Annotated in this window: 77 protein-coding genes and 3 tRNA genes; 45 read left to right on the forward strand and 35 right to left on the reverse strand. The window is 64.3% G+C overall.

What is annotated here, in order from left to right:
• The 3 genes from ACE3P0_RS13665 to dnaE form a co-directional block, all read right to left on the reverse strand.
• Positions 1-1,472: efflux RND transporter permease subunit (locus ACE3P0_RS13665; protein WP_374403226.1), on the reverse strand; the 1,472-nt coding region annotated here is incomplete at its 3' end.
• Between the two features lie 12 nt (positions 1,473-1,484).
• Positions 1,485-2,648: an efflux RND transporter periplasmic adaptor subunit gene (locus ACE3P0_RS13670; protein ID WP_374403227.1), complete on the reverse strand. Its 1,164-nt coding sequence runs from the start codon at positions 2,646-2,648 to the stop codon at positions 1,485-1,487.
• A gap of 344 nt (positions 2,649-2,992) precedes the next feature.
• Entirely contained in the window at positions 2,993-6,499 is a 3,507-nt protein-coding gene (gene dnaE / locus ACE3P0_RS13675) for a DNA polymerase III subunit alpha (RefSeq protein ID WP_374403229.1), read from the reverse strand.
• Between the two features lie 139 nt (positions 6,500-6,638).
• On the opposite strand from dnaE, the gene ACE3P0_RS13680 reads away from it, so the two are divergent.
• From ACE3P0_RS13680 to ACE3P0_RS13690, 3 genes are read left to right on the forward strand one after another with little or no spacing between them, the layout of a single operon-like run.
• A complete protein-coding gene (locus tag ACE3P0_RS13680) occupies positions 6,639-7,097 on the forward strand; it encodes a hypothetical protein (RefSeq protein ID WP_374403230.1) in 459 nt (152 codons plus the stop codon).
• Positions 7,094-7,837: a hypothetical protein gene (locus ACE3P0_RS13685; protein WP_374403231.1), complete on the forward strand. Its 744-nt coding sequence runs from the start codon at positions 7,094-7,096 to the stop codon at positions 7,835-7,837. Before ACE3P0_RS13680 ends, ACE3P0_RS13685 begins: the two co-directional genes overlap by 4 nt.
• 42 nt (positions 7,838-7,879) lie before the next feature.
• Complete coding sequence (locus ACE3P0_RS13690) at positions 7,880-9,022, forward strand: alpha/beta hydrolase (protein WP_374403232.1); 1,143 nt, start codon at positions 7,880-7,882, stop codon at positions 9,020-9,022.
• Positions 9,023-9,025: 3 nt separating this feature from the next.
• On the opposite strand, the gene ACE3P0_RS13695 is transcribed toward ACE3P0_RS13690, so the two are convergent.
• Entirely contained in the window at positions 9,026-9,541 is a 516-nt protein-coding gene (locus tag ACE3P0_RS13695) for a YbjN domain-containing protein (protein ID WP_374403233.1), read from the reverse strand.
• A 222-nt stretch (positions 9,542-9,763) separates the two neighbouring features.
• Between ACE3P0_RS13695 and ACE3P0_RS13700 the strand changes: the two genes are divergently transcribed.
• The 3 genes from ACE3P0_RS13700 to ACE3P0_RS13710 all read left to right on the forward strand — a co-directional run bounded on the left by ACE3P0_RS13700 (position 9,764) and on the right by ACE3P0_RS13710 (position 13,800).
• Positions 9,764-10,174 (forward strand): hypothetical protein, encoded by a 411-nt coding sequence (locus ACE3P0_RS13700; RefSeq protein ID WP_374403234.1) that lies wholly within the window; start codon positions 9,764-9,766, stop codon positions 10,172-10,174.
• A 72-nt stretch (positions 10,175-10,246) separates the two neighbouring features.
• Positions 10,247-10,675, forward strand: coding sequence for a hypothetical protein (locus tag ACE3P0_RS13705; protein WP_374403235.1), 429 nt, complete (start codon positions 10,247-10,249; stop codon positions 10,673-10,675).
• A gap of 62 nt (positions 10,676-10,737) precedes the next feature.
• Positions 10,738-13,800 (forward strand): CHAT domain-containing protein, encoded by a 3,063-nt coding sequence (locus ACE3P0_RS13710; RefSeq protein WP_374403236.1) that lies wholly within the window; start codon positions 10,738-10,740, stop codon positions 13,798-13,800.
• A 16-nt stretch (positions 13,801-13,816) separates the two neighbouring features.
• Here ACE3P0_RS13710 and ACE3P0_RS13715 read toward each other — a convergent pair whose 3' ends face one another.
• Positions 13,817-14,140 (reverse strand): hypothetical protein, encoded by a 324-nt coding sequence (locus ACE3P0_RS13715; protein WP_374403237.1) that lies wholly within the window; start codon positions 14,138-14,140, stop codon positions 13,817-13,819.
• A 218-nt stretch (positions 14,141-14,358) separates the two neighbouring features.
• Between ACE3P0_RS13715 and ACE3P0_RS13720 the strand changes: the two genes are divergently transcribed.
• Together ACE3P0_RS13720 and ACE3P0_RS13725 are read left to right on the forward strand one after the other, a co-directional pair.
• A complete protein-coding gene (locus ACE3P0_RS13720) occupies positions 14,359-14,964 on the forward strand; it encodes a hypothetical protein (protein WP_374403238.1) in 606 nt (201 codons plus the stop codon).
• Positions 14,965-15,082: 118 nt separating this feature from the next.
• Complete coding sequence (locus tag ACE3P0_RS13725; protein WP_374403239.1) at positions 15,083-15,529, forward strand: hypothetical protein; 447 nt, start codon at positions 15,083-15,085, stop codon at positions 15,527-15,529.
• A gap of 294 nt (positions 15,530-15,823) precedes the next feature.
• On the opposite strand, the gene ACE3P0_RS13730 is transcribed toward ACE3P0_RS13725, so the two are convergent.
• From ACE3P0_RS13730 to ACE3P0_RS13745, 4 genes are all read right to left on the reverse strand, one after another.
• Complete coding sequence (locus tag ACE3P0_RS13730; RefSeq protein ID WP_374403240.1) at positions 15,824-16,615, reverse strand: hypothetical protein; 792 nt, start codon at positions 16,613-16,615, stop codon at positions 15,824-15,826.
• Complete coding sequence (locus ACE3P0_RS13735; protein WP_374403241.1) at positions 16,612-17,850, reverse strand: tetratricopeptide repeat protein; 1,239 nt, start codon at positions 17,848-17,850, stop codon at positions 16,612-16,614. The genes ACE3P0_RS13730 and ACE3P0_RS13735 overlap by 4 nt, the downstream gene beginning before the upstream one ends.
• A 5-nt stretch (positions 17,851-17,855) precedes the next feature.
• Complete coding sequence (locus ACE3P0_RS13740) at positions 17,856-18,473, reverse strand: hypothetical protein (protein WP_374403242.1); 618 nt, start codon at positions 18,471-18,473, stop codon at positions 17,856-17,858.
• Positions 18,474-20,418: 1,945 nt separating this feature from the next.
• Entirely contained in the window at positions 20,419-21,177 is a 759-nt protein-coding gene (locus ACE3P0_RS13745; RefSeq protein WP_374403244.1) for an SDR family NAD(P)-dependent oxidoreductase, read from the reverse strand.
• A 132-nt stretch (positions 21,178-21,309) separates the two neighbouring features.
• On the opposite strand from ACE3P0_RS13745, the gene ACE3P0_RS13750 reads away from it, so the two are divergent.
• Positions 21,310-22,221 (forward strand): LysR family transcriptional regulator, encoded by a 912-nt coding sequence (locus tag ACE3P0_RS13750; RefSeq protein ID WP_374403245.1) that lies wholly within the window; start codon positions 21,310-21,312, stop codon positions 22,219-22,221.
• Positions 22,222-22,246: 25 nt separating this feature from the next.
• Here the strand turns inward: ACE3P0_RS13750 and ACE3P0_RS13755 are convergent, their stop codons facing one another.
• From ACE3P0_RS13755 to ACE3P0_RS13795, 9 genes are all read right to left on the reverse strand, one after another.
• The gene (locus ACE3P0_RS13755) at positions 22,247-22,888 is read right to left on the reverse strand and encodes a hypothetical protein (RefSeq protein ID WP_374403246.1); all 642 of its coding nucleotides are present in this window, start codon (positions 22,886-22,888) and stop codon (positions 22,247-22,249) included.
• Between the two features lie 56 nt (positions 22,889-22,944).
• The gene (locus tag ACE3P0_RS13760; RefSeq protein WP_374403247.1) at positions 22,945-25,854 is read right to left on the reverse strand and encodes a tetratricopeptide repeat protein; all 2,910 of its coding nucleotides are present in this window, start codon (positions 25,852-25,854) and stop codon (positions 22,945-22,947) included.
• Positions 25,851-26,510 (reverse strand): OmpA family protein, encoded by a 660-nt coding sequence (locus ACE3P0_RS13765; protein WP_374403248.1) that lies wholly within the window; start codon positions 26,508-26,510, stop codon positions 25,851-25,853. Before ACE3P0_RS13765 ends, ACE3P0_RS13760 begins: the two co-directional genes overlap by 4 nt.
• Positions 26,511-26,524: 14 nt before the next feature.
• Complete coding sequence (locus ACE3P0_RS13770; RefSeq protein ID WP_374403249.1) at positions 26,525-26,821, reverse strand: hypothetical protein; 297 nt, start codon at positions 26,819-26,821, stop codon at positions 26,525-26,527.
• Positions 26,822-26,896: 75 nt separating this feature from the next.
• A complete protein-coding gene (locus ACE3P0_RS13775) occupies positions 26,897-27,826 on the reverse strand; it encodes a hypothetical protein (RefSeq protein WP_374403250.1) in 930 nt (309 codons plus the stop codon).
• On the reverse strand, positions 27,823-28,152 hold the full coding sequence (locus ACE3P0_RS13780) for a hypothetical protein (RefSeq protein WP_374403251.1): 330 nt from the start codon (positions 28,150-28,152) through the stop codon (positions 27,823-27,825). The genes ACE3P0_RS13775 and ACE3P0_RS13780 overlap by 4 nt, the downstream gene beginning before the upstream one ends.
• Positions 28,153-28,163: 11 nt before the next feature.
• Positions 28,164-28,805 carry a hypothetical protein gene (locus tag ACE3P0_RS13785; protein WP_374403252.1) on the reverse strand — a complete coding sequence of 214 codons (642 nt, stop codon included), beginning with the start codon at positions 28,803-28,805 and terminating at the stop codon, positions 28,164-28,166.
• Positions 28,806-28,854: 49 nt separating this feature from the next.
• Positions 28,855-29,421: a hypothetical protein gene (locus tag ACE3P0_RS13790; RefSeq protein ID WP_374403253.1), complete on the reverse strand. Its 567-nt coding sequence runs from the start codon at positions 29,419-29,421 to the stop codon at positions 28,855-28,857.
• On the reverse strand, positions 29,421-29,903 hold the full coding sequence (locus ACE3P0_RS13795; RefSeq protein WP_374403311.1) for an RNA polymerase sigma factor: 483 nt from the start codon (positions 29,901-29,903) through the stop codon (positions 29,421-29,423). Before ACE3P0_RS13795 ends, ACE3P0_RS13790 begins: the two co-directional genes overlap by 1 nt.
• On the opposite strand from ACE3P0_RS13795, the gene ACE3P0_RS13800 reads away from it, so the two are divergent.
• The gene (locus tag ACE3P0_RS13800) at positions 29,817-30,035 is read left to right on the forward strand and encodes a hypothetical protein (RefSeq protein WP_374403254.1); all 219 of its coding nucleotides are present in this window, start codon (positions 29,817-29,819) and stop codon (positions 30,033-30,035) included. The genes ACE3P0_RS13795 and ACE3P0_RS13800 overlap by 87 nt on opposite strands.
• A gap of 12 nt (positions 30,036-30,047) precedes the next feature.
• Here the strand turns inward: ACE3P0_RS13800 and ACE3P0_RS13805 are convergent, their stop codons facing one another.
• Together ACE3P0_RS13805 and ACE3P0_RS13810 are read right to left on the reverse strand one after the other, a co-directional pair.
• Entirely contained in the window at positions 30,048-32,168 is a 2,121-nt protein-coding gene (locus ACE3P0_RS13805) for a caspase family protein (protein WP_374403255.1), read from the reverse strand.
• 154 nt (positions 32,169-32,322) lie between these two features.
• Positions 32,323-33,006 carry a PPC domain-containing protein gene (locus ACE3P0_RS13810; protein WP_374403256.1) on the reverse strand — a complete coding sequence of 228 codons (684 nt, stop codon included), beginning with the start codon at positions 33,004-33,006 and terminating at the stop codon, positions 32,323-32,325.
• 417 nt (positions 33,007-33,423) lie between these two features.
• Here ACE3P0_RS13810 and ACE3P0_RS13815 point away from each other — a divergent pair, with 417 nt between their 5' ends.
• From ACE3P0_RS13815 to ACE3P0_RS13865, 11 genes are all read left to right on the forward strand, one after another.
• On the forward strand, positions 33,424-33,774 hold the full coding sequence (locus tag ACE3P0_RS13815) for a DUF2845 domain-containing protein (RefSeq protein WP_374403257.1): 351 nt from the start codon (positions 33,424-33,426) through the stop codon (positions 33,772-33,774).
• A gap of 331 nt (positions 33,775-34,105) precedes the next feature.
• Positions 34,106-34,741, forward strand: coding sequence for a cytochrome c biogenesis heme-transporting ATPase CcmA (ccmA, locus tag ACE3P0_RS13820; RefSeq protein ID WP_374403258.1), 636 nt, complete (start codon positions 34,106-34,108; stop codon positions 34,739-34,741).
• Positions 34,738-35,403, forward strand: a complete 666-nt coding sequence (gene ccmB, locus ACE3P0_RS13825) for a heme exporter protein CcmB (protein WP_206255568.1) — start codon at positions 34,738-34,740, stop codon at positions 35,401-35,403. The genes ccmA and ccmB overlap by 4 nt, the downstream gene beginning before the upstream one ends.
• The gene (gene ccmC / locus ACE3P0_RS13830; protein ID WP_374403259.1) at positions 35,400-36,149 is read left to right on the forward strand and encodes a heme ABC transporter permease CcmC; all 750 of its coding nucleotides are present in this window, start codon (positions 35,400-35,402) and stop codon (positions 36,147-36,149) included. Before ccmB ends, ccmC begins: the two co-directional genes overlap by 4 nt.
• On the forward strand, positions 36,146-36,340 hold the full coding sequence (gene ccmD / locus ACE3P0_RS13835) for a heme exporter protein CcmD (RefSeq protein ID WP_374403260.1): 195 nt from the start codon (positions 36,146-36,148) through the stop codon (positions 36,338-36,340). Before ccmC ends, ccmD begins: the two co-directional genes overlap by 4 nt.
• Positions 36,337-36,777, forward strand: coding sequence for a cytochrome c maturation protein CcmE (gene ccmE / locus ACE3P0_RS13840; protein ID WP_374403261.1), 441 nt, complete (start codon positions 36,337-36,339; stop codon positions 36,775-36,777). The genes ccmD and ccmE overlap by 4 nt, the downstream gene beginning before the upstream one ends.
• On the forward strand, positions 36,774-38,711 hold the full coding sequence (locus tag ACE3P0_RS13845) for a heme lyase CcmF/NrfE family subunit (protein ID WP_374403262.1): 1,938 nt from the start codon (positions 36,774-36,776) through the stop codon (positions 38,709-38,711). The genes ccmE and ACE3P0_RS13845 overlap by 4 nt, the downstream gene beginning before the upstream one ends.
• Positions 38,708-39,235: a DsbE family thiol:disulfide interchange protein gene (locus ACE3P0_RS13850; protein WP_374403263.1), complete on the forward strand. Its 528-nt coding sequence runs from the start codon at positions 38,708-38,710 to the stop codon at positions 39,233-39,235. The genes ACE3P0_RS13845 and ACE3P0_RS13850 overlap by 4 nt, the downstream gene beginning before the upstream one ends.
• Positions 39,232-39,705, forward strand: coding sequence for a cytochrome c-type biogenesis protein (locus tag ACE3P0_RS13855; RefSeq protein WP_374403264.1), 474 nt, complete (start codon positions 39,232-39,234; stop codon positions 39,703-39,705). Before ACE3P0_RS13850 ends, ACE3P0_RS13855 begins: the two co-directional genes overlap by 4 nt.
• Positions 39,702-40,940, forward strand: coding sequence for a c-type cytochrome biogenesis protein CcmI (gene ccmI / locus ACE3P0_RS13860; protein ID WP_374403265.1), 1,239 nt, complete (start codon positions 39,702-39,704; stop codon positions 40,938-40,940). The genes ACE3P0_RS13855 and ccmI overlap by 4 nt, the downstream gene beginning before the upstream one ends.
• 261 nt (positions 40,941-41,201) lie before the next feature.
• Positions 41,202-42,152, forward strand: coding sequence for a cation diffusion facilitator family transporter (locus ACE3P0_RS13865; RefSeq protein WP_374403267.1), 951 nt, complete (start codon positions 41,202-41,204; stop codon positions 42,150-42,152).
• A 60-nt stretch (positions 42,153-42,212) separates the two neighbouring features.
• Here the strand turns inward: ACE3P0_RS13865 and ACE3P0_RS13870 are convergent.
• The 3 genes from ACE3P0_RS13870 to ACE3P0_RS13880 all read right to left on the reverse strand — a co-directional run bounded on the left by ACE3P0_RS13870 (position 42,213) and on the right by ACE3P0_RS13880 (position 42,496).
• Positions 42,213-42,288: transfer RNA gene (locus ACE3P0_RS13870), tRNA-His, on the reverse strand.
• A gap of 24 nt (positions 42,289-42,312) precedes the next feature.
• Positions 42,313-42,389, reverse strand: a tRNA-Arg gene (locus tag ACE3P0_RS13875).
• 30 nt (positions 42,390-42,419) lie between these two features.
• A tRNA-Pro gene (locus tag ACE3P0_RS13880) sits at positions 42,420-42,496 on the reverse strand.
• 189 nt (positions 42,497-42,685) lie between these two features.
• Here ACE3P0_RS13880 and dksA point away from each other — a divergent pair.
• Complete coding sequence (dksA, locus tag ACE3P0_RS13885; RefSeq protein ID WP_374403269.1) at positions 42,686-43,108, forward strand: RNA polymerase-binding protein DksA; 423 nt, start codon at positions 42,686-42,688, stop codon at positions 43,106-43,108.
• 107 nt (positions 43,109-43,215) lie between these two features.
• Here the strand turns inward: dksA and ACE3P0_RS13890 are convergent, their stop codons facing one another.
• From ACE3P0_RS13890 to ACE3P0_RS13900, 3 genes are all read right to left on the reverse strand, one after another.
• Positions 43,216-44,271: a porin gene (locus tag ACE3P0_RS13890; protein ID WP_374403270.1), complete on the reverse strand. Its 1,056-nt coding sequence runs from the start codon at positions 44,269-44,271 to the stop codon at positions 43,216-43,218.
• Positions 44,272-44,518: 247 nt separating this feature from the next.
• Positions 44,519-46,267: an autotransporter assembly complex family protein gene (locus tag ACE3P0_RS13895; RefSeq protein WP_374403271.1), complete on the reverse strand. Its 1,749-nt coding sequence runs from the start codon at positions 46,265-46,267 to the stop codon at positions 44,519-44,521.
• Positions 46,268-46,364: 97 nt separating this feature from the next.
• Positions 46,365-47,366: a class 1 fructose-bisphosphatase gene (locus tag ACE3P0_RS13900; RefSeq protein WP_374403272.1), complete on the reverse strand. Its 1,002-nt coding sequence runs from the start codon at positions 47,364-47,366 to the stop codon at positions 46,365-46,367.
• Between the two features lie 253 nt (positions 47,367-47,619).
• Here ACE3P0_RS13900 and ACE3P0_RS13905 point away from each other — a divergent pair, with 253 nt between their 5' ends.
• A complete protein-coding gene (locus ACE3P0_RS13905; RefSeq protein ID WP_374403273.1) occupies positions 47,620-48,882 on the forward strand; it encodes a D-amino acid dehydrogenase in 1,263 nt (420 codons plus the stop codon).
• An 86-nt stretch (positions 48,883-48,968) separates the two neighbouring features.
• On the opposite strand, the gene ffh is transcribed toward ACE3P0_RS13905, so the two are convergent.
• On the reverse strand, positions 48,969-50,327 hold the full coding sequence (ffh, locus tag ACE3P0_RS13910; protein WP_374403274.1) for a signal recognition particle protein: 1,359 nt from the start codon (positions 50,325-50,327) through the stop codon (positions 48,969-48,971).
• 174 nt (positions 50,328-50,501) lie between these two features.
• Here ffh and ACE3P0_RS13915 point away from each other — a divergent pair, with 174 nt between their 5' ends.
• From ACE3P0_RS13915 to argB, 13 genes are all read left to right on the forward strand, one after another.
• Complete coding sequence (locus tag ACE3P0_RS13915; RefSeq protein ID WP_374403275.1) at positions 50,502-51,194, forward strand: inner membrane protein YpjD; 693 nt, start codon at positions 50,502-50,504, stop codon at positions 51,192-51,194.
• Between the two features lie 185 nt (positions 51,195-51,379).
• A complete protein-coding gene (gene pilB, locus ACE3P0_RS13920; RefSeq protein ID WP_374403276.1) occupies positions 51,380-53,101 on the forward strand; it encodes a type IV-A pilus assembly ATPase PilB in 1,722 nt (573 codons plus the stop codon).
• A gap of 15 nt (positions 53,102-53,116) precedes the next feature.
• Positions 53,117-54,349, forward strand: coding sequence for a type II secretion system F family protein (locus tag ACE3P0_RS13925; RefSeq protein WP_374403277.1), 1,233 nt, complete (start codon positions 53,117-53,119; stop codon positions 54,347-54,349).
• A 44-nt stretch (positions 54,350-54,393) separates the two neighbouring features.
• The gene (locus ACE3P0_RS13930; RefSeq protein WP_374403278.1) at positions 54,394-55,245 is read left to right on the forward strand and encodes an A24 family peptidase; all 852 of its coding nucleotides are present in this window, start codon (positions 54,394-54,396) and stop codon (positions 55,243-55,245) included.
• Positions 55,246-55,401: 156 nt separating this feature from the next.
• On the forward strand, positions 55,402-55,668 hold the full coding sequence (locus tag ACE3P0_RS13935) for an FmdB family zinc ribbon protein (RefSeq protein ID WP_374403279.1): 267 nt from the start codon (positions 55,402-55,404) through the stop codon (positions 55,666-55,668).
• The gene (locus ACE3P0_RS13940) at positions 55,668-56,285 is read left to right on the forward strand and encodes a DUF502 domain-containing protein (RefSeq protein WP_374403281.1); all 618 of its coding nucleotides are present in this window, start codon (positions 55,668-55,670) and stop codon (positions 56,283-56,285) included. The genes ACE3P0_RS13935 and ACE3P0_RS13940 overlap by 1 nt, the downstream gene beginning before the upstream one ends.
• Before the next feature lie 211 nt (positions 56,286-56,496).
• Complete coding sequence (gene aspS / locus ACE3P0_RS13945; protein ID WP_374403283.1) at positions 56,497-58,281, forward strand: aspartate--tRNA ligase; 1,785 nt, start codon at positions 56,497-56,499, stop codon at positions 58,279-58,281.
• Positions 58,282-58,447: 166 nt separating this feature from the next.
• Positions 58,448-60,079: a response regulator gene (locus ACE3P0_RS13950; protein WP_374403285.1), complete on the forward strand. Its 1,632-nt coding sequence runs from the start codon at positions 58,448-58,450 to the stop codon at positions 60,077-60,079.
• 69 nt (positions 60,080-60,148) lie between these two features.
• Positions 60,149-60,508: a ribonuclease domain-containing protein gene (locus ACE3P0_RS13955; RefSeq protein ID WP_374403286.1), complete on the forward strand. Its 360-nt coding sequence runs from the start codon at positions 60,149-60,151 to the stop codon at positions 60,506-60,508.
• The gene (locus tag ACE3P0_RS13960) at positions 60,505-60,930 is read left to right on the forward strand and encodes a barstar family protein (protein ID WP_374403287.1); all 426 of its coding nucleotides are present in this window, start codon (positions 60,505-60,507) and stop codon (positions 60,928-60,930) included. The genes ACE3P0_RS13955 and ACE3P0_RS13960 overlap by 4 nt, the downstream gene beginning before the upstream one ends.
• Positions 60,927-61,439, forward strand: coding sequence for a dihydroneopterin triphosphate diphosphatase (gene nudB, locus ACE3P0_RS13965; protein WP_374403288.1), 513 nt, complete (start codon positions 60,927-60,929; stop codon positions 61,437-61,439). Before ACE3P0_RS13960 ends, nudB begins: the two co-directional genes overlap by 4 nt.
• A gap of 137 nt (positions 61,440-61,576) precedes the next feature.
• On the forward strand, positions 61,577-61,990 hold the full coding sequence (locus tag ACE3P0_RS13970; protein ID WP_172204050.1) for an Hsp20/alpha crystallin family protein: 414 nt from the start codon (positions 61,577-61,579) through the stop codon (positions 61,988-61,990).
• 97 nt (positions 61,991-62,087) lie between these two features.
• A complete protein-coding gene (gene argB, locus ACE3P0_RS13975) occupies positions 62,088-62,978 on the forward strand; it encodes an acetylglutamate kinase (protein WP_374403290.1) in 891 nt (296 codons plus the stop codon).
• A gap of 79 nt (positions 62,979-63,057) precedes the next feature.
• Here argB and ACE3P0_RS13980 read toward each other — a convergent pair whose 3' ends face one another.
• The 4 genes from ACE3P0_RS13980 to ACE3P0_RS13995 form a co-directional block, all read right to left on the reverse strand.
• Positions 63,058-63,831, reverse strand: a complete 774-nt coding sequence (locus tag ACE3P0_RS13980; protein WP_374403291.1) for a tetratricopeptide repeat protein — start codon at positions 63,829-63,831, stop codon at positions 63,058-63,060.
• A 68-nt stretch (positions 63,832-63,899) separates the two neighbouring features.
• Positions 63,900-64,742: a hydrolase 1, exosortase A system-associated gene (locus ACE3P0_RS13985; RefSeq protein WP_374403292.1), complete on the reverse strand. Its 843-nt coding sequence runs from the start codon at positions 64,740-64,742 to the stop codon at positions 63,900-63,902.
• Complete coding sequence (locus ACE3P0_RS13990) at positions 64,739-65,581, reverse strand: hydrolase 2, exosortase A system-associated (RefSeq protein WP_374403293.1); 843 nt, start codon at positions 65,579-65,581, stop codon at positions 64,739-64,741. Before ACE3P0_RS13990 ends, ACE3P0_RS13985 begins: the two co-directional genes overlap by 4 nt.
• Complete coding sequence (locus ACE3P0_RS13995) at positions 65,578-65,826, reverse strand: acyl carrier protein (protein ID WP_374403294.1); 249 nt, start codon at positions 65,824-65,826, stop codon at positions 65,578-65,580. Before ACE3P0_RS13995 ends, ACE3P0_RS13990 begins: the two co-directional genes overlap by 4 nt.
• 125 nt (positions 65,827-65,951) lie before the next feature.
• Here ACE3P0_RS13995 and ACE3P0_RS14000 point away from each other — a divergent pair, with 125 nt between their 5' ends.
• The 9 genes from ACE3P0_RS14000 (at position 65,952) to ACE3P0_RS14040 (ending at position 78,316) form a co-directional block, all read left to right on the forward strand.
• Entirely contained in the window at positions 65,952-67,163 is a 1,212-nt protein-coding gene (locus ACE3P0_RS14000) for a DegT/DnrJ/EryC1/StrS family aminotransferase (RefSeq protein WP_374403295.1), read from the forward strand.
• Positions 67,148-68,380 carry a glycosyltransferase gene (locus tag ACE3P0_RS14005; RefSeq protein ID WP_374403296.1) on the forward strand — a complete coding sequence of 411 codons (1,233 nt, stop codon included), beginning with the start codon at positions 67,148-67,150 and terminating at the stop codon, positions 68,378-68,380. Before ACE3P0_RS14000 ends, ACE3P0_RS14005 begins: the two co-directional genes overlap by 16 nt.
• An 85-nt stretch (positions 68,381-68,465) precedes the next feature.
• Positions 68,466-69,533 (forward strand): GNAT family N-acetyltransferase, encoded by a 1,068-nt coding sequence (locus ACE3P0_RS14010; protein WP_374403297.1) that lies wholly within the window; start codon positions 68,466-68,468, stop codon positions 69,531-69,533.
• Complete coding sequence (locus ACE3P0_RS14015) at positions 69,526-70,848, forward strand: 3-deoxy-D-manno-octulosonic acid transferase (RefSeq protein WP_374403298.1); 1,323 nt, start codon at positions 69,526-69,528, stop codon at positions 70,846-70,848. Before ACE3P0_RS14010 ends, ACE3P0_RS14015 begins: the two co-directional genes overlap by 8 nt.
• Complete coding sequence (locus ACE3P0_RS14020; protein WP_374403299.1) at positions 70,845-72,290, forward strand: lipopolysaccharide biosynthesis protein; 1,446 nt, start codon at positions 70,845-70,847, stop codon at positions 72,288-72,290. Before ACE3P0_RS14015 ends, ACE3P0_RS14020 begins: the two co-directional genes overlap by 4 nt.
• Positions 72,291-72,312: 22 nt before the next feature.
• A complete protein-coding gene (locus ACE3P0_RS14025) occupies positions 72,313-73,566 on the forward strand; it encodes a polysaccharide pyruvyl transferase family protein (protein ID WP_374403301.1) in 1,254 nt (417 codons plus the stop codon).
• A gap of 99 nt (positions 73,567-73,665) precedes the next feature.
• Positions 73,666-75,261 (forward strand): acyl-CoA ligase (AMP-forming), exosortase A system-associated, encoded by a 1,596-nt coding sequence (locus ACE3P0_RS14030; protein WP_374403302.1) that lies wholly within the window; start codon positions 73,666-73,668, stop codon positions 75,259-75,261.
• Complete coding sequence (locus tag ACE3P0_RS14035) at positions 75,258-76,499, forward strand: pyridoxal-dependent decarboxylase, exosortase A system-associated (protein WP_374403303.1); 1,242 nt, start codon at positions 75,258-75,260, stop codon at positions 76,497-76,499. Before ACE3P0_RS14030 ends, ACE3P0_RS14035 begins: the two co-directional genes overlap by 4 nt.
• Positions 76,496-78,316: an asparagine synthetase B gene (locus ACE3P0_RS14040; RefSeq protein WP_374403305.1), complete on the forward strand. Its 1,821-nt coding sequence runs from the start codon at positions 76,496-76,498 to the stop codon at positions 78,314-78,316. The genes ACE3P0_RS14035 and ACE3P0_RS14040 overlap by 4 nt, the downstream gene beginning before the upstream one ends.
• Positions 78,317-78,320: 4 nt before the next feature.
• Here the strand turns inward: ACE3P0_RS14040 and ACE3P0_RS14045 are convergent, their stop codons facing one another.
• From ACE3P0_RS14045 to ACE3P0_RS14060, 4 genes are all read right to left on the reverse strand, one after another.
• Entirely contained in the window at positions 78,321-79,277 is a 957-nt protein-coding gene (locus ACE3P0_RS14045) for a polysaccharide deacetylase family protein (protein ID WP_374403307.1), read from the reverse strand.
• Complete coding sequence (locus ACE3P0_RS14050; protein WP_374403308.1) at positions 79,274-80,578, reverse strand: putative O-glycosylation ligase, exosortase A system-associated; 1,305 nt, start codon at positions 80,576-80,578, stop codon at positions 79,274-79,276. The genes ACE3P0_RS14045 and ACE3P0_RS14050 overlap by 4 nt, the downstream gene beginning before the upstream one ends.
• A 9-nt stretch (positions 80,579-80,587) precedes the next feature.
• On the reverse strand, positions 80,588-81,781 hold the full coding sequence (locus tag ACE3P0_RS14055; protein ID WP_374403309.1) for a glycosyltransferase family 4 protein: 1,194 nt from the start codon (positions 81,779-81,781) through the stop codon (positions 80,588-80,590).
• On the reverse strand, positions 81,778-82,741 hold a 964-nt coding region (locus ACE3P0_RS14060), incomplete at its 5' end, for a TIGR04063 family PEP-CTERM/XrtA system glycosyltransferase (RefSeq protein ID WP_374403310.1). The genes ACE3P0_RS14060 and ACE3P0_RS14055, both read right to left, overlap by 4 nt.

Raw genomic sequence — 82,741 nt, forward strand, 5'->3', positions numbered from 1 at the left:
AGCGTCAGCGCCACGAAGCCTGACAGCGCCACAGAGATCACGATGGTGATCGCGAACTGCTTGTAGAGCTGGCCGGTGGGGCCGCTGATGAAGGCCACCGGAATGAACACCGCCGAGAGCACCAGCACGATCGCGATGACGGGGCCGGTGACCTCGTCCATCGCCTTGAACGCGGCGTCGCGCGGCGAGAGCTTGAACTCGTGCATGTTTCGCTCGACGTTCTCGATCACCACGATCGCGTCGTCCACCACGATGCCGATCGCCAGCACCAGCCCGAACAACGTCAGCATGTTGATCGAGAAGCCGAGCAGCGTCATGCCGATGAAGGTGCCGACCAGCGACACCACCACCGCCAGCGTCGGGATGATCGTGGCGCGCAGGTTCTGCAGGAACAGGTAGACCACCAGCACCACGAGCACCACCGCCTCGAAGAGCGTGTGCACCACTTCGTTGATCGAATCCTGCACGAAGGTGGTGGTATCGAGCGAGACGAGGTAGTCCATCCCTTCCGGGAAGGTCTTATTCATCTGCGCCATCATCGCGCGCACATCCTTGGCAACCTGCAGCGCGTTGGAACCGGCCTGCTGATAAACGGCGATCAGCGTGGTCGGTTTGCCGTTCATCGTGGCGCGAACGAGGTAGTCCTTCTGGCCCACCTCGGCACGGCCAACGTCGCCTAGGCGCACGATCGCCGCGCCCTTGGCATCGGTGCGCAGGATGATGCGCTCGAACTCGCTGGGGTCGGAGAAGCGCCCACCCGCGACCACCGGGAAGGTCAGCTCCACCGGCCTGTCGGTCGGCGACGCGCCGACGCGACCGATGCCGAACTGCTGGTTCTGCGCCGACACCGCGCGCTGGATGTCGGTCGGCGTGATGCCGAGCGCCGCCATGCGATCGGGCTTGAGCCAGATGCGCATCGCCAGATCCGGCACGCCCATGATCGAAGCCTGGTTCGCACCCGGCACCCGCTTGATCGCATCAAGCACATACACGTTGGCGTAGTTGGCGATGTACTTGTCGTCGAAACGCCCATCCGGCGAGTAAAGGCCCAGCAGCATCAGGAAGCTGTTGGAGCGCTTCGCGACGCTGACACCGGCCTTCTGCACGATATCTGGCAGCTGCGTCATCGCGAGGCTGATGCGGTTCTGCACCTGCACCTGCGCGATGTCGGGGTCGGTGCCGACCTTAAAGAACACGGTCAGCGAGTACTGCCCCGCCGCCGAGCTGGTCGACTGCATGTACATCATGTTGTCGACACCGTTGATCTGGGCTTCCAGCGGCGCGGCCACCGAGTCTTCGATCGTCTTCGCGTCGGCGCCCGGGTAGGCGGTGGAAATGGTGACCTGAACCGGCGAGATATCGGGGTACTGCGCGATCGGCAATGCAAACATCGCCGCGAGGCCCGCGATCGTCAGCACGATCGAAAGCACCGTGGCGAGAATCGGCCGCCGGATGCAAAGGTGGGAGATCATCGTTGTGCTCCCTTACTTCGCCGCCGCAGACTGTTCGGCTTGCGGCATCAACACCGCGTCGGCCTCTGCCTTGTAGGGTTCGAGCGTCTTCACGACCTTCACCGGCGCATCCGGGCGCAGCTTCATGCCGCCATCGACGACGAGCTTGTCGCCGGCCTTCAGGCCAGCCGACACCACCCAGTTTTCGCCCTGCATGGACGCGAGCTGCAGCGGCCGCACCTGCGCCTTGCCCGCTGCATCGACGACGAAGGCAAGATTCCCCTGCGCCGTTTGCAGCACCGCGCGTTGCGGCACGATGATGCCGTTGAGCCGATACGCGCCATGTAGGCGCACCCGCACGAACTGCCCCGGCCGCAGCGTGCCCTTCGCGTTCGGCAACTCGGCGCGCGCCAGGAAAGTGCCCGTCTCCTGACTGAAGGACGCATCGGTGAAGGTGAGCCGCCCGGTTTCCTCGAAGCGCGAACCATCGGCCAGCACCACCTCGACGCGGAAGTCGCCCTCTTTCGGCGCGCGCACCACGCCCTTCTTCACCATGTCGCTGAAATTCAGCTGCTGGTTCTCGGAGATGCTGAAGTTCACCCGCATCGGCGACAGCGCCGCCACATAGGTCAGCAAGCTGTTCTGCGGATCGAGGTAGGTGCCCTCGGCCACCTTGGCAAAACTCGCCAGCCCGCTGACCGGCGAGCGGATCGAGGTGTAGGAGAGATTCAGTTCGGCGGTGATCACGCTCGCCTTGGCCGCCTCCACGCCAGCCGCTGCAGCGCGGTAGTTGCCGATCGCGTCGTCGCGATCCTTCTGGCTCACCGCGTTCTTCTCGGCCAGCGGCTCGATGCGCTTCCGGTTGGCCTCGGCCGTCACCAGCCGTGCCTCCTCCTGCGCCAACTGGGCCTTCGCCACCTGCAGCTGGGCCTCGAAGGGCTTGCGATCGAGCTGGAAGAGCGGTTGCCCTTCCTTGACCATCGACCCCTCTCGGTATTCGCGTTTTTCGAGGAAGCCACTGACCCGCGCACGAATCTCGACCTGGCGCGAGCTTTCAGTCTGGCCGACGAATTCCGGCACGATCGGTACGTCCTGCAGCACCACCGGCTGCACGGTCACTTCCGGCGCAGCTGCGTCCTGCTGCGCCGGATTGCCTTTGCCGCAGGCCCCCAGCGCGAGCAGCAGCGTGCACAGCATCGCTCTGGTGAGTACAGAGCACGAAAGCGAACGAGATGCGCCGAGCGGCGCAGCGATGAAGGCAGCAGACTGCTGTGGCATGGAGAGTCCTCATTCACGCAAGCGGAATGGGCCCCATGCTGCGAAGCCCTACTCCGGGTCAGACGGATGGGTCATGCAGGGCTGTCGCGGCGCGAAGCCAGATCGATGTGCCCGCGCAGGGGGAGCTCGCGCGGGCATCACGGCGGCACACGCTAATGCAGTTCAAACAGGTTGCGCAAGCGCGGCAAGCGGCGCGGCGCCAAATGCGCAACGTAATCCTGCTCTCGGCGGCTACGCAGCGAGGGGAAACGGGAGCGCCGCGCTCAGTTGTAGATGATCTCGACCGACTCCGGGCTCAGCCAGTCGCGCAGGTTTTCCAGCAAAGGCTCTTCGAGCCGCACCCTCCAGCCCTGCCCGAAAGGCAGGTCCGCTTCGGCGGCGGCATTGCGATAGCGCAGCCGGATCGGGCAACCGCTGACGCCCTCGCCTTGCGCACGATACTGCGCGAGCAGCGTTTCCAGGCGTTCGGCGGCAGCGCGTGGGCCGCCGCTGCTCGCCACCTCGCCGTTGATCGACAGCTTCAGCGTGCGGGCGAAGCGCGCGCGCGCCTCCCCCAGCGTCATCAGCTTGTCAGCGATGATGCGCAGGCCGCCGGTGAAGTCGTCGTGGCTGACCTTGGCTTCGACGATCAGCACTTCGTCCTGCACGATGCGGCCCTTGTTGGCCTCCAGCACCTCAGCAAACACCGACACTTCAAGCTGCGCGGTGCCGTCATCCAGCTGCACGAAGCACATCTTGCCGCGGTTGCCGATCTTGATGCGCTGGCCGGACACCACACCGGCAAATACCTGCGGCTCCTTCTGCGGCTCCAGCCGTGCGAGCGGTTTGCGGATGAAGCGGGCCACCTCGGCCTTAAAGGCGTTGTAGGGGTGACCGGAGAGGAAGAAGCCGATCGCGGTCTTCTCCTCCATCAACTGCTCACGCTCCTTCCACGGGCGCGCTTCGACGTACTGGATCGCCTGTGATTCCGCATGTTCGGGCGCGTCGAACAGGCCCACCTGCGCTGCGTTCGCCGCCGCCTGCTCAGCCGCTTCCATCGCGATGCCGACCGATGCGATCAGGCGCGCGCGATGTGTGTCGGAGGTATCGAAAGCACCGGCGCGGATCAGCGCTTCGACAACGCGGCGGTTCACCGCGCGGCGGTCCACCCGCTTGCAGAAGTCGAACAGATCCTTGAACGGACCGCCTTCCTTGCGCGCCGCGAGGATCGCGTTCACCGCAGGCTCGCCGACGCCCTTCACACCGCCCAGGCCGTAGCGGATGGTCTTCGCGTCGGTCGGCTCGAAACGGTAGTTCGAGGCATTCACGTCCGGCGGCAGCACCTTGATGCCGTTAGCCACGGTGTCTTCGAAGAAGATCTTCACCGTGTCGGTGTTGTCCATATCCGCCGACATGGTGGCGGCCATGAAGGCCGCGCAGTGGTGCGCCTTGAGCCATGCGGTGTGATAGGTGACGACGGCATACGCGGCGGTGTGCGACTTGTTGAAGCCGTACTCCGCGAACTTGGTCATCAGGTCGAACAGGCGCTCGGCCAGTTCCGGGTCGTAGCCCTGTTTCTTCGCACCTTCTGCGATCGTCTCGCGGTGCTTGGCCATTTCCTCGGGCTTCTTCTTGCCCATTGCCCGGCGCAGCATGTCCGCACCACCAAGGGTGTATCCCCCGATGATCTGCGAGATCTGCATCACCTGTTCCTGATACACGATCACGCCATAGGTCGGCGACAGACAGCCTTCAAGGGCCGGGTGGTAATAATCGATCGCCTGCTGGCCTTTTTTCCGCAGGATGAAGTCGTCCACCATGCCGGAGCCGAGCGGGCCCGGGCGGTAGAGCGCGAGCACAGCGATGATGTCTTCGAAACGGTCGGGCCCGAGCTTCTTCAGAAGCTTCTTCATGCCGTCCGATTCCACCTGGAAGATCGCGGTGGTGTTCGCGTCTTTCAGGATCTGGTAGGCCGCCGGGTCGGTGAAACCCAGCGACATCAGGTCGACCTTCTCGCCGGTCAGGCGCTCGACGTATTCGAGCGCGAGCTTGATGATGGTGAGGTTGCGCAGGCCAAGGAAGTCAAACTTCACCAGGCCGACCTGCTCCACGTCGTCCTTGTCGTACTGAGACACCGGCGTGGCGTCTTCACCGTCGGCAATGTAGAGCGGGCAGAAGTCGGTGAGCTTGCCCGGCGCGATCAGCACACCGCCGGCGTGCATGCCGACGCCGCGCGTCATGCCTTCAAGCGGCAGCGCCAGTTCCCACAGCTCGCGGATGGATTCCCCGTCGCCCGGGTCGTCCATCATCTCGCGGATCGAGGGTTCCTGCTCCAGCGCCTCTTCCAGCGACACCGGCTTGTTCTGCACCACCGGAATTGCCTTCGACAGCCGGTCGCACAAGCCGTACGGCAGATCGAGCACGCGGCCGACGTCGCGTACCACCGCCTTCGAGGCCATGGTGCCGAAGGTGGCGATCTGGCTCACGGCCTCCTTGCCATAGCGCTCGCGTACATACTCGATCACGCGGTAGCGGTTGTCCTGGCAGAAGTCGATGTCAAAGTCAGGCATCGACACCCGCTCGGGGTTCAGGAAGCGCTCGAACAGCAGCGCGTAGGCCGTCGGGTCGATGTCGGTGATCTTCAGCGAGTAGGCGACCAGCGAACCGGCACCGGAACCCCGCCCCGGCCCCACCGGGACACCGTTGTTCTTGCCCCACTGGATGAAGTCCGCAACGATCAGGAAGTAGCCTGGGAAACCCATCTGGATGATGGTGTCGGTCTCGAACTTGAGCCGCGCCTCGTAGCGCGGGCGTTCGCGTTCGCGATCTTCTTCCTTCGGGTAAAGCTCGCGCAGGCGGTCTTCCAGGCCCTTCTTGGCTTCCGCGACGAGGAAGTCGTCGAGCGTCATGCCCTCGGGCGTGGGGAATTGCGGCAGGAAGTTCTTGCCCAGCGTAATCGTCAGCGAACAGCGGCGCGCAATCTCTACCGAGTTTTCAAGCGCCTCGGGCATGTCCGCGAAGAGCTCGGCCATCTCGGCCTGGGTCTTGAAATACTGTTCCTCAGTGAAGTTCTTCGGCCGGCGGGTATCGGCCAGCACATAGCCCTGTGCAATGCACACCCGCGCCTCGTGGGCCTTGAAGTCTTCGCGCTTGAGGAACTGGATCGGGTGCGTTGCGACCACCGGCAAGTCCAGCTCGGCGGCAAACGCCAGCACCTGACGGATGTAGCTTTCGGTGCCGGGGTGGCCGGCGCGCTGCACCTCGACATAGAAACTGTCGGGAAACAGCCGCGACCAGTCGCCCAGCAGGCGTCGGGCCGACTCGATGTTGCCGGCGGCAATCGCGGCCCCCACATCACCCAGCATTGCGCCGGAAAGGCAGATCAGGCCCGACGCGGCGCCGTTCTCGAACCATTCCTTGCGCATCTCGGCGCGGCCGCGGTGCTGGTTGTCGAGAAAGGACTTGGTCACCAACTCGCACAACTGGCCGTAGCCGGCGCGGTGCTTGCAGATCAGCATCACGCGGAAGGGTTTTTCGCGGTCCGCGTCGTTGGTGATCCAGGCATCCACAGCCGCCACCGGCTTGAGGCCTGCTCCGCGGCAGCCCTTGTAGTGCTTGACCATGCCGAACAGGTTGGCGAGGTCCGAAATGCCGAGCGCCGGCATGCCATCGGCCGCGGCGGCCTTGATGGCGTCGTCGATCCGCACGATACCGTCCTCGATCGAGAACTCGGTATGCATGCGCAGGTGAACAAAGGCGGGTTGATGCGGGGCGGGTGCGGCGGAAGTCATCCCGCGATTTTACCCGCACCGGCGAATCAATCCTTCACATTCCCGCCATGCGAGTGCCGCTGCCGCGCACGCCACCCTTACGTTACATTCTCGGCTTCGTCCAAGCGCCAGCCCCGGCCGAAAAGAACAGGAACCCGACATGACGACCGCCCCGACCCGACGCCACGCCCTGCGCTACCTGCTCATCACCGCCGCAGTCCTCGCCACCGCCGAGGCCCGCGCGCTGGATCTCATCACTGCCGAAGAGGCTGCGCGCCCGGCCGCCGAGATCCCGACCATGCGCGGCATCACGCGCGGCCCGAGCGTCACGCAAGTCTCGCCGGCACCCGATGCCAAGGCGCTGGAGACACCGCTGAAGCTGAAGATCGCGTTCAAGGCCCGCGGCGGTGCGAAGATCGACCCGAAAACCGTGGAAATGACCTACCTCAGCACGCCGCCGGTGGACCTGCTGCCGCGCGCGCGCGCCGGACTCAGCGCCGACGGCATCGAACTGGCCGACGTGCGCATGCCGCCCGGCCTGCACCCGATCCGCCTGCGCGTGTCGGACAACGAGGGCCGTGAAACCGAAACCCTGCTGAAGCTGGACATCGCGAAATGAAGTGCCCGTACTGCGTCAGCGAGATCGACGACGCCGCGCTAGCCTGCCCGCACTGCACCCGCGACCTTTACCTGTTCAAGCCGCTGCTGGAACGCATCGGCGCGCTGGAAGCGGAAGTCGCCGAGCAGAAGCTGCGCCTCGATGCGCTGACGCCCGTTACCGAAGCGCCCGGGGACGCCGCCGCCGAGGCCGCGAGCGGCTGGTGGCCGTGGATCGCCCCCCTGGTGCTGCTGCTGGCCGCGCACTTCACAATCACCATCTGGTTCGACCTGCCGACGCTGTGGCTGCGCGTGGCCTCGCTGTTCATTCCGCTGCCATTCGGTTACTTCGCGCTGCGCGGCAGCAACCGCCGCTTCGGGCCAGTGCTGGCTGGCGGCGCGGCGATGGCCCTGCTGGCGGTACTGCTGATGAGCGCGGTGGTCGCGATGATCGACCATACCCCGGTGCTGCCCGCCAACTGGCGCGAATGGCAGGAGTTCCTGCAATACGCCACCAGCATCACGATGAGCTTTGCCACCGGCATGATCATCGGCCGGCAGCGCGGTACGCTCCAGCGCAGCGAGCTGCGCCAGCACGCAATGCTGATCAAGGCGGCCGGCATGATCAACAGCCGCACCCTGAACCCGGAGCGCCTGCACGGCCAGGTCGAGGCGCTGCAGAAACTGATGGCCGCCGCGATGGCGGCCGGCACCACGCTAGCCTCGATCGCAACCGGTTTGAAAGACGTAGCGGGCGGCTGAGCGCCCCCCGCTTCCCCTGATCTCGACACTCACTGAAGCCCGATGCCGCAGACCTACGCTCGCACCCTGCTCCAGACACTCGCCCTTGCCGGCCTCACCTTGCTGGCGGCATGCGAAACCACCCAGGTCCAGCCGCCGACACCTGACGACACGCAGGTGATGCGTGGCAAGGAACCCAACTACAAGCGTGTGCTGGTGCACTTCGGCACCAACCGTGCGCCGGGCGACGGCAGCACGCCGGCACAGGCCTTCAGCACCACGTACTCCGACACAGTCAGCTACGGCAGCGCCGAGGTCAGCATCCCGCGCGACCACCGCATGGGCGAGCTGGAAGGCCCCAACCCGTGGCTGCTCGAATTCCGCCAGGACCCCGAGAAGCATGTGATGCTGCTGTCGGTGAAGCCGATGGATCGCAAGCGCTTCCTCGACGCCATCGCAGGCGAAATCGACGAAGCCGGCTCGCGCCACGCGCTGGTGTTCGTACATGGCTACAACACCGGTTTTGAAGACGCCGCGCGCCGCACCGCGCAGATCAGCTACGACATCGGCTTCCAGGGCGTGCCGCTGTTCTACAGCTGGCCGTCGCAGAACTCGCTGCTCGGCTATGGCGAGGATGAGCGTTCGGTCGCGAAGAGCCAGCCGCTGATGCGCGACTTCTTCAGCGACCTCGCCGAGCGCCTGGATGCAGAGACGATCTATGTGCTGGCGCACAGCATGGGCACCCGCGCCACTGCTGGCGCCCTGGCCGATCTGTTCACCGAACGGCCGGATCTTCGCTCGCGCTTCCGCCAGATCATGCTGATGGCACCGGACATCGATGCCGAGGTATTCCGCACGCAGATCGCGCCCGCCCTGGTACAGCCCGACAATCGCCTGACGCTGTACGCCTCGTCCAACGACATCGCCTTGAAGGCATCGAAGGCGGTGCACCAGGCCGCCCGGCTGGGCGCGGCCGATCCGCTGGTGCTGATGCCTGGGATGGACTCGATTGACGCGAGCGACGTCGCGACCGACTTGTTGGGGCACTCCTACTACGCCGACGGCGATTCGGTCGTCGCGGACCTGGTGGAAGTGATCGCCGATAAGGGCCCGGCCGAACAGCGCACCTGGCTGGAACCACGGCGCAGCGAGGTGGGCCGCTTCTTCCGCTTCAAGCCGGTGGTGCGCCCGGCGCCGGCGCAGTAAGCCTCAGGCGATCAGGTCTTCGCTGTCGCACTCGCGCAGGCCGTTGCGAGCAACCAGTGCGAAGCGGCGCAGGCTGTTGACGATGTGGAAGGCCGGCAAGCCGCGCTGATAAAGCAGGCAGTAGTCGGCGTACAGCATGTCGTCATCCACCACCGAGAAACGCACCAGGATCAGCGAGGCGTTGAGGCGGTTGGCCAGCCGCAGGCGCGCCTCGTGCTCGCTGGCTTCGCGGAAGCGATACAGCGTGCGCATCACCAGGATCTTGCGATCGGTATCGATCATCACCCGCACATGCGCGGATTCGGTCTCGACCACCAGCGAATCGCCGTCGATTTCGAAGCTGAGCATCACGCGGCGGAACAGCGCGATCAGCGTGCCAAGCTCGAACTGATCCTCATGGATGAAGTCGCTCTCGGTATTCCACGGTGCGGCAGGCATCACCGCGGCCGGGGCCTGCGGGGGGTGCGCCTGCGGCGCGCCGCCGATGCTGCGCTTGAGTACATCGAAGAGTTTGAACATGGTGTCGCCTTCCTGTCCGGGTCACGGCCGTCGCGGCGGCCTCTATCCGGTTGGACGCATTTTCGCGCCAAAAGATCAGGCCCGTTCGCCTTTGCGTAAGCGGCAAGCGCGGCCGGATTTCACACTCGGCAAGAAGAAGTGCGGAACACGCCCTCCCGCGCGGTCGAAGGCGAAACCGCACATCGGGCACAATGCGGTCGTCATCCCCCCGCACGCGCTGCCATGCCCCGCCCCTTCACCGTATTCGCCGTTACGAGCGGCCTGATCCTTGCCGCAGCGGTTGCCTTCATCGTGCTGAAGTTCGGCGCTGCGGTCGAAAAAGATCCGCTCAGCGCGCTGCAGATTGCGCTTGTCGGCGCCTTCGCACTGGCAACGCAGATCGGCCTCTTTCTCGCCCCCGTCACGCTCGCCGATCCGCGCGCCCGCGGGTGGCTCGTGATGCTGCTGTGCGCTGCCTGGATGCTGGCATTCGGCCACCTCACGCTTAGCGGGCTGGGCCTCGGTGGCGGCCACCTGCGCAGCGCCACGCAATTGGCCATCACCAGTTTCGGCGCGCTCGCCAATGCCTTCGTACTGATACGCCTGATCCTCGCCGCGGGAGAGAAGGCCCGCGCCACGGTTTCGGACACCTGAACACCGGGCTCGGCCTGACACCGCGCCGCGCACTTCGTCCCATCGCTTAACTCACTCTGCGATGGACCTGCAATGCCGATACCCCGCTTCAAGTCAGAAGACTGGCGCGCCGCGCTCGCCAGTGGCCGCATCGTGTTCCGTGTCACGCAACAATCTGCCTGCATCGCCACGGGGGTGTTGCGCGAACCAACCCAACTCGATACCCGAGTTGTCATCGACGCGCTCGACGCCCGCGCCGACGCGCATTTCGGCGCCGAGTTCCTGCACTTCATCGCGCAGGGGCGCCGCCGCGCGAGCTACCCCTGCCGCGCCTTCCGCACGATCGAGAAATTCGGCGAGGCGATCCAGTATTCCGCCCCGTACACGCTAGAGCTGGCCTGGCTCGACAAAGCCGAGGCCAGGCAACTGCTCGCCATTGGCGAGGTGCCGGACTGGCGACACCTTACTGGGGCGCGCGCGGTAATCCGGCGCTGGCGCCGCGCGCTCTGCGGGCGCGACTGAACCCGCGCCACACCGCGCGCGCAGCGGGCATACTCGCCCCCGTCACGCTCTGGCCCACCGCAATGAAACGACGTCATCTGCTCCAAGCCCTCGGAGCCTGCGCACTTGCGCTGGCCCAGGCCGCAATCGCCGCCGACGCCTTGCCGCACATTCCGCTCGCGCCGGCCACGCAAGCCCAGGGTGAATTGCCGCGGCTGCTGCGCGATGCGCTGGTCGATTACGAAACCGTGCTACCAGACGCGCATTCGATGCGCTGGCTGGAAGCCAATGGCAAGAACGAGCTGACACCGCGCTACTGGAGCGAAAAGGCGCACGCCTTTGAGGAAGCCTGCGCCGCCCAGCGTGACACCTGCGGCCCGCTGCTCGCCGCGCAGATCAGGGCGATGGACCGTGCGCTGCGCGAAGCCGGCGATGCGGCCTATTCGCCGGTCGGCGCCTCAACGCAGAGCGCGATTTCGGATCTGTGCATGCAGAGTCCGCCCGATGCGGCCTTCGCGGTTTGCGGGCTGTCGCAACGCGCGCACCATGCCGCGGCGCTGTGGGCCCAGCTCGGGCGCGACGCGCCCTTTGTGCACTACTACAACCGCTATCAGGGCCAGCGCACGCAATACCTCGCCTGGCTGAAGAGCCGGGGCGAGCGGCCTTCGGCGTCCACGCTGGCGGAGCTGCCGGAACTGCCGGCGTGGATGTCGGCACGCCACTTCGAAGCCACCTCGCAACTGGACGGCGCCCGCGACGGCTGGCTCTCGGCGATCTTCACGGCGCTGACGACGCCAGACGCGCCCTTCCCGCTGGTCGCCGCGAGCTACATGGCGCGCTTGTCATGGCGACTGAATGATGGCGAGGCCGCCCGCGCATGGGACGCGATGATCGCCGCGCAGCCCGCACAAACGAGCTGCCCTGCCCGCAGCGAACAACTGCGCGTCGATATCGCCCATCAGCATGTCGAGAGCGGCAACGCGACTGACACCAACAAGCGCCTGCGCGCACTGGTCGCCGACGGCTGCCCCTATACGCAAGCACTGTTCGATTACGCCAGCGACACGCTGCAAGCGCCCGCGCCGGACGACGCCACGCTTGCCGCGCTGCGCCAGACACTGACGCTCGGCATCGCAAGCTGTGAAGCGACCGGCCAGTGCCTGCGCTACCGCCTCGATCAGTTGCGCCAACTGCTCACACTCACCGGCAAGGATGTCGCGAAGATCGCCGCCGTGGGCAAGGCACAGCAGCAGCGCTTCGATCAGCCGGAACACACGATGCTGGAAGCGGATCTGCAGATGGCCTGGGCGGCCGCGATGACGCTGATCCGCACGCCCCCGCTCAAGTTGCAGGGCTTCACGCTGCTCAGCGCCTTGCAGCAACGCCTGCTGGTCGCTGCCGGCGTCGATCGCCAGGCCTCCGTCACCACGCAGGCCAACTACAACCGCTTCGATGCCCTGCACCGTACCGTCGCCCGCGTATCCACCGAACTGGGCATCGCGCTGCCGATCTCTCAGGTGGAAGGCCTGCGCGCCCAGACCTTGCTGCGCCGCCTGCGGCTGGAAAGCCTCGCACGCCAGCTCGCCGATGTGCATGACGCGCAGGCCGATGCCGACCACGCTGCGCAGCTTGCGCAGGCGCAACAGTGCCGCAACACCCTCGCGTCGCTCGGCCAACCGGCGCAGGCCGACTGGCGTTACACCGTGCTGCGGCAAGCCGCGCCGTGGTGTGAGCAGCTGGTGTCGCTGGCCAATCTGCGCCGCCTCGAAACACTCGCGACGCGCAAGCTCTACGGCGACGACAAGGAAAAGGCCTGGCTCGGCTCGCTCGGTATCGGCGCGCTCAACACGCTCGACACCGCCTCGCAAAACGCATTCCTGAAAACCGAAACTGAATCACTCGGCGCCGACGAGGCCTACCTGAGCTGGCTGCAAGTCCCCGGCGGCTACGTCGCGAGCCTCGCATCGATCAAGGCGGACGCCGCGAACAGCCCGGCCACGCACAACGTGCAAAGCCGCTACATCCCGCTCAGCGCCGCCCAGGAAGCGAGCCTTGCGCTGTATCGCGAGCTGCTGATGGCGGGCAGTGCCACGAGCCGCGGCGCACGTCGCACCGACGCCTTGCCCGATACCGGCGACAGCCTGCGCCTGAAGGGGGTGCCGGTGTGGCGCATGGCAGACGGCAGCTACACGGCGCAAGCGGTCGCGCCGCAAGGCGGCGTGCGCGTACAGTCGATCAAGGAAATCGGCGAGGCGCTGTATGCGCTGCTGCTCGCGCCGCTGCAGGCCAATTGGGCTGGCGCGAAACGCCTGACGATCAGCCCCGACGGCCCACTCGCCTTCCTGCCCTTCGAAACCCTGTGGGCAGGCGATCGGCAGGTGCTGGACATGATCGACGTGGCCTATGTGCAATCGCTCGCCGTGCATGCGGAGCTGAGCCGCCGTGCCGCGCAATCGCGCGCCGCCCAGCCGGCGCTGCTGTCGGTGGCCGACCCCGACTACGCGCGCCCGGTCACTGATGAAGCCGCCCTGCCGAGCTGGATGGCCGCGCTGCACTGGAACCCGCTGCCCGGCACCCGGCGCGAGGCCGATGCGCTGGCACCGCTGTTCGCCACATCCCAAGCGCTGCGCGGCGGCGACGCGTCGCGCGCGCGCTTCCTCCGCATGGACACGAAGGGCGAGATCCGCGATTTCCGCGTACTGCACTTCGCCACCCACGGCTTTGCCGACAACCAGCGCAGCGCGCTGGTGCTCTCCACCCGGCAAGGCATGCAGCAGGCCTACCTGCTCGACAGTGACATCACCACGCTGCGCCTGAAGTCCGATTTGGTGCTGCTCTCCGCCTGCGATACCGGGCTCGGCCGCAGCCAGTCCGGCGAAGGCGTGATGGGCCTGCCCTACGCCTTCATGCTGGCTGGCAACACGAACACCGTGATGTCGCTATGGCCGGTGGACGACGCAGGCGCCGCGCTGTTCATGCCGACTTTCATGAAACACGCGCGCGCGGGGCTGGACTTGGTCGCTGCACTCAACGCCACCAAGCGTGAGTTCGCCGCCGGCATCCACGGCGAACGCAACCGCGACCCACGCATCTGGGCCGCCTTCGTGCAGTACGGCGTGCCCCTGGCGCTCGCCGGCACGCGCTGAGCCAAGCACACACCGCTCAGGGCATACCCGGCAACACATACACCGGCCGCGGTGGAATCGGTACCGGCACCCAGGCACAGCGGTTCTGCCACGTCACCGGATCCCAGTACCAGGTGTTGCAGGCCGGCGGCGTGTAGTCGTACGCACGACGCCGGGCTTCGCGCCGTTCCAGCCGGTCGGCCTCGGCGCGGTAGCGGCGGGTCTCGTATTCCTTGCGCGCATAGCAGGCCTCGTCCAGCCCACGCTTCGCGTCGTAGCAGTAGTCGAAGTTGTCGGCATACGCCGGCATCGCAGCGAGCAGTAGCGGTATTGAAATGCGGCGAACATCGTTGCGGAACATGGCCTGGCATCCCCTGGCAGTGACGGAATGCTGATAAGACGCAGCGCAGCGGACGATGTCAGTGCGCAGATCAGTAGCGGCCGCGTCTTTCATTCGACTGCCCCGCGGCATCGCGAGCCGCCCCACCCAGCTCCACTCAAGATCACGCAAACCAACGCGCACCGGGCTTCGCAGACATCGAGCGCTATAGTGGCGCCTTTCCGCCGCCTCCCGCCCCGATGAACGACCTCGGCTTTCCGCTGGCCTTGCTGACCCTTGCCATCGCCCTGGTCGCTTGCGCCGTCTATGCATTCCGCCAGACGATGCGGGCGCAAGCGCTGGCCGCGGCATGGCGTTACCTGCAGTGGGACGACAAGACGCTGGCAAAACTGCGTGCCGATCTGGCTGCGCGCGCAGTTGGCCGCAGCCTGCGCGTGGGTAGCTCGTCGCTGCGCGCGGTCGACGACGCGATTGCCATGAAACACGAGTTTGCCCGCCGCATCGCCGGCACGCGCAGCGATTTCCACACCGCGGGCGAGATGGAAGTGCGGCTGCTGGCGCTGGACATGAACGGCATGCACTACACGCTCGTGCCGATCTGCATCGGCCGCCTTGATCTGGAGGCCCTGCATCGCTCCGGGCGACTGAGCTGCGTCTCCGATCCAGTCCGGGGCCAGACTGCCTTCGCCGCCGTGATGACCCGCGAAACCCTGCGCCATTTCATGCTGCCGGAAAACGACCCCTGGTTCGCGCCGACCTTCCGCTGGTACTCGGCACTGCCGACATCGGTGGCCTTCGTGCTGGCGCATCTGGTGCCGGCGGAGCGCCTGAGCGCCGAGCACTGAGGCCCAAACAGCCTCGCACGATCGACCGAGCGTTACGAAGATCAGTGCGTCTGGATACCGATGGCGCGTCACGAACCTGATTCCAGCACGCATTGACACGAGCCGCCACGGAAGCAGAATGGGCCGGAATCAACAATCCAACGAAAGGCAAATCGACCGTATGAAGGGCTTTCGAATACATGGCTCCATCGCCATGCATCACCAAGGCCAGATTCTCTATTCCGAGATCGAAGGCCCCTGGAATCTCGAACTGATCGAACACTACCGCGAACGCGCAACGTCGAAGGCCTGTGAACTTGCGGCACACGGCGCATGGGCGGCGATTATCGAGATCCACGGCGAAGCCATGTGCCCGCGGGATGCGCTGGAGGCGATTCGTCAGGGGGTTCATGCATTTGCCGCACAAGGCCGCATCTGCACCGCCTATGTCATCGCACCCGATGTGAAGGGTGCCGCGATCTCGGCGCCGATATGGCGAGGCATCTACGCTGGTGTGATGCCCTTTGAGATCTTCGAAACACGCGAAGCGGCGATGGCTTGGTCCCTCAAGCACCTCGCTGGCTGAAGGCCCGTTTGGCTGAAAGCACCGCAGCCCGTCGCTTGGCTTGAATGCAATGAAGCCTAATTGCTCGCCTGCTCGGCCAGCGTAGTGCGGGTTAGCCAGAGGCGTAACCCGAAATTTGCCGGGTCACATTTTGGCAGGTTTTTGCGCGGTGCGGGTACGCCGGCGGCGGACCCGCCCTACCGGGCTGCTCCCCCGCCCCGGCGACTGCTCCTAGTAACGGTGTGCAAAGGCGTAACTCCCAACTCAACCGGTCGGCAGTCTGCGAAAGTTCGTTATGACCGGCGCAGTCCGCGATCACGACGCCCGGCACATCATCAGAAACCACTGCGGATCGATTTGTCGGTAGAGGCATTCGCCCTTTTTCCATCCGGACGGGTAGCCGTTCAGGCTATCCAGCACTTGCTCTGGAATTGCCGAAAAATTCGGGGTCCTTTTGCCTGGCTCAGGCGGGTACTCGAGGTAGCCGTCGGTGACGCGGACCGGGACCGGCGTGTGAAATAGCGCTTTCCAGATCATCGCGTCGCCGGGGAATCGAAGGGCCAACGCCTCCGTTCGATCCACGAAGAAGACGACCTTCAGACTCTCTTGTTGGCGCCTGGCAAATCGTCCTTCTGGCGTTGCGACATCAATGGCACGAATTCGCTCAACGGCATCAGGGGCATAAGGATCACGAGGCCAAAATGCTCCATGGGGGCCAATCCAATCAACGCTCAGAGCCTTTTTCACGTTCTGAACTTTTGCGGTTTCGTCCCACAACACACGGTGCTGCCCCGGCCGTGGCTCCGGTGCGGAGTAGTAGGTCCGTACGAGGAATTCGAACTCCGCGCGGTGGGCCTTGAAATGCGCGATCAGTTCTTCATCGCGAGGGAGCGGGTTGAAGAAATAGGTTCGCGTGGCAGCCCCAACGGTGAAGAACAAACCGGCACTGGTCGCCACTTCCATCGCCAGCCAAGCGCGAAACGCTTTGCTGCGCCACCCCTGACCTATGGCATCTCGGCCATTGCTTCGCCACGGCGAACGCGTGATTTGCCACCACAGCGCCAGCGTGGCAGCGATGATCAGATAGCCGATCAGCTCACGAATCATCCCGTCACGCCCCCCCTCACCACCCGCAACAGCACGGCCACGCAGACAATGAAGCCGACGCCGGGGATCAGCGCGAGCACGGCGAGGAAGGCGCGTTTGGCTTCGCCCCAGTCAAGGTCTGCGGTGCTGCGCCAGACGCCCCAGGCGCCGATAAAGCTGACCAAGAGCATGAGCACCTTGAGGCCGCCGCGCCCTACTGATGGTGCTGCCGTCAACAGCACGGCAAGGCTCAGCGCGCCGATCACAAGCGCGACATGGCCACCGTGAAAGGCGCGGCGGGGTGCATCGTCAGACTCATCCGCAAGATCCGATTCGGACTGTGCCGCCGACGCGGGCATCGACGTCGCCCGCGACGCAACGGCCGGCGCTGGTGGCGGGGTGCGCGCGGCGTGGCGGGCCTTGAGCAGCGCGGGGAGGTGCTTGATGTCGGCGCCCAGTTCGCGCGCCAGCGCCAGCACTTCGGCGGACTCGGCCGGCGTGGGCGTGAGCAGCGCCAGCGCCTCCGGTTCTTCGACGCAGAGCTTGGCTGCGCGGGTGCGGGCGAGTTGCATCACCGCCTTGGCGGCGATGTCGTCGCGCGGCGTACCGATCTCGTCGTACAGGCGCACGGCAAGCCAGAACAGTGCACGCGGGCTGCCCAGCGCGGCTGCACGCATCAGCAGTTCCGGCACGCGGGCCTGGTAGCGCAGGCTGGTCGGGTCGCTGCGCTTTTCGATCCTGTCGGCGCCGGGCGGACGGCGCACGCTCTTTTCGTAGAGGAACTGGGCGAGGTAGTTGAGACCATCGACATCGTCCGCGGCCGCTGCGGCTTCCAGCAAGGCGATGCCTCGCTCCATGTCGATCGGAAAGCCACGCCAGCCGCGCAGCAGGCCTTCACCCAGCAGCGCCTGCGCCAGGCTTTGCCCCTGAGCGGCGGATCGTTCGAGCCACAGCAGCGCGAGCTTGCCCGAGCCCGGCACCGCCGCTTCCTTCGCGTGCAGGAAATCGATCGCCAGCTTGCATTGCGCCTGCGCGCTGCCCGCCTCGGCCCGTGCCACCAGCGCGGGGTCGATGCCCATCGCGGTCGCCGCGGCAGCGGTGGCGGCATCGGGCGGCGTCGCTGGCACAGCGCCACCGCCCCCCGCCGCAGGTGCCGGCGCACGCTGCAATTCGGCGTCAACATAGGCGACCACATCCGCCGCCACGCGCAGGCCCGCCCGCAGGCGCGCCTGTTCTGCCGCGAGGGGCGGCGGCACCTTCTTCAGGCACCAGTCGACGCGCCGATCCTTGGCGGGTCGATACCGCTGAACTGCGCCAGCGCAGCCCCCAGCGCGGGGTGTGCCGGCGTCATGCGGCCCTGCGTGACCATCAGGCCCCACACCAGCGAGGCCTCGGCCTCACCGCGCGGCACAAGGCGCCGGCACTCGGCCCACGCGGCCGCCCAATCCTTGCGCGAGAGCGCATCGTCCAGCCGCGCAGTGCGCGTGTGGGCGCCAATGGCCAGCACCTCGCCGTTGGCCAGATACACCGCGCCGTTCTGGCCATCCATCACATGCAGGCCAAGGTCGTTGGCCTGCACCACAAGGTGGTTGAAGGCCACCTCAAAGCTATCGTCGCGCGCCCACAGGCCGATGTTGTAGTAGCGATCGTTATCCGGGTGCTTTTCGAGGATCTCCAGCCCGTGGTCGTACATGTCGCAGTCACCGTCTTCGGTGTTCGGAAAGCGGGCATCCAGCGCGCGCGCAAGCGCCAGGAAGCGAGGTTCGGGCTGGGCGCCGGGCGCCGCCTGCACCGCGTCGAACTGGGCTTGCGCCTGCATCACATCGGTGGGCAGGGGCAGATCTTCGGGCTGGGCCCAGACAGTCAGCGTAAAGCTCATGGCATGGGGGTCGAATGTTGAGCAGCGCGCATGGTAGCGGAGCCGCCCGGCGCTGGGCTACGCCGCGTTTGGGCGGCGCTGGATTGCCTTGTGGAATGACGTGGCCCCGGGCTTCGACACCGGGCGCGCCTCGCCGTTGAACGTGGGGCTACAGGGGTACAGCCAAACCCCAATCCAGTGGATAGTTGCCCAGCGCCACATGGCGGTGAAACGACGACCAGGGCCAGTCGGCAACCTGCTTTACCAGTCTGTGTTTGACCGGGTTCCAGTGCAGGTATTCCAGGTGGTGACGACGATCCGCCTCGTCGCGCAACAGATGTTCCCAGTAGCGGTGTTGCCAGAGTGTCCCGCAGGCCTTTTGGGCACGGCGATCGGTGAGCCACTCGGAGCGGAAGTACGCGCCGCCGCGGGCACGGATGACGTACGATTTGATCAGGCGTCAACGGGTTGAAAAGTCAGCATCGCCCTCCGGCAGCGTCCAGATCGCATGCAGGTGGTCCGGCAACAACACCCAACCATCGATCCGGAAGGGGCGCTTTGCCCCGCACCGTTTCAATTGCCGCTCGCAGCGCCTCGCGTATCGCGGCGTCGGTCAGAATCGCCTGCCGCCGCTCCGTCACCACCGTGAAGAAGTACGACCCACCCGCCACGTTTGCACGCCGGTACCGCGCCATCGCGCTGGCTCCGAAAAAATGACCGTTAAAGCGTAGTGCGGGTTAGCCAAAGGCGTAACCCGCATTTTCACGGCTCGCGAATTTGCAGCCGTTTTCTCCGCGCGGGTACGCCTGCGGCGGACCCGCCCTACCTGGCTGCGGAGGCCTGGAGCCAGAAGCAAATCGCGGGCTGAAGGCCCCGTCAACCGATTCGCCCGAAGTCCGACCAACGGCCAGTTCATAGCCCGGACGGAGCGCCGAAAAATCCGTGGTGGGGTTTATCTAGAAGCACAACCGCATCTCCCGGATTCCGGCGTTAGGCCAGCATCCAGCTACGAAACTCCGACATTCTTCCCTCCCCCACTGAAACGCATGGCAGTGCAGAGGTATAGGGTTCAGACGCGCGCAGCGCGACGGTTGCGAGCACTGTCTGAGCTCCGAGCGACAACGAGGGCGAGTTACGCAAACACCCGATGCTTCGCGCAGTAAAGGGGCGCAGGCGAGGTTGCGCAAAGCATTCTTAGCGCCGCCGGAGCCGGCCGGCCGAGCAAAGCCTGCCGTGGAGGGTTGAAGCAGGGGCCGCTTCTTTGGTTCCTTTCCTGTCAGCACAAGAAAGGAACCCGCCCGCCGGGGCGGGCCTGATGTCAGCGGGAAGACCAGCACCACGCCACACTGCAATCGAAAGTCAGCTACGGACGCTTGGGCTTCTCAAGCCCCGCCCAACCTACCGGCCTGTCACAGCCCGACCGCCTTGCGAACGAGGTCGCCGACAATTGAGAAGAGCATAAACAGTACCGTTGCCGCGGCTAAGGTCACGTGTGCGAGAACGAACCTCACGCTAAGCGGCGCCGTAGAGAACTCGCGTTTCGAAATTTCTGTTTGGTTAGTCTTCTCAAGCTCGTCTGGATATCGTCGGCAAACCAATTTATGCGCCAGGAACGCACTCCACGAGACCGCAAAGCCGCTCGCGAGACAAACTGACAACGACAAGGAAAAGCCTGACGCACCAATGATCAGCCCCGCCAAAATCGAAATTGCAACGATTCGAGGGCCCCTCAAGAATATCCAATGCACATTAGCCGCCACCGATGTAAGTGCCGATAGTCTAATCCGTTGGACTAAACATCATGTACGTCAGCGACTGAAGCGATCCCTCATCCCTCGCGGCATGGATTGAAAGGCTCTCCATCCAGTTTGGGCATTCGCGTCGCTGAGGAGCCGTCGAGCGGTTCTGAGCGACGATGAAGCCGCCCGGCGCAAGAGCACGCAAGCCCAGGCGGAGACCAATCGATCTACAGGAACATGCCGCCCGAGGCTTCGATGCGCTGTGCGTTGACCCAGCGGGCGTCGTCCGAAAACAGCGCAGCGACGAGGTCGCCGATGTCGTCGGCCTGGCCGACGCGGCCGAGCGCGGTTTGCGAGGCGACGAAGGCGTTGAGCTGGGCGTTGTCGCGTACCGCGCCGCCGCCGAAGTCCGTTTCGATCGCGCCGGGGGCAAGTACGTTCACCGCGATGCCGCGCGGGCCGAGTTCCTTTGCCAGGTAGCGCGTAAGCACCTCGACGGCGCCCTTCATCGCCGCGTAGGCGGCATAGCCCGGCAGCGCGAAACGCGCGAGGCCGCTGGAAACGTTAAGGATGCGGCCGCCGTCGGCGATCAGCGGTAGCAGCGCCTGAGTCAGGAAGAACACGCCCTTGAGGTGGATGGCCATCATCTGGTCGAACTGCGCTTCGCTGGTGTCGGCAAAGACCGCATGGGCGCCAGCGCCGGCGTTGTTGAAGAGGTAGTCGAAGCGCTCGCGCTGCCACCGCGTTTGCAGTTGGCGGCGCACTTCGGCCGCGAAAGCGGCGAAGGATGCGCTGTCAGCCACATCCAGCGGCAGCGCGACTGCGCGGCCGCCCAAGGCTTCAATCTCCGCGACCACTGCGTCGGCTTCCGCCTGCTGCGTGCGAAAAGTGAGGATCACGTCGACGCCACGCGCAGCGAGTTTGACTGCGGCGTTGCGGCCAAGGCCGCGGCTGCCGCCGGTGATGAGTGCGATTTTGCGGGTCATGGTGGATCTCCTTCAGGTCAGGGCGCGCCGGCATGTGGCGCGATGGAGAGATCTTATTGATTGCGACCTTCCGGATAAATCAGCCATCCACGATTAAACTGTTCAATATTGAAGAACAATCAGCGCAGCCCGATGGATCAACTGGACGCATTGCGGATCTTTCTGCGAGTGGCCGAGATGGCCAGCTTCACGCAGGCCGCGCAGAGCCTCGGCTTGCCCAAGGCGAGCATTTCAACGGCGGTGCAGCGGCTCGAAGCGGAGCTGGGCACCCGCCTGCTCCACCGCACGACCCGACGCGTGCAGATGACGCCCGACGGGCAGACCTTCTACGAGCGCAGTCGCGATCTGCTGAGCGACATCGAAGAGCTGCAAGGCATGTTCCGGCAGGGGGCGACGCAATTGCAGGGCCGCTTGCGTGTGGATATGCCAATGGGCATCGCACGCGCAATCGTGATGCCGCAGTTGCCGGCCTTCATGCAGGCGCATCCGGGCCTGCAGATCGAGTTGAGCAGCACCGACCGCCGCGTCGATCTGGTACGCGAGGGCTTTGATTGCGTGCTGCGCGTGGGGCCGCTTGGTGATTCAAGCCTGGTGGCGCGGCCGCTCGGCCGCTACCGCATGATCAACTGCGCCAGCCCCGCCTACCTCGCGGCCGCCGGCGTGCCACAGTCGCTCGACGACCTCGCCCGCCATCGGCTGGTGCACTACGCATCGTCACTTGGCGGCAAGCCGGCGGGTTTCGAATACACCACCGCGCAGGATGACGACACCCCAAGCTTCGTCGCGATGCAGGGCGCGCTGACGGTGAACAATTCCGATGCCTACCAGGCCGCCTGTCTTGCTGGTTTCGGCCTGATCCAGGTGCCGGAACCGGGCGTGAAACCGCTGCTCGACACCGGCGCGCTGGTGGAAGTGCTGCCGCAGTTCCGCGCCGCGCCGATGCAGGTCTCCATCCTCTATGGCAACCGCCGCCATGTCTCGCAGCGTTTGCAGGTGTTCATGAACTGGCTCGCCGGGATTGTGCAGCCGCATCTGCGCGGCTGATCAGCGCAGCTCGCTTGCGCTGGCGCTATGGCTGCGCTGGCCGCAGCACACATTCCATCAGCGCGTTGTTCTGGCCGGACCAGGCGGCAAAGCCACCCATGCGGCCCTCGCCACCGCGGATGAATTCAAGGTCGGACCAATTCACGAACAAAGCCCCACGATCCGCGTCGCCGGGGTCGCTCCAGGCAAGGCGCAGGTAGTGCGCACGGCAACGTTCGCAGGCGTTCACTCGCCGTAAGCTGAGCCGGCGTTCGCGCCGGTCCGGACCGGTGTAGTGGGCGAGCCCGCCGCCGGCGATGCTGAGGTGATGAGATCCGTCGATCGCCGTCCAGTCACAGTCGACCGCGCTGTAACGGGCATCGAGCCAGGGCGTACCCGGTGTCGGCGGCTCGCCACCAATTGGCTCATCGGCGCGGAAGGGGCCGAAGTGGCTGAGCTGTTCGGTGTGCCAGGCCTCGGCGCGCACCGCCAATCGGCCGCCCTCGTCGCGCTGCATGTCGGGGGGCATGCGTTTGCGGATCGCGGCGAGCACGCCCTCGCATTCGCCACCATGGCAATCGAGCACTTGCCAGCCCGAAGCGTCGGCGGCCGATTCCGTCACCACAACGTTGGCCGCCCGCCAGCTGGCTGCGTTGTATTCAGCAGCCAGAACCAGCGCGGGCGTCATCAGCAACGCGCAAGCGGTTAACCCGCGTAGCAGCGAAGCACTTTCTCTTCGTGCGCTCACAGCCAGTCTCCGCTCAAAACGAAAGGCGCCCAGAAGTACGGATGCGCCCACGGGCGCGCGGGGTCGGCCGCTGCGGCCTTGGGCGCCGCAGCCCCTGCGACGGAGGCGCCGCGCGCTGAATCGTCGGCTGCGGCATTCGCTGCACCGCGCAGCAGGCCGAGCTGTGCCGTGCGCAGCGCGTTCGCGCGCCCTGCTGCGTGTCCGGCGTAGAACTGCTGCATCAGCGCGGCGGTGCTTGCGTCGGCCACAGGCCAGAGGCTCGCGAGCACGCTGCGCGCGCCCTGCCGGCGCACGGCGGCGGCAAGCCCTTCGACCTCGGCACCGTTCTCGTTGGTGCCACCGCCATTCGCGGTGTTGCAGGCGGATAGGGTGAGCAGTTGCAGGCTCAGGTAATCCATCGCCGCGAGTTCGCGCAGGCTGATCGTGTGTCCATCGCCCAGCAACAGCACCGAGTTGTTCGAATCCCCCGGGCGGAAGTCGAAGTGGCTGGCGATGTGCACCACGTTGTAGCGGCCGGACAGCGCATCTTCCAGGCCATCGCGGTCGAAGTCGGCATCGAGCTTCACCTCGCCCGGAAGGGTGCCGTCCGGGTTTTTGGCATCGCGAACGATGCGCGCCAACTCGCTTGGTACCGCCGGCAGGGGCTTGAAGCCGGCGGCGCCGCGGGCTGCGCCCAGCCCTGCGACCTGCCAATCGGTGAGCGGCCCGCTTGCCGGCACGCCGCCAGCCTGCAGCCAGTGGGCAAGTCCGAAGCGTTCGATGAGGAACTGCTTGCCGTCATGCAGCGCGGCGAATGGCAGGTAGCGCAGCGATTCGGTGAGCGCCAGCACCAGCGTGGTCGCCCTGGCCTGCGCCAGCTCGGCCGCCACAGGGGCAATCAGCACCTGATGCAGCGCCTGCGCGGCCGGCAGCACATCGGCGCGCGCCTCGATCGCCTGCCGCAGCGCGGCGATGCGCCGGTTGAGCTCGACGCGGCTGATCGCCACCTCGCGCCCGAAGCTGCCGCGCCCGGTGGCCAGCACGATCGCCAGACGCTGCTCACCGACGATGTAGGACAGCCCCACAGCCCCCGGGTCGCGCCGCACCAGTGTTTGCAGATCGCTGCCGCGATGCAGGATCTCCTCGCGTTCAGCCGCCGCGGGTGCGAGCTTGAGGCCGTTGACCCACTGCTCGAATTCGACCTGCCACTGCACTTGCCGCAGCTTCAGCGCCTGCAGCCGCACAAGCTCGGTGTCACCCAGCTTCTCGCCGGTGCGCTGGCGCCGTTGCAACGCCGCCAGTTCCGTGGCCTCTGCCACGCCGCTCGCGACGAGTGCATCGCCCTGCTGCGCCGCCGCCTTCTCTGCGCCAACGAAGTCCGCCTGGGTGCGCTGCACATCCGAGCGCTGCACCAGATCGGCGAGTTCGACTTCCTTGAGCATCGTGAGCACCTGTTCGGCTTCGGCGAGCCGGCCGAGGTCGACCAGCCACGCCGCCAGTTCGCGATAGGTGGCACCGTTCTCCTGCATCAGGCTGCGCTGCAAGGTCGGGTCCAGCGTGCGTGATTGGCCGCGGATGCGCTGCATCGCGTTGACCGCCTGCTTGCCGATGAACACCGCCTGCTCGGTACGCCCCGCGGCGCGGTAGCGTGCAGCGAGCAAGGCGCCGGTCTGGAATTCGATCTGCGGCACACCAGCCGCACGCGCGATGGCGAACGCGCGTTGCGCAAGCGACAGCGCCTCGGCCGCTTCGCCCCGCGCTGCGAGCACGCTCGCGAGGCGTGCCATCGTGTCGGCGGTACGGGCATGACCAGCGCCCAGCGCCTGTTCGCGAATCGCAAGCGCTTCGCGGTAGTGCTGCTCAGCGGCTCTGCCGTCGCCCTGCAACTGCAGCAGCCAGCCGAGGTTGTGCAAGGTGTCGGCGATGTCGGCATGGCCAGCCGGCAAGGCGGCACGGCGGATCGCCAGCGCCTGCTCGTACCAGGGCCGGGCGGCGTCGAGCTGACCGGTGCGACGCAGGATGTCGCCGATACTGCTCTGCGCACTGGCGATGAAGGGGTGGCCCGGTGGCAGCACCCGCTCGCGCATCGCCAGCGCGTCGCGATAGCGCTTCAGCGCGAGATCGTTCTGGCCCAGGTTCTCGTACGCATAGGCCAGCTTGCTGAGGCTGTTGGCGGTATCAGCGTGATCGGGTGGCAATACCTTGCTGCGGATGTCGTAGGCACGCTGGTAGGTGGGCAAGGCCCGATCGAAGTCGCCCAGCACCCGGTAGAGGTCACCGAGGTTCGACAGGTCCGTCGCCACATCGGCGTGCACCGCACCGTGCAGTTTCTCGTCGATCGCCAAGGCGCGCTTCAGATGCAGCGCGGCATCCTCGTGGCGGCCCAGCGTCTGCTCGACGAGGCCAAGCCCGCTGAGCGCTGCGCTCAGCGCGGACGGGTCGGCACCCGGCGCGGTTTCGAGGATGCGGATCGCGTCGCCGTAGGCCTTCAGCGCCGCCTCATATTCGCCGATGCGATATTGCAGCACGGCACGGTTGCCGGCGATCGTACCGGCCAGTGCGGCATCCGGCCCGCCTTGCAACAGCCCGACCGCGCGCTGGTAGAAGGCATCGGCCTCGGCGTAGCGCCCCAGCTTCTCGCTCGCCACCGCGGCGTCGTTCAGCAGCAGCGCCTGCGTTCTGGCGTCGCGATCCGCGGCAGCTTCGAGCAGTGTGGTCGCGCGCTGCAGCGCTTCGTCGTAGCAGCCCTTGTCGTACAGCGCGAGCACGCCGGTACGGCCCGCCGCCGCGGTGGCCGCCTCTTTCGCGCATTCGGGCTTGGCCGCCGATGCCGGGCCACAGGCCAGCACGCTCAACGCGCCGAGCACCAGCACGCCCCGCCGCAAGGGCGCAGGACGCGCCGAACGCTTGCCGGTGTCGCGCGTCATGGGGTGCTGAACTCCAACATGTGGATCACCGTGACGACGGAAGAACCGGGGTTGTCGCACTGCGCGTCCGCTGGCACGGCCGGCGTTTCGGCGTCGCACGCCTCGGCGGGCGCCCAGCTGCGCACCGGTGACGCGATCGTTTCGATCTGCGCCGCTGCCACTCCTTGCGCAACGAGGAAGTCGCGCACCAGATCGGCACGGTGCCCGGCTATGCCGAGCCGGTACTCGTCGGTGCCGGATTCGTTGGCGTGCCCTTCGATCCTGATCGGCCCCACCAGCCGACGGCTTTGCGCGAGTTTCGCCAGCTGCATCAGCGCCTGTCGCGCGTTGTCGCTCAGCTGGTTGGCATCCGCCGCGAATGGCGTATCGAGCGTGAGCGTGATTTCGCGCGGTGTTTCATCCGGGTGGGCGGACTTGGCCCGCGCCGCCGCTTCCGCCTTTTGCCTCGCGGCAACTTCGGCAGCGCGGCGTGCGCTGTCCTGCTTCTCGCTGCCCTTCGCCGCTTCGGCACGCGAAATCGCGGCGCGCGCTTCGCGTTCTGCCTGCGCCTTGCGCGCGTCCGCATCCGCGGGATCGGCCGCATGCGCAGCCACCGCGCCAAGGCTGGCGGCGAGGCTCAACAGCCGCAGGCCCTTCCCCACTCGAACGATGTTCATCCACGCCACCCGATTCAATTGCCCTCGTTACCAACGCCGGGCGACGCAGCCGGCCGCTGCGTCGGCGCACCGCTCAGCCCGCAATGCCCCAGTTCCAGCCCCTTAAGCGGCACCAGCGCAGCGCCAAGTCCCGACAGAGACTGTAGCGAATCCAGCCGCGGCACGCGCAGGTTGAAGGCCATGTCTGGCAAGTGCAGCGCTACGGCTTGTTTGCCGTGCGCCGCCCGCGCGGACGCTTTGTTCTTCGTAGGTACCGGCGCTGCCGCCGAAGCGTTGCCCACGCCCAGCGCCATCATTGCCATCAAGCTCACAACGCCCACACTCCGCTGAACCGTTACGCGCACCTCGCACCCCCTGCCCGCCGCCCAAAGTGGCAGCCACGCGCACTAGGACGCCACCATCGCGCGATCGTCAGGCACGCGTGATGCGAACCCTGCGAGGGCCAGCAGGATCAACGGCCACTCCAGCCACGCATGCATGCCGGCCGCCACCGCGTACAGCCCCCGCGCAGCAGGGTAATCGGCGATGAAGTAGGCCAGCAAAGCCGCACTGACACCCAGCACCAGCGGCCGCAGCGGCATGCCGCGCCAGGTGCTGCCGATCGCGCGCGGCATCAGATGGATCACCGACAGGTAGTGCAGGCACTGCGCCCACACCAGCGCCGGCAGCATCGCGTCGGCCCAAGCGGGCGCATGCTGCTGCAGCCAGCAGAGCTCGGCCGGCCGCATCGGCCCGCTCGCCGATGGCGCACCGAACAGCATCAGCGCAGCAAACAGCAGCAGCGGCGCGCCGAACAGGGCCATCAGCACAGGCCGCGCCGGCCACGCGCCGATGCGCGCGTGAGCAGGCGCGAGCGCAACCGGGGTGAAGTTGTGGGCAATCGCGAGCAACGCGAGTAAGCCCAGCACCTGCGGCGTATCCGCAAGCCAAAGCAGCGCAATCGGCACGCTCAGCGCAACGGCCACGAACAGCAGCCTGCTGCGCGCCGACAGGCGCGGCGCGAGGCCCAGCGTTGCCAGCAGCGCGAGCGCCAGTGTCGCCGCATCGCAGGCCGCGGCGGTGGGTGCATCGATGCGGCCGAACCACAGCGCCAGCCGCGCCGACGCCTGCAGCAGCAGCGCCGCCAACAGCCCCACCCACACAAAGCGCGGCACGCGATCGCGCCAGAGCGGCCAGACCCAGGCCATCTCCCACATCACATGCGGCAAGCCGAACACCGCCAGCGCCACCAGATACAGCGCCGCTGGCTGCCAAAGCGCCAGTACACCCAAGGCGGCCGCGCAGGGCAGCCACAGATGCTGTTGCCACCCCTTCATGCCAGCGCCGCGCCCAGCCCGACCGACATGACGTTCGCCAGCAGCGACAGCGCGAAGGCCGCACGCCACGGAATGCCGGCAAGCCAGTGGAGCATCGGTGCCTCGGCGGCGATAACCAGCGCTTCGATCAGCACCACGCCGGCGAGGTAATCGTGCGCACCGAAGTTGCCGATGGCGTGCCAAGCCAGCGGATGGGTCACGCAACTGGGCAGCACGGCCGCGGCGATGCGCCACGCAGGCCCCCGCCGTGCGCGCGCTGTTGCCGCGAGGACGATCGGCGCCTCGATCAGCAAGCTCACGCCAAGCGCGGCGGCCTGGGTCGGCATGTACGGGACGCCTACTGGAACAGCTTTCGCCAGGCACTCACCGGCTTCAGGGTGCTCGCTGGCACCGGGTGTTCCGGCTCACAGCTCACGACCGGACGCGTCAGCGTGCGCCGGCCCTGGAAGTAAGTGCCCTTGGTGTCGAGCTGGTGGTTGCAGACGCCGTCGAACCGTTGCACGCGGCCGTCGATCGACACCTCGGCAACGCAGCGCTGCCCGACCGCCACACCTTTGCAGAAGCGGTCCGCCAGCACCGGCGGCTCGGCGCACAACCAGCCCTGCGCGCGAACCGTTTGCGCGGCGGAGTCCGAGCGTGCAGCCAGGGCACACACATCGGCATCGGCTTGCCAGGGGCCATCCGGAATCGCACGCTCGATGCGCGGCGCGGGTTTGCGCACGCAGTGCAGGTCGATCTGGTAGTCACGGCGATTGAGGTCGCGTTCGCAGACGCCCGGCCCGCCGCCCTCGAAGGCATTGCCCACGATCTGGCAGGCCGCGTCGACGCGCCGCCCCTCGCACCATTCGTCGGTGCGGTCGTAGGCGCCGGGGTTGTTGCGGAAGCGTTCGGCGGCATCGGCCGCCTGCGGCGGCAGCACGTCTGCGTTTGCGACGAGGTGCCATGCAAGCAGCGCGAGCGCGCAGAGGATTCGTTTCATCGGACCTTCTCCTTGATCTGCCTCGCGGTTCGCCACGCGCCCGCGCCGCTTAGGGCTTGAATTCGACGCGCACGCGGCCCGGTTTGGCAACGATGCCGAGCGCCTGGAACTGCGCAACCAGCGCGTCGCTGAGCGGCGCAGCAAGCTCCGTGTCCACCGTGTAGACGGCGCCCGATGCGTAAATGTCAGCCTGCACGCCCTCCGCCCGCAACGCACCGACCAGCGTCTCGGCACGCATGCGCGGCGCCGGGCCGCGCACCTCGAACTGCGCAAACGCACCACGCCAGATCGGCGGCTCGCCGTAGGTCACCACGTCCGGCGCGGGTGTCGGGTTCTCGCGCAGCACGACGAGCCCGATCGCGGCAGCAGCCAGCGTGGCCGCAAGCGCGTAGCCCCAGGCAGGCAGGCGACGACGTTTCAGCAGGCCTTCGCGGCGCAGTCGGAACAGCAGTTGTTCGGTGGCATGGTCGTCGTCAACCGCGGGCGGCGCTTCTGCGCTGGCCTCGTTGAGAATCACGCGCCGCAGCGTCTGGGCTTCGCTGCGCGCATCGCGTGTCGTCGCCTGCCCTGCCAGCTCGGCAAGCCAGCGGTCGAGATCGTCCGGGGGCTGCGTCATCAGTCCTCCTCCACGATCAGCGCACGGCAGGGTTCAAGAAATTCGCGCAGGCGCTTGCGGCACTGCGAGAGGTATTCGCGCGTGGCGGCCTCGGTGCGTTCGAGAAACTGCACCACGTCGCGCACGCTCCAGCCATCCAGCGCGGCGCGACGCAGGGCTTCGGCCCGCTCGGGGTGCGCACGGCCGAAGGCGGCAAAGCCGGTATTCACGCATTCATCCAGCGCCGCCTTGGCGTCGCCGCCGGTACTGCATGCGGTTTCGTCGGCGACACGCCGCCAGCCTTCGTCGTCCAGGTGTTCTTCGCGGCGCGGCGCACGGGCCGCATCGGTCGCGAGGTTGCGCGCGATCTGGTAGATCCAGCTCGACACCGCCGCCTCGCCACGGAAACCTTCGGCATGGCGCACCACGCGAACGAAAACCTCCTGCAGCAGATCTTCAGCCAGATCCTGCTGCGCGCCGTGCCGGATCAGGAAGGCCAGCAGCGGGCGCCGCTACTCGCGGAACAGCGCTGCGACCGCACGCTCGCCATCGCGGCCGCCCGCCGCAATGGCGCCCCGCCAGGCGCGGTCGCGCGCGTTGCGTTCAGCGGTGTCCATAGCCGCCTTGTGATGTGATAGCCCAAGCACTCACTTCTGAATCGTCCAGTTGAAAACCTGCATCGAAGTGCGATCGCCCGGCGATTTCGGTGCGCCGACACCCCGCGTGGTGTAGTCAGCAAAGCCCGCGTCGCGGAAGGCTGTAACGTCATCGTCCTCGACGCCGCGCGTTCGGTCCAGCTGCTCGATCGGCGACTGTGCCAGGAAGGAAAAGTCCGCCCGCTCGCCCAGGTTGCGCGCCTGTACGGCGATCGTCACCAGGCGCTCCAGCCCCGTCGTATCGTCATTGATGTCGATCTCGAAACTGTAGCTGGCCTTCGCTTCGAGCCGGTTGCTCGCGCCGCCATACGGGAACAGCGCGCTGACGCCGTAGCTCGCGTCGAGATACAGCACCGTCAGATCGAGTGGCATCTGCCCTTCGTTGAGCAACGACACCTCAACCTTGTCACCAGCGCGCAGCACCGGGCTGCGCTCGGCGCTCAGGGGCAGCACCTTGCCGGCCCGCGTAATCTGCTTCATCGACACCGTGAGCTTGCCGCCGCCGTTGCGTTCGTTGAGTTGGCTTGCGATGCGCATCAGGTTGGTGGCGCGCGCCACGCCGTGCAGCGCGCTGACCAGCGTTTCGCGCAGCGCGTCGGCGCCCTGCGCCGGCTTCCACGCCAGCGTCAGCGAACCGCTGCGCAGTTCAGCCTCGCACCGCTGGCGCTCGGTAGCGGCCTTGCGCGCCTTGCAGTTGAGCCCCTGCAAGGCGGGCGGCACCAGCATCACGCGGTCGCGGAAGGCCATCACCGCGACGTCGCCGGTGTCCGGTGCCTTGAGCCATTCGATCTGCGCGCCGGCAATGCCGGCCTTCTGCACGGCGGTAATCGGCGCAAGTGCGGGGCAGTCGCCCTCGCAAGCCGTGGTGTCGACCACCACGCGCAGCTGGTACTGGCCGGCCACTTTCAGCAGCCGCGCATGCGCGCTAGCCGGAATGTCCTTCGCTTCGAGCAGCGGCTTGCCGTTCTGCGCCACCAGGGCGAGCGTGCTTGAAGACAGCGCAACGTTGCGCGCTTCGGCATAGCCGATCGCCGCGTCGCTCTTGTCGAGCGGGTTGGCGACGATCGCGAACAGCGAGCCTTCGGTGATGCGCGACAGGGCCCCGGCAGGAATCGTCGGCGTCGCGCCACGGTCGAGCTTCCACTGCTGGATCGGCACGGCGTCCTGGCCGAGCACCGGTGCATCGAGCTGGGTGCCGGAGAAGAGCGGCGTCACGCGCGTCTGGTTCATGCCGCCGTACTGGCTCAGCACATACTGCGCGAGCTGGCGGTAAGTCATCGCGTTGCCGGCTTCGAGCGCCTGCATCAGCGTGAAGCCGAACAGCCCGAAGGGTTTGCGCTCGGGGTGGCCGAGCGGCAATCGCATTTCGGGTGCGAGTTCGGTCGTTTGTGCCGCATAGAAGAACACACCCCCACCCTGCCCTTTGGCACTGGCGAAGGGGTCTGGCGCCGCGGCATCGCCCTTGCCGCGCGAGCGCACCGCATCGGCTTCGGCGCGGTCGAGCGCCTTGGCCGGCACGCCCAGCGCTTCGGGTGCGATGTGCCGATAGCGGATTTCCGCGGAGTCATCCGCACCGCGCACGAGCGTGGCGCTGTGGCAGGAATCGAAAACGCCCCACACGAAGGCGCCCTTGTCGATGATGCGGTCGACGGCGCGGCGGATCTCGAAATCCACCAGCGCGTTCTGCACCTTGCCGCCATCGTCGGCCTCGTCCCACTTGCCGATGTCACGCGGCAGGAAGATCTCGAACAGGCCGTCCGGCTCTTCGCGCCCTTCGGGCGTGTTGCGATCCGCCGGTTCCTGGCTGCCGTGGCCAGAGAAGTAGAGCAACACGTAATCGCCCTTGGCGGACTGCGCCGCAAGCTCGTCGAGCCCGGCAAGGATCGCGGCGCGCGTCGGCAAGCCGCTCGCGCCCGCCACGCCGTCCGCCAGCAAACGGATGTTGCGCGGCGCAAAACCGCGCTGCTGCAGGATGTCACGCAGGCGCTGCACATCGTTGCGCGGGCCTTCCAGCTGGTAGTTCTTCGCCAGCGACGGATACTCGGAGACACCCACGATCAGAGCGCGCATCTCGCGCGCCTCGGCGGGCATCAAGGGAATCAGCAGTGCCAATACGACACCGAATGCAAACCTGGCGATTCGCCCCACGAGCGACCTCCGGCGAGTTCATGGAACACGGGCGCCGGCCACCCCCGGCCAGCGCCCGCGCTGACAACCGCCGCCTGCGGTGCCGCCGGAAGGCAACACCACGGCGCGGAGCAGGCGATCAGTTGGTGATCATCACATACTCGTTGGCGATACCGCGGTTGCGCACGCGGATCGTGAAGGTGCCGGTCCAGCGCGGTGTCCAGCCGCAGACCATGTCGTCGGAGTTGTCGTCGTCCTTGCAGACCAGATTGCCGTTCTCGTCGTAGACATAGAGGTCGAGGTCCGAGTCGCCGTCGCCGCTGACCAGCACGCGGGCCGGTTCCTCACCGTTGAAGGTTACGTCGAAGGAGTCGACCTCACCGCCACCGACAACGGTGTGAATGCGGCCCGGGCCACGGTCGCGCCCGCGCGCCCCGGCCTTCGCCACATCGTCGGCCAGCGCGAGCACGTCCGGGCGACCTTCAGCCAGCGCCTTCGCGCGAGCCAGGATCGCATCCGGCGCATAGAGATCCGGCTTACCCTTGTCTGCCGCCGGCGTACCACCGCTGCGCTTGAGCGTCGCGTCGCGCAGGCCCGCTTCCTTGAGCATCTTTGCCGCAGTGATCAGCGCCAAGGGATCGCCACTGGCGTCGCCATAGCGCGTCAGCGCATGCGCCGTTGCGACGCGATCGACCGCCGCCGCCGCCGGGGTCGCCGCCGCATGCTTGGTATCAACGTTCGGCTTCTTCGTCGCCGCCGCAGTGGCGGACACAGCAAATGCAGCCGCCATCACGGCGATCAACAGCTTGCGGGTCATGGACATGGGTGGAGGCTCCTGTTCGCACGGCATAGCGCGCCTGGGTTCAGGCGCAAAGCGCCAAATTTATATTTATCGCTTAATTTAACAACAGGGCATCCGACCCTGTCATCAGATTCGCCAGCAAGGCAAGCTCATATCGGCCACAGCGGCTGGCCTCTTGAGCAGATTGAAACCCGTCTGGCGAACCTTGGTTACGACGGATCGGAGCCCGGAGCGTCAGGTCGCCAGCCGCCCCGCAGAGCGCACGCGGGCGAAGCACCGTCATTCAAGCTGTCCACGTCATCGCGGACGGGGTGATCCGCGTTGCCTGCTCAAGCGCCACCGTTGTCATCCGCCCGTCAACGCATTCCGAAGCCAGCCAAAGCCGGGCGCGGTGCTTGCCAACCACCAACGCAGTCATCCAACAAGAAAGATCAAACCGTGCCCGCTCTGCGCCTGCTTCAAATCTGCGCCACCAGCGCCTTGGTCGTCGCCAGTCTTCCGACCAGCGCGGAAGCCCTGCGCTGCGGCAACAATCTGGTGAGCCCGGGCGACACGAAGATGACAGTCATCCAGAAGTGTGGGGAGCCGGCCCGCAAGGACTATCTGTGCAAGCGACAGCGCAGCTACACGCGCCTTGCTGACGGCGTCGAAACGGAGCCGGTACTCGTCACCGTGTGCGATCAGGTCGAGGAATGGACCTACGACCCCGGTCCCGGCTCCTTCCTGACGGTGCTCCGCTTCGAGCAGAACGAGCTGAAATCGGTGCTCTACGGCGATCGCAGCAACTAAGGCCCGATCACCGGCCGGCCCAGCACGCGAGATCCGCAGAACACGCCGTTTGCGGATCGCACAAGGAAAAAACCGCCACTTTGTGGTGAAATCAGGACACGGGTCGGCCTGAGTGCCGCCCCTGTCCGCAAAATCGCCTTCGTTGGAATCAGCCACCCGAGCAGTGCCGGGGCGCAGCCCGGGCCGCGGACCAACCCGGCCATCGGCCGCCAAACCATCTGGAATCTGCTTTGTTGGCACTCAAGACTCTTCGCAACTGCAACGACGCCCGCTTAAAGCCGCCCAGAACGCTTCGCGTAATCCCCGCCCGCCATCCTGCGGAGCTGGGTAAGTGACGCAACCCGCAACCAGTTTGTCGGCGCACGACCTGGCGTGCGTGCGCGGTCACCGGACGCTGTTCGAGCACATCCATTTCACGCTCACCGCGGGCGAGTGGATGTACCTGCGCGGCAGCAACGGTGCCGGCAAAACGAGCATGCTGCGGCAGCTCGCTGGCCTGGCCCACCCTGCCGCCGGCAGTGTGCGCTGGAACGACGAGGACATCCGCGAAGCGGGCGACGCGTACCGCGAGGCCCTGCTGTTCCTCGGCCACCACTCGGCGCTGAAGGAAGACCTGACCCCGCTCGAAAACCTATGCCTCGCCGCCGCGCTGGATGGCCATGCACTGGATGAAGCGACTGCCTTGGTCGCCCTGCGCCGTTTCGGTTTGAAAGGTCGCGAGGAACTACCGGTGAAGTTCCTGTCGCAGGGCCAGCGCCGACGCGTGCTGCTGAGCCGTTTGCTGACGCGCAAAGCACGCCTGTGGATTCTCGACGAGCCGCTGGCCGCGCTCGACACCCGCGCGGTCGACCTGCTCGGCGAGGTGCTCGCCGACCACGTAAGCCGCGGCGGCATCGCGATCCTGACCAGCCACCAGGCGATTCCGCTACCTGGCGGCCGCGAGCTGATGCTGGAGGGCGTGGCATGAACGCGCTGCTGGCCGTAATCCGCCGCGACCTGCTGCTGGCGCTGCGCCGCAAGAGCGAGGCGCTGACCGCGCTGTTCTTCTTCGTCATCGTCGTAAGTCTGTTCCCGCTCGGCATCGGGCCAGACCCGAACCTGCTGCGCAAGATCGGCCCCGGCGTGCTGTGGGTCGCCGCGCTGCTGTCGACGCTGCTCGGGCTCAACCGTCTGTTCGCCGATGATTTCGCCGACGGCACGCTGGAGCAGATGGCGGTTTCGCCCACACCACTGGGCTGGCTGGTCGCAGGCAAGATCCTTGCTCACTGGCTGGTGTCGGGCCTGCCGCTGGTGCTGCTCGCGCCGATGCTGGGGCTGCAGTTCGATCTGCCGGTCGATGCGCTGGGCTTGCTGACGCTGGGCCTGCTGATCGGCACGCCGCTGCTGTCCATGATCGGCGCGATCGGCGCAGCGCTGACGCTGGGCCTGCGCGGCGGTGGCGCCTTGCTGTCGCTGATCGTGCTGCCGCTCTACGTGCCGGCGCTGATCTTCGGCGCCGGCGCCGTCGAAGCGCAGATTGCCGGCCTGCAGGCGGGCGGACATCTTTCTTTGCTGGCAGCAATGCTGGCTCTCTCGGTATTCTTCGCGCCGCTTGCCGTAACCGCGGCCATCAGGATTGCACTCGAATGAGCTTTCGCCTTATCAACTGGTTCCGATACTCCAGCCCCGCCACCTTCTACCCGCTGGCGGGCAAGCTGATCCCCTGGTTTACCGCGCTGGCGGTGCTGTTCGGCGTCGCAGGCCTTTGGGTCGGCTTTTTCGTCGCGCCGACCGATGCGCAGCAGGGCGAGGGCTACCGGATCATCTTCCTTCACGTGCCGGCCTCGTGGATGTCGATGTTCATCTACATGGTGATGGCGTTCTGGTCCGCAGTCGGGCTGTCCTTGAACACCCGCCTGTCCGGCATCATGGCGACCGCACTGGCCCCCACCGGCGCGATCTTCGCGGCGCTGTCGCTGATCACCGGCTCGCTGTGGGGCAAGCCGATGTGGGGCACCTGGTGGATCTGGGATGCGCGGCTGACTTCGGAACTGCTGCTGTTCTTCCTGTACCTCGGCTACATCGCGCTACGCGCCGCGATCGACGATCCGCGCCGCGCGGACCGTGCCTGTGCGGTGCTGGCGCTGGTCGGCGTGGTCAACATTCCGGTCATCTACTTCTCGGTGCAGTGGTGGAACACCCTGCACCAGGGCTCGTCGATTTCGCTGACCCGATCCCCGTCAATGGCGCACACCATGCTTTTGGGCATGCTGCTGGTCGCGCTGGCGGCGTGGATGTATTCGATCGCCGTCGCGCTGATCCGCGCACGCGCCATCATTCTTGAAAGGGAACGGCACACCGACTGGGTTGTCCGACTGCCGGAGCTGAACGCATGAACTGGAATTCACCTGCCGAGTTTTTCGCCATGGGCGGCTATGCACTGTACGTCTGGGGCAGCGTCATCGCCTGCGTCGTAGGCCTGGTCGGGGAACTCTGGCTGCTGCGCCAGCGTCGCAACGCCATCCTGCAAAGCCTGCGCCGCGAAAGCCGGGCCAATGCCATTGAAGCTGAAGGAAACACCGCATGAAAGCCCGCCACAAACGCCTTGCGATCATTCTGGGCGCGCTCGCCTCGCTGGGCGTCGCGACTGCACTGATCCTCAACGCGCTCAACAGCAACATCGCGCTGTTTGTCACCCCAACCGAAGTGGCGGAAGGCAAGGCCCCGCAAGGTGCGGCATTCCGTGTCGGCGGGCTGGTGAAGCCCGGCAGCCTCAAGCGTGACGGGCTGACGGCGCGCTTCGTCGTCACCGACACTGCGAAGGACATCCCGGTGGCCTACACCGGCATCCTGCCCGACCTGTTCCGCGAAGGAAAAGGCGTGGTCGCGCAGGGCAAATTGACACCAAGCGGTGAGTTCACCGCCACCGAAGTGCTCGCCAAGCACGACGAAAACTACATGCCGCCGGAAGCCAAGCACGCGGTGGAGCAAGCCCACAAAGCCGGAGTCACGCTAAAACAATGACCCCCGAACTCGGACATTTCGCGCTGATCCTGGCCTTCCTGATTGCTGCACTGCAGGGAACGTTGCCGCTGATCGGCGCCCACCGCGGCGACCGCACCTGGGTTGCGCTGGCGCGACCGCTCTCGCAAGCGCTGTTCCTGATGCTGGCGACGAGCTTCGTCTGCCTCGCGATCGCCTTCATCAATGACGACTTCTCGGTGCGCTACGTCGCCGAACACTCGAATTCGCTGCTGCCGCCGATCTACAAGTTCGCCGCGGTATGGGGCGGGCACGAAGGCTCCTTCCTGCTGTGGCTGCTGATGCTATCGGGCTGGACGCTCGCGGTATCGCTGTTCTCGCGCAGCCTGCCGGATGACATGGTGGCGCGCGTAATTGGCGTGCTCGGCCTGGTCGCTGCCGGCTTCCTGGTGTTCGTGCTGGTCACCTCAAACCCCTTCGATCGCCTGATTCCCGCCGCGCCGGATGGCCGCGACCTCAACCCGCTGCTGCAAGATCCGGGCTTGGTGGTGCACCCGCCGATGCTCTACATGGGCTACGTCGGTTTCTCAGTGGTCTTTGCCTTTGCGCTGGCCGCGCTGCTGGCCGGTCGGCTGGACGCCGCTTGGGCCCGCTGGTCGCGCCCCTGGACGCTCGCCGCCTGGGTATCGCTGACCTTGGGCATCGCGCTTGGCTCGTACTGGGCTTACTACGAACTGGGCTGGGGTGGCTGGTGGTTCTGGGATCCGGTCGAAAACGCGTCCTTCATGCCCTGGCTGGTCGGCACCGCGCTGATCCACTCGCTTGCCGTGACGGAAAAACGCGGCAGCTTCCGCAACTGGACAGTGCTACTGGCGATCGGCGCCTTCTCGCTGTCGCTGCTGGGCACCTTCCTCGTTCGCTCGGGCGTGCTGACCTCGGTCCACGCCTTCGCGACCGACCCGCGCCGCGGCATCATGATCCTGATCCTGCTGGCGCTCGTGATCGGCGCCTCGCTCACACTGTTCGCCGTTCGCGCGCCGAAGAGCGGCCTCGGCGGCCGCTTTGCGCTGTTGTCGCGCGAGACCCTGCTCCTCTGCAACAACGTGCTGCTGGTTGTCGCCGCCGCCTGTGTGCTGCTCGGCACGCTCTACCCGCTGGCGATCGACGCGCTGGGCCTGGGTAAGCTCTCGGTCGGCCCACCCTACTTCAACTCGGTCTTCGTGCCGGTGGTGCTGCCGATCTTCCTGCTCGCCGCGGTCGGCCCGCTGCTGCGCTGGAAGGAATCGCCGCTGAAGGACCTGCTGCCGCATCTGCGTAACCCGGCGCTGTTCGGTGTCGCGGGCGCGATTGCGCTGCCGATGCTGGCTGGCAAGTGGACGATCGGCGCTGCGATTGGCAGCTTCTGCGCACTGTGGCTTGCCGCATCGATGGTGCTGCAACTGGTCAGTCGCCTGCGCACCGGTCGCCCGCCTGCTGCGTACTGGGGCATGCAGATCGCGCACTTCGGTCTGGCGATCAGCATCCTTGGCGTGGCATTCGTGAAGCATTACGAAGCCGAGCGCGACGTGCGCATGGCGCCCGGGGACTCCACGACGGTCGGCGGGCACAGCTTCAAGCTGATCGGTGTCAGCGAGCGCCAAGGCCCCAACTTCGTCGCCATGGTCGGCGAGGTCGAACTGTCGCGCGACGGCAAGTTCATCCGCACGCTGCGGCCCGAGAAGCGCCAGTACAGCACCTCGGGCATGCCGATGACCGAGACCGCGATCGATACCGGTTTCTTCCGCGATCTTTATGTCTCGCTCGGCGAACCGCTCGATGGCGGTGCCTGGGCGGTGCGGGTCTACTACAAACCCTTGGTCGACTGGATCTGGGGCGGTGCATTACTGATGGCGTTGGGCGGCGTCCTCGCCGCAAGCGACCGGCGTTACCGCCTGCGCAAGCGTGAAGCGCTGGCCGCCGAAGGAGCCCGCGCATGAAACGCGTCCTGCTGATTCCGATCGCGCTTTTCGTGGTCTTGCTCGGTTTCCTAGCCGTCGGCCTGAACAAGGATCCGCACAGCATTCCCTCTCCCTTGATCGACAAGCCCGCGCCCGCGTTCCGGCTGCCGCAACTAAGTGCCGACGGCAAGACCTTCGGCCCGGAGGACATGCGCGGCAAGGTCTGGATTCTCAACGTGTGGGCGTCGTGGTGCGTGTCGTGCCGCGACGAGCATCCGGTACTGGTGGCGTTCTCCCGGACCAATACGGTGCCGCTGGTCGGCCTCGACTACAAGGACAAGCCCGACGATGCGAACCGCTGGCTCGCGAGCTTCGGCAACCCGTACCAGATCGTCGCGGTGGATGCCGATGGCCGCGTCGGCATCGACTACGGCGTGTATGGCGTGCCGGAAACCTACGTCATCGATCGCAACGGCGTGATTCGCTACAAGCAGATCGGGCCGGTCACCCAGGAAGTCCTCGATCAAACCATCCTGCCGCTGATCCGGAAGCTCTCGACATGAAACGCCTGACCCTGATGTGTGCCGCACTCTGCCTCGCAGGTAGCGTGCTGGCAGGCGAAGCACGCCCGCTCGCCGAAGACCCGTTGGTCGAACAGCGCATGATCGCGATCAGCGAAGAGCTGCGCTGCCTCGTCTGCCAGAACGAATCACTCGCCGGTTCGCACGCCGAACTCGCTGAAGATCTGCGTCGCGAAATCCGGACGATGATCCGGGCCGGCAAGTCCGATACCGAAATCATGGATTTCCTCGTCGCTCGCTACGGTGACTTCGTGCGCTACCGCCCGCCACTGAAGGGCACCACGCTGCTGCTCTGGGGCGGCCCCTTCGTGCTGCTGCTGGGCGGCATAGCAGGCCTGCTGCTGTACCTGCGGCAGCGTAACGCGCAGACCGATGCCCCCCTTGACGAAGCAGAGCGCCGCCGTGTCGCCGCGCTGCTTGCCGACGCCGAAAAACGGAGCGTCTCTCAATGACCACCTTCATCATTGCCGCAGCCCTGATCGCCCTCTTCGCCCTCGCGCTGATCGCGCGCCCGTTTATATTGAGGCGCAAGCAGCGCGAAGAAGTCAGCATGGCGCGTCTGAACGCGCAAATCCTGCGCGACGAGATTGCAGCCCTTGAAGCCGAACGTAGTCGCGGCGCGCTGACCACTGCCGCGTTCGACGCCGCACGCGAAGACATCCACCGCCGCCTGCTCGAAGAAGGTGACGCCGCAGCCCCGGTGCAGCGCGCCAGCCGCCCCTGGCTTACGCTAGGTCCGGTCGCGCTGATGCTGCCACTGCTTGCCACGGTGCTGTATCTGCAACTGGGCACGCCGGCCGCTGTAACCGGCAATCCGCATGCGGCTGCAGCGCCAAACGGCATGCCGGACATCAACAAGATGGTCGAGAGTCTCGCCGCCAAGCTCGAGGCCAACCCGGACAACCCAACCGGCTGGGCAATGTTGGGGCGTTCGTACAAGGTCATGAACCGTTTCGCAGATGCCGCAGCCGCCTTTGAGCGCATCGGCCCCGCGCTGGAGCAGAACGCCGACTGGCTCGCCGAATACGCCGACGTGCTCGCGATGAATGCCGGCGGCAAGCTGGAAGGCAAGCCGGAAGCGCTGGTCAAGCAAGCGCTGCAAGTCGATCCGAACAATCTGCTCGCGTTGATGCTCGCCGGCTCCGGCGCCGCGGGTCGCCACGACTACGCAGCGGCCGTAGGCTACTTCGAGCGCGCGCTGCCGCAGGTCGCGCCGGAATCGGAAGATGCGCGCTTCCTCAAGGATGCAATCGCGCAGGTCAAGGGGCAGATGGGCGGCGCGGCGCCGAGCGCACAGGCCACGCCTGAACCCACCGCCAAGGCGGCTGATCCAGCGCCGGCCGGCAGCCAACGCTCGCTCGCACTCGCGATCGGCATCGCGCCGGCCATGAAGGCGGAAGTCAGCGGCAAAACGCTGTTCGTGATCGCCCGCGCCCCTGGCGAACGCATGCCACTGGCCGTGGTCCGCCGCAGCGCCGACACGCTGCCGGCGACCATCATGCTGGACGACAGCGCCTCGCTCAATGCGCAGCGCCCGCTCTCCAGCGTCGCCAAGCTTGAAATCGAAGCCCGCATTTCGGCGTCCGGCGTCGCACAAGCCGCCTCAGGCGATCTCTACGGCACCGCAAACGTCGCGGACGCCAGCGTGTCCGCGCTGGCACTTCAAATCGACCAACGCCGGCCCTGATCGTGCGGCGAGGGGGGAAACTCCCTCGCCTCGCCCTCTCTTGCAGGCAACGTAAAACCGACTGCATCTACGCCCCCCGCCACCGCTTCAAAGTGAGCGTGGCGGCGGTCCAGCCAGCGCGCGATACGCCACGCATCGGCTACCGATAAGCCACCTGCGCCGCGGCAATCACCGCGGATCTGCAGGGTAGTCGATACGCATCAAGCGCATCAACGACGCCCAGCGCCACACTAGCGCCCCTCTCCGCCAAGCGACACTGCCATGAACGATCTCCACGACCTCAGCGAACTCGACAGCGAAGACGCCCTGCCCGAACGCGAGGCCGCGACCAAACGCAGTACCTGGGTCAGTGTCGCGGTAAACATCGGCCTGACCATCTCTCAGGTTGTGGCGGGCGTGATCTCGGGCTCGCAAGGCCTGATCGCCGACGGCATCCACTCGCTGTCCGACCTGGTCGCAGATTTCGTCGTGCTGCTGGCCGTGCATCACAGCCAGAAAGCCCCTGACGACGATCACCACTACGGACACCAGCGCTATGAAAACGCCGCCTCGCTGGTGTTGGGCTTGTTGCTGCTGGCTGTCGGCTTGGGGATGATCGGCTCGGCGGTGCATAAGCTCGAAGCCCCCGAGAGCATTCCGAAGGTGCATTTCATTGCGCTGTGGGTTGCGCTCGGCGCGCTCGTGGTAAAGGAAGTGCTCTTCCGCTACATGCTGCATGTCGCGGAAAAAGTGCGCTCTAGCATGCTCGTCGCAAACGCGTGGCACGCGCGCTCCGACGCAGCGTCGTCGCTCGTCGTCGCGATCGGCATTGGCGGCAACCTGCTCGGCTTCGGCCTGCTCGACCCGATCGCAGCGCTGATTGTGGGCTTCATGGTTGCCCGCATGGGCTGGGGATTCGCATGGGACGCCCTGCACGATCTCACCGACCGCGCAGCGACCGAAGAGCAGGTCGCAGCCATCGCCGCCGACATCCTCGCCACCCCGGGCGTACTCGGCATGCACGAACTCAAGACGCGCAAGACCGGCGACATGATCCTCGCCGACGTGCACCTGGAAATCGACGGCAGCCTGACCGTCACCCAAGGCCACGACATCGCCCGCCAAGCAAAACTCCGCGTCATGGCAAATCATCCGGTGCTCTACCTGATGACGCACGTCGACCCCGTCAATACACCTGCCGGCACACACAACGCAGCGCAACTGAGCGGATAGAAGAACCCAAGCGCTGAAAGCGAAAAACCCGCCAGACGGCGGGTTTTTCTTGGGAAAGCTTGGGGCGACATACCGGGATCGAACCGGTGACACCTGGAATCACAATCCAGTGCTCTACCGACTGAGCTAATGCCGCCACTGGGTACTACTTTGCGTTGCTTGGTCCGCCCGACAGGACTCGAACCTGTAACCCCCGGCTTAGAAGGCCGGTGCTCTATCCAGTTGAGCTACGGGCGGGTTCTGTCCGAACGATTTCCCAAACTTCGCTGGTCGGGGTGGAGAGATTCGAACTCCCGACATCTTGCTCCCAAAGCAAGCGCGCTACCGGACTGCGCTACACCCCGAGAGGGCAAGAATATACATAACTAATGCCGGTTCGTCAAACATCATCTGTATATCCCCTTCAATTTGACTGGCGGCAACGTTTCCCCGAGCGCCTTGAACAAACGAACTTCCCCTCTGGCATTTCCTTGCGAGCCAAAGTTGATTCTGCTATTAACGCTGCTTTCTCACTTGGACCGAGGAAAGCCATCATGGCTGAGGAGATCTACCGCCACTTCACGCCCTACGAGCCGAGGAAGGGCGAGCAGTACATGAGCGCTAAACAGCTCGCCCATTTCCGATCGATCCTTGAGGCTTGGAAGCAGGATCTGCAGTCGGATATCGAGCGTACCGTCCATACCATGCAGGACGAGGCAACCTCTTTCGCTGACCCGAACGACCGTGCCAGCCAAGAATCAGACATCGCGCTCGAATTGCGCAACCGAGACCGCGAACGCAAGCTCGTCAAAAAGATCGACCAGACACTCGCACGTATCGACGCCGAAGATTATGGCTATTGCGACAGTTGCGGTGTTGAAATCGGGCTCAAACGCCTTGAAGCGCGCCCAACCGCAACCCAATGCATTGATTGCAAAACACTCGACGAAATCCGCGAGCGACAGGTTGCTCGCTGAGTCTTCGTAACAGAGGATCACCCCCCGGCGCACGCGCTTACGGTGGTGGCTCAAAAACAAGAAGGGCGCCCGAGGGCGCCCTTCTTGTTTGCTACGAAACGTACGAATCAGAACGTGTGACGAACACCGAACTGAGCACCCTTGCGATAGCCAAAGCCGCTGTTGGTGGCGTCCGCCACTTCATAGCCGCCCTTGACTTCATCGCTGGTGTTGATCTGACCGTAGACACCGTACAGCGTGGTGCGCGGCGACAGGTTGTACGTGCCGCCAAGACCGCCCTGTTGAGCTTTCTCGTTCAGATCGTTCTTGTCCTTCGAGTAGGTGTAGGACGCAAGCAGCGCGAAGTTGCCCATCGGCACGGTAGCGCCAACGAAGAAACGGTTGTACTTGGTCTTGTTGCCGTTGGCATCCAGCTTGGTGCCATCCTTCGGCTGCGAGTAGGCCGCAGTGACCTTGGCAGCACCGAAGTCCACCGCGCCACCGATATCAAACGACTGGATCGAGGCCGACGCGCCCTTAACCTTGGCGTCGCTGTAGTTGGCCATGATGAAGACATTCTTGCCCAGCTTCAGCTTCGGGGCGATCGAGTAGTAGCGACGGTTGCCCGCGTTCTCAATCGTTTCGTCGCCCGACAGCGACTTCGTGTACATCGCTTCGACACCGAACACGTCACCGAAGAACGGCGTCGTGAGGTAAGCAGCGTTGTCGGCACGAGCAACGATGTGCGTGAACACGTTGTTCGTCTCAGCGACGCCACCCAGACCGAACGGGTCGATGTAGCCAGCGTACATATTAAATTGCGGGGTGTACTGGCGACCGAAGCGCACTTCAGCTGCACCGAAATCCAAGCCAACCCAGCTCTGACGGCCCCAGGCCAGACCACCCTGGTTGCTGCCGCCGGTATCGGCCTTCACACCTGCTTCAATCTGGAACTTGCCCTTGAGGCCGGGGGTGATTTCTTCAACACCACGAACACCGAGGCGCGAGCCGTTCAGCTGGCCGCTGTCGAAACCTTGACGGTTGCCCTTGGTGGAATCGTAGTTGTCACCGCGCCACGAATAGCCTGCGTCCACCAAGCCGTACAGCGTCACGCTGGTATCGACGGCGAATGCCGGGGCGGCAGCCAGGCCGGCGATGGCCACAGCGATCAGTTTCTTTTGCATGCGATTCTCCTCTTAGTCTGAAGATGCGACGCCGGCGGAAACCCCCGAAGCCGTCGTCCTTCCTGCCTCTCAATGAGAGAGATGGGAGGATGTTGCGGGTGCAGCATTTTGGCGGCAAGGCAAAAGCCCGCTTTGGCAGCCCGGTACGCCAGAAATTGTTGCTCGAACACAACAAACGTCAGTATCTCGCGACGATCCGGTGTGGCGCCCGCGTGCTCGTCAGCGGAATCCGCGGGGTGAGTCGCACTCAAAACGCAACCGCAAGCGTGAAATGCAGGCGGAACTTCTTGTCTTCCTGGCCGTAGGCGACATCCAAGCCAAGCGGGCCGGCCGGGCTACGCCAGCGCCCACCGATGCCGTAGCCGAGTTTTAGGCGCATGTCCTGCCAGGTGTCTTTCGCATCGCCCGCATCCACAAAGCTCGCTACGCCCCACGGCCCGCTGACCCAGTAGACATACTCCGAGCTGAGCACCATCAAGGTCCGGCCACCGACGACGGCAGCGCCCTCTGCCACCCCCAGACTCTGATAGTCGTACCCGCGTACCGATTGCGACCCCCCTGTGCGGAACAGGAAGTCTTGCGGAATACCTTGGCGCGCAGGCGCGACGGTGTAGCCCCCTTCGCCACGCAGGATCAGCGTCCCGGATTCCGCCACGGGCCGGAAATACTGCGCGCGGCCGTATAGCCGCAGGAAGTTCTGGTCGGACAATACAGCGCGCGCGCCACCGCCGATCTGGAAACCGGCGCTGAAGCCACGGCGCGGATCGGCCGGGTTGTCGACCGAACGAACGTCTGCGCCATAGTTGAGCGTCAGCGCTGTACTGACCTGTTCCTCGGCCCCCTCCGGGCGGGTAATCTCACGCTGATAGTTCACGCTGACGCGGACGGTAGTGCGCTGGAGGGAGCGCATCCGCTGCACACCGACAGAGAAACGCTGAGTGACGAGATTCTGGATGTCTTCGTTCAGCCATGTGATGCCCGCGGCATCACGAAAACCGGAATGCGTCTGCGGCAAGAAGACGTCGGCAAATGCGGACTGGCGCTTTTCCTCAACCCGAAGCGAGCTGTTGAGCTCGAGCGCGCGCCCGAAGAGGTTGGCGTCGCGATAGTTGAGTTCGGAGCGCGCACCGGTGTTGCTGCTGAAACCGACACCAACGCCGAAGCGTCGTGGCTCCGCCTCGGTGATCGCGATTCGCACCGGCGTAGCGTCGGCGAGTGCCGGGTCGCGATCAATCTCGACGATCGCGCCAGAAAAGTAGGGCGTGCTCTGCAAGGCGTTCTGCAATGCGACCAGGCGCTCGTAGTCGAACGGCTCGCCTTCGCGCAACACGTTGTAGCGCTCGACAAGATCTCGGTCGTACAAGGACAAGCCCTGCAAATCGATCGCGCCGAGGCGGAAAGCCGGCCCCGAATCGACTACAACGAGAAGCCGCGCGGCCGCCCGCTCCGGATCCACATCGACCGCGGACTCGGCGATCTTCGCTGCGGCAAAGTCACGGCTCGATACATCATTGAGCAACTTGCCCTTGGCTGCCGCCCAGCCGGCCTGCGTGAAAGGTTGATCCTTCGGCAAGGCCCAGGCGTCAATCAGTACCGCCCGGCGCGCACGGAGCTCCTCCGTGTCGGCTCCCAGCTCGCCCTTGAAACGAATCTCCACTTCGCGCACCGAGGTTCGTCGTCCGGTGGATACATGAACCACCGCCCGGCCGCCAGACATCTGCTCCACTTCAATGTGTGGCGAGAAATACCCCTCGGTTTCAAGCAAACCGGGAATCTCTTTACGTGCGCGTCGAATCCGCGCGAGGGTGTCGGCCTCGTCGGATATCTGTTCTGCCGCCTCATCCTCAGCGGTATCGGCGCGTTTGGCATCAAAGGCCGAGACATGCTTCAGGATCAGCGACCGCACACTGTCGGGCGCAACAAGCTTCAGTGCAGCCGCGTCGGCGGAGGTGACGCAAAGCCCAGTTACGATGGCAATGGCAAAACAGCGCAGCAACAAGCAGGCTGATAGAGCAATTTGCGGCAGAAAGTGGATGGATGCAGGCACGGCGGGATTCTATCCGCGCCGCACCAGAAGGACACAGCCCTCGGATTCACGCCTCCGCGTAATAGCGAACGACGCGCTCCACTTCGTGACGAGACCCAAGCACCACCGGCACCCGCTGATGCAGGTGGTCCGGCTGCACATCAAGAATTCGTTGATGACCGGTTGATGCGGCCCCGCCTGCCTGCTCCACGATCATGGACATCGGGTTGGCCTCGTACATCAGGCGCAAACGCCCCGGCTTGCTGGGGTCGCGCTTGTCGCGCGGATACATGAAGATGCCGCCTCGGGTAAGCAGGCGATGGACGTCCGCAACCATCGACGCGACCCAGCGCATGTTGAAATCCTTGCCACGCGGCCCTTCCTTGCCCGCCACGAGCTCATCGATGTAGCGCTGGATTGCCGGATCCCAGAACCGCGCATTTGAGGCGTTGATTGCATACTCGCGCGTCTCTTCGGGAATGCGCATGTCGGGGTTGGTCAGCACCCAGGCACCAAACTCGCGGTCCAGCGTAAAGCCGACCACGCCTGCACCAACCGTCAACACCAGCAAGGTCTGCGGACCGTACAACGCATAACCCGCCGCAACTTGCTGGGTGCCCGGCTGCAAGAACGCGTTTTCGTCCGCCTCTGCACCCTCCGGGCAACGCAAGACGGAGAAAATGGTGCCCACCGAGATATTCACGTCGATGTTGGACGAACCATCAAGCGGATCGAAGAGCAGCAGGTATTCACCCTTCGGATAGCGATTGGGAATCGGATACGGCAGCGGCATCTCTTCGGATGCCATTGCGGCCAGATGCCCACCCCATTCGTTGGATAGCAGCAGAATCTCGTTCGCGACGACGTCGAGCTGCTTCTGCGCCTCGCCTTGAATGTTGTCGGTACCCGCTTCACCGAGCACGCCGGCGATAGCCCCCTTTCCAACATTGACGCTGATCGCCTTGACGGCGCGGGCAACAACCTCGATTTGCAGCCGCAGATTCACCGGAATCTGTTGATGCTCGCGCTGCTGTTCGATCAAGTACTGCGTGAGCGTGACACGACGCATGAATCCCCCCTAGGTTCGTGCGCACAGCACGCCGGCATCGGCCACAACCAGACCCCCCGATCCAGTTGCACCTTTTCGACACAAGCATGTCGATACGCCATAGCGTTTGTGCACTGCAATTATCGGCGCCGAATCCGGCCGCTGACATTAGAGGCAACACCTATGCCGGGCGGCACGACGGCACACCTGGCGCGTGGCGGGTACAATTACGGTCGGGACAGGGATGGGCAACCGGCGTAGAACGATCGGTCACATGAAAATAGTCATCATCGGCGCCGGCCTTGAAGGCGTCGTCAGCGCGTGGTACCTCGCCCGTGACGGCCACGACGTCACCGTCGTTGAAAGGCGCGAAGGCGCAGCCCTCGAAACGAGTTTCGCAAACGGTGGGCAGGTTTCAGTCAGCCACCCGGAGCCTTGGGCAAACCCCCGCGCACCGGGGCAAATCTTGCGCTGGCTGGGTCGCGAAGACGCCCCGCTGCTGTTCCGCATGCCCGCCGAGTGGGCGCGCTGGCGCTGGGGTTTGTCCTTCCTGCGCGAATGCACGCCCGGCCGTACCCGGCGCAATACCGAAGCGATTGCACATCTCGCCGCGCACAGCCTCGAATGTCTGAAGGTGATGCGCAGCGCCGTCGAACTGGACTACGACGCAGAACGCCGCGGCGTGCTGCACTTGTTCTTCGATGCGGGCGAGTTTCGTCGCGCGCCAGCACGGGCAAAGGAGCTGACCCGTTGCGGTCTGCATGCTCGGGTCGTCAGCGTGCAGGAGTGCATTGATCTGGAGCCCGCACTGGCGAGCTGCCGCCAGCGACTGCTTGGCGGTTTGCACGGGCAGGACGATGAGTCCGGCGACGCGCATTTGTTCGCAGAACGACTGTCCCATCGGCTTGCCGCCTCGGGGGTCCGCTTCCTCTACTCCACCGCTGCAACGGCGATCGGGACGGTGAACGAGGCCTTTGCGACCGTCGAGGTCGTCGATAGTGAAGGCCGTACCGGCGCGCTGTCTGCCGATGCAGCCGTTGTGTGCGCAGGCCCATGGAGTGGCGAGTTGCTCGCGCCGCTGGGTGAGCGTCTGCCGATCTATCCGGTCAAGGGCTACTCGGTCACGCTACCGATTCTGGATCCCGAGGCCGCACCGCATGTCAGTCTGACGGACGAAACCCGCCGCATCGTCTGCTCGCGCCTTGGCAACCGCCTGCGCGTTGCAGGAACGGCCGAACTGAACGGTTTTGACAACGCCCCCAACCCGGCGCGCACGGCAGCCTTGCTGCGCTGGGCCGATGAACACTTCCCCGGCGCAACGGATCTTGAGGCTGGCGAAATCTGGAATGGCTTGCGCCCCGCAACACCGAACAATCTGCCGCTGATCGGCGCAACACGCACCAAGGGCCTGTGGCTCAACACCGGGCACGGCACCTTGGGGTGGACACTGGCCTGCGGTTCGGGCGCGGCGCTCGCGGACCTGATCGCGGGACGCAAACCACCGATCGACGGTTTCCCGTTTCGTCGGTCCGCGTGACGCGGCGGCGGCCATCACGCCGTAAACGCAAAGGGCCGCCCGTCGCAGCCAAGGCTGCCGACGGGCGGCCCGATCTTTGGGCTGGACTAACGCATCATGCCGGGCAGCATGCCCTTCATCGAGCGCATGAGCTTGCCCATGCCGCCCTTCGATAGCTGCTTCATCACCTTCTGCGTCTGCTCGAATTGGTTCAGCAGGCGATTGACCTCCTGCACCTGAACACCTGCACCCGTTGCGATGCGGCGCTTACGGCTGGCCTTGATCAGCTCCGGCTTGGCGCGCTCGGCGGGCGTCATTGAGTTGATGATGCCTTCGATACGCCGAATCGCCTTTTCTTCAACCCCGCCCTGCAGCTGCGAAGCCGCCTGCGCAAACTGCGCCGGCATCTTGTCCATCAACGAAGATAGGCCACCCATCTTGCGCATCTGGGAGATCTGGTTCTTGAAATCGTTGAGATCGAAGCCCTTGCCGGTCTTGAGCTTCTGCGCGAAGGCCCGGGCCTGCTCTTCGTCGACGTTCTGACGCGCTTCTTCGACCAACGACAGGATGTCGCCCATGCCTAGGATGCGGCTGGCCATCCGGTCCGGGTAAAACTCGTCCAGCCCGGTAAGTTTTTCGCCGACGCCGGTGAACTTGATCGGCTTCCCCGTCACATGACGCACCGACAAAGCGGCGCCGCCGCGTGCATCGCCGTCGAGCTTGGTCAACACGACACCTGTCAACGGCAGCGCATCGTTGAAAGCCCGCGCGGTATTGACCGCGTCCTGGCCAAGCATCGCATCAACCACGAACAGCGTTTCAATGGGTTTAACCGCGGCGTACAGAGCCTTGATTTCCTCCATCATCGCTTCGTCGATCGCGAGGCGGCCGGCGGTATCGACGAGCAACACGTCGAAGTAATGCCTGCGCGCATGGTCGATTGCCGCGTTGGCAATGTCGATCGGTTTTTGCGCCACCGATGACGGGAAGAACTCGGCACCCGCCTGTTGCGATACTGCCTGCAGCTGATCGATTGCCGCGGGTCGATAGACGTCACACGAGACGGTCAACACCTTCTTCTTCTGCTTCTCGCGCAGCATTTTCGCGAGCTTGCCGACTGTCGTCGTCTTGCCGGCACCCTGCAGGCCTGCCATCAGCACAATTGCCGGCGGCTGCGTCGCAAGGTTCAGCGTGGCCTGTGCGCCGCCCATCAATTCGGTCAGCTCCCGATGCACGACACCGACGAGCGCCTGGCCCGGCGTAAGCGAACCGATCACGTCCTGACCGACAGCCTTCTCGCGCACTTTGGCGATGAAGTCCTTCACTACCGGCAGCGCCACGTCGGCCTCAAGCAATGCAAGGCGAACCTCGCGCAACATCTCGGAAATGTTGTCTTCGGTCAAGCGGGCTTGCCCGCGCATGGTCTTGACGACCTTGGCGAGACGTTGAGTCAAATTATCGAGCATGATCCGGGAGCAATCTCGGCCATGCTGAGCGCACGGCCGTTCAGGTAAACTGCAAAGATGCCTGCGATTCTACTTCATCTGCCCGCCGCCTCGATCTACATCGGCCTGGCCATTGCCTACCGCAGGCTGCAGGGTGAAACGACCTCTCGCCAGCAATTCTGGGCGCGCGCAGCATTGCTCGGCGCACTGTTGCTGCACGCCGCCTCGCTCGGGCTTGACATCGTGGACGGCAGCGCGCCGCGATTCGGCTTCTCGGCCGCCTTGTCGATGACACTCTGGCTGGCGCTGGTGTTTTACTGGATCGAGAGTTTTTTCGCCCGAGTGGAAGGGCTGCAGGCCTTGGCCATGCCGGTGGCTGCCATCGCAGTGCTGCTGCCCACGGTATTCCCAAGTGAACATGCGCTACCCAATGCAAGCACGCTCGCCTTCCGCATGCATTTCGTGGTCGCGATGCTCGCATACAGCCTATTTACGCTCGCGGCGCTCCACGCGCTTTTGATGGCTGCCGCCGAGAAGCAACTCCACAGCGCGCGTTTGACCCGCGCTCTGGCGTCACTACCACCTTTGATGACGCTGGAAAGCCTGCTCTTCAAGTTGGTCGGCGTCGGATTCGTACTGCTGACGCTCACGGTCGGCTCAGGCGTCTTCTTTTCGGAAGCGCTGTTCGGCAAGGCAATCTCTCTGTCCCACAAGACCGTGTTCGCGATCGCCGCATGGCTACTCTTCGGCGTATTGCTCGCGGGACGAGTACTTTGGGGATGGCGTGGCCGCCGCGCCCTGCGCCTCACACTCGCAGGCTTCACCTGCCTCTTGCTTGCCTACGTGGGCACCCGCTTCGTCCTTGAGGTCGTTCTCGGTCGGCCGTAAGTACTCGCTCTGCACCGTCGTCACGCCATTTCGGGCGACGTTGGCGGCTCCGCACCATGAACGCTCGTCGCACAGCCCAATCACATGAAATCGCTGCGCAGCCCGGCGGGACGCGGCTTTACAAGGTGTAAGCGCTAGCGCATGATCGCGCACCGATCGCTATCCCTTGTCGAGACAGCTGTTTCATGGTTGCAAATCCCCAGCAAATCGCACTGAGCGGTCTCGCCCGAGCCCTGGTGCAGCACGGTCGCCTGACGGAAGCTCAGGCTGCCGAAATCGCGGAACACGCCCGCACGTCAAAGCTGCCTTACGCTGCGGAGCTGGCGCAGCGCGGCGTGATCAGTGCTCGCGATCTAGCTCGATTCTGTGCAGAGACCTTTGGTTTCCCGATGCTGGACATCGGCGCGTTCGAAGAAAACCAGATCCCGCGCGAAGCGATCGATCGCAAGTTGATTGGCCAACATTCGGTCGTTCCACTCGCGAAGCGCAACAACAAACTCACGGTCGCTATTGCGGACCCCACGAACCTCCGAGCACTCGACGAAATCCGTTTCCAGACAGGGCTCGCGGTCGACGCAATCATCGTCGAGATTGACAAGCTTCTGAAGCTCTCGCAGAAACTGGGCGAAAGCACGAACGACGCGCTGTCGAACCTAACCAGCAACATAGATGAAGAACTTGGCGAGATGGCCGACGCCGAGGGCGGAGGCGAGACGGACACAGGGCAAAGCGCTGACGTTGATGACGCCCCTGTGGTCAAGTTCATTCAGAAGATTTTGGTCGACGCAATCAACGAAGGCGCCTCGGATATTCACTTCGAGCCCTACGAGAAGTACTACCGCATCCGGTTCCGAACGGATGGCATTCTGCGGGAGGTTTCGCAGCCACCCCTCGCGTTGCGCGAGAAGATCGCCGCGCGCATCAAAGTGATCTCGCGTCTGGACATTTCAGAGAAGCGCGTCCCGCAAGACGGGCGCATGAAGCTGAAACTGTCGGCGACGAAAGCCATCGACTTTCGTGTCAGCACCCTACCCTGTCTGCATGGCGAGAAGATCGTCATGCGTATTCTCGATCCAAGTTCCGCGATGCTCGGCATTGATGCGCTGGGCTATGAACCGGATCAGCGCAAAGCCTTGATGGACGCCGTTGAACGCCCCTACGGCATGGTTCTTGTTACCGGACCAACGGGCTCCGGCAAGACGGTGTCGCTCTACACATGCCTGAACATCCTCAACAAGCCAGGGGTAAACATCTCAACGGCAGAAGACCCTGCAGAAATCAATCTGCCCGGCATCAACCAGGTCAACGTCAACGACAAGGCGGGTCTTACTTTTTCCGCCGCGTTGAAGTCCTTCCTGCGTCAGGATCCGGACGTGATCATGGTCGGCGAAATCCGCGACATCGATACGGCCGAGATTTCGATCAAGGCAGCACAGACGGGCCACCTCGTGCTGTCCACGCTGCATACTAACGATGCGCCGACGACCCTGGAGCGCCTCAAGAACATGGGTGTCGCGCCGTTCAATATCGCATCCAGCGTGATTATGATCACCGCCCAGCGGCTCGCCCGACGGCTGTGTTCTTGCAAGAAGCCAATTGAAGTCCCGATCGAAGCGCTGCTGCAGGCCGGCTTCACCGACGAAGACCTGAGCGAACCGTTCGAACTCTTTGGTCCGGTTGGATGCGACCGCTGCAAGGGTTCTGGCTACAAGGGCCGCGTCGGCATCTACCAAGTCATGCCCGTTGGCGACGAGATCGCGCATATAATTATGACAAACGGCAACTCTATCGATATCGCCGCCGAGGCTCAGCGCCAGGGTATCAGGGACCTGCGGCAGTCAGGTCTGCTCAAGGCAAAGCAAGGCGTGACATCGCTTGCCGAAGTACTGGCAAGTACCAACGACTAAGAACAGGGCAAGCAGATGGCGACAGCAGCTAAGACACTCCGCAAGCCAAAGGGCTCTGAAGAGGGCGTGTTTATCTGGGAAGGCAAGGACAAGAACGGGCGCATCGTTCGCGGCGAAACGCGCGCCGGTAGCGCCTCGATTGTTCAAGCAAACCTGCGTCGCCAAGGCATCAGCAATGCCAAGGTAAAAAAACGCTCTTTCTCCAAGGGCGGCAAGGTGACCGACAAGGACGTCGCGCTGTTTACCCGGCAGCTTGCCACGATGCTCCGATCCGGCGTGCCGTTGCTGCAGACGTTTGATATCGCAATCAAGGGCGCATCGAATCCAGCATTGGCCCGCCTGCTGAATGAGATCCGCGCCGACATCGAAACCGGCGCAGGCCTTGCAAACGCATTCCGTAAACGCCCGGTCTACTTTGATTCGCTCTACGCGAACCTGGTCGCTGCGGGTGAGCAATCTGGCGCACTAGATGCACTTCTGGATCGACTGGCGACGTACAAAGAGAAGATTCTCGCGATCAAGAGCAAGATCAAAGGCGCGTTGTTTTATCCGATTTCCGTTGTAGCAGTCGCCTTTGGTGTTGTGGCGGTAATGATGCTGTTCGTCATTCCACAGTTCAAAGCGGTATTCACGAGCTTCGGAGCAGAGCTGCCAGCACCAACGCTTCTGATCATGGGCATGTCGGATTTCTTCATTGCCTATTGGTATATCGTTTTCGGCTCAATTGCAGGAACGATTATTGGACTCTCATTCGCCTACAAGCGCTCCCCGCAAATGCAGTTCTCAATGGACCGCTTAATACTCCAAGTCCCTGTAATCGGGGACATTATTCGAAAAGCGACCGTCGCACGATGGACCCGAACACTATCTACGATGTTCGCCGCGGGTGTTCCATTGGTCGAGGCCCTGGATTCGGTGGGAGGGGCTGCCGGTAACCGCGTTTATGAACTCGCCACAAGGCAAATCCAGAACGAGGTATCCACGGGTACCAGCCTTACCGTTTCGATGCAGAACACCAACGTTTTTCCAACAATGGTGATTCAGATGGTATCGATCGGGGAAGAGTCCGGCCAGCTTGATTCAATGCTCGGAAAAGTCGCTGATTTCTTTGAGCGGGAGGTTGATGACGCTGTTGACGCTTTGTCGCAACTGCTGGAACCGTTGATTATCGTGTTTCTGGGTACCGTCGTCGGCGGCATCGTCGTTGCGATGTACCTGCCAATATTCAAGCTTGGTTCAGTCGTCTAGCGAGCGGTAGCTCCGGAACCCTTGGTGGCTCCGGCGCCATAAACATGGAAGAACTTCAATCACAGCACGCACTGCTCTTAGCGTGCGCCGCCATTCTTGGGCTTTGCGTCGGTAGCTTCTTAAACGTCGTCATTCACCGGCTTCCAAAAATGATGGAGTCGGAGTGGCACGCACAAGCAGCTGAACTGCGGGGGGAGCCACCGCCCGCGCATGAGCCTTATTCAATCGCAAAACCTCGCTCGCGCTGCCCTCATTGCGGCACGCCGATCGCAAATTGGCAGAACGTCCCCCTGCTGAGCTACCTAGTTTTGCGGGGGCGCTGCGCGCATTGCCGGGCGCCAATCGGGATAAGGTATCCAATCGTAGAGATCCTCGGTGGGCTCTCGGCGGCGCTTGCTGCGTGGCAATTCAGCTATAGTCTTGCCGCGTTGGGGGCGATGGCATTCGGTTGGGCGATGATTGCGCTGACCTTCATCGATCTCGATACGCAGCTCTTGCCCGACTCGATCACGCTCCCTTTGCTGTGGTTGGGCCTTTTGCTGAACCTTGGCGGAAACTATGTTCCGCTGGAAGCGGCGGTAATTGGCGCGGCGGCAGGCTATCTCGCCCTTTGGTCGGTGTATTGGCTGTTCAAGCTCGTCACCGGCAAAGAGGGGATGGGCTACGGTGATTTCAAACTGCTAGCTGCAATCGGCGCTTTTGTTGGGTGGCAACAACTGCCGTTGGTCATTTTGGCGTCTTCAGCGATTGGCGCCATTGTTGGCATCGCGTTGATCGTGTTCGCTCGGCACGGCCGTAGCCAGCCGATTCCGTTCGGCCCCTACCTTGCCAGCGCGGGTATCGTCGCGCTGTACTGGGGACCAAACCTGACCCGAAGTTACCTCGCTCAAATTTGAGCGAGGTTCATCCGGCGGGGTCTGCATGGTGCAGATCCCGTTCGTTTGAGCTCTTGTCAAACCAGGCCTGCGCCCAGACATTCCCTACAGCACAGTCGCAAGCAATCAATGCTGCGATGCGCTAGAATTTTGGGCTTGATTTTCAGGAGCTTAGCCATGCCGATCTACGAATACCGCTGCGCGGACTGCGGTTTCCAGAAGGACGTTCTGCAAAAGGTTTCAGATGCGCCACTGACGACCTGCCCGTCCTGTGGACATGAAGCGTTCGGCAAAGCGCTGACGGCAGCCGGCTTTCAGCTGAAGGGCTCGGGTTGGTACGCAACCGATTTCAAGGGTGGCAGCACCAGCGCGAAGCCGGCCGAGACGGCCAGCACGGATACACCCAAAGCCGCCGGTTGCGGTGGAAACTGCGCCTGTCACTGATGCCGTTCAAGAAGTATCTGATTGCCGGGTTGCTGATTTGGGTGCCGCTGACGATCACGGTCTGGGTCCTCCACCTGATCGTCGGGACGCTTGATCAGTCCCTGCTGCTGCTGCCGGCAGCGTGGCGCCCGGAGCGTTTTCTCGGGTTCGCCATACCCGGACTGGGCGCCCTGCTTACGCTGCTGGTCGTTGTGCTGACCGGCGTCGTCGTAGCCAACTACTTTGGCCAACGCATTCTCGGCTTCTGGGAAGGCCTCCTTGCGCGCATCCCCGTCGTCAAGTCGATCTACTCCAGTGTCAAGCAGGTCTCGGACACACTGTTCGCACCAAACGGCCAAGCCTTTCGCAAGGCGCTGCTGGTGCAGTACCCACGTGAGGGCAGTTGGACCATCGCGTTCCTGACCGGGGCGCCAGGTAGAGAAGTCGCGGCTCACTTGCCGGGTGAACATGTCAGCGTTTACGTGCCAACCACGCCGAATCCGACATCGGGCTTCTTCCTGATGATGCACAAGGAAGCAGTTGTTGAACTCGACATGACGGTCGACGAAGCGCTCAAGTACATCATCTCGATGGGCGTCGTAACGCCTGGTGGCCACCACGGCGGGCACAAGCGTTGACGCGATCTGACTGTTCAGGACAATGGGTCGCCGGCCATAAGCCCAGTCCAATGACCCGCCGGCCCAATCGTCGGCGAAATCGGCCGGGTTGAATGCCTGGCTCGCATTCAGCCCTGAGCGTCAACCCGACGCCACCGCGCCCGAATCAGAATGCCTGCTGCCGCGCGCTTCATGGCAGCAAAAGAACAAATAAAGCACTCCGGAGTTTTCCATGCGTACCTGTTACAGCGGCCTCGTCAGCGCCGCCCATCTTGACCAAGTCGTAACCCTTACGGGCTGGGCCCATCGTCGTCGCGACCACGGCGGCGTGATCTTCATCGACCTGCGCGACCGCGAAGGCCTCGTGCAAGTCGTGTGCGACCCCGACCGCGCCGACACCTTTGCGATCGCCGAATCGGTCCGCAACGAGTTCTGCCTCAAGGTTGTCGGCAAAGTTCGCCGCCGCCCAGAGGGCACGACCAACGCCAACCTGGTGTCGGGTGAAGTCGAAGTGCTTTGCCACGAACTGGAAGTGCTGAACCCGTCGGTGACGCCGCCGTTCCAGCTCGACGACGACAACCTGTCGGAAACCGTGCGTCTGACGCACCGCGTGATGGATCTGCGCCGCCCCTACATGCAAAAGATCATGCAGCTGCGCTACCGCACCGCGCGTGCCTTCCGCCGCTTCCTCGACGAGCAAGGCTTCATCGACATCGAAACGCCGATGCTCACCAAGAGCACGCCGGAAGGCGCGCGCGACTACCTGGTGCCGAGCCGCGTGCATGACGGCCAGTTCTTCGCGCTGCCACAGTCACCGCAGCTCTTCAAGCAGATGCTGATGGTCGCCGGCTTCGACCGTTACTACCAGCTGACCAAGTGCTTCCGCGACGAGGATCTGCGCGCCGACCGCCAGCCGGAATTCACCCAGGTCGATATCGAAACCTCGTTCCTGACTGAGACCGAGATCACCGCGATCATGGAAGAGATGTTCCGCACGGTGTTCAAGGAAGCCGCCGGCATCGACCTACCCAACCCCTTCCCGCGCATCAGCTACGCCGATGCGATGGCGAAGTACGGCTCGGACAAGCCGGATCTGCGCGTGACGCTGGAACTCGTCGACGTGGCCGACGCGCTGCAGGACGTCGCCTTCAAGGTTTTCGCTCACGCCGCGGCCGACCCGACCTGCCGCGTCACCGCACTGCGTATCCCGGGCGGCGCCGCACTGTCGCGGGGCGAAATCGACGGCTACACCGAGTTCGTGAAGATCTACGGCGCCAAGGGTCTTGCATACATCAAGGTCAACGATGTCACGCAACCCAACGAGACCGGCCTGCAGAGCCCGATCGTCAAGAACATCCATGAACAGGCGCTGCGCACGATCCTAGAACGCACCGGAGCGCAGTCTGGCGACCTGATCTTCTTCGGCGCAGACAAGGCAAAGATCGTTTCGGATGCACTGGGTGCACTGCGTATCAAGATCGGCCACGAAAAGGGTCATGTTGACGGCCGCGCCTGGGCGCCGGTGTGGGTTGTCGACTTCCCGATGTTCGAATATGACGAAGACGAGAAGCGCTGGAACGCCTGCCACCACCCCTTCACCTCACCGAAGGACGAGCATGTGGATCTGCTCGCCACCGATCCGGGCAAGTGCCTCGCGAAGGCCTATGACCTCGCGTTGAACGGCTATGAGGTAGGCGGCGGGTCGGTCCGTATCCACCGCGAAGATGTTCAGTCGAAGGTTTTCTCGGCCATTGGCCTGTCGAAGGACGAGGCGGAACTCAAGTTCGGCTTCCTGCTAGACGCACTGCGTTATGGCGCCCCGCCGCACGGCGGCCTGGCCTTCGGCCTGGACCGCGTCGTGATGCTGCTGGCTGGAACTGATTCGATCCGCGACGTGATTGCCTTCCCCAAGACCCAACGTGCCCAGTGCCTGCTGACGCAGGCCCCAAGCCCGGTCGACGAGAAGCAACTGCGCGAACTGCACATCCGCCTGCGCAACGTTCAGCCGGCGGCCTGACCCTCGCGTCGCGCCAACACAGCGGCCGCGCCTCCAATCGGAGCGCGGCCGTTTTGTTTGATCTCACGACGGGCGCTCTCACCCCACCGAGCAGGTCGTGTCGGAATGCCTCAAGCCCCTTGGGTTTGCTGCCGTTGACCGGTGCACTCAGGCCGAGGGGCGCAACATGGCGGGCAAGGTCGAGGATCTCACCGTCCTCGTAGTCGAAAACCAGAGCAATATGCGCACGCAATTGCGCAACATGCTTGCGACTTGCGGCATCACGAAGCTGCAGGCAGCTCAGAGTGCGGGCACGGCGATCCGCAAACTGCGCGACGAAGTCTTCGACATCATCCTGTGCGAGTACCACCTCGGAGAGGGCCAGGACGGGCAGCATTTTCTCGAAGACATCCGCAACCATCATCTGATCCCGCTCTCGACACTGTTCATCATGGTCACCGGTGAACGCAGCTACGAGCGGGTGGTCGGTGCGGCAGAGCTGGCACCGAACGATTACATCCTCAAACCCTTCGCCCCCGATCTGTTACGCAACCGCCTTGAGCGCGCGCTGAACAAGCGCGAAGCCTTCATGCACGCCTGGCAGTTGGTCGAGGCAGGCAATGCCGCCGACGCCATCACCGCCTGCGAGGAAGGCGAACTGAAGTACCCGGCCTACGCAATTGACTTCCTGCGCTTACGAGCGGAGCTGCTGGCAAATACGGGCCGCGCGGAAGACGCGCAGGCGGTTTACGAAAAGGTGCTGGAGCGTCGCGCAGTTCCCTGGGCCAAGCTGGGCCTCGCCAAGGCGCTGCACATGCGCAAGCGCTACGACGAAGCGGAGCAGGTCCTGATCGGCCTGCTCAACGAAAGCGAGCAATACCTCGACGCCTGGGACTGGCTTGCTAAAACACGGGAAGCAGTCGGAGCCCTAGCCGAAGCGCGCGCTGCGCTTGAAAAGGCATCCGAGCTCTCGCCTCACACCCTTCGGCGCATGCGGCGGATCGGCGAGGTGGCGCTGGAGCTTGGCGATCTGGAAACCGCCGAGCGCACGCTCAACGAGGTGGTGCGCAAAGGCAAGTACTCGGATTTTCGCGACCCGGAGGATCACGTCAAGCTTGTCAAAGCGCAGCTGGGTGTGGGTGCGTCGGATCGCGCCAGCGCCACCATGCGGGATCTGGAACGTTCCATGCAGGGCTTGCCGAAGACCGAACTTTGCAAGGCGCTGTCCTCGGCGATGGTGTTTGCCCAGCAAGGCGACAGCGCAAAAGCGACGGAGGCCGCCGAACGCGCCGTCAACCTGCTTGATCCTCGCCTGGGTGCGACCACTGCGCTGAAGAAAGACCTCGCCAAGGTGTGCATCGAACAGAAGCTCGAAACCCAGGCGGCGGACGTGGTGATGGACATCATGCGCAATGCGGCCGACGATGCCGCGGTGGACGGCGTCACCAAGATGCTCGGCGAACTCGGGCGCCCGGAACTTGGCAGCAGCCTCGCGCAGAAGATGAAGAGCGAGGTGCGCGACATGATGGGCGAAGGCGCCCGCATGGCGCAGCGGGGCGACTACGAAGGCGCGGTCACGCACATGCTGGAAGCGGTCCGGCGCATGCCCGGCAACACCATGGTGCTCTACAACGCTGCACTCGCACTTCTGAAGTACATCGAGCACTGCGGCTGGGATGCCCATCACGCCGAACAGGCACGAGGCCTCATCGACCGACTGCAAAAGGCTGACCCCGGCAACCCGAAACTCGGCGCGCTGCACCTTTATTTCGACGGACTGGTCAAACGCTTCGGCGCGCGCAGCGACAAGCGCGGATAGCCGGCGGACAGCCGCCGAGGCCCTGCTACACTGCCGGCGCGCGCATTCCGCCAACTCCAGTTTCCAGCCATGCTCCGTCACCTGATACAAACCCTAGCGATCGCAGCAGCCTTGGCGACCGGTGTCGCGTGCAATGCGCGCGAGGCGCCCCACATTGGTGACGTGGCGATCGCCAAACTGCCGCCGGAGGCGCAGCAGGCCCTTCAGCTGATCCAGCGTGGCGGGCCATTCCCGTACCGCAAGGACGGTGTGGTGTTCCAGAATCGTGAACGTCGCCTACCCGCTCAGGAGCGCGGCTGCTACCGTGAATACACGGTGCCAACACCCGGTGAGCGCGACCGCGGCGCGCGCCGAATCATCACAAGCTGTGATGGTGCCAACTACTACACCTCAGACCACTACCGCAGCTTCCGGAGAATCCGCCCATGACAGGCGCCAAGCCCATGCCGGTCCTGGCCGGTGTATTTCGCTGCAGCGCCGAACAGGCCAGCGCGCTTCTGCGCGAGGCCGAGGCACAGCGCTATCTCACGGCGTCGATCGATCTACCGCCCGAAGTCACGCCCGCAACACTGTTTGAAGGCTTCGCTTCCGCGCTGCGTTTTCCGGAATGGTTCGGTGCCAACTGGGATGCGCTGTCGGACTGCCTGACCGACCTCAGCTGGCTCGACGAGTCGGGCTACCTCATCACGCTGCGCGGATACCGCAACGCATTTCCCGGCGGCAATAACGACTCGGAGACACTCCAAAGCGTCCTCGAAGATGCCTGCGTGTATTGGCAAGAGGAAGGCATCCCTTTCGGAGTGCTGGTCGAAGACGGCCCCGCCGCGATACCTGAGCTCCCGACAAAATGACCTACAAGAAGCCCGTCTCGGTGCTGGTGGTGATCCACTCTCCCGCGCTGGAAATCCTTCTGATCGAACGCGCGGCGCATCCCGGCTACTGGCAGTCCGTCACGGGCAGCCAAGAGGACGACGAGCCCCTGCCGACCACTGCGACCCGCGAAGTCTTCGAAGAAACTGGCATCCACGCCGCGGCGGGCGCACTTCAGGATTGGCAGCTGAGCCAGCAATACGACATCTTCCCGCAGTGGCGCCACCGTTACGCACCGGGCGTCACGCGCAACACCGAGCATGTGTTCAGCCTCTGCGTGCCGCGAGACACGCCAATCGTGCTCGCGCCGAACGAGCACCGGGCGTGGCGCTGGCTACCGCTGCGCGAAGCCGCAGAGGCCTGTTTCTCGTGGAGCAACCGCGACGCAATCCTTGCCTTGCCGCAGCGGTTTACAGCACTGAGCGGTGCCTCCGTCCAGCCGAAACACGCGCCACAGGGCCAGAACCAGTCAATAAAAACAAACACATAGCACCGGCCCCGGGAATTGACGAAAGGCAAACCGCAAAAGCCATCGGCTTGCGACTGCAAATGCGCGCGCTACATTCAAAGTAGGAAGCGGGCCAAAACAAGGGCCGGCATTCCTGAATCACAGCAACGGAGGACATCATGGCCAATCTGATTCGACATGATCCGCTGGACGACCTCTTCCGTGGCTTCTTCGTACGCCCGGTGGAGTTTGCCCAAGACACCGAAGCGCCGAGCATCAAACTTGACGTCAAGGAAGCGGCTGAGAACTTTACTGTCCACGCCGAGCTGCCCGGCGTAAAGAAAGAGGACATCCATGTCCATATCGACGGTCCGATCGTCTCGATCGCCGCTGAACGCAAGGAAGAAAAAGAGATCAAGGAAGGCGAGAAAGTGCTGCGCACCGAGCGCTACTTCGGTAAGGTCAGCCGCAGCTTCCAGCTCGGCACCGACATTGATGACGCTCGCGCGGTCGCCAAATTCAACGACGGTGTCCTTGAATTGACGCTGCCGAAAAAGGCCACGACACAAGCGCGCCGCCTGACAATCAACTGATCCTTACAAACTCATCCCCCACGGCGGACGGCTTTGGCCTTCCGCCGTTTTCGTTTGCGCTAAACTCGCGCAGTTCTTTCCGTTTCCTGGAATCGCAATGTCCGACCTCGAATCCCTCGCGCCGGCACTCAAGGCCAGCGTGCTCGCCGAAGCGCTCCCCTACATCAAGCGCTTCTTCGACAAGACCATCGTGATCAAGTATGGCGGCAACGCCATGACCGATGCGAACCTGAAAGACTGCTTCGCTCGCGATGTCGTCCTGCTCAAACTGGTCGGGCTCAATCCCGTTGTCGTCCACGGCGGCGGCCCGCAGATTGACGACCTGCTCAAGCGCATCGGCAAGCAAGGGCAGTTCATTCAGGGCATGCGCGTCACCGACGAGGAGACGATGGACGTCGTCGAAATGGTGCTCGGCGGTCATGTGAACAAGGAAATCGTCAATCTGATCAACCGACATGGCGGCAAAGCTGTCGGCCTGACCGGCCAAGACGGTAACTTCATCCGCGCGCGCAAGCTGCTGATGCCGAACAAGGACAAGCCGGAAGAGATGATCGACATCGGTCTCGTCGGTGAAATCACGTCGATCGACCCGAGCCTGATCAGTTTCCTCGACCAGGGGGACTTCATCCCGGTGATCGCACCGATTGGCGTCGGCGAAGAGGGCGAGACGTACAACATCAATGCCGACGTCGTCGCCGGCAAACTGGCAGAGATCCTGAAGGCGGAGAAGCTGGTTCTGCTGACCAACACGCCTGGCGTGCTCGACAAGGACGGCCAATTGCTGACTGGCATTACGCCGCGTGAGATCGACGAAATGGTCGCTGACGGCACGCTGTCCGGCGGCATGCTGCCGAAGATCCACTCCGCGCTGGAAGCCGCCCGCAACGGCGTACGTTCGGTGCACATCATCGACGGCCGCGTCGAACACTGCCTGCTGCTTGAGATCCTTACCGACCACGGCGTCGGTACGATGATCAAGAGCCGCTGACGCAGCGCCACGCCGCTGGCTATAAGAAAAGAGCCACGTCAAACGTGGCTCTTTTTCGTTCGACCCACCAACCTGGCAACTATGGCGCCTTCGTCGGCGCAGCACCAGTAGGTGCGGATTGCACGTTAGCGGGCTGTGACTGTGCAGCTACGGGCGCAGACTGCGTCGCCGCTGGCGCAGACTGCTCGACGGCCGGCGGCGGCAGGTCGCGCCACGCCCCCACGCGCTTGAGCTTCTCGCGCAGCCCCGGCAGTGGATAGTTCAGCGCGTATGCTTTGTGTGCGTAGCGCAGCGAATCGTCGTAGCGCTTCAGTTCGAAGTACGCCAAACCCAGGTTGTAGTAAAGGTTCGGATCGTCGCTCTCTGCTTTTTCGGCCTGCTGGAACAGATCGACCGCTTCCTGCTGTCGTCCCGTCTTGAGCTTGTAGATACCCCACAACATCTTGACGACCGCGTCGTCCGGGCGCCAGCGTGTACCACGCTCGAACCAGCAATCAATGCTGTAGCGCGAGCCGACCGGCTTGGTCTTTTTCTCCTTGAACGATAGGTTCATCATCGCCAACAAGGCACGGTGATGATTCGGGAAAGCCCGCAGCGTGTAGTCGATATCGTGCCCGGCAGTTGTCGAGGTCTTACCCCGCACCAGCGCCTCCACTTCCGGCGTGAAGTGCGCCCCCTCCACGAGTTGAATGTTGCTGTGGCCGCCGTCGGAACCAACAGTCTTGCCAACCTCGCTTCGGTAATCAAACGGGCCAAATGCGTTCGCCAACTCACCGCACATGAAGCTCATGGATTCGTCGGCGAAGGCGGTGCTCGCAACGGAAAGCAAGGCCACACAAAGCAAAGATCGCATCAAGGAAGACACTCCGATCTGAAAACGAGCCTGAGACGGGCCAATCACGGATCTACAGCCGCTAACGTTCAATCCGGGAAGTTGGACATCAGCCAACGCATGGTGACGTCCTCCACTTCACCGCGCCACTGCGCCGACGAGAAAGTGTGGTTGGCAGCAGCAATCGCGTGATGCGTAAGCTGACACCGAGCAAGGCCCTGCGCAAGATAGCCGGACTCGGCAGCGCGGAGGAATTCCGCTGCTGTGAAGTCGTTACCGGACGTAATCAACAGCACCGGTTTTGCGACACGCGTAAGGCTAACGCCGAGGCGATCCGGCAGGCTGTCAGTCGGGGCTGGTCCTGCCATCCCGGCGCGACGCGCGTGGCTGACGTTTGCGACGAACTCGCGCAAACGTCCCAGCAGATCCATCTCGCCGCCGAGCAACTTGCGCCAGAAGTCCGCCGACATGAAACGCTTGCCGTAGTAGTTCGACACCAGCGCGGCCGCTTCGCCGGCAACCGTCCGCACCCAGGGATTGAGCATCACCAGCCCGCTGATCGAGGCCTGACCCGCTGCGTAGAAGGCCGACGCTGTCGCACCGTCGCACAGGCCCCATAGAACGACGTGTCTGATAGAGGGTACGCGCTGTCGCAGCGCCGCCACGGCGGCATCAACGTCGTCCGAGACCTGCTCGAAATCGCGGGGTTCGCCGCCTGAATCGCCCATCCCGCGGTAATCGAATCGCAGGCACGCAACCCCGCCAAGCGCCAACGCACGAGCCAGCAGAACGAACTGCCGGTGGGAGCCAACGCGCGTCTGCGGTCCGCCGACCACAACCACTACCCCAACGGTGGGCGGGCGCTCGGGCGTGGCGAGAACGGCCGTCATCGGCACGCCCTCGCAGTCAATCACAAAGGCCTGCTCAATCACGCGGCCTCCAGTGAAATCACACGATTCAACGTGGAGATCAGTGCAGTAGGGAGCGCCGGTACGGCCTCGATTTCTTGCGTCTGCCAGAAGGCGGGCCCGGCCAGGGTTTCGGCACAGACTTCCGCGCCATCTGCCCGCAGGCGCTCAGCCACGCGCACCGCTGCCGGCGGCAACTCAGCCCCCGCCACGCTGCCGATCTCGATCCAGCCGACGCGCGACACAGCACCGTGCAAAGCAAACTCGCACGCCTCGATGCCTGAGGCGAGGGCTGGTGACAAGCCGTAGCCAGCAATCTCCACCGTTTCGCCGCGGCCAAGCTGTTCACGCAAGCCGCGGGTGTCGATCCGTGCGCTGGCGTCCGAGCCCAGTTCGCTAGCCGCCCCGATGCGCAGAAACTGCGTCAGGGCCAGTTTGCCGGAGGTAACGGGGTTCAACAGCAGCACCGCATCGGGCCGGAGTCCGCCACGAAGTGCATCCGCGATCAGCAATGCTCCGAAGCGCAGGCCACACATCACCAGTGGCACGTTGCCGGATGCCTCGTCGCAGAAACGCCGCACGTCGGCAAGCCAGATATCCCAGCTCGCCTCAGAGAAATCGCCCGCGCTGTCTCCCGTGCCGAACACGTCACCAAGCAGCACCCGCCAGCCCGAAGCTGCCGCCGCGCGGGCGCATTCGCTAAGCATGCGGCGCGACTTGTTGGCCTCTTCAGCAAACGGCTGAAGCAACACCAAACAACCGCGGCAAGCGCCCGAGGCCGGCGCAAAATCCAGCACGAAACGCCCGCCACCAGGCCCGGGCAGGAAGCCCGGTCGGCCAACCACGGCGGAAGGCGATGTCACGACAGTTTGGCGTCGATCAGCTTGGCAAGACTGCCGAAGCTCGCAAACGAGGAGCCATCGATCTCGTCATCATCGAACACCAGCCCGAAGCGCTCTTCGATCGCACCGATCACCCCCACCACGGCCATCGAATCGAGTTCAGGCAGAGCCCCAAGCAAAGGCGTTGCGTCTTCAAACGCCGCAGCGCGGCCTCCCAGGCTCAGCAGCTCATCCAGAATGGCTGCCAGTTCCTTGCGAATATCCAAGAGATTCCCCAAAACCGTGAACAGGCGGGCGCCAAGGACTTAACGGCAACCCGGAATGCAAGCCCCGTATTATAGGGATGCGAGGGGTGTGCCCTCGTGACAAACTGCCAGCACAAACCTCCACGATGCCCGTACCGCTCCGCGCACTACCCGTTCCCCGGCTTCCGGTACTCTCCTGGCGCTACTTTCTCGATCGACGCGCCAGCCCATTGCCCGCCGTCACGGATGCGGGGCCGGTGCTGCCAACCACCAGCGGACGCGCCGCCATTGCGATCGCCCTGAAGGCCCTTGGGTGCGGCCCCGGGCAACGCGTTCTGGTTCCGACGTACCACTGTCCGACCATGGTCGCCCCTATCGTGGCACTCGGGGGAACGCCGGTGTTCTATCCGATCAATGCGGACGGCAGCGCCAGGCTTGATGCGCTGGAACAATTGCTGAAGGAAGGCGCCACAGCGGTCATCGTGCCGCACTACTTCGGCCTGCCCCGGCCGATGCGTGCGATCCGCGCGCTCTGCGATCGCTATCGCGCAGCGCTGATTGAGGATTGCGCGCACGCATTCTTTGGCCGTGTGGATGGTCGCGGCATTGGCGCTTGGGGCGATTTTGCGATCGCCAGCCTGACCAAGTTTTTTCCGGTAACCGAAGGCGGTTGCCTGATCCGGCATCATCCCGAAGCGCGCGACATCAAACTCGGGCAACGCAAGCACACCGTGAATCTAAAGGTGGCGCTCGATGCGCTGGAACTGGGCGTGATGCACCACCGCCTGGCGGGGCTGAACGTGCTGCTGGGCGGCCTCGTCCGCGCCAAGCATCGCCGCAAGGGCGAGCCAACGCAGGCACACCTTGCACCGGTTGCCCCGGTCGATCTGCCCACTGCAACCGCGCGCGCGGAGGCGGATTTCGCCGAGCAGGCACTCCCCTTCCGCAAGATCGCCTCGGCCGCCTGGCGAATCGTCAAGGCGGGGGGTACGGGCCGCATCGTCGCCAGGCGCAAGGCGAATTTCAACAAGCTCGCTAAGGCGCTGGCGCAACTCAAGGGCGCTCGGCCCCTCGTCATGCAAGCAGGGGATGACGCAGCACCGTACGTTTTTCCGCTTTGGGTCGATGAGCCCGAGCGGGTTTATCAGGCTGTCCGCCGCAGCGGGGTGCCGGTATTCCGCTGGGATGACCGTTGGCCCGGCACACCGGAGCTTGCCGACGATGTCGGCGGCGCATGGTCCCGCCATGTATTCCAGATCGGCTGCCATCAGGATTTGAACGCCGCCGAGCTGGCCTGGATCGTTGAGACCCTCAAACAGATCATTGAAGAAGGAGTGACACCTTGCGCAGGGTCCTGATGGTTGCCTATCACTTCCCGCCCCTCGCAGGGAGCAGCGGCATCCAGCGCACGCTTCGATTTGTCCAGCAACTGCCGCAGCAAGGCTGGGAGCCGATCGTCCTCACTGCCAACCCGCTTGCCTATGACCAGACGAGCGAGGATCTGCTTGCCGAAGTGCCCGCGCAGACACCGGTCTACCGCGCATGGGCGCTGAATACATCCAAGCACCTTGCAATCGCCGGGCGCTATATGGCCAGCATGGCACGACCGGACCGCTGGGTCAGCTGGCGACTTGCGGCCGTTCCGCTCGGCATGCACCTGATCCGCAAGTACCGGCCAGAGCTGATCTGGAGTACTTACCCGATCGCGACGGCCCATCTGATTGGCGCACGGCTTACTGCGCGCAGTGGCATCCCCTGGGTTGCCGACTTCCGTGATCCGATGGCGCAGCACGGCTACCCTGCCGACCCCGAAACATGGCGGCAATTCAAGCAGATCGAGACGGACGCGATCAGGCATGCGGCGCGCTCGGTCTTCACGACACCGGGCGCCGCGGATGAATATCGCCGCCGCTATCCTGAGCACGCGAACAAAATCACGGTGATCGAGAACGGCTACGACGAGTCGAGCTTCAGCGGCGCACCAAGCGCGAGCAGCGCGCTGGCCCCCGGGAAGTTCACACTGCTGCACAGCGGCATCGTCTACCCCTCCGAACGGGATCCACGCCCGCTCTTTGCGGCGCTGGGGCGCCTGAAGCGCGAAGGCGTGATGCCTGCAGACCGGTGGTCGATCCGCTTTCGCGCGTCCGATAACGACGAGATGCTGGGCGAACTGGCGCGCAAACACGACATCACCGATCTGATCACGCTGCTCGCGCCGGTGCGATACCGCGAAGCGCTTGGCGAAATGCTCGCCGCCGACGGATTGCTGGTGATGCAAGGGCGCGGCTGCAATGCGCAGATCCCCGCAAAGGCCTACGAGTACATCCGTGCAGGACGCCCGATCCTGGGCCTTGCCGACCCCGCTGGCGACACCGCAGGTCTGCTGCGCAGCGCCGGCGTGCAAACGCTGGCAGCACTTGAGGACGAAGCAGCCGTGGAGGGCGCGCTGAGGCAGTTCAGCGAGCAGTTGCGCAGCGGGCGCACCTCGCGGCCCTCGGACACTGTCGCCAGATCCCATTCCAGGGAGGCCCGAACCCGGGAACTGGCAGCACTCTTCGGGCAGATTGCCGGCTGATTGCAGCCGGCAGGTGATTTGTTCCTTGGCCCCACCGCCAACACCCACATAGGATCACGGGCCTCGCACAGGAGTCTTCGCAAAAATGACAATCGCTTGGTCAGTTCAACCCACCGAGACGTTTCCTGGCCTCAGTGCCGAGTGGGACGAACTGGTGGGGAAGATCGGCGAACTGCCGTTCCTGGAATCGCGCTTCCTGGGCCCCTTGCTTGAAGTGTTTGGCAAGGGTCACGAGCGCATCGCCCTCGCCCGCCGTGACGGCACGCTTGTCGCCGCCGCCATTCTCGAACCGAAGGGATTTGCACAGTGGCAGACCTTTCAGCCCTCTCAGCTGCCGCTTGGTGCATGGATTGCGCTTCCGGGCGAACCGCTCGGGCTACTGACCAAGACGCTTGCCGCAGCGCTGCCTGGGCTCTGCTTGGGGCTCGGCCTCACGCAGCTTGACCCATGCTTCTGCAAGCGCCCGGCTGATGAGCCCAATTTGCGTTCGCTCGATTACATCGATACAGCGTGGGTCGATGTACAGGGGAGCTTCGCCGACTATTGGAGCCAGCGAGGCAAGAACCTGCGCAGCAACGTCAAGAAACAGAAGACGAAACTTGCTGCCGATGGCATCGATGCGCAGCTCGATATCCTGACGCGACCCGAAGACGTCGCTGCCGCGATCAACGAATATGGCCGCCTTGAGGCCACCGGCTGGAAGGCGGAGACCGGCACTGCGGTCTCCGAGGGCAACGCCCAGGTGCAGTTCTACCGCGCGATGATGGAGCACTTCTGTGAGGCCGGGCGCGGCCAGGTCTGGCGTTACCGCTTTGGCGACACGATCGTCGCCATGGATCTCTGCATCAGCGCCGGCAATACGCTGGTGATTCTCAAGACAGCGTTCGACGCGGCACACAAGGCAGTCTCCCCCGCCACGCTGATGCACCACGACGCATTCAATGCGATCTTCGATGCCCAGCAAATCCGCCGCATCGAGTTCTACGGCCGAGTCATGGAGTGGCATACGCGGTGGACGACCGAATCGCGCACGCTGTTTCATGTCACCGCCTTCCGCTGGTCGAGCCTGCATCGCCTGCGCGACTGGGTTGCAGCACGGCGCGCCCCGAATGCGGCCACCACGCCCGCTGTAACGAGTGAATCGCATGCGTAAGGACGCCGCATCGCGGCTGACAGTGGGCCTGAAACTACGTTGGCAGCTGTTCAATGCGCTGACGCGAATCACGGACCGCGCCACCACGCCATCGGATATCGTGCCGGCGAACGTTAACGCGAAGCCATCGCTGTGGATCTTCGTCTCGACCATCGGTGAGCTGCATGCCACCGCGCCCTTTCTCAACACGCTGATCGACAACGCCAGCGCGGAAGGCAAGGAAATCGTCCTGCTTACCGACCGGGACGGCTATGCAGAGTCGTACCAGAGCCTCTTCCCGCATGCGCACGTCGTCCGCGTCACCGGCAGTCAGCATCAAGCCAAAGAACTCGCAGCGCACTTTCGCCCCACTCTTTTCGTCATTGCCGAGATCCCGTGCTGGCCGTCCGATGCGCCGTGTCGCCTGCCCTTCGGTTTCCTCTACGAAGCGAAACGCCTCGGCGCGGGTACCGCACTGATCAACGGCTGGATCTACGGCTACCCGACCTCCTGCCGTGCAGATGCGATCGAACGGCGCCTGTTCCAGCGCGACTGGCTGCGCCTGATCGACGTGGTGTGTGCGCAGAACGAACGTGTGGCTCATGCACTGCGCGACGCTGGCGCACACCTGGTTCACATCACCGGCAACATCAAGTTCGATGCGCTCGACACCTTGCCGCGTCCGCTCGAAAACACGCGCAGCCCGCGCATGCTGCAAGCGATACGGTCTTCGGGGCGCCCGACGATCGTCGCCGGCTGCGTGACTGAAGCCGACGAACGCGATCTCGTGCTCGCGGCATTCGAGTCCATCGTCAGGGCGGTGCCGCGTGCGCTGCTGGTGCTCGCCCCGCGTCATCCGGAAAACCCCGGGGTCATGCAGTCGCTACGCGAGCGTTTGGGCGCCAGCGGGATGAATTTCGTCCTCCGCTCGGAATCCGGCGACCAGGAGCTGAACGAGAACGTGACCGTACTCGTACTCGACACGATGGGCGAGCTGCGCGACTTCTACGCGGTCGCATCGATCGCGCATGTCGGTCGTGACCACAACATTCTTGAACCACTCGCCTATGCGTGCCCGGTCAGCGTCCGGCCTGCATGGAACAGCACCTATCCGAGTTTCCCGGTATACGAGTTGACCCGCGACGGCGGCTTGGTGATCGAGTCAGACGATCCGCAGATGCTTGGCTCCCGCTGGCAAGCGCTTCTCACCGACGCAGCGCTCCGCAACGGGCACACCAAAGGCATCCGCACGCTGCTCGACCACGCGCAAGGCGCCACCGAGCGGACCTGGTCGGCCCTGCAAGGCATCGCCTCTGCAACACGGGGGCAAGGATGACCACCGTTCGACAGGCGCTCGGCCTTGCGGCAACACAGCGCCTGCTTGCCTTCGCGATCAATCTTGGCACCACGATGACGATCGCCCGGCTCATCACCCCAGCGGAGAGCGGCATCTACTCCCTGGCCGTGGGACTGGTCGCAATCGTCCAGATGTTCCGCGACTTCGGCGTCGGCGAATACTTGGTGCAGGCTCAGGAACTCACCGAGAAAACCATACGCTCGGCTTTCGGCATGTCCCTGCTGCTGGCGTGGACCTTGGGCGGGTTGCTGCTTGGAGCCGCCATTCCCGCTGCGCACTTCTACAAAGAAGCGGTGGTCGCAGACGTCGTACGGATTCTTGCGATCAACTTCTTTCTGGTTCCCTTCGGTTACATCACGCACGCTCTGCTTACACGCGAAATGCGCTTCGGCACGATGCTGATCATCCAGACCAGTAGTGCGCTTGTGGGTTCCATCGCGGCGATAGCCTTGGCTTGGTGCGGGTTTGGTGCAATCGGACTAGCGTGGTCACTGGTTGCCGCCATGCTAGCCAATACCCTGATGCTGCTTGCAGTTCGACCGGCGAGCGTGGCATTCAGACCAGATTTCTCCGCATGGCGGAAGATCGGTGGCTTCGGCTTATACAAGACCAGTGGGATGCTGCTGGAACAACTTGCGCGCCGCACGCCGGACTTTGCACTTTCCCGCTCGCTCGGGTTCTCAGCCTCGGGCCTATATAGCCGTGCCAACGGGCTTGCCGATACGTTTGGCGACTTTGTCGTTGGGACGGTTTATCGGGTGGCGCTACCGCAGTTCGCGAAAATCAAGAATGAAGGCGCCGAACTGGGGGCGACCTATATCGAAACCTACCGAATGTTTGCGTGTATTCCCCTGTCGTTCTTCAGTTTCATGGCGATCTACGCAGAACCGGTCATCAACGTACTATTCGGCCACCAATGGCTACCTGCAGCACCTGCGATGTCGCTAATAGCAATCGCGGGATTGCTCTCCACGCCGGTCATGCTGGCGGCACCCGCACTCACGGCCACGGGTTCAATCGACAAACTGTTCCAGGCGCAGTTGGTTGCGAATCCAGTCCAGATTCTCGCCATCTCCATCGCCGCCACGTTCAGCATCGAAGCGGTCGCGCTCTGCATGTGTGGAATGAGCGTATTGCGGGTAGTGCTCTACCATCGGCAAGTTAAGCGTGCCCACAACGTGGCGCTATCGGCGGTACTGCATGCGCTCTTGCCAAGTTTGGCGGTTGTGGCGGGAGCACTGCTTTCTCCTGTGCTATTCCTCGAGTGGGCGCGCACTCACAGCCTTCCGGCACTGCTCACGGCCTCCGCAGGCGGCGCCATGTTTGTCGCTGGCTGGTTGGCCTGTCTCTACACTTTCAGGCATCCCTATAGAGCGGAAATCGGCCGCATGTATCGCCAACTCCGCACAAGACGTAGTTGAGTGGATGACTTCGGGGTCCTGCGTGCAATCGACCAACAGAACATTGTTGCTGCTCAATACGGGAGCCGGCGAGAACCTCGGCGACCGTGCGATGCTGATCAACACTGTTCGCCTTCTACGCGAACGGCATCCGGACTGGACGTTACTGGTCAGTTCACGAACGCCAGCCTTCATTGCCGAGGAGTACCGTCTCACCCCGGTTAGCTTCATGATCGATTGCCTGAGTCGGTGGGCCGGCAGGCATCACGGCGCATCCGCGCATAAATGGACAAGCCTGTTCCACGCAACGCTGGGTTCGATTGAGTTTCTCCTGCTCGCCCTGGTCACCATAACCTGCCAGGCAATTTCGTATCGCCCTGCAGGCCGTTTCATGGAGGCGGAATTTCTGCGGTCGCTACTGGACGCAGACGCGGTTTACTTCGTGGGTGGCGGATACCTGACCGACCAAGGCAAGCTGGAGTGCCGCGCACTACTGACGACAGGCCTGTTGGCCACCTGGCTCAGGAAGCCAGTCGTGCTGAGTGGCCAAGGATTGGGGCCATACTCGACGGCTATCACGCGATGGCTGCTTCGGCGCGTTGCGACACGAGCCACAATGATGGGCCTTCGTGACGCAGGAGAGGGGCAAGCCCTGCTGGCTTCGCTCGGGGTTCCGGGTATTCATGTCGAAACCGTCTGCGACGATGCCCTGACCTTGCCTGCACATCACTCCGTGGAGGCAGAGTCAAGGACCATCGGCATCCACTGGCGAGTCTCGCCACATCAAGCGGACACGGCGCGCGTGCAACAGACTCTTGAGGACACGCTGGATAAACTCGCGCGCAACGGCTGGACGATCCTGCTGTTCCAGTTCCACGAACGCGAAAAGTACGAAGCCGACATCTATACACACTGGCTCGCATCGGGACGTTGGCCCAAGGCCCAAGTGATCCGGGATCTCGACCCGCGCGTGCTGCGTGCAGAAGTTGCTCGATGCACAGTAGGACTGGGCATGGCCTATCACTTTTCGGTGTTCGCCCTCTCCGCAGCAGTGCCGGTGCTCGGCCTTTGGCACAAACCGTACTACCGCGACAAGATCGCGGGCTTGATGACAGCATTCGAGCACCCGGAATGGGCGCTGGATGACAGAAATATCTCATCCGAACAGCTGTATGCAGTGCTCACACAAATGGCGAGCTCCGACTGCCGCGCAACGCTACGCGCCCGCGGGCGCGCACTGGCAGCGACCCACCAAGACTGGCAGAACCGTCTCGACGCACGTCTCTCTGTCCTGTAGCCATTACAGCCTTGATGCCACCGCGCCGTGCCAAGCAGCACAAGCGGCAGAGCGCGTGCGCACTAGAATGGCGCCTTGTTCCAGGCGCCCCCGCAGATCATGACGACATTGCTGCACCAACTCCCGTGTCAGTGGTCCGACCGAGCTCCCGACAGCCCTGCGCTCGTCTATGCCGGCAAGACACTTTGCTATGGCGCGCTCGCGCAGGAGATCCATCGTTTCGCTCAGGGCATTCTTGAGCTTGGCTTGTCGCGCGGCGAACGGGTCGCGATCTGGCTCGACAAGCGACCGGAAACCGTCATCGCCAGTTTCGGCGCCACGGCGGCCGGCGGCGTGTTCGTGCCGATCAATCCGCTGCTCAAGCCCGATCAGGTGGCTTACATCCTGCGGGACTGCAACGTCCGGGTGCTCATCAGCTCGCCAGAGCGGCTGACGCTGCTCGATCCTGTGCTGGCGGAATGCCATGACCTGCGCCATCTGGTCGCAACCGGTGCGGCGCCAAGCCTCGCTGCGCCCCAAGCGATCACCGCCTGGGATGCGCTGGGGCAGGATGCCAAGCAAGCGGCCCATCGCGTCATCGATAGCGACATGGCCGCAATCCTCTACACGTCCGGCAGCACTGGCCGCCCCAAGGGGGTCGTGCTATCACACCGGAACATGGTCGCGGGCGCCAAGAGCGTTGCGAGTTACCTGCAGAACAACGCCGACGACACCCTACTTGCTGCACTCCCGTTGTCCTTCGACGCCGGCTTTTCGCAGCTCACGACGGGCTTTTCGGTGGGTGCCCGCGTAGTGCTGCTCAATTATCTGCTGCCTCGCGATGTCATCAAGGCAATGGAGCGCGAACAGGTGACCGGTCTGACTGCGGTGCCACCGCTCTGGATCCAGCTGACGCAGGTCGAGTGGCCGGAGGCAATCCGTACCCATCTACGCTACTTCGCCAACACAGGCGGGCGCATGCCGCTTGAAACGCTGAAAGCGCTGCGTCAGCGCCTGCCGGCCGCCAAGCCCTTCCTGATGTACGGTCTCACAGAAGCCTTCCGCGCGACTTACCTTCCGCCCGAAGAAGTTGACCGACGGCCCGATTCGATAGGCAAGTCCATTCCGAACTCGGAGGTCATGGTGTTGCGCGAAGACGGCAGCCCCTGCGCGCCCCACGAACCGGGCGAGCTGGTGCAGCGCGGCGCGCTGGTCGCAATGGGGTACTGGAACGACGTGGAGAAGACCGCCGAGCGCTTCCGTCCGCTGCCCGGCGGCGCCGCCGGTCGCGAAAGCGGCATCGTCATTCCTGAGATCGCCGTCTTCTCCGGCGATACGGTGAGGATGGACGAGGAAGGCTTCCTGTATTTCATCGGACGCCGCGACGAGATGATCAAGACCTCCGGCTACCGCGTCAGCCCGACCGAAGTCGAAGAAGTGATCTACGGCACGCAACTGGTCGGCGAGTGCGCCGCCTTTGGCGTGGAACACCCGACGCTGGGTCAGGCGATCGTGCTCGTCGTCAGCCCGCCAGTTGGTCGCAGCCTCGACCACGCCGCACTTCAGGCAGAGTGCCGCACCCGCTTGCCGGCATGGCAGGTGCCAGCCCACATCGTGATCCGTGACGGCGCGCTGCCGCGAAACCCGAACGGCAAGATCGACCGCAAGTCGCTCTCCGCCGAATTCACGAACTTCTTCTCTGACGCCACCCAATGAGTGAACCCCGCACCCCGCCGCGCCACACCGACATGATCCAGTTCGCACAGGATGGCGGCGAGCTGATAGTCGGCGGTCTGCCGCTCAGCCGGCTCGCAGCACGCATCGGCCAGACGCCCTTCTATGCATACGACCGCGACTTGCTCGCGCAGCGGATCGCGGAACTCCGCAACACGCTGCCAGCGGGAGTCCAGCTTCACTACGCGATGAAGGCCAACCCGATGCCGGCGCTGGTGAGCTTCATGGCGGCGCGAGTCGATGGTCTGGATGTTGCCTCCGGGCGCGAGCTGCGCGTGGCGCTGGACAGCGGCATGGACCCGCAGGAGATCAGCTTTGCCGGCCCTGGCAAGAGCCTCGCGGAACTGGAGCAGGCGATCGCCAGCGGCGTGTTGTTGAACATCGAATCTGCGCGCGAAGCACGGCTGCTGAGCGACATCAGCGAACGCACCGGCTGGGCCGCGCGCGTTGCGGTGCGCGTGAATCCGGACTTCGAACTCAAGAGCTCCGGTATGAAGATGGGCGGCGGGCCCAAACAGTTCGGCGTCGACGCCGAGAGCGTCCCGGCCCTACTCGCCGAGATCGGGCAGCTCGGGCTGCAGTTCGAGGGCTTCCATCTCTACGCGGGCTCGCAGAACCTGCGCGCCGAATCCATCGTCGAAGCGCAGCAGAAGAGTTTTGAGCTGTGCCTGCGCCTCGCTGAGTCGGCGCCGTCAGCGGTCCGCAGCTTCAACCTCGGTGGCGGGTTCGGAATTCCCTACTTCCCTGGCGAACAACGCCTTGACCTCGCGCCGGTTGCCGATAACCTCGCGCGGCTTCAACAAGATGCAGCTAGCCGGGCGCCAGGTTCACGCCTCGTCATCGAACTGGGCCGCTATCTCGTTGGCGAGGCGGGCATCTACGTCGCCCGCGTGGTCGAACGCAAACTGTCGCGTGGCCACGTGTTCCTGGTAACGGACGGCGGCATGCATCATCACCTCGCCGCCTCCGGCAACTTCGGTCAGGTGATTCGCAAGAACTATCCCGTTGCGATCGGGAACCGCATGGGTTCAAGCGACACCGAGAATGTGTCGGTCGTCGGCCCGCTCTGCACCCCGCTTGATCTGCTCGCGGACAAGATGGATTTGCCGCGCGCGCAGGAAGGAGATCTTGTCGTCGTCTTCCAATCCGGTGCGTACGGTTTCACGGCCAGTCCCCGCGATTTCCTGTCTCACCCGCAGCCGCTCGAGGTGCTGGTATGACAGCGCGCCTCAACCGCCTGATCTGCCGCTTCGACCCGTCGCAGCTTGATACGAGCGTCAGCTTCCCAGCGCCCATCGGCGATTCCGTCGAAATCGAGTTACCGGGTCTGTCGCTTCGCGCGGCGGGGCCCGACGTCCGTATCGGCGCCACACAGCGGCAAATGCTGGTGCAGATTGGCCGCCCCGCGCTGCGCAACGCAGCGCTCGCCGCTGACTACGCGAAAGCAGGCCCTGGCGCCTTGCTCGCACCCCTGCTCAATGACGCGAGCGCGTTCGCCGATGAGCTTCAGGGGCGTTTCGCGCTGCTGTGGATCGACCTTGACCGCGCTCAGCTCGGCTGCCTCAATGACCGCTTTTCGACTCACCCGCTTTGCTGGGCCACCGAAGGGTCCGCGCTGGCGCTGGCATCGCGTGCGGACTGGGTACCACTTGCAGATCGACAGATCGACCCGCAAGGCATCTTCGACTACCTGTACTTCCACGTCATCCCGGCACCGCGCACCATCTTCCGCGGCGTTTCGCGTCTTGAACCAGGGCACCTGCTCGATTGCGGCCGCAGCGGGGTCCGAAACGACCAATGGTGGCAGCCGCGCTTCACGCAAACCCCGGTCGGCGATGTCCGCGCCCTCAAGGCGCGCTTTGTCGGCGCGATCCGCGGCGCGGTCGAGCGGGAATCCGCGAATGCGGGCCGCGTGGCCGCATTCCTGTCCGGCGGCACCGACAGCTCGACCGTGATCGGCATGCTGCGCGAGGTGAGCGGAAGCCAGCCACGCGGCTACTCGATCGGCTTCGACACCGCCGGCTACGACGAAATGGAGTACGCACGTATAGCCGCCAAGGCTTACGGCGTCGACCACCGCGAGTACTACATCACCGCGCAGGATCTCGTCAGCCACATTCCCGCCGTCGCCGCGAGCTACGACCAGCCCTTCGGCAACTCTTCCGCGTTGCCGGCCTATTGCCTCGGGCTGATGGCAAAAGCCGACGGCTACGACAAACTACTAGCCGGCGACGGGGGGGACGAACTCTTCGGAGGTAACGCCCGCTACGCAAAGCAGAAGGTGTTCGAGCTTTACCAAGCTATCCCCGCAGCAGTCCGAAGTACGCTGATTGAGCCGATCGCTGGGGCAGACTGGGCCACGCGTGTACCGTTACTGAGCAAGGCATGCAGCTATGTCGAACAAGCCCGCATGTTGCCGCTCGCCCGAACCGAGCAGTACAACTTGCTGCAACGCCTTGGCCAGGACTCCGTCTTGGGGCAAGCGTTCCGCAGTCTGGCCGACACCGACGCGCCGCTGCAGCTGCGTCGCCGTGTCTGGGATGGTGTACGTGCGGACACTGTGCTGGACCACGAGCTAGGCTTTGACTGGCGTTTCACGCTGGCGGACAACGATCTGCCCAAGGTGATCGGTACCACCTCACTGGCGGGGCTGGATGTCGGGTTCCCGCTGCTCAGCGAAGAACTGATTGCGATCGCCCTGACGCTGCCAGATGCAATGAAACTCAAGGGCTTCAAGCTGCGCTGGTTCTTCAAGGAAGCGCTGCGAGGCTTCCTGCCGGACGAGATTCTGACGAAGAAGAAGCACGGCTTCGGCCTGCCCTTCGGGCACTGGGCACTGACGGACCCGGCCCTGCGCGCGCTATCGCGCGACTCGGTGCAGGGCCTGGCCGAGCGCGGCATCCTGCAAGCGGCGTTCGTCGACGCGCTGTTCAGCAAACTACTGCCGACACACCCCGGCTATTACGGCGAGATGGTGTGGATCGGCATGATGCTCGAACAGTGGCTGCGTGCCAACGCGCCGGATACGCGCTTCTAGGCGATCAAACCAGGGCCTCGCGCATGGGCTGCGCGAGGTTCTGCGCCATGCGGATGCCGAAGCGAAGGCGATCTGCATCCCACGGCGTGAAGCGGCGCAACTGGAACACGTCGTCCCCCTGTGCCGACGCACCCCACGCAGTGGAAACGGCGGCATCGAAACCGAGTTCGCGCACCAACGCAACGTGCTCCGGCAAATAGTCGCGCCCCGGCTTGCCGTTCGGGTAGGCGAACAGAGGCACTCGTGCGCCGATGATGCGTTCCAGCACAACGCGCCCGGCGTTGATCTCGTCCCGCGCGCGAGGCAGCGGAATTTTTGCCAGGATCGGATGGCTCACCGTGTGCGCGCCGATCGCAAAACCCCGCTGATGCAACTGCGCAAGCTGCGCACTGCTCATCATCAGATCCGTCGGCAGGGTCGTATGCGCGGCTCGCGCTACGTCGACGACCGCTTGTTCCCGTTCGATCGGTTCGAGGTATTTGATCTGATCGATCAGGCGCAGCGCCGCCGTTTCGCGAGCACGCCAGTCATTCAAGGGAAAGCGCCCCCACTGCGGGGTATCCAGAACATCCAGCGGCGAGCGCCGCACGGCTTCGATCAGCCCGTCGTTCCACATACGGCCACCGTCCAGATAACCAGACGCAACGAAAAAGGTCGCGTGCAGGCCAGCGGCCTGAAGGATCGGCGCGGCAACGGTCAGGTTGTCGGCATAGCCGTCGTCGAAGGTGATCGCCGCCGCGCGGGCGGGCAAGGAGCCATCCGACAGTCGCCGCACCGCCTCGTCCAGCGGCAACACGTTGAACCAGCGTTTGATCCAGCCCAGGGTGCGCACAAAACGTTCCGCATGCAGTTCGCCAGGAAACATCGGGTCCTGCTTCGGCGCCACCCGGTGCCAGATGAACACCGACAGACGGGCACGCGAGCCTTGCGGCGAGAGAATGCTCAAACCAGTGCGGATCATGTTGCGGCTTCGACTTGCTTGGTGCGTCCGGCGCGGCTCGGCGGGGCGTCGACAGGATCGGTCAGCCAGCCGCGCTCGGCAACCCAGCGGCGGGTCAGCGCGGTCAGCACCAGCAGGTTATAGGGAAGGTCGAAATACGCGAGGCTCAGGAAGGCCCCGCCGACCAGATAGCCGACGAGCGCCACCTGGCACATCGAACCCAGATCGCGCGCCCAGCGCGCTTCCGGCACATCCTTGGTGTGCTTGCGCAGCCATGCGCCATCACGCCACACGAGAAACCACAACAGCAGAAACAGCGCGAGGCCTACGAAGCCATGCTCGCCGAGCACCTGGAAGTAGATGCTGTGTGCCGCATGCACATCGGTCGGGTCAGGCGCGTATTGCTGGAATACGATCAGCGAATAGATCTGGAAGCCACCGCCGAAGAAGCGGTCACTGGCGAGGTTCCAGGCCATCCACCAAGCGTTGATCCGGCCCATCGCCGACGCGTCCTGCTGGTACTCGCCAATGGTGTGCATGCGCGAACTCCACTCTTCGGGCATGAACGCCACCAGCCCCACGGCGGCCACGATCATGACGATGCCACCCGCCAGCTTGTTCGGGCTCCGCAACCACAGGAACCCGGCCATTGCCGCAATCGCAACCAGTGCGCCGCGCGAATGGCTCCCCACTGCGGCCGCAGCCGTCAGCAGCATTGCCAGCGTGAAGGCATGCCGCTGCCACTTCTTCTCGGGCGCCAACTGCAGCTGCAGGTAGCGCATCAGCGGAATCGTGATGATCATCGCAAGTGCGATTTCGTTATTGCCCTCGATGAAGGATTCCGCCGGCCCCCACACACGGAAGCTGCCGCCGGTTGCAATCGTGAACAAGCCGCCCTTGACGCCGAAAAAGCCGATCGAGAACACGATCGCCCAGGTCAGCCACTGAATCTGCGCGCGGGTGCGCAGCAACATCAACGCGACCAGGATCATGAAGTCGATCTTCAAGACCCGCGTGAGCATTTCCCAGCTCTTCTCCTCGAAGATCGAGAATGGATAGGTGATGCACATCCAGATCATGAAAACCAGCAACACCGCGACCGACGGCGATACGAACGGCTGACGCTTGTCCCGCGTCAGCATCAGCCCGATCAAGGTACAGCCCGCCATCAGCGCAGCAACCGGCAGATCATCAAGCCGCCAGGTCAGGCGGTGAGGGTTCATGATCGAGATCCACGTCCAGCCGATCACACCGATCCACGGCCGGCGAAGCGCCGTCAGGGCGAACGCCAGGATCAGAAGCAGGATGAATATGTCACGCATTCTTGCGCCTCATGCCGCCGCACCGGTGATGCGGGAAAACAGGTCTACCTGAGCCTGTGAGGTCGGTTCCCAGCCGAAGTTCTCCGCATAGCGGCGCACCGCGGCACGATCCGGCGACCGCGCGAAAAGCCGCAGTACCGCCTGCGCGATGGCCGCTGCGTCGCGGCTGTCGACCAGCTCGCCGGCCTCGGGCGCGGCGACCACCTCCGGCGTGCCCCAGATACGCGTGGCAACCACCGGGGTGCCACAGGCCATGCTTTCGAGCAGGACGTTCGCCCACCCCTCGCGACTCGATGCCAGCACCAGTGCATCGGCAGCGCTGTACCAGTCGGCGAGCACGGTATTCGGTTGCGCACCGGCAAAGAACACACGCCCCTGCCGCCCAGGCTTGGCGGCAGCCTCGCGCAGACGTTCGCGCTCCTCACCCTCACCCACAATCACGAGATTCACGTCCGGCAAGTGGTCCAGTGCCTCGATCACCAGATGATGCCCCTTGCGTTCGACCAAGTGTCCGACCGACACCAGCAGCCGCCCCTGCACAGGCAAGCCAAGCCGTGCGCGGCATTCCGCCTGCGGCCGTGGCGAGAAACGCTGCAGGTCAACGCCGTTGCGCATCACATGAAGGCGATCGTCAGCCGCGCCCATGTCGCGCAGCACATCCAGCAAAGCGCTGCAGACGCCAATCGACCCCGCCGCCTGCGCGGCCGCCCACTGGATCATGCGCCGCGGCAGCGGATATGCCGGAATCAGGTTCAGATCGGTGCCGCGCGCGGTGATAACGAACGGCTTCTTGAGCCAGCCCGCGAGCATCGCTGCCGCCACACCGTCCGGATAGTAGTAGTGCGCATCGATCAGGTCGAAATCGAAGCCCTCGCGCAGCAGGCGCGCGACGGTGGCACGTGCGCCCAAGGCCAGGGTCAGCGGCGCAACGGTCATACCCACCTTAGGCGGCAGCAGGTAGCGCGGATGCCAGATCTCGACGCCATCGCGCTTCTCGAACGCGGGCGTGGCGGCCATGCGGGCCCAGTCGCCGAAGCGCTCTGCACGCGACGGAAACCACGGCACCGGTGCGACGACCCGGGTTTCGACCTTGCCCGTCTTCAGCAATTCGCGCAGCCGCGTTTCGACGAACACGCCATGCGTGGGCCGTGCGGCGCTGGGGTACAGCGTCGAGAAGAGCAGTGTGCGGATTGGTCGCGTCACGCGCAGACAGGTCCCGGGACGAGCCGACCATAGATCGCACGATAGCGACCCACGCTGTTCCGCCAGGTCCGCTCGTTCTCGACAAATTGCCGCCCCGCCGCCCGCAATGCCGGCCAGCGCTCCGGCGACGCGAGCAAACGCGATACCGCATCGGCGAGCGCAACGGTATTGCCGGCGCGGAACAGCACGCCGGTTTCACCGTCACGAATGAGTTCACGATGCCCGCCCACGTCGGAGGCAACAAAAACGCGTTGCTGTGCCATCGCCTCAAGTGGCTTCAGCGGCGTGACGAGTTCGGTCAAGCGCATCGGGTGGCGCGGGTACACCAGCACATCCACAAGATCGTAGTAGCGGCCGACATCCACATGCGGCACCCGACCGGTGAAGACAACCTTGTCGCCCAGCCCCAGCGCCTCGGCCTGCCGCTTCAGGGCCCCGTCTTGCGGCCCGCCACCAACCAACAGCAGGCGTGCCCGCGGGCGACGAGCGAGGATTTCGGGCATCGCCTCGAGTAGCAGATCGAGCCCTTCGTATGCATAGAAGGAGCCAATGAAACCCAGCACCTCGGCAGCTTCGAGCCCGAGCGACTGCTTCAGCGCCAGATCCGGCGCAGCATCTGCGTCAAACGCGTCGGCATCCACCGCGTTGGGAATTACCGTCACGCGCTCGGCCGGAATACCCCGCGCAACGATATCTGCGCGCAGCCCCTCGCAAATACAGGTCACATGATCAACACGGCGCAGCGCCCAGGTCTCCAGCGCGCGGGTCGCACGATAGCGCAGGCTGCCTTCCTGTGTCGTGCCGTGATCGACCGCGGCATCCTCCCAGAAGGCGCGCACTTCATAGACCACCGGCAAACCATGCCGGCGCCCAGCGCGGATTGCGGGAATCGCGTTAAGCACAGGCGAATGCGCATGCAGCACTTGCGGTTTGATCTGCACGATCAACTCATCAATGCGC

This window comes from Niveibacterium sp. (genome assembly GCF_041909475.1).
Classification (GTDB): domain Bacteria; phylum Pseudomonadota; class Gammaproteobacteria; order Burkholderiales; family Rhodocyclaceae; genus Niveibacterium.

Bases quoted from the DNA above. Each gene is read 5' to 3' on its own strand.
- ACE3P0_RS13670 (WP_374403227.1), bottom strand. From the start codon at position 2,648: ATGCTGTGCACGCTGCTGCTCGCGCTGGGGGCCTGCGGCAAAGGCAAT.
- dnaE (WP_374403229.1), bottom strand. From the start codon at position 6,499: ATGACTTCCGCCGCACCCGCCCCGCATCAACCCGCCTTTGTTCACCTG.
- ACE3P0_RS13680 (WP_374403230.1), top strand. From the start codon at position 6,639: ATGACGACCGCCCCGACCCGACGCCACGCCCTGCGCTACCTGCTCATC.
- ACE3P0_RS13685 (WP_374403231.1), top strand. From the start codon at position 7,094: ATGAAGTGCCCGTACTGCGTCAGCGAGATCGACGACGCCGCGCTAGCC.
- ACE3P0_RS13690 (WP_374403232.1), top strand. From the start codon at position 7,880: ATGCCGCAGACCTACGCTCGCACCCTGCTCCAGACACTCGCCCTTGCC.
- ACE3P0_RS13695 (WP_374403233.1), bottom strand. From the start codon at position 9,541: ATGTTCAAACTCTTCGATGTACTCAAGCGCAGCATCGGCGGCGCGCCG.
- ACE3P0_RS13700 (WP_374403234.1), top strand. From the start codon at position 9,764: ATGCCCCGCCCCTTCACCGTATTCGCCGTTACGAGCGGCCTGATCCTT.
- ACE3P0_RS13705 (WP_374403235.1), top strand. From the start codon at position 10,247: ATGCCGATACCCCGCTTCAAGTCAGAAGACTGGCGCGCCGCGCTCGCC.
- ACE3P0_RS13710 (WP_374403236.1), top strand. From the start codon at position 10,738: ATGAAACGACGTCATCTGCTCCAAGCCCTCGGAGCCTGCGCACTTGCG.
- ACE3P0_RS13715 (WP_374403237.1), bottom strand. From the start codon at position 14,140: ATGTTCCGCAACGATGTTCGCCGCATTTCAATACCGCTACTGCTCGCT.
- ACE3P0_RS13720 (WP_374403238.1), top strand. From the start codon at position 14,359: ATGAACGACCTCGGCTTTCCGCTGGCCTTGCTGACCCTTGCCATCGCC.
- ACE3P0_RS13725 (WP_374403239.1), top strand. From the start codon at position 15,083: ATGGGCCGGAATCAACAATCCAACGAAAGGCAAATCGACCGTATGAAG.
- ACE3P0_RS13730 (WP_374403240.1), bottom strand. From the start codon at position 16,615: ATGATTCGTGAGCTGATCGGCTATCTGATCATCGCTGCCACGCTGGCG.
- ACE3P0_RS13740 (WP_374403242.1), bottom strand. From the start codon at position 18,473: ATGAGCTTTACGCTGACTGTCTGGGCCCAGCCCGAAGATCTGCCCCTG.
- ACE3P0_RS13745 (WP_374403244.1), bottom strand. From the start codon at position 21,177: ATGACCCGCAAAATCGCACTCATCACCGGCGGCAGCCGCGGCCTTGGC.
- ACE3P0_RS13750 (WP_374403245.1), top strand. From the start codon at position 21,310: ATGGATCAACTGGACGCATTGCGGATCTTTCTGCGAGTGGCCGAGATG.
- ACE3P0_RS13755 (WP_374403246.1), bottom strand. From the start codon at position 22,888: ATGACGCCCGCGCTGGTTCTGGCTGCTGAATACAACGCAGCCAGCTGG.
- ACE3P0_RS13760 (WP_374403247.1), bottom strand. From the start codon at position 25,854: ATGACGCGCGACACCGGCAAGCGTTCGGCGCGTCCTGCGCCCTTGCGG.
- ACE3P0_RS13765 (WP_374403248.1), bottom strand. From the start codon at position 26,510: ATGAACATCGTTCGAGTGGGGAAGGGCCTGCGGCTGTTGAGCCTCGCC.
- ACE3P0_RS13775 (WP_374403250.1), bottom strand. From the start codon at position 27,826: ATGAAGGGGTGGCAACAGCATCTGTGGCTGCCCTGCGCGGCCGCCTTG.
- ACE3P0_RS13780 (WP_374403251.1), bottom strand. From the start codon at position 28,152: ATGCCGACCCAGGCCGCCGCGCTTGGCGTGAGCTTGCTGATCGAGGCG.
- ACE3P0_RS13785 (WP_374403252.1), bottom strand. From the start codon at position 28,805: ATGAAACGAATCCTCTGCGCGCTCGCGCTGCTTGCATGGCACCTCGTC.
- ACE3P0_RS13790 (WP_374403253.1), bottom strand. From the start codon at position 29,421: ATGACGCAGCCCCCGGACGATCTCGACCGCTGGCTTGCCGAGCTGGCA.
- ACE3P0_RS13800 (WP_374403254.1), top strand. From the start codon at position 29,817: ATGGCGCACCACGCGAACGAAAACCTCCTGCAGCAGATCTTCAGCCAG.
- ACE3P0_RS13810 (WP_374403256.1), bottom strand. From the start codon at position 33,006: ATGTCCATGACCCGCAAGCTGTTGATCGCCGTGATGGCGGCTGCATTT.
- ccmB (WP_206255568.1), top strand. From the start codon at position 34,738: ATGAACGCGCTGCTGGCCGTAATCCGCCGCGACCTGCTGCTGGCGCTG.
- ccmC (WP_374403259.1), top strand. From the start codon at position 35,400: ATGAGCTTTCGCCTTATCAACTGGTTCCGATACTCCAGCCCCGCCACC.
- ccmD (WP_374403260.1), top strand. From the start codon at position 36,146: ATGAACTGGAATTCACCTGCCGAGTTTTTCGCCATGGGCGGCTATGCA.
- ccmE (WP_374403261.1), top strand. From the start codon at position 36,337: ATGAAAGCCCGCCACAAACGCCTTGCGATCATTCTGGGCGCGCTCGCC.
- ACE3P0_RS13845 (WP_374403262.1), top strand. From the start codon at position 36,774: ATGACCCCCGAACTCGGACATTTCGCGCTGATCCTGGCCTTCCTGATT.
- ACE3P0_RS13850 (WP_374403263.1), top strand. From the start codon at position 38,708: ATGAAACGCGTCCTGCTGATTCCGATCGCGCTTTTCGTGGTCTTGCTC.
- ACE3P0_RS13855 (WP_374403264.1), top strand. From the start codon at position 39,232: ATGAAACGCCTGACCCTGATGTGTGCCGCACTCTGCCTCGCAGGTAGC.
- ccmI (WP_374403265.1), top strand. From the start codon at position 39,702: ATGACCACCTTCATCATTGCCGCAGCCCTGATCGCCCTCTTCGCCCTC.
- ACE3P0_RS13865 (WP_374403267.1), top strand. From the start codon at position 41,202: ATGAACGATCTCCACGACCTCAGCGAACTCGACAGCGAAGACGCCCTG.
- dksA (WP_374403269.1), top strand. From the start codon at position 42,686: ATGGCTGAGGAGATCTACCGCCACTTCACGCCCTACGAGCCGAGGAAG.
- ACE3P0_RS13890 (WP_374403270.1), bottom strand. From the start codon at position 44,271: ATGCAAAAGAAACTGATCGCTGTGGCCATCGCCGGCCTGGCTGCCGCC.
- ACE3P0_RS13900 (WP_374403272.1), bottom strand. From the start codon at position 47,366: ATGCGTCGTGTCACGCTCACGCAGTACTTGATCGAACAGCAGCGCGAG.
- ACE3P0_RS13905 (WP_374403273.1), top strand. From the start codon at position 47,620: ATGAAAATAGTCATCATCGGCGCCGGCCTTGAAGGCGTCGTCAGCGCG.
- ffh (WP_374403274.1), bottom strand. From the start codon at position 50,327: ATGCTCGATAATTTGACTCAACGTCTCGCCAAGGTCGTCAAGACCATG.
- pilB (WP_374403276.1), top strand. From the start codon at position 51,380: ATGGTTGCAAATCCCCAGCAAATCGCACTGAGCGGTCTCGCCCGAGCC.
- ACE3P0_RS13925 (WP_374403277.1), top strand. From the start codon at position 53,117: ATGGCGACAGCAGCTAAGACACTCCGCAAGCCAAAGGGCTCTGAAGAG.
- ACE3P0_RS13930 (WP_374403278.1), top strand. From the start codon at position 54,394: ATGGAAGAACTTCAATCACAGCACGCACTGCTCTTAGCGTGCGCCGCC.
- ACE3P0_RS13935 (WP_374403279.1), top strand. From the start codon at position 55,402: ATGCCGATCTACGAATACCGCTGCGCGGACTGCGGTTTCCAGAAGGAC.
- ACE3P0_RS13940 (WP_374403281.1), top strand. From the start codon at position 55,668: ATGCCGTTCAAGAAGTATCTGATTGCCGGGTTGCTGATTTGGGTGCCG.
- aspS (WP_374403283.1), top strand. From the start codon at position 56,497: ATGCGTACCTGTTACAGCGGCCTCGTCAGCGCCGCCCATCTTGACCAA.
- ACE3P0_RS13950 (WP_374403285.1), top strand. From the start codon at position 58,448: ATGGCGGGCAAGGTCGAGGATCTCACCGTCCTCGTAGTCGAAAACCAG.
- ACE3P0_RS13955 (WP_374403286.1), top strand. From the start codon at position 60,149: ATGCTCCGTCACCTGATACAAACCCTAGCGATCGCAGCAGCCTTGGCG.
- ACE3P0_RS13960 (WP_374403287.1), top strand. From the start codon at position 60,505: ATGACAGGCGCCAAGCCCATGCCGGTCCTGGCCGGTGTATTTCGCTGC.
- nudB (WP_374403288.1), top strand. From the start codon at position 60,927: ATGACCTACAAGAAGCCCGTCTCGGTGCTGGTGGTGATCCACTCTCCC.
- ACE3P0_RS13970 (WP_172204050.1), top strand. From the start codon at position 61,577: ATGGCCAATCTGATTCGACATGATCCGCTGGACGACCTCTTCCGTGGC.
- argB (WP_374403290.1), top strand. From the start codon at position 62,088: ATGTCCGACCTCGAATCCCTCGCGCCGGCACTCAAGGCCAGCGTGCTC.
- ACE3P0_RS13980 (WP_374403291.1), bottom strand. From the start codon at position 63,831: ATGCGATCTTTGCTTTGTGTGGCCTTGCTTTCCGTTGCGAGCACCGCC.
- ACE3P0_RS14000 (WP_374403295.1), top strand. From the start codon at position 65,952: ATGCCCGTACCGCTCCGCGCACTACCCGTTCCCCGGCTTCCGGTACTC.
- ACE3P0_RS14010 (WP_374403297.1), top strand. From the start codon at position 68,466: ATGACAATCGCTTGGTCAGTTCAACCCACCGAGACGTTTCCTGGCCTC.
- ACE3P0_RS14015 (WP_374403298.1), top strand. From the start codon at position 69,526: ATGCGTAAGGACGCCGCATCGCGGCTGACAGTGGGCCTGAAACTACGT.
- ACE3P0_RS14020 (WP_374403299.1), top strand. From the start codon at position 70,845: ATGACCACCGTTCGACAGGCGCTCGGCCTTGCGGCAACACAGCGCCTG.
- ACE3P0_RS14030 (WP_374403302.1), top strand. From the start codon at position 73,666: ATGACGACATTGCTGCACCAACTCCCGTGTCAGTGGTCCGACCGAGCT.
- ACE3P0_RS14035 (WP_374403303.1), top strand. From the start codon at position 75,258: ATGAGTGAACCCCGCACCCCGCCGCGCCACACCGACATGATCCAGTTC.
- ACE3P0_RS14040 (WP_374403305.1), top strand. From the start codon at position 76,496: ATGACAGCGCGCCTCAACCGCCTGATCTGCCGCTTCGACCCGTCGCAG.
- ACE3P0_RS14045 (WP_374403307.1), bottom strand. From the start codon at position 79,277: ATGATCCGCACTGGTTTGAGCATTCTCTCGCCGCAAGGCTCGCGTGCC.
- ACE3P0_RS14050 (WP_374403308.1), bottom strand. From the start codon at position 80,578: ATGCGTGACATATTCATCCTGCTTCTGATCCTGGCGTTCGCCCTGACG.